The organism is Lactobacillus delbrueckii subsp. jakobsenii ZN7a-9 = DSM 26046 (assembly GCF_001888925.1).
Lineage (GTDB): Bacteria > Bacillota > Bacilli > Lactobacillales > Lactobacillaceae > Lactobacillus > Lactobacillus delbrueckii.
Genome location: NZ_CP018218.1, coordinates 1718589 through 1830226 on the forward strand (window position 1 = coordinate 1718589; position 111638 = coordinate 1830226).

General features: G+C 51.0%; 111 protein-coding genes, 12 tRNA genes, 3 rRNA genes, 1 other RNA gene, 3 pseudogenes and 1 other annotated feature (2 of these 131 cut by a window edge). Of the genes and pseudogenes, 28 read left to right on the forward strand and 102 right to left on the reverse strand.

Going from position 1 to position 111638, the window contains the following annotated elements; all coding sequences use genetic code 11:
• The 13 genes from alaS to LJ046_RS08800 form a co-directional block, all read right to left on the reverse strand.
• Positions 1–2190, reverse strand: the 5' portion of a protein-coding gene (gene alaS, locus LJ046_RS08740; protein WP_002876573.1) for an alanine--tRNA ligase. It extends 444 nt beyond the left edge of the window; the window shows 2190 of its 2634 coding nt (coding positions 1–2190); the start codon lies at positions 2188–2190; its stop codon lies off the left edge, out of view.
• Between the two features lie 238 nt (positions 2191–2428).
• On the reverse strand, positions 2429–3790 hold the full coding sequence (locus tag LJ046_RS08745) for a DEAD/DEAH box helicase (RefSeq protein ID WP_002876572.1): 1362 nt from the start codon (positions 3788–3790) through the stop codon (positions 2429–2431).
• Positions 3783–4742 (reverse strand): DHH family phosphoesterase, encoded by a 960-nt coding sequence (locus LJ046_RS08750; RefSeq protein ID WP_002876571.1) that lies wholly within the window; start codon positions 4740–4742, stop codon positions 3783–3785. Before LJ046_RS08750 ends, LJ046_RS08745 begins: the two co-directional genes overlap by 8 nt.
• 62 nt (positions 4743–4804) lie before the next feature.
• Positions 4805–5920, reverse strand: a complete 1116-nt coding sequence (dinB, locus tag LJ046_RS08755; RefSeq protein ID WP_002876570.1) for a DNA polymerase IV — start codon at positions 5918–5920, stop codon at positions 4805–4807.
• Positions 5920–7368: a glucose-6-phosphate dehydrogenase gene (gene zwf / locus LJ046_RS08760; protein ID WP_002876569.1), complete on the reverse strand. Its 1449-nt coding sequence runs from the start codon at positions 7366–7368 to the stop codon at positions 5920–5922. Before zwf ends, dinB begins: the two co-directional genes overlap by 1 nt.
• Positions 7369–7460: 92 nt before the next feature.
• On the reverse strand, positions 7461–7868 hold the full coding sequence (yajC, locus tag LJ046_RS08765) for a preprotein translocase subunit YajC (protein WP_002876568.1): 408 nt from the start codon (positions 7866–7868) through the stop codon (positions 7461–7463).
• Positions 7869–7956: 88 nt separating this feature from the next.
• Entirely contained in the window at positions 7957–8967 is a 1011-nt protein-coding gene (ruvB, locus tag LJ046_RS08770) for a Holliday junction branch migration DNA helicase RuvB (protein WP_002876567.1), read from the reverse strand.
• Between the two features lie 14 nt (positions 8968–8981).
• Complete coding sequence (gene ruvA, locus LJ046_RS08775) at positions 8982–9575, reverse strand: Holliday junction branch migration protein RuvA (protein WP_002876565.1); 594 nt, start codon at positions 9573–9575, stop codon at positions 8982–8984.
• A gap of 9 nt (positions 9576–9584) precedes the next feature.
• Positions 9585–11555 (reverse strand): DNA mismatch repair endonuclease MutL, encoded by a 1971-nt coding sequence (gene mutL / locus LJ046_RS08780; protein ID WP_002876562.1) that lies wholly within the window; start codon positions 11553–11555, stop codon positions 9585–9587.
• On the reverse strand, positions 11555–14125 hold the full coding sequence (gene mutS, locus LJ046_RS08785) for a DNA mismatch repair protein MutS (RefSeq protein ID WP_002876561.1): 2571 nt from the start codon (positions 14123–14125) through the stop codon (positions 11555–11557). Before mutS ends, mutL begins: the two co-directional genes overlap by 1 nt.
• 138 nt (positions 14126–14263) lie before the next feature.
• Positions 14264–15877 carry a chaperonin GroEL gene (groL, locus tag LJ046_RS08790; RefSeq protein ID WP_002876560.1) on the reverse strand — a complete coding sequence of 538 codons (1614 nt, stop codon included), beginning with the start codon at positions 15875–15877 and terminating at the stop codon, positions 14264–14266.
• A gap of 22 nt (positions 15878–15899) precedes the next feature.
• On the reverse strand, positions 15900–16184 hold the full coding sequence (gene groES / locus LJ046_RS08795) for a co-chaperone GroES (RefSeq protein WP_002876557.1): 285 nt from the start codon (positions 16182–16184) through the stop codon (positions 15900–15902).
• 155 nt (positions 16185–16339) lie between these two features.
• A complete protein-coding gene (locus tag LJ046_RS08800; RefSeq protein WP_002876556.1) occupies positions 16340–17026 on the reverse strand; it encodes a redox-sensing transcriptional repressor Rex in 687 nt (228 codons plus the stop codon).
• Positions 17027–17318: 292 nt separating this feature from the next.
• Here LJ046_RS08800 and LJ046_RS08805 point away from each other — a divergent pair, with 292 nt between their 5' ends.
• Entirely contained in the window at positions 17319–19235 is a 1917-nt protein-coding gene (locus LJ046_RS08805) for an ABC-F family ATP-binding cassette domain-containing protein (RefSeq protein ID WP_002876553.1), read from the forward strand.
• Positions 19236–19301: 66 nt separating this feature from the next.
• Here LJ046_RS08805 and tsaD read toward each other — a convergent pair whose 3' ends face one another.
• The 20 genes from tsaD to LJ046_RS08905 all read right to left on the reverse strand — a co-directional run bounded on the left by tsaD (position 19302) and on the right by LJ046_RS08905 (position 34286).
• A complete protein-coding gene (tsaD, locus tag LJ046_RS08810) occupies positions 19302–20342 on the reverse strand; it encodes a tRNA (adenosine(37)-N6)-threonylcarbamoyltransferase complex transferase subunit TsaD (RefSeq protein WP_002876551.1) in 1041 nt (346 codons plus the stop codon).
• A gap of 2 nt (positions 20343–20344) precedes the next feature.
• Positions 20345–20875: a ribosomal protein S18-alanine N-acetyltransferase gene (gene rimI, locus LJ046_RS08815; RefSeq protein ID WP_002876549.1), complete on the reverse strand. Its 531-nt coding sequence runs from the start codon at positions 20873–20875 to the stop codon at positions 20345–20347.
• Positions 20876–20879: 4 nt separating this feature from the next.
• Positions 20880–21602, reverse strand: a complete 723-nt coding sequence (gene tsaB, locus LJ046_RS08820) for a tRNA (adenosine(37)-N6)-threonylcarbamoyltransferase complex dimerization subunit type 1 TsaB (RefSeq protein WP_002876548.1) — start codon at positions 21600–21602, stop codon at positions 20880–20882.
• Positions 21603–21619: 17 nt separating this feature from the next.
• Positions 21620–22150, reverse strand: a complete 531-nt coding sequence (locus tag LJ046_RS08825; protein WP_002876547.1) for a folate family ECF transporter S component — start codon at positions 22148–22150, stop codon at positions 21620–21622.
• A 41-nt stretch (positions 22151–22191) separates the two neighbouring features.
• Positions 22192–22941: an acyl-[acyl-carrier-protein] thioesterase gene (locus LJ046_RS08830; RefSeq protein WP_002876546.1), complete on the reverse strand. Its 750-nt coding sequence runs from the start codon at positions 22939–22941 to the stop codon at positions 22192–22194.
• Positions 22938–23801 (reverse strand): 16S rRNA (cytidine(1402)-2'-O)-methyltransferase, encoded by an 864-nt coding sequence (rsmI, locus tag LJ046_RS08835; protein WP_002876545.1) that lies wholly within the window; start codon positions 23799–23801, stop codon positions 22938–22940. The genes LJ046_RS08830 and rsmI overlap by 4 nt, the downstream gene beginning before the upstream one ends.
• Entirely contained in the window at positions 23801–24133 is a 333-nt protein-coding gene (yabA, locus tag LJ046_RS08840) for a DNA replication initiation control protein YabA (protein WP_002876544.1), read from the reverse strand. Before yabA ends, rsmI begins: the two co-directional genes overlap by 1 nt.
• A gap of 14 nt (positions 24134–24147) precedes the next feature.
• Entirely contained in the window at positions 24148–25020 is an 873-nt protein-coding gene (locus tag LJ046_RS08845) for a DNA polymerase III delta subunit-related protein (protein ID WP_002876543.1), read from the reverse strand.
• On the reverse strand, positions 25020–25346 hold the full coding sequence (locus tag LJ046_RS08850) for a cyclic di-AMP receptor DarA (protein ID WP_002876541.1): 327 nt from the start codon (positions 25344–25346) through the stop codon (positions 25020–25022). The genes LJ046_RS08845 and LJ046_RS08850 overlap by 1 nt, the downstream gene beginning before the upstream one ends.
• A gap of 11 nt (positions 25347–25357) precedes the next feature.
• A complete protein-coding gene (gene tmk / locus LJ046_RS08855) occupies positions 25358–25996 on the reverse strand; it encodes a dTMP kinase (RefSeq protein ID WP_002876540.1) in 639 nt (212 codons plus the stop codon).
• A gap of 129 nt (positions 25997–26125) precedes the next feature.
• Positions 26126–26362 (reverse strand): YaaL family protein, encoded by a 237-nt coding sequence (locus tag LJ046_RS08860; protein WP_002876539.1) that lies wholly within the window; start codon positions 26360–26362, stop codon positions 26126–26128.
• A 1-nt stretch (position 26363) separates the two neighbouring features.
• Positions 26364–26963: a recombination mediator RecR gene (recR, locus tag LJ046_RS08865; protein ID WP_002876538.1), complete on the reverse strand. Its 600-nt coding sequence runs from the start codon at positions 26961–26963 to the stop codon at positions 26364–26366.
• 1 nt (position 26964) lies between these two features.
• Entirely contained in the window at positions 26965–27294 is a 330-nt protein-coding gene (locus tag LJ046_RS08870) for a YbaB/EbfC family nucleoid-associated protein (RefSeq protein WP_002876537.1), read from the reverse strand.
• 71 nt (positions 27295–27365) lie between these two features.
• Positions 27366–29189 carry a DNA polymerase III subunit gamma/tau gene (dnaX, locus tag LJ046_RS08875; RefSeq protein WP_002876536.1) on the reverse strand — a complete coding sequence of 608 codons (1824 nt, stop codon included), beginning with the start codon at positions 29187–29189 and terminating at the stop codon, positions 27366–27368.
• A gap of 53 nt (positions 29190–29242) precedes the next feature.
• An RNA gene (gene ffs, locus LJ046_RS08880) (signal recognition particle sRNA small type) lies at positions 29243–29339 on the reverse strand.
• 9 nt (positions 29340–29348) lie between these two features.
• Positions 29349–29858: a tRNA adenosine(34) deaminase TadA gene (tadA, locus tag LJ046_RS08885; RefSeq protein ID WP_002876535.1), complete on the reverse strand. Its 510-nt coding sequence runs from the start codon at positions 29856–29858 to the stop codon at positions 29349–29351.
• Positions 29858–30460: a class I SAM-dependent methyltransferase gene (locus LJ046_RS08890; protein ID WP_002876534.1), complete on the reverse strand. Its 603-nt coding sequence runs from the start codon at positions 30458–30460 to the stop codon at positions 29858–29860. Before LJ046_RS08890 ends, tadA begins: the two co-directional genes overlap by 1 nt.
• Position 30461: 1 nt before the next feature.
• The gene (gene pyrR / locus LJ046_RS08895; RefSeq protein ID WP_002876533.1) at positions 30462–30992 is read right to left on the reverse strand and encodes a bifunctional pyr operon transcriptional regulator/uracil phosphoribosyltransferase PyrR; all 531 of its coding nucleotides are present in this window, start codon (positions 30990–30992) and stop codon (positions 30462–30464) included.
• A gap of 90 nt (positions 30993–31082) precedes the next feature.
• On the reverse strand, positions 31083–33950 hold the full coding sequence (locus LJ046_RS08900) for a hypothetical protein (RefSeq protein ID WP_002876530.1): 2868 nt from the start codon (positions 33948–33950) through the stop codon (positions 31083–31085).
• 57 nt (positions 33951–34007) lie between these two features.
• Positions 34008–34286: a hypothetical protein gene (locus tag LJ046_RS08905; protein WP_002876529.1), complete on the reverse strand. Its 279-nt coding sequence runs from the start codon at positions 34284–34286 to the stop codon at positions 34008–34010.
• A gap of 271 nt (positions 34287–34557) precedes the next feature.
• Between LJ046_RS08905 and LJ046_RS08910 the strand changes: the two genes are divergently transcribed.
• Together LJ046_RS08910 and LJ046_RS08915 are read left to right on the forward strand one after the other, a co-directional pair.
• Positions 34558–34737 (forward strand): hypothetical protein, encoded by a 180-nt coding sequence (locus tag LJ046_RS08910; RefSeq protein WP_002876528.1) that lies wholly within the window; start codon positions 34558–34560, stop codon positions 34735–34737.
• 33 nt (positions 34738–34770) lie between these two features.
• A complete protein-coding gene (locus LJ046_RS08915; RefSeq protein WP_002876527.1) occupies positions 34771–35106 on the forward strand; it encodes an SLAP domain-containing protein in 336 nt (111 codons plus the stop codon).
• Positions 35107–35423: 317 nt separating this feature from the next.
• On the opposite strand, the gene LJ046_RS10070 is transcribed toward LJ046_RS08915, so the two are convergent.
• On the reverse strand, positions 35424–35615 hold the full coding sequence (locus LJ046_RS10070; RefSeq protein WP_035176373.1) for a hypothetical protein: 192 nt from the start codon (positions 35613–35615) through the stop codon (positions 35424–35426).
• Here LJ046_RS10070 and LJ046_RS08920 point away from each other — a divergent pair.
• A complete protein-coding gene (locus LJ046_RS08920; RefSeq protein ID WP_002876521.1) occupies positions 35614–36561 on the forward strand; it encodes a glycoside hydrolase family 3 N-terminal domain-containing protein in 948 nt (315 codons plus the stop codon). The two genes, LJ046_RS10070 and LJ046_RS08920, sit on opposite strands and share 2 nt — an antisense overlap.
• Before the next feature lie 129 nt (positions 36562–36690).
• Here the strand turns inward: LJ046_RS08920 and LJ046_RS08925 are convergent, their stop codons facing one another.
• From LJ046_RS08925 to LJ046_RS08940, 4 genes and pseudogenes are all read right to left on the reverse strand, one after another.
• Positions 36691–37809 (reverse strand): serine hydrolase domain-containing protein, encoded by a 1119-nt coding sequence (locus tag LJ046_RS08925; RefSeq protein WP_002876519.1) that lies wholly within the window; start codon positions 37807–37809, stop codon positions 36691–36693.
• A 121-nt stretch (positions 37810–37930) separates the two neighbouring features.
• Positions 37931–39052: a serine hydrolase domain-containing protein gene (locus LJ046_RS08930; protein WP_002876518.1), complete on the reverse strand. Its 1122-nt coding sequence runs from the start codon at positions 39050–39052 to the stop codon at positions 37931–37933.
• 157 nt (positions 39053–39209) lie between these two features.
• Positions 39210–39482, reverse strand: coding sequence for an HU family DNA-binding protein (locus LJ046_RS08935; RefSeq protein ID WP_002876514.1), 273 nt, complete (start codon positions 39480–39482; stop codon positions 39210–39212).
• Positions 39483–39704: 222 nt separating this feature from the next.
• A pseudogene (locus LJ046_RS08940) lies at positions 39705–40092 on the reverse strand (RpiB/LacA/LacB family sugar-phosphate isomerase).
• 212 nt (positions 40093–40304) lie between these two features.
• Here LJ046_RS08940 and LJ046_RS08945 point away from each other — a divergent pair.
• Complete coding sequence (locus LJ046_RS08945; protein ID WP_002876511.1) at positions 40305–40787, forward strand: FMN-binding protein; 483 nt, start codon at positions 40305–40307, stop codon at positions 40785–40787.
• 253 nt (positions 40788–41040) lie between these two features.
• On the opposite strand, the gene rplL is transcribed toward LJ046_RS08945, so the two are convergent.
• Both rplL and rplJ read right to left on the reverse strand, forming a co-directional pair.
• Positions 41041–41406 carry a 50S ribosomal protein L7/L12 gene (rplL, locus tag LJ046_RS08950; RefSeq protein WP_002876509.1) on the reverse strand — a complete coding sequence of 122 codons (366 nt, stop codon included), beginning with the start codon at positions 41404–41406 and terminating at the stop codon, positions 41041–41043.
• Positions 41407–41458: 52 nt separating this feature from the next.
• Positions 41459–41968 carry a 50S ribosomal protein L10 gene (gene rplJ, locus LJ046_RS08955; protein WP_002876508.1) on the reverse strand — a complete coding sequence of 170 codons (510 nt, stop codon included), beginning with the start codon at positions 41966–41968 and terminating at the stop codon, positions 41459–41461.
• Positions 41969–42001: 33 nt separating this feature from the next.
• Positions 42002–42131 (reverse strand) — a sequence feature (ribosomal protein L10 leader region).
• Between the two features lie 97 nt (positions 42132–42228).
• On the opposite strand from rplJ, the gene LJ046_RS08960 reads away from it, so the two are divergent.
• Together LJ046_RS08960 and LJ046_RS08965 are read left to right on the forward strand one after the other, a co-directional pair.
• Positions 42229–42630, forward strand: coding sequence for a hypothetical protein (locus tag LJ046_RS08960; RefSeq protein WP_002876507.1), 402 nt, complete (start codon positions 42229–42231; stop codon positions 42628–42630).
• Between the two features lie 224 nt (positions 42631–42854).
• A complete protein-coding gene (locus LJ046_RS08965) occupies positions 42855–44105 on the forward strand; it encodes an ammonium transporter (protein WP_002876506.1) in 1251 nt (416 codons plus the stop codon).
• Between the two features lie 95 nt (positions 44106–44200).
• Here the strand turns inward: LJ046_RS08965 and LJ046_RS08970 are convergent, their stop codons facing one another.
• From LJ046_RS08970 to rpmG, 6 genes are all read right to left on the reverse strand, one after another.
• Positions 44201–45205 (reverse strand): glycosyltransferase family 2 protein, encoded by a 1005-nt coding sequence (locus LJ046_RS08970; protein WP_002876505.1) that lies wholly within the window; start codon positions 45203–45205, stop codon positions 44201–44203.
• A gap of 162 nt (positions 45206–45367) precedes the next feature.
• Entirely contained in the window at positions 45368–46063 is a 696-nt protein-coding gene (gene rplA, locus LJ046_RS08975) for a 50S ribosomal protein L1 (protein WP_002876503.1), read from the reverse strand.
• A gap of 83 nt (positions 46064–46146) precedes the next feature.
• Complete coding sequence (rplK, locus tag LJ046_RS08980) at positions 46147–46572, reverse strand: 50S ribosomal protein L11 (RefSeq protein ID WP_002876501.1); 426 nt, start codon at positions 46570–46572, stop codon at positions 46147–46149.
• 142 nt (positions 46573–46714) lie between these two features.
• The gene (gene nusG, locus LJ046_RS08985) at positions 46715–47269 is read right to left on the reverse strand and encodes a transcription termination/antitermination protein NusG (RefSeq protein WP_002876498.1); all 555 of its coding nucleotides are present in this window, start codon (positions 47267–47269) and stop codon (positions 46715–46717) included.
• Between the two features lie 91 nt (positions 47270–47360).
• Complete coding sequence (gene secE / locus LJ046_RS08990; protein ID WP_002876496.1) at positions 47361–47531, reverse strand: preprotein translocase subunit SecE; 171 nt, start codon at positions 47529–47531, stop codon at positions 47361–47363.
• A 6-nt stretch (positions 47532–47537) separates the two neighbouring features.
• Positions 47538–47687 carry a 50S ribosomal protein L33 gene (gene rpmG / locus LJ046_RS08995; protein ID WP_002876495.1) on the reverse strand — a complete coding sequence of 50 codons (150 nt, stop codon included), beginning with the start codon at positions 47685–47687 and terminating at the stop codon, positions 47538–47540.
• A 175-nt stretch (positions 47688–47862) separates the two neighbouring features.
• On the opposite strand from rpmG, the gene LJ046_RS09000 reads away from it, so the two are divergent.
• Positions 47863–49614: a 1-deoxy-D-xylulose-5-phosphate synthase gene (locus LJ046_RS09000; RefSeq protein ID WP_002876490.1), complete on the forward strand. Its 1752-nt coding sequence runs from the start codon at positions 47863–47865 to the stop codon at positions 49612–49614.
• A gap of 101 nt (positions 49615–49715) precedes the next feature.
• Here the strand turns inward: LJ046_RS09000 and LJ046_RS09005 are convergent, their stop codons facing one another.
• The 6 genes from LJ046_RS09005 to cysS form a co-directional block, all read right to left on the reverse strand.
• Positions 49716–50438 carry an alpha/beta hydrolase gene (locus LJ046_RS09005; protein WP_231128029.1) on the reverse strand — a complete coding sequence of 241 codons (723 nt, stop codon included), beginning with the start codon at positions 50436–50438 and terminating at the stop codon, positions 49716–49718.
• Between the two features lie 196 nt (positions 50439–50634).
• On the reverse strand, positions 50635–50850 hold the full coding sequence (locus LJ046_RS09010; protein ID WP_002876482.1) for a P8 family protein: 216 nt from the start codon (positions 50848–50850) through the stop codon (positions 50635–50637).
• Between the two features lie 67 nt (positions 50851–50917).
• Positions 50918–51487 (reverse strand): sigma-70 RNA polymerase sigma factor region 4 domain-containing protein, encoded by a 570-nt coding sequence (locus tag LJ046_RS09015; RefSeq protein ID WP_002876481.1) that lies wholly within the window; start codon positions 51485–51487, stop codon positions 50918–50920.
• A gap of 111 nt (positions 51488–51598) precedes the next feature.
• The gene (gene rlmB / locus LJ046_RS09020; RefSeq protein WP_002876480.1) at positions 51599–52348 is read right to left on the reverse strand and encodes a 23S rRNA (guanosine(2251)-2'-O)-methyltransferase RlmB; all 750 of its coding nucleotides are present in this window, start codon (positions 52346–52348) and stop codon (positions 51599–51601) included.
• A complete protein-coding gene (locus LJ046_RS09025; RefSeq protein ID WP_002876476.1) occupies positions 52335–52778 on the reverse strand; it encodes a Mini-ribonuclease 3 in 444 nt (147 codons plus the stop codon). The genes rlmB and LJ046_RS09025 overlap by 14 nt, the downstream gene beginning before the upstream one ends.
• Positions 52771–54195: a cysteine--tRNA ligase gene (gene cysS / locus LJ046_RS09030; RefSeq protein ID WP_002876474.1), complete on the reverse strand. Its 1425-nt coding sequence runs from the start codon at positions 54193–54195 to the stop codon at positions 52771–52773. Before cysS ends, LJ046_RS09025 begins: the two co-directional genes overlap by 8 nt.
• Positions 54196–54337: 142 nt before the next feature.
• On the opposite strand from cysS, the gene LJ046_RS09035 reads away from it, so the two are divergent.
• Both LJ046_RS09035 and LJ046_RS09040 read left to right on the forward strand, forming a co-directional pair.
• Positions 54338–54904 (forward strand): NUDIX hydrolase, encoded by a 567-nt coding sequence (locus LJ046_RS09035; protein ID WP_002876472.1) that lies wholly within the window; start codon positions 54338–54340, stop codon positions 54902–54904.
• Between the two features lie 96 nt (positions 54905–55000).
• A complete protein-coding gene (locus LJ046_RS09040; RefSeq protein WP_231128031.1) occupies positions 55001–55375 on the forward strand; it encodes an ABC transporter substrate-binding protein in 375 nt (124 codons plus the stop codon).
• 357 nt (positions 55376–55732) lie between these two features.
• Here LJ046_RS09040 and LJ046_RS10655 read toward each other — a convergent pair.
• A pseudogene (locus LJ046_RS10655) lies at positions 55733–56607 on the reverse strand (LysR family transcriptional regulator).
• A 368-nt stretch (positions 56608–56975) separates the two neighbouring features.
• Between LJ046_RS10655 and LJ046_RS09055 the strand changes: the two are divergent.
• Both LJ046_RS09055 and LJ046_RS09060 read left to right on the forward strand, forming a co-directional pair.
• On the forward strand, positions 56976–58199 hold the full coding sequence (locus LJ046_RS09055; RefSeq protein WP_072557701.1) for an IS110 family RNA-guided transposase: 1224 nt from the start codon (positions 56976–56978) through the stop codon (positions 58197–58199).
• Positions 58200–58381: 182 nt separating this feature from the next.
• Entirely contained in the window at positions 58382–59407 is a 1026-nt protein-coding gene (locus LJ046_RS09060) for a YeiH family protein (protein ID WP_035176363.1), read from the forward strand.
• Positions 59408–59488: 81 nt separating this feature from the next.
• Here LJ046_RS09060 and gltX read toward each other — a convergent pair whose 3' ends face one another.
• The 4 genes from gltX to LJ046_RS09080 form a co-directional block, all read right to left on the reverse strand.
• Positions 59489–60991 carry a glutamate--tRNA ligase gene (gltX, locus tag LJ046_RS09065; protein WP_002876356.1) on the reverse strand — a complete coding sequence of 501 codons (1503 nt, stop codon included), beginning with the start codon at positions 60989–60991 and terminating at the stop codon, positions 59489–59491.
• A gap of 144 nt (positions 60992–61135) precedes the next feature.
• Positions 61136–61972: a hypothetical protein gene (locus LJ046_RS09070; protein ID WP_002876359.1), complete on the reverse strand. Its 837-nt coding sequence runs from the start codon at positions 61970–61972 to the stop codon at positions 61136–61138.
• Complete coding sequence (locus tag LJ046_RS09075) at positions 61972–62670, reverse strand: ATP-binding cassette domain-containing protein (RefSeq protein ID WP_002876365.1); 699 nt, start codon at positions 62668–62670, stop codon at positions 61972–61974. Before LJ046_RS09075 ends, LJ046_RS09070 begins: the two co-directional genes overlap by 1 nt.
• A 1-nt stretch (position 62671) precedes the next feature.
• A complete protein-coding gene (locus LJ046_RS09080; RefSeq protein WP_002876367.1) occupies positions 62672–63040 on the reverse strand; it encodes a GntR family transcriptional regulator in 369 nt (122 codons plus the stop codon).
• 374 nt (positions 63041–63414) lie between these two features.
• Between LJ046_RS09080 and LJ046_RS09085 the strand changes: the two genes are divergently transcribed.
• The 4 genes from LJ046_RS09085 (at position 63415) to LJ046_RS10510 (ending at position 66876) form a co-directional block, all read left to right on the forward strand.
• Positions 63415–65034: a peptide ABC transporter substrate-binding protein gene (locus LJ046_RS09085; RefSeq protein ID WP_002876369.1), complete on the forward strand. Its 1620-nt coding sequence runs from the start codon at positions 63415–63417 to the stop codon at positions 65032–65034.
• Between the two features lie 130 nt (positions 65035–65164).
• Complete coding sequence (locus LJ046_RS09090) at positions 65165–65689, forward strand: NUDIX domain-containing protein (RefSeq protein WP_002876370.1); 525 nt, start codon at positions 65165–65167, stop codon at positions 65687–65689.
• Between the two features lie 30 nt (positions 65690–65719).
• Positions 65720–66151 (forward strand): diguanylate cyclase domain-containing protein, encoded by a 432-nt coding sequence (locus tag LJ046_RS10505; RefSeq protein WP_002876372.1) that lies wholly within the window; start codon positions 65720–65722, stop codon positions 66149–66151.
• Positions 66151–66876, forward strand: coding sequence for a GGDEF domain-containing protein (locus LJ046_RS10510; RefSeq protein WP_002876373.1), 726 nt, complete (start codon positions 66151–66153; stop codon positions 66874–66876). The genes LJ046_RS10505 and LJ046_RS10510 overlap by 1 nt, the downstream gene beginning before the upstream one ends.
• Positions 66877–67075: 199 nt before the next feature.
• On the opposite strand, the gene LJ046_RS09110 is transcribed toward LJ046_RS10510, so the two are convergent.
• The 26 genes and pseudogenes from LJ046_RS09110 to LJ046_RS09230 all read right to left on the reverse strand — a co-directional run bounded on the left by LJ046_RS09110 (position 67076) and on the right by LJ046_RS09230 (position 88624).
• Positions 67076–67579 carry an ECF transporter S component gene (locus tag LJ046_RS09110; protein WP_002876376.1) on the reverse strand — a complete coding sequence of 168 codons (504 nt, stop codon included), beginning with the start codon at positions 67577–67579 and terminating at the stop codon, positions 67076–67078.
• A gap of 176 nt (positions 67580–67755) precedes the next feature.
• A pseudogene (locus tag LJ046_RS09115) lies at positions 67756–69135 on the reverse strand (aldehyde dehydrogenase family protein); the annotation flags it as partial.
• 429 nt (positions 69136–69564) lie between these two features.
• Positions 69565–70392: an energy-coupling factor transporter transmembrane component T family protein gene (locus tag LJ046_RS09120; RefSeq protein WP_002876378.1), complete on the reverse strand. Its 828-nt coding sequence runs from the start codon at positions 70390–70392 to the stop codon at positions 69565–69567.
• A complete protein-coding gene (locus LJ046_RS09125) occupies positions 70385–72103 on the reverse strand; it encodes an ABC transporter ATP-binding protein (RefSeq protein WP_002876381.1) in 1719 nt (572 codons plus the stop codon). The genes LJ046_RS09120 and LJ046_RS09125 overlap by 8 nt, the downstream gene beginning before the upstream one ends.
• Positions 72104–72114: 11 nt before the next feature.
• On the reverse strand, positions 72115–72675 hold the full coding sequence (locus LJ046_RS09130) for an ECF-type riboflavin transporter substrate-binding protein (RefSeq protein WP_002876383.1): 561 nt from the start codon (positions 72673–72675) through the stop codon (positions 72115–72117).
• A gap of 23 nt (positions 72676–72698) precedes the next feature.
• Positions 72699–73550 carry an SAM hydrolase/SAM-dependent halogenase family protein gene (locus tag LJ046_RS09135; RefSeq protein ID WP_002876384.1) on the reverse strand — a complete coding sequence of 284 codons (852 nt, stop codon included), beginning with the start codon at positions 73548–73550 and terminating at the stop codon, positions 72699–72701.
• 203 nt (positions 73551–73753) lie between these two features.
• The gene (locus LJ046_RS09140; protein WP_035176362.1) at positions 73754–75142 is read right to left on the reverse strand and encodes an amino acid permease; all 1389 of its coding nucleotides are present in this window, start codon (positions 75140–75142) and stop codon (positions 73754–73756) included.
• Between the two features lie 107 nt (positions 75143–75249).
• Complete coding sequence (locus LJ046_RS09145) at positions 75250–77028, reverse strand: DUF6449 domain-containing protein (protein WP_002876388.1); 1779 nt, start codon at positions 77026–77028, stop codon at positions 75250–75252.
• On the reverse strand, positions 77000–77905 hold the full coding sequence (locus LJ046_RS09150) for an ABC transporter ATP-binding protein (RefSeq protein WP_002876389.1): 906 nt from the start codon (positions 77903–77905) through the stop codon (positions 77000–77002). Before LJ046_RS09150 ends, LJ046_RS09145 begins: the two co-directional genes overlap by 29 nt.
• Positions 77892–78266, reverse strand: coding sequence for a GntR family transcriptional regulator (locus tag LJ046_RS09155; RefSeq protein ID WP_002876393.1), 375 nt, complete (start codon positions 78264–78266; stop codon positions 77892–77894). Before LJ046_RS09155 ends, LJ046_RS09150 begins: the two co-directional genes overlap by 14 nt.
• Positions 78267–78472: 206 nt before the next feature.
• Positions 78473–78546, reverse strand: a tRNA-Asp gene (locus LJ046_RS09160).
• A gap of 26 nt (positions 78547–78572) precedes the next feature.
• A tRNA-Glu gene (locus tag LJ046_RS09165) sits at positions 78573–78644 on the reverse strand.
• A 3-nt stretch (positions 78645–78647) separates the two neighbouring features.
• Positions 78648–78720: transfer RNA gene (locus LJ046_RS09170), tRNA-Val, on the reverse strand.
• Positions 78721–78722: 2 nt separating this feature from the next.
• Positions 78723–78796 (reverse strand) — tRNA-Arg (locus LJ046_RS09175).
• Between the two features lie 30 nt (positions 78797–78826).
• A tRNA-Gly gene (locus LJ046_RS09180) sits at positions 78827–78898 on the reverse strand.
• Positions 78899–78934: 36 nt separating this feature from the next.
• Positions 78935–79051: ribosomal RNA gene (gene rrf, locus LJ046_RS09185) — 5S ribosomal RNA — on the reverse strand.
• A 70-nt stretch (positions 79052–79121) separates the two neighbouring features.
• Positions 79122–82029: ribosomal RNA gene (locus tag LJ046_RS09190) — 23S ribosomal RNA — on the reverse strand.
• A gap of 217 nt (positions 82030–82246) precedes the next feature.
• A 16S ribosomal RNA gene (locus LJ046_RS09195) occupies positions 82247–83810 on the reverse strand.
• Together the 16S, 23S and 5S rRNA genes with 5 tRNA genes alongside form the textbook arrangement of a ribosomal RNA operon.
• 154 nt (positions 83811–83964) lie before the next feature.
• On the reverse strand, positions 83965–84171 hold the full coding sequence (locus LJ046_RS09200; RefSeq protein ID WP_072557740.1) for a hypothetical protein: 207 nt from the start codon (positions 84169–84171) through the stop codon (positions 83965–83967).
• A gap of 163 nt (positions 84172–84334) precedes the next feature.
• Entirely contained in the window at positions 84335–84655 is a 321-nt protein-coding gene (locus LJ046_RS10230) for a cyclic diguanylate phosphodiesterase (RefSeq protein WP_196767765.1), read from the reverse strand.
• Positions 84656–84688: 33 nt separating this feature from the next.
• Entirely contained in the window at positions 84689–85057 is a 369-nt protein-coding gene (locus LJ046_RS10560; protein WP_052001653.1) for an EAL domain-containing protein, read from the reverse strand.
• Positions 85014–85277 (reverse strand): hypothetical protein, encoded by a 264-nt coding sequence (locus LJ046_RS10565; protein WP_250637455.1) that lies wholly within the window; start codon positions 85275–85277, stop codon positions 85014–85016. Before LJ046_RS10565 ends, LJ046_RS10560 begins: the two co-directional genes overlap by 44 nt.
• A gap of 2 nt (positions 85278–85279) precedes the next feature.
• Complete coding sequence (locus LJ046_RS10090) at positions 85280–85471, reverse strand: EAL domain-containing protein (protein ID WP_002879770.1); 192 nt, start codon at positions 85469–85471, stop codon at positions 85280–85282.
• Positions 85472–85636: 165 nt separating this feature from the next.
• Positions 85637–86584 carry a glycosyltransferase family 8 protein gene (locus LJ046_RS09220; RefSeq protein ID WP_002879769.1) on the reverse strand — a complete coding sequence of 316 codons (948 nt, stop codon included), beginning with the start codon at positions 86582–86584 and terminating at the stop codon, positions 85637–85639.
• Positions 86585–86693: 109 nt separating this feature from the next.
• A complete protein-coding gene (gene radA / locus LJ046_RS09225) occupies positions 86694–88070 on the reverse strand; it encodes a DNA repair protein RadA (RefSeq protein ID WP_002879768.1) in 1377 nt (458 codons plus the stop codon).
• Positions 88070–88624, reverse strand: coding sequence for a dCTP deaminase/dUTPase family protein (locus tag LJ046_RS09230; RefSeq protein ID WP_002879767.1), 555 nt, complete (start codon positions 88622–88624; stop codon positions 88070–88072). The genes radA and LJ046_RS09230 overlap by 1 nt, the downstream gene beginning before the upstream one ends.
• Before the next feature lie 105 nt (positions 88625–88729).
• On the opposite strand from LJ046_RS09230, the gene LJ046_RS09235 reads away from it, so the two are divergent.
• The gene (locus LJ046_RS09235; protein WP_002879761.1) at positions 88730–89017 is read left to right on the forward strand and encodes a hypothetical protein; all 288 of its coding nucleotides are present in this window, start codon (positions 88730–88732) and stop codon (positions 89015–89017) included.
• 89 nt (positions 89018–89106) lie between these two features.
• Positions 89107–90456: an aminopeptidase C gene (pepC, locus tag LJ046_RS09240; protein WP_002879760.1), complete on the forward strand. Its 1350-nt coding sequence runs from the start codon at positions 89107–89109 to the stop codon at positions 90454–90456.
• 65 nt (positions 90457–90521) lie between these two features.
• On the opposite strand, the gene LJ046_RS09245 is transcribed toward pepC, so the two are convergent.
• The 8 genes from LJ046_RS09245 to LJ046_RS09280 all read right to left on the reverse strand — a co-directional run bounded on the left by LJ046_RS09245 (position 90522) and on the right by LJ046_RS09280 (position 95051).
• Complete coding sequence (locus LJ046_RS09245; RefSeq protein WP_002879759.1) at positions 90522–90815, reverse strand: hypothetical protein; 294 nt, start codon at positions 90813–90815, stop codon at positions 90522–90524.
• Positions 90809–91744, reverse strand: coding sequence for an AAA family ATPase (locus LJ046_RS09250; protein ID WP_002879758.1), 936 nt, complete (start codon positions 91742–91744; stop codon positions 90809–90811). Before LJ046_RS09250 ends, LJ046_RS09245 begins: the two co-directional genes overlap by 7 nt.
• Positions 91745–91855: 111 nt before the next feature.
• Positions 91856–92317, reverse strand: a complete 462-nt coding sequence (gene fabZ, locus LJ046_RS09255) for a 3-hydroxyacyl-ACP dehydratase FabZ (RefSeq protein WP_002879757.1) — start codon at positions 92315–92317, stop codon at positions 91856–91858.
• Between the two features lie 169 nt (positions 92318–92486).
• A complete protein-coding gene (locus LJ046_RS09260) occupies positions 92487–93164 on the reverse strand; it encodes a 2,3-bisphosphoglycerate-dependent phosphoglycerate mutase (protein ID WP_002879756.1) in 678 nt (225 codons plus the stop codon).
• Positions 93165–93177: 13 nt separating this feature from the next.
• The gene (locus LJ046_RS09265) at positions 93178–93363 is read right to left on the reverse strand and encodes a hypothetical protein (protein WP_002879755.1); all 186 of its coding nucleotides are present in this window, start codon (positions 93361–93363) and stop codon (positions 93178–93180) included.
• Position 93364: 1 nt separating this feature from the next.
• A complete protein-coding gene (locus LJ046_RS09270; RefSeq protein WP_002879752.1) occupies positions 93365–93550 on the reverse strand; it encodes a hypothetical protein in 186 nt (61 codons plus the stop codon).
• Between the two features lie 20 nt (positions 93551–93570).
• The gene (locus tag LJ046_RS09275; RefSeq protein WP_002879750.1) at positions 93571–94251 is read right to left on the reverse strand and encodes a histidine phosphatase family protein; all 681 of its coding nucleotides are present in this window, start codon (positions 94249–94251) and stop codon (positions 93571–93573) included.
• A gap of 59 nt (positions 94252–94310) precedes the next feature.
• Positions 94311–95051, reverse strand: coding sequence for a sulfite exporter TauE/SafE family protein (locus LJ046_RS09280; RefSeq protein ID WP_002879749.1), 741 nt, complete (start codon positions 95049–95051; stop codon positions 94311–94313).
• A 218-nt stretch (positions 95052–95269) separates the two neighbouring features.
• Here LJ046_RS09280 and LJ046_RS09285 point away from each other — a divergent pair, with 218 nt between their 5' ends.
• Positions 95270–95851 (forward strand): DJ-1/PfpI family protein, encoded by a 582-nt coding sequence (locus LJ046_RS09285; protein WP_002879748.1) that lies wholly within the window; start codon positions 95270–95272, stop codon positions 95849–95851.
• A gap of 1 nt (position 95852) precedes the next feature.
• The gene (locus tag LJ046_RS09290) at positions 95853–96371 is read left to right on the forward strand and encodes a GNAT family N-acetyltransferase (protein WP_002879747.1); all 519 of its coding nucleotides are present in this window, start codon (positions 95853–95855) and stop codon (positions 96369–96371) included.
• Positions 96372–96459: 88 nt separating this feature from the next.
• Here LJ046_RS09290 and LJ046_RS09295 read toward each other — a convergent pair whose 3' ends face one another.
• A complete protein-coding gene (locus LJ046_RS09295; RefSeq protein ID WP_002878880.1) occupies positions 96460–97509 on the reverse strand; it encodes an IS30-like element ISL7 family transposase in 1050 nt (349 codons plus the stop codon).
• A gap of 251 nt (positions 97510–97760) precedes the next feature.
• Between LJ046_RS09295 and LJ046_RS09300 the strand changes: the two genes are divergently transcribed.
• From LJ046_RS09300 to LJ046_RS09320, 5 genes are all read left to right on the forward strand, one after another.
• Entirely contained in the window at positions 97761–98819 is a 1059-nt protein-coding gene (locus LJ046_RS09300) for a dipeptide epimerase (RefSeq protein WP_002880476.1), read from the forward strand.
• 1 nt (position 98820) lies between these two features.
• Entirely contained in the window at positions 98821–99561 is a 741-nt protein-coding gene (locus LJ046_RS09305; RefSeq protein WP_002880474.1) for a serine hydrolase, read from the forward strand.
• An 82-nt stretch (positions 99562–99643) separates the two neighbouring features.
• Entirely contained in the window at positions 99644–100399 is a 756-nt protein-coding gene (locus LJ046_RS09310) for a MurR/RpiR family transcriptional regulator (protein WP_002880473.1), read from the forward strand.
• 145 nt (positions 100400–100544) lie between these two features.
• Positions 100545–101957, forward strand: a complete 1413-nt coding sequence (pepV, locus tag LJ046_RS09315) for a dipeptidase PepV (protein WP_002880472.1) — start codon at positions 100545–100547, stop codon at positions 101955–101957.
• 252 nt (positions 101958–102209) lie between these two features.
• The gene (locus tag LJ046_RS09320; protein WP_002880471.1) at positions 102210–103580 is read left to right on the forward strand and encodes an amino acid permease; all 1371 of its coding nucleotides are present in this window, start codon (positions 102210–102212) and stop codon (positions 103578–103580) included.
• A gap of 516 nt (positions 103581–104096) precedes the next feature.
• On the opposite strand, the gene LJ046_RS09325 is transcribed toward LJ046_RS09320, so the two are convergent.
• The 8 genes from LJ046_RS09325 to thrB form a co-directional block, all read right to left on the reverse strand.
• Complete coding sequence (locus LJ046_RS09325; RefSeq protein WP_002880466.1) at positions 104097–105464, reverse strand: aspartate ammonia-lyase; 1368 nt, start codon at positions 105462–105464, stop codon at positions 104097–104099.
• 300 nt (positions 105465–105764) lie between these two features.
• The gene (locus tag LJ046_RS09330) at positions 105765–106658 is read right to left on the reverse strand and encodes an SEC10/PgrA surface exclusion domain-containing protein (RefSeq protein WP_002880462.1); all 894 of its coding nucleotides are present in this window, start codon (positions 106656–106658) and stop codon (positions 105765–105767) included.
• Positions 106659–106792: 134 nt separating this feature from the next.
• Positions 106793–107596, reverse strand: coding sequence for an aggregation-promoting factor (gene apf, locus LJ046_RS09335; RefSeq protein WP_002880452.1), 804 nt, complete (start codon positions 107594–107596; stop codon positions 106793–106795).
• Positions 107597–107870: 274 nt separating this feature from the next.
• Positions 107871–107943, reverse strand: a tRNA-Lys gene (locus tag LJ046_RS09340).
• A 33-nt stretch (positions 107944–107976) separates the two neighbouring features.
• A tRNA-Lys gene (locus LJ046_RS09345) sits at positions 107977–108049 on the reverse strand.
• 34 nt (positions 108050–108083) lie between these two features.
• Positions 108084–108156 (reverse strand) — tRNA-Lys (locus LJ046_RS09350).
• A gap of 33 nt (positions 108157–108189) precedes the next feature.
• Positions 108190–108262: transfer RNA gene (locus LJ046_RS09355), tRNA-Lys, on the reverse strand.
• Between the two features lie 130 nt (positions 108263–108392).
• Entirely contained in the window at positions 108393–109256 is an 864-nt protein-coding gene (gene thrB, locus LJ046_RS09360) for a homoserine kinase (RefSeq protein WP_002878840.1), read from the reverse strand.
• 166 nt (positions 109257–109422) lie between these two features.
• Between thrB and thrC the strand changes: the two genes are divergently transcribed.
• Positions 109423–110901, forward strand: a complete 1479-nt coding sequence (gene thrC / locus LJ046_RS09365; RefSeq protein WP_002878839.1) for a threonine synthase — start codon at positions 109423–109425, stop codon at positions 110899–110901.
• Between the two features lie 105 nt (positions 110902–111006).
• Here the strand turns inward: thrC and LJ046_RS09370 are convergent.
• Positions 111007–111079 (reverse strand) — tRNA-Val (locus tag LJ046_RS09370).
• Between the two features lie 3 nt (positions 111080–111082).
• Positions 111083–111154: transfer RNA gene (locus tag LJ046_RS09375), tRNA-Glu, on the reverse strand.
• 151 nt (positions 111155–111305) lie between these two features.
• Between LJ046_RS09375 and LJ046_RS09380 the strand changes: the two genes are divergently transcribed.
• Positions 111306–111394 (forward strand) — tRNA-Leu (locus tag LJ046_RS09380).
• Between the two features lie 133 nt (positions 111395–111527).
• Positions 111528–111638: the 5' portion of a GNAT family N-acetyltransferase gene (locus LJ046_RS09385; protein ID WP_002878838.1), read on the forward strand. Its footprint extends 420 nt past the window's final position; 111 of the gene's 531 nt are visible here — the first part of the coding sequence; its start codon is at positions 111528–111530; the stop codon falls past the right edge of the window.

Below are 111638 nucleotides of genomic sequence, written 5' to 3' on the forward strand. Positions count from 1 at the left end.
TTCAGCCTTAGTGGCCTTAACTTGAGCCTGGATCTGGTCCAGGATGTCTGAGCGGCCAGCTAAGTATTCGTAAGCCAGCTTGGAAGTTACGGCTTCAATTCTTCTGACCCCGGCACCGATGGCTTGTTCAGAAATAATCTTGAAGACGCCGATTTGGGAGGTGTTGTCACAGTGAGTACCCCCGCAGAATTCGATGGAGAAGTCATCCATTTGCACGACTCTGACCTTATCAGTGTACTTGCCGTCAAACAGAGCCAAGGCCCCCATCTTCTTACCGGTTTCCGGATCAGTTTCCGTGGTCTTGACTTGGATTGATTCCCAGATCTTTTCGTTGACGATCTTTTCAACGTTCTTCAATTCTCTTGGCGTGATTGGGTCAAGGGAAGTGAAGTCGAATCTCAAGTAGTCTGGTTCAACAACTGACCCGGCCTGGTGGGTGTGTTCACCCAATACTTGCCGCAAGGCGGCGTGCAAGAGGTGGGTAGCTGAGTGGGAGTGGCGGAGGCCTTCCCGGCGCGCCCGGTCAATCTTCAGCTTGTAGGTCTGCCCCTTTACAAGTGGCAGGATCACGTCGACAAAGTGCAGGTTCTGGTCGTTAGGCGCGTGCTGAACGTCAACTACCCGGGCAACTAAGTTGCCTTCCTGGTCGTAGATGTCACCGTGGTCAGCCACCTGGCCGCCCCGTTCAGCGTAAAATGGCGTCTTGTCGAAGATCAAGGTTGCCTTTTCACCGTCAGCCTTGTCCACTAGCTTGTCGTCAACGATGATGTCAACCAGCTGGCTTTCTTCTTCATAGACCCCGTATTCAAAGACGCTCTTGTCCTTGATTTTCATCAAGGTTTCGTCTTGTGAACCCATGGATTGCAGGTTACCCCGGGCCTTGCGGGCACGTTCCTTCTGCGCTTCCATTTCAGCGTCAAAGCCATCCTTGTCAACCTTCAAGCCCTTGTCTTCAGCAGCTTCAACCGTCAATTCGTATGGGAAGCCGTAAGTGTCGAACATCTTGAAGGCGTCCTTGCCGGAGATGGTCTTGTCTTCGCTGTTTTCGGCCTTGTCGATCAAGTCGTCCAGCAAAGTCAAGCCGGCTTCCAAAGTTACACCGAAGCGGTCTTCTTCGTTCTTGATGACCTTGCTGATGAATTCAGCCTGGTCGCTGACTTCTGGGTAGTGACTCTTCATGATGTCGCCGACAACTGGCACCAGCTTGTAAAGAAAGGCGCCGTCGATGCCCAGCTTGCGTCCGTTCAAGGCTGCCCGCCGCAAAAGCCGGCGCAAAACGTAGCCGCGGCCAGTGTTGCCTGGCAGAGCCCCGTCACCGATGGCAAAGGAGATAGCCCGGATGTGGTCAGCGATAATCTTGAAGGAAGTGTCGTCAGCCTTGTTTGCGCCGTACTTCTTGCCCGCGCTCATTTCTTCAGTAGCGTGGATGATTGGCAGGAAGAGGTCGGTTTCAAAGTTGGTCGGGGCATCTTGCAAGATAGACAGGACACGTTCCAGACCCATCCCGGTATCGATGTTCTTGTGTGGCTGTTCAACGTAGCTGCCGTCTGGCAGGTGGTTAAATTCTGAGAAGACGATGTTCCAGATTTCCAGGTAACGGGCGTTTTCCCCGCCTGGGTAGTTTTCCGGGTCGTCTTCTGGCACGTCATTGTTTTCCTGGCCACGGTCGTAGAAGATTTCTGAGTCAGGACCACATGGGCCTTCACCGATGTCCCAGAAGTTGTCTTCCAATTGCACGATGTGGCTTTCCGGCAAGCCGACGACTTCATGCCAGATCCGGTGAGCTTCAGTATCCTTAGGGTAAACAGTTACGTAAAGCTTGTCCTTGTCCAGATCCAGCCAGTCAGGACTGGTCAAAAATTCCCAGGCCCAAGGAATCGCTTCTTCCTTGAAGTAGTCACCAACTGAGAAGTTGCCCAGCATTTCAAACAAGGTTTGGTGGCGGGCAGTCTTACCGACGTTTTCAATGTCGTTGGTTCTGATTGACTTTTGTGAGCTGGTAATCCGGCGGTTCTTTGGCACAACTGAGCCGTCGAAGTACTTCTTCATGGTTGCCACCCCGGAGTTGATCCAGAGCAAAGTCGGGTCATCCTTTGGAATCAAGCTGGCTGACTGCATGACCATGTGGCCGTGTTCAGCAAAAAAGTCGAGGAACATTTGCCGAAATTCTGAACTGTTTAACTTTTTCATCAAAATCTCCTAAAAACACAAAAAACAAGCATGTTTGCCTTCTTCAAGGACGCTCTAGACGCGGTACCACCTCGATTGCAACAATGCTTGTTACCTCTTGATTATCTTAAATTAATCACTTTAAGGAGCATTTCCTGCCTGGTGATAAACCCTTCCCAGCTGCCGGTTCTCTCTTTGAATCGCCTAGACAGAAAACATATCTTAAACGTCCCTAATTTTACTACTTATAGAAAAAATGTCAACGGTTTTGCTCGCGCTTGCGCTTACGGAGGAGCTTTTGGTGGCGCATTTCGTGGCGAGCTTCAATCTTCCGCTTCTTGCGGTTGTCTTCTTGAATCGCCTGCTTGATCTTCTTCTTATAGCCAGGCTTGCGCTTGGACTTGACCTTCTTGACCACGCCCCTCATGTGGGGGTCAAGCTGGCGGTTTGCAGCCGTCCGGTTGTCCCGGCGGCGGTAGTGAGTCCGCGGAGCGAGTGCCCCGTCCTTGATTTCAACGAAGTCAAAGTGAACGCCCATCTGCTCCAAGGCCCCCACCCGGTTCATCTCTTCTTCCCTAACCAAAGTCACGGCGTGGCCCGGCAGGCCGTTCCGGCCAGTCCGGCCGATCCGGTGGATAATGAATTCCAGCTCCTTGGGAATCTCATAGTTGATCACCAGGCTGACGCCAGGCAGGTCGATCCCCCGGGCAGCCAGGTCGCTGGCGACGACATACTGGTACTGGCCGGCCCGGACTTCCCGCAGGGTCCGCTTTCTTTCCCGTTCGGTAATGCCGCCGTGGATCTTGGCCACCTTAAGCCCTTGCTTAGTCAGGTAGTCAGCCAGTTCGTCAACCATCTGCTTGGTATTGGCGAAAACCAGGGCTAGGTAAGGCTGGCCCATGGTCAAAAGCTTGTAGACGATCTTCTTCCTGTCCTTGCTGCCGATGTCCAAGAGGTCGTTTTTGATGGTTGGGGCAATAACTGCCGGATTGTCGATCACGATTTCTTCCGGCTTGGCCATGTACTTGCGTAAAAAGTTGGTCAGCTTGACCGGAATCGTGGCTGAAAAGGCGGACATGACCACGTCCTTTGGCAGGCGGGCGGCAATCTTGTCCACATCGGCCAGGAAGCCCAAGTCCAGGGTCATATCGGCTTCGTCGATGACAAAGTTCTTGACCTGGTCCAAAAGCAGGATCTTCTTGTCAGCAAAGTCCAAAAGCCGGCCCGGCGTAGCGATAACCAACTGGGGCTTGTTCTGTTCAAATCTGGCGATCTGCCGGTCCCGGTCGCTGCCCCCGGCCAGGTGGGCAATGGCGATGTTTAAACCGGAATTATCCCGCAGCTGGCGGGCCACCCGGTAGAGCTGGTCAGCCAGTTCCCGGCTGGGAGCCGTGACGATGGCCTGGACATAGCGGGCGTCTTCATCAATGGCGTTTAAAATCGGGATCAAGTAGGCGTGGGTCTTCCCGCTCCCCGTAGCCGCCTGGACGATCACGCTTTCGCCTTTCAGCATGGCCGGGATGACTTTTTCCTGCACCGGAGTCGGTTTAGCAAAGCCGATCTTGGCCAGGCCCTGGCGGATTTCGCTTCTTAAGCGGGTATCAGTAAAAATGTTATTCATGGTCTTCCTTGTATTTCTTGGTTACTTCAACTAATTCCTGAAAAATCTGGTCGATTTCCACCTGGTCATGGGCCGTTGCCCCGGAGGCTAATTCATGGCCGCCCCCGTCGTGGGCTTCAGCCAGCTTGTGGATGTGCGGACCCTTTGACCGGTAGTGGACCCGGTAAGTACCATCTTCTTTTTCCACGATGACCAGCCAGGTCAGAATCCCCTTGATCCGGCCCGGGGTTGAAACAGTGACTGAAGCTTGCGGCTGGGTAACGCCCAGGGCCTTTAAGTCAGCCTGGCTAATTACGGCGATAGCGACCAGGCCGCTTTCGTCCAGCTGCATTTTCTCCAGGGTCAGGCTCTGCAGCTTGGCCTGCTGGAAGGTAACTTCACTTTCGTTTCTGGCAATTTGGGAGATGTCAATCCCCGTCTCCATCAAGCGGGATACTACTTCGAAGGTGTGGGCGCTGGTCGCGTCATACATAAAGCGGCCAGTGTCACCGATAATACCGGCGTAGAGGGCCAGGGCGATTTCCTGGTTAAGGGGCAGGCCTTCTGCTTCGATAAAGTCAGCGATGATTTCACAGGCAGCAGCGGCTTTTGAGTCAACGTAAGACATGTCAGCATATGGGTCAACGTCCGGGTGGTGGTCAATCTTGATCAGGTAGTCCCCCAGCCGGTAGCGCTGGTCAGAGATCCGCGGCGTGTTGGCCGTGTCAGTCGTGATCACCAGGGCGCCTTGGTAGTCTTCATCCTTGACTTCGTCCATGGTGTTGATCCAGTCCAGGTCACCGACGTCATTTTCCCCGGTGCAAAGAATCTTCTTGTCCGGGAACTGCAGGCGCAGGCTCTTGGCTAAAGCGGCCTGGGAGCCGATAGCGTCCGGGTCGGGATTGGTGTGCCGGTGGAGGATAATGGTTGGATATTGCTTAATCTTACTAAATATTTCGTCAAAAGTGTTCATCGCGGGGTCCTTTCTGCCTTATGAGTTCAAAATTTTATTTTAGCAAAAAATCAGCCTTTTAGCTATTCATCTGCAAAAAGACTGATTTCCTGGTAATGTTTTTCTTCAAGTTCGCCGGCTGACAGGCCCAAGAGGCGGATGCCTTCAGCCAGGAATTCCGGCTCCCGGGCCAGGAGCTCCTTGGCCAGCTGGTAAAAGACTTCCGGGTCACTGGTCGGCTGGATCTGCTTCCGGCGGGTGATAGTTTTAAAATTGCGGTCGCGGACCTTTAAAACGACCACCCGGGCTAAAAGATTTCTCTCCTTTAGTTCAGCCGCCACCGTCTGGCTGAAGTCCTTTAAGTAGGCATCAGCTCGGTCCGGGTCATAGATTACCGGTTCAAAAGTCCGCTCCTTGCCCAGGGACTTGCGCTGCCTGGAGGCTTGGACGGGGCTTAAGTCAATGCCATAAGCATGCAGGGCCATGTAGTAGCCGGACTTCTTATAGTCTTTTAAAAGGCGGCTGAGCCCGTAATTTCTGATGTCGCGGCCGGTCAAAACTCCGGCTTCCTTTAGCCGCTCCTGGGTCTTCTTGCCGATGCCGGGGAATCTCTTGATCTCCTGCCTGTCTAAAAAGTCCTGGGCCCGGTCCGGGGCAAGATAAGTGCGGCCAAAAGGCTTGGCGTATTCTGACCCCATCTTGGCCAAAAACTTGTTGTAGCTGACCCCAAAAGATGAGGTCAAATGCAGCTGACGGAAGATCTGCTCTTGCAAATAGCTGGCCAGCTCCAGGGCGCTTTTGCCGGGGATCTTGCTCCGGGTCACGTCCATATATGCTTCGTCCAGCGCCACGCTTTCGATCTGGTCGGTCAGTTCGTGCATTAAGCCGTGCACTTGCCCGGAAACCCGGTGGTATTTCGCGAAATCGGGTTCAACGAAAACCAGTTCTTCAGCTGGAATCAGCTTGACGGCTTGGGCGGCCGCCATGGCTGACCCAACCCCGTACTTTCTGGCCCGGTAGTTGGCGGTGGCGATCACGCCATGGCCGCCAGTTTTCCGGGGGTCCTGGGCAATCACGACTGCCTTATTCGCCAATTCCGGCCGGTCCCGCATTTCAACTGAAGCATAGAAAGCGTCCATGTCCAAGTGGATGATCCGGCGGGAAAAATCGTTCCTGGGCAAAAGGTCAATATCGGCCATTACTTGTAGATCCAGCCATCCTCAGGATCCGCGAAGATCTTGCTGGTATCCGGCCCCATGCCGTAAGGACGGTACTTGACCGGCTTTTCGCCGGCAGCGTTTTGCTTTTGCCAGGCAGCTTCAACCGCGTCCACGAATCTCCAATACTGCTTCAGTTCTTCCCACTTGGTAAAGTTGGTGGAGTCGTTGACAAAGACGTCGTGGATCAAACGTTCATAGCCGTCTGGCACCTCAGCTTGTTCATCTTCACTGTAGCGGTAGCGGAATCTTTCAAGACGGAGGTCATCGCCAGCAACAATCTTGCCGTTTAAGCGGAAGTAGACCTGGTTGACCGGGTCAATCTCAATAGTCAGTATGTTGGTCTTAGCCTTATCGCCATACAGGCCAGCTTCATCCTTAAAGACCACGTCCACCCGGGTCTTCTTTTCCCGCATTTCCTTGCCAGTTCGGAAGTAAATCGGCACGCCAGCCAAAGGCCCCTTGCTAAATTCCAAACGGCCAGCCACGTAAGTTTCCGTCTTGGAGTCTTCCGCCACGTTCGGCTCTTTGACATATTCAAAAGTGGTTTCCGTCCCCAGATACTGGCCGCGGATGATGTTTTCGCTGACGGCTTTTTCATCTGGGATAACTAAAGATGCCAAAAGGTCTTCCTTAGCCGCGTGGATGGCCTTGTCAGACAAGTCTTTTGGCTCCGGCATGGCCAAAAGGGTGATGATCTGCATGATGTGGTTCTGAACCATGTCCCGCAGGGCACCGGAGCTGTTATAGTAGCCGCCCCGGGCTTCAACGCCCAGCCGTTCAGCCAGGGTAACCTGGACATTTTTAACCGCGTCGGCGTTCCAAATCCGCTTAAACAAAGAGTTGCCAAAGCGCAGAGGCAGGATATTCTGCACCATTTCCTTACCCAGGTAGTGGTCGATTCGGAAGACCTGGTCTTCAGCAAAAGAATTGCGGATCTGCTGGTTCAAGACTTCCGCACTGGCCAGGTCAGTCCCGAATGGCTTCTCAACCACCAGGCGGTTGAAGCCGGTCCCGGTCAAATGCTGGTTGGCAATGTGTTCGGCAATCGTCCCAAAGAAGCTTGGGGCCATGGCCATGTAGAAGATGCGGTTGCCGCCGCATTCATAGCACTCATCCAGTTCCTGGGCCAATTGCTTCAAAGTTACGTAGTGTTCAACGTTGGTTACGTCGTGGGACTGGTAGTAAAAGTGGCTGGCAAATTCCGTCAGCTGCGCTTCGTCGACCTCTTCCCAGCTTTCATGAACAGCTTGGGCCACCTGCTCGCGCAGGTATTCATGCGACCATGGCCGCCGGGCAGTGCCGATAACGGCAAAATTGTCGTGAATGACATTCCGGCGGTAGAGATTGAAGAGGGCCGGATAGATCTTGCGGTGGGCCAGGTCGCCGCTGCCGCCGAAAAGGATCATTACTGTTGGAATATTGTTCATTATAGTACCTCAAAAAAATCAACTACTAACTATTTTAGCAATTTATCGGCGCAGGCAAAGCAAAAACGTCCCCGAAGGAACGTTTTGTTCGTTTATTCTTGACTGTCTTTGTCTTCTGCCTTGTCTTCTGCTTCTTCAGTCTTGGCTGCTTCAGCCTTTTCTTCTGCTGGCTTGGCTGCTTCAGCTTCACTTGCGTCAGCTTGCTTCAAAACAGTTCTGACTGCCAGTCTGGAAAAGGTTAGGTAAATGCCGTCAGCGTCCAAGACGATAGTCTTGTCAGCATCGTTGATTGAGTCGATCTTGCCGCGCAGGCCGTCGACCATTTCCACGCTGTCGCCCTTCTTGAGCTGATTCATCATTTCCTGGCGCTGCTGTTGCTGCTTCTTTTGCGGCTTGATCATCGTAAAGTAAGTAAAACCAAACAAAACAGCCAGCATAACCAGCATGAAGATGCTGCTGCCAGCACCGCTGTTGGCTGCGGCTAATGCAAAAGTATTCAAATTATCCACCTCATAAAATTTATTTGCCGCTTTTTGGCAGATGCCAAAAGGCTTTAACGAACATTATACTGTAAACCAGATTTTTTTGCTATTCTTCCTCGCCCGGCAGGGGCAAATTCAGCTGCTGGTAGGCCTTCTGGGTCACTACCCGCCCCCTTGGGGTCATGACGATAAAGCCGTTTTGCAAAAGATATGGCTCATACAGGGACTCGATCGTCTCCCGGTCTTCCCCGATATTGGAAGCCAGGGTCCGGATTCCGACTGGGCCGCCCCCATAGCTTAAGATCATGGTTCTCAGCAGCTTGCGGTCAGTCTGGTCCAAGCCGGCACTGTCGACTTGCAGCTGCTTTAAGGCCATGGCCGTGGTTTCCAGGGAGATTTCTTTTTCTCCCTTGACTTCCGCAAAGTCCCGCACCCGCTTTAAAAGGCGGTTGGCCACCCGGGGCGTTCCCCGGGACCGGCGGGCCAGTTCATGGGCAGCTTGCGGGGAAATCTTGGTGTGGAAGACCTCGCTTGAGCGGAGGATGATTTTTTCCAAGTCTTCGACCTGGTAGTACTGCATGTGCTCAACGATCCCGAAGCGGTCGCGCAGAGGCGCCGACAACTGCCCGGCCAGGGTGGTTGCCCCGATCAAGGTAAAAGGCGGCAGAGGCAAGTGGATGGCATGAGTCGTCTGCCCTTCCCCAACCATGATATCGATGTAAAAGTCTTCCATGGCTGAATAGAGGACTTCTTCAACCGGCTTGGCCAGGCGGTGGATTTCGTCGATAAACAAAACATCCCCCGGCTCAAGGTCAGTTAAGAGGGCCACCAGGTCCCCGGCCCGCTCGATGGCCGGACCGCTGGTGCTTTTTAAGTTGACCCCCAATTCATTGGCAATAACAAAGGCCAGGGTGGTTTTACCTAAACCTGGCGGGCCATAAAGAAGGACATGGTCCAGGGCCTCGTCACGCTGGCGGGCGGCCTGGATGTAGACTTCCATGTCCTTTTTGACATGCCCTTGCCCGATATACTGGCTGAGCAGCTGAGGCCGTAAGGACAGTTCCACCGCTTCCTCGCCTTCGGCGGCTTCCTGGCTGGTCAAATGTTCTTCCGTCATTTCCCTTTACCCCCTTATTTCTTCAGCAAAAGGCCCAGCCCCTGCTTGATGTATTCGTCAGCGGACATTTCCGGCAATTTCTTCAGTTTCGGCTTGATCCGGTCAACTTCCTTTTGACTGTAGCCCAAAGCCCCAAGGGCCAGGAGAGCGTCTTCTAGGGCTGGGAAAACAGACTTAACCGGTTCATCTTCGGTAAAGAGGTTTTCCGCCACATAGTTGCCCATCTTCCCCCGCAAGTCCAGGACGATCTGGGCTGCCGTCTTCTTGCCGATCCCCGGGAAACGGGTCAAGTAGGAAACTTCGCCGCTCTCAATGGCGGAAGCCAGGGCTCCGTTGTCTTCAGCGGCCATGATGGCCAGGGCAGACTTAGGACCGATCCCGGAAACTTCATTAAGCTTGTTGAAGAGGACCTTGTCTTGCTGGCTCTTGAAGCCGTAGAGGGTCATCCCGTTTTCCCGGACGACCTGTTCAACGTAGATCCGGGCCTTGTCCCCATCTTTATAGGCATAAGGGGTCGGGGTCAGGATCCGGTAGCCTATCCCAGCCACTTCAATCACGACATAGGCCGGATTAACCACGGTAATGGTGCCCTCAAAATACTCGTACATCTAGCTTTGTCACTTTCCTTTCTTAAAAAGCTTGCTTAAATCATTCTGGCTCAAGCGGACGACGGCGACCTGGCCGTTGGCATCCCGGTAAGGGTCGCTGGCCGTCTGCAAACGGAGCAGCAGATCGGCGGCTTCAGCGCCGGTTAAATTGACCCGGCGGGAAACATTGCTTTCCGCCGCCTTAGCCGCCACCAGCTTCAAGAGACTTTTTCCATCGTTTTCCCGGCTGGACAAGAGCTGGTCCAAGAGCTCCCTGACCTGCACGGTGACTTCCCCTTTCAGCCAGGTTGGGTAAGAGTGCATCAAGAGGGTGTTCTGGCCAAAGTCTTCCATCTCCAGGCCCAGCTGGCGCAAAAGGGGCAGCTGGTCTTTTAATTTCTGGTAGTCATAGACGCTAAAGTCAAAGACCAAAGGCTCAAGCAAGCCTTGCTGGTAGTTCTCGTCTTTTTCCAGGCTGGCTAAAATCTGGTCGTACTCCAGCCGTCTTCTGGCCGCCACCTGGTCAAGCAGGTAAAGGTCGCCCCCGTGTTCAGCCAGGAGATATCCCCCCATCTGGCCCAAAAGGCGTAGGGCCGGCAGGTGTTGCCTTAGCAGCTGGTCAGCCTTTGACGTGACCGGGCTAGCGGCTTCCTCTCCGCCCGCAAAAGGCGGCAGGGCCGTCTGTTCCTTGACATGCTGGTCCCAGCTCTTGGTTAAGACATATTGGTCATCTTCTCTGACCTGGTTTAAGTCCACGTATTCCGGAGCAGAAGTTTTTTCTTCTTTCTTTTCTTGTTTATTTTCTTTCTTCTCTACTGTTTCTTTTGTTTCTTTTGTCTCTGTTTCTTTTTTATTAGTTATATCTGTTTTGCCTTCCGGCTCAGCCACCTGGGAGACTTCCAGCTGGAAGTCATCTGGCCGGCGGGTGTCGACCACGTTTGGTTTTAAGTTGAATTCCAATTGGTCCAACTGGGTCTTGTCTTTAAAAGGAGTCAGCTGAAAAAGCGGGCTGGCCTCGTCCTCATCCATTAAAGCCTCAGTCACGGCACTGGTGATCAAGCGGCTGAGCTCTTTTTCCTTGGACAGGCGGACTTCTTCCTTAGTCGGGTGGACGTTGACGTCGACTAAGAGGGGATCAGCCTCAATCGCCAAGACCGCGATCGGGTACTTGCCCCCCAATTTGTTGCCGTAGCCGTCCAAAAGGGCACTGGAGAGCTGGTAGTTCTTGATGTAGCGGCCATTGAGCAAAATCGAGATAAAGTTGCGGGATGACCGGGTCAAGTTTGCTTCTGACACCAGGCCATAGAGGGTAAAGTCCGGGTCCTCATTTTCCACCGTCAGCATTTTTTCGGCGACTTTGCGGCCATAAATATTGGCCACGTCCTGCTTTAAGTTGCCGTTACCGGGCGTTCTGAGCAAGACTTTCCCGTCGCTGGCCAAGGTCAGGCTGATTTCCGGGTGCCCCAGGGCAATCCGGTTGACAATATCCACAATCTTCAAGAGTTCAGTCTTCGGGCTCTTCAGATACTTCAGCCGGGCCGGAGTATTGTAAAAAATATCCCCGACCGTGATCTTGGTTCCCTTAGCGCTGCCAGCATCTTCCTGGAACTTTTTCACCCCGCCGGCAAAAGCTGCCCGGGTGGCCGTCTGCCCGTCAGTTGAAGTCAAAATTTCCACATGGGCTACGGCTGCGATGGAAGCTAGGGCTTCCCCTCTAAAGCCCAAGGTCGCGATATTGAACAAGTCATGCTCATCTTGAATCTTGCTGGTCGCGTGCCGCATAAAAGCCAGGTCAACCTGGTCCGGGGCAATCCCGCTGCCGTTGTCTTGGACAGAAATCTGCTTTAAGCCCGAATGCTGGACTTCAACCCTGATCCGGCTGGCCTGGGCATCGATCGCGTTTTCGACCAGTTCCTTGACCACGCTGGCCGGCCGCTCGATAACTTCCCCGGCCGCGATCTGGTTGGTCAGATTTTCTGAAAGTTCATGAATTTTCGCCATTATTCTTCCTTCAAGGCCTGCTGCCAGTCAGCTACCAGCTGCATGACTTCCAGCGGCGTCTTTTCATTCAAGTTGACCTGGCTGATCTCGTCTAACAGTTCCTCCTGCTCTGCCTTGAGCGGGTTCTCTTCCACTACTTCCACCGGACTGAAGAGGTCCAGCTGCTGGCGGCTTGGGTTGATCTCCCGGGCTCCTTCTGCTTCCAGGCGCTTGAGCATGCTGGAGGCTTCTCTTAAAACGGCCCGCGGCAGGCCAGCCAATTTGGCCACGTGGATCCCGTAAGACTGGTCGGCTGGTCCTGGCAAAATCTTGTGCAGGAAGATCAGCTGGCCGTTTTCTTCCGTTGCTCCGACGTGGATGTTCTTTAAGTGCGGCAAGGTTTCGTCCAGTTCAGTCAGTTCATGGTAGTGGGTGGCAAAAAGGGTCTTGGCGCCAACCTTGTCATGCAGGTACTTGATAATCGCCCCGGCCAAGGCCATCCCGTCGTAAGTGGCCGTCCCCCGGCCGATTTCGTCAAACAGAACCAAAGACCGGCTGGAAGCGTGCTGGAGGGCCTCATTGGCCTCGCTCATTTCCACCATGAAGGTGGACTTGCCGGAGTAGAGATCGTCAGCGGCCCCGATCCGGGTGAAGACCTGGTCAAAAACTGGCAGCTTGGCGCTGTCTGCCGGGACGAAGGAGCCGATCTGGGCCATGATGGCGATTAATGCCAGCTGCCTCATGTAGGTGCTCTTACCAGACATGTTTGGCCCCGTGATGAGGTAGATACTGGTGTCTTCATCCATGACCAGGTCGTTAGGGATATAGGAGCCAGCTGGTAAAACTGCCTCAACAACCGGGTGGCGGCCGTTCTTAACGGCGATTTCGTTTTTGCTGGAAAAACTTGGCCGGCAGTAATTTTTCTCTTCAGCATCCTGGGCAAAGGCCACGAAGACGTCCAGGGCCGCCAATTGCCGGCCCAGTTCCTGCAAGGCCGGGATATGGGCCTTGACAGCCTCTCTCAGCTGGCTGAAGAGCTCGTATTCCAGGTCAGTTGACCGGCTCTCAGCTTCCAGAATCAAGTTTTCGTGTTCCTTTAATTCCGGGGTAATGTAGCGCTCAGCATTGGTCAGGGTCTGCTTTCTGGTGTAGCGGTCCTGGGGCACTTTAGCGACATTCCCCTTGCTGACTTGGATGAAGTAGCCAAAGACCCGGTTGTAGCCGATCTTCAGATTGTCGATCCCGGTTCTCTGCCGCTCTTCCATTTCCATCTGGGCCAGCCACTTTTTCCCGCCATTCATGGCTTCTCTGTACTTGTCCAGGTCCTCGCTGACCCCGGCCCGGATAATGCCGCCGTCTTTAGCCGAAATCGGCGGCTGGTCAACTAAGCAGTTAGTGATACTCTCAGCAAGTTCACTTTGCGGGTCGATCCCCTGCCCGTATTTTTCCAGGTCTGGATTGCCCGATTCGGCCAGGGCCTGGATGATCAGCTTGGTCGCCTCGAGGCTTTTCGCCAGTTGCAAGAGCTCACGGGGGTTGACATTGCCAAAAGCCACCCGGCCGCTCAACCGTTCCAGGTCATAGACTCCCTTCAAGGAGTCAACGATATTTTCCCTGGTAAAGTAGTCGTCCAACAGGGCTTGCACCATCTGCTGGCGCTGCTTAATCCGGTCTAAAGACAAGAGCGGCCGGCTCAGCCACTGCTTTAAAAGCCGGCCCCCCATAGCCGTGGTGGTCTTGTCCAAAACCCAGAATAAAGAGCCCTGCTTCCTGCCAGTCGTGGCTGACTGGGTCAGTTCCAGATTCCGCTGGACAGTGTTGGCCATCTGTAAATACTGGCCGATTTCAAAGCTTTCCGCCACTTGCAGGTGAGCTAGGCTCCGCTTCTGCGTGGCCAAAAGGTAAACGACCAGCTGGCGGACGGCGGCTTTTTCCATAGAGTCAGTCAGTTTCTGCTGGACATAGGAAATTTCCGCATGCTCGCCTTCCAGTTCTGCCGGTTCAGACACGGTGATGTTGGCCTTTTGCAGTCTGTCCCGGTCGCTGGCGCTAAGGTTGCCAGCAAAAACGACTTCCCGGGTTCTCAAAGACAGGAGCTCGTTGACCACCTCGGCGTAGTGCTTGACGTGGGTGGCAAAAATCTCCCCGGTCGACAGGTCGCTGTAAGCCAGACCATAGCCGCCAGCCTTTTCAACCACGCTGGTCAGGTAGTTGCTTTCCTGGCTGTCGTCTGGCCCCTGGGCCATCTTGGTGCCGGGAGTAACCAGCTGGATGATCCCCCGCTTGACCATCCCCTTGGCCTTCTTCGGGTCTTCCAATTGCTCGCAGATGGCCACCTTGTAGCCTTTTTCCACTAAAGTGTTGACATAAGAATCAACCGCCATGTGGGGCACCCCGGCCATGGGAATCGGGTTTTCCGACTTATTTGACCGGTGAGTCAGGGTCAACTCTAAAATCTGTGATCCCTTGATGGCATCGTCTTCATAGAGTTCGTAAAAATCTCCCACCCGGTAGAAGAGAAAGGCATCCGGGTACTGGTCTTTAATCTGGTAATATTGCTCCATCATTGGAGTCGTGGCTTTTCTTGGCATAAAAACTCCCTCGCTTATCGTATGCTTTCAATTATACAGCATTTCGCCGGCCTGCTTGCCTTGTCTGCACGCAAAAAGAGCCCAGCCAAAGCTGGACCCTTCTTACAGTAATTCTTGTGTGTGTTAATTTTCAGTATTTTACATCATGCCTGGTTGAGCTGGAGCAGCTTCTGGCTTGTCTTCCGGAATTTCTGCCACAACTGCTTCAGTGGTCAGCAAGAGGCCGGCGATTGAAGCGGCATTTTGCAGGGCTGACCGGGTCACCTTGGTTGGGTCGATGATCCCTTCGTCAATCATGTTGACGTACTTGTCTTCAGCAGCGTTGTAGCCGACTTCCGGGTCAACCTTGCGCAGGTGGTCAACAACGACTGAGCCTTCTTGGCCGGCGTTTTCAGCGATTTGGCGAACTGGGGCAGTCAAGGCACGGGCCACGATGTTGATCCCGGTTTGTTCGTCAGCAGTGTCACCCTTGATTGCCTTAACAGCTTCTTCAACGTTAACCAAAGCAGTACCACCACCAGCTACGTAGCCTTCTTCAACAGCGGCACGGGTAGCGTTCAAGGCGTCTTCTACCCGGTAGCGGCGTTCCTTGAGTTCAGTTTCAGTAGCAGCACCGACGTGGATTACGGCTACGCCGCCAGTCAGCTTGGCCAGACGTTCTTGCAGCTTCTTCTTGTCGAAGTCAGAAGAAGTGTCTTCGATTTGCTTTCTGATGGTGTCAACCCGTTCTTGGATGGCTTCCTTAGCGCCAGAGCCGTCAACGATAGTAGTTGAGTCCTTGGTGATAGTTACCCGGCGAGCTTGACCCAATTGGCTGAGCTGGGTGTCCTTGAGTTCCAGGCCCAGGTCTTCAGAGATTACCGTACCGCCAGTCAAAGCAGCGATGTCAGCCAGTTGTTCCTTGCGGCGGTCACCAAAGCCAGGAGCCTTAACAGCAACAACGTTGAAGGTACCGCGGATCTTGTTCAAAACAAGAGTTGGCAAAGCTTCGCCAGTCACGTCATCAGCGATGATTAGGAGTGAGCGGCCTTGTTGCACGATTTCCTGCAACATTGGCAAAATGTCCTGGATGTTGGAAATCTTCTTGTCAGTGATCAAGATGTATGGGTTTTCCAAGTCAGCTTCCATCTTGTCGTTGTCCGTTACCATGTATTGGGACAGGTAGCCGCGGTCGAATTGCATCCCTTCAACCACGCTCAGTTCAGTTTCGATCCCGCGGGAGTCTTCAATGGTGATAACACCGTCCTTGCCGACCTTTTCCATGGCTTCAGCGATCAAGTCGCCGATTTCCTTTGAAGCACTTGAGATTGAAGCAACTTGGGCAATTTGGTCCCGGCTGGAAACTTCGTGGCTGTTCTTGTGCAATTGGTCAACGGCTGCTTGGGTGGCCTTTTCAATCCCGCGGCGAATGCCAACTGGGTTAGCCCCGGCAACCACGTTCTTCATCCCTTCTTGCACGATGGCTTGGGTCAAAACAGTGGCCGTGGTCGTACCATCACCAGCGATGTCGTTGGTCTTTGAAGCAGCTTCAGCAACCAGCTTGGCCCCCATGTTTTCGTAGTGGTCTTCCAGTTCAATTGCCTTGGCGATAGTCACGCCGTCGTTGGTAATCGTTGGGGCGCCGTAGCTTTGTTCCAAAACAACGTTTCTGCCCTTAGGCCCCAAGGTCGTCTTGACCGTGTTGGCCAGCTTGTTAACCCCGTTTAAAAGTGAACGTCTTGCGTCTTCTGAAAACTTGATGTCTTTTGCCATTTTTTAATTCACCCTCCTTAAATTACTTAATAATTGCCAAAATGTCTTTTTCATGAAGGACTAAGTATTCCTTGCCTTCGTACTTGACCTTAGTGCCAGAATACTTATCGTATAAAACTTCATCGCCCTCTTGGACGGTCATAGGAAGCTTGCTACCATCTTCCGCGTACAGGCCGCCGCCTACGGCAACAACCTTGCCTTGGGTTGGCTTTTCCTTAGCGTTGGAAGCAAGTACGATACCACCAACAGTTTGTTCTTCAACTTCTTTAACTTCAACGATCACGCGATCTCCAATTGGTTGTAACACGTTATTCCCTCCTAAAATTAATTGTCTTTAGAAATTCTTTAGCACTCATCTTGATCAAGTGCTAACTTACAACTATGATAATAATACCTTTTTTCCAAAAAGGCAAGAGAAAAATAGCACTTTTTAGTCGAGAGTGCTAAAAAGTGCTGTTTTCCTTATTTATTCGTGTTGTTCATGGCCTTTTTCCGCTCTTCCAGCTGCTTTTTGATCATTTCGTCAGAGTCAAGGAAGTAGATCAAAGTCTGCAATTCGGTAGCCAGGTCGACGTTTTGGATCCGGACCCCGTTTGGGGCGGACAGGCGGATCGGGGTAAAGTTCATGATCCCCTTGATCCCGGCTTCGATCATTTCATCAGCCGTCTTCTGGGCCGTCGCCTGGGGAACGGTCAAGATAGCGATCCGGATCTGCTGGTCAGCGATCTGCTGCTTCATTTCATCCATTGAGTAAACCGGGACCCCCTGGGTGATCTTGCCGGTGATTTCCGGGTTGATGTCGAAGGCGCAGGAAATTCTGATATTGTTGCTGCGCTTGAAGTTGTAGTTCAAAAGGGCATGACCCAGGTTGCCGACCCCGACCAGGGCAACATTGGTCAAAGTGTCCTGGTTGAGGATCTTCTTAAAGAAGCTGAGCAGGTTCTTGACGTCATAGCCGTAACCCCGCTTGCCCAGGGCACCGAAGTAAGAAAAGTCCCGGCGGATTGAAGCGCTGTCGACTTGAACGGCTTCCGCCAGTTCAGTTGAAGAAACCTTGTCTTTGCCTTCATCATTCAAAAGCAGCAAGTAGCGGTAATATAGCGGCAATCTTTTGGCAGTAGCCTTGGGAATTCTAAATTTGTTGTTCATAAAAAGATGCCTCCAGTTTTTATTTTGTGAATGTGAATCTCTAATCAATCTTCTACTATGATACCCATTTTTACCAGTCCTTGGCAAGTCGTATTTTCACAATATTTGCCGTATAATCCTTTTTATTGAACTTTTTCACAAATTGATTAAGAGATCAGCGCTTCCGGCATTTTCTTTAAAGAAAAAGGAAAAATAAAAGGAGGGAAAAAAGAAGCGGAAAAGAAAGGGAAAATCAGCCTGGCTGGCGGCAGGCAAGCCTTTTGCATGGTACAATGTTTCAAGGTGAAGAAATATGATAATAGCACAAGGACACAATTTGGAGCAACGCTTCGGAGCTGCTCCTATATTCAGCAAGGTAAACTTTTCAATTGAGAACAATGCCCGGATCGGCCTGGTCGGGCCAAACGGGGCCGGGAAAACGACCCTTTTAAAGATCATGACCGGCCGCCAGGAAGCCAGCCAGGGGGAATTTACCGTCAACAAGGGGATCGAGATTGGCTACATCGCCCAGGAGCACGACTTTGACGAAGAGAAGTCGATCTGGGAAGAGATGCTGACGGTCTTCCAGCCCTTGATCGACCAGGGCCAGCAGCTGGAGAAGCTGCAGTACGCCATCGCCGACCATCCGGAAGACGAAGAGCTTCTGCGCCGCCTGGACCAGGCCCAGTATAATTTTGAACAAGCCGGCGGCTATACCTACCAGGCCGAAATCAAGAGCATGCTCAACGGCTTCAACTTCCCGGAAGCGACCTGGAACAAGCAGATTGCCAGCCTGTCCGGCGGGGAAAAGACCCGGCTCAGCTTCGTCAAGCTCCTTTTAAAGAAGCCCCCGCTCCTGCTTTTGGACGAACCGACCAACTACCTGGACCTGGATACTTTGGACTGGCTGGAAGCCTTTCTTAAGAACTACCCTGGCGCCATCCTGACGGTTTCCCACGACCAGTACTTCTTAGACCACCTGGCTACGCAGATTTTTGAACTCCAGCATGGGGAACTGACTGTCTTTAAGGGCAACTACAGCCAGTACCTGGCGCAAAGAGAACTGCGCGACCAGCAGCAAGAAGCCGCTTATGAAAAGCAGCAGGAAGAGATCAAGCGAGAAGAAGAGTTCATCCAAAAGAACATCGTCCGCGCCTCCACCACCAAGCAGGCCCAAAGCCGGCGCAAGGCCCTGGAGAAGATGGAACTGGTCGACCCGCCAAAGCACAAGTCAAAAGTCCGGATCAAGTTTGACAGCGCCCGGCCGTCAGGCAAGGAAGTCTTGATCTTGAAGGACCTGGCCGTTGGCTATCCAGACAAGACCATGCTTAAGGACATCTCCTTCCAGATCAATAAGGGTGACCGGGTGGCCATCATTGGCCAAAACGGGATCGGCAAGTCCACCCTTTTAAAGACTGTCATGAAACAACTGCCGGTTAAGAGCGGGGCAATCAAGTACGGGGCCAGCCTGGATATCGGCTACTATGACCAGGAACTGCAGGGATTAGACTATTCTAAGACCGTGATCGATACCATCTGGGACCGGCACAAAGACATGAACGAAAAGGACATCCGGTCCATCCTAGCCAGCTTTTTGTTCACGGCCAAGGACATTGACAAGCAGGTCAGCCAGCTGTCCGGGGGGCAAAGAGCCCGCTTGACCCTGACCGTCTTGTCCATGGAACACAACAACTTCCTTTTGATGGACGAACCGACCAACCACTTGGACCTGGACGCCAAGGAAGTTTTGGAAAAAGCTTTGGCCGATTACGACGGCACCCTCCTCTTCGTTTCCCACGACCGCTACTTCATCAACAAACTGGCCAACAAGATCGTCGTCGCTAAAGACGGCCAGGCCAAAATCTATGAAGGCAACTACACTTACTACTTGAACGAAAAGGCCAAGGAAGAAGCCGCTGCTCAAGAAACAGCCGCGCAGGAAGCGCCAGTCGTCAAGGCAGTCAGCGAAAGCAAGTTCTCCTACCAGGAGCAGAAAAAGCGGGACTCGGAAAAGCGGAAACTGGAGCGGCAGGTCGCCCAGGCAGAAAAGGACCTGGAAGAGCTGGAAGCAAAAGAACAAGAGATCCAGGAAGCAATGGCTGACCCGGCAATCGCCGCCGACTTCAGCAAGCTGGGGCCTCTCCAGGAAGAATTGACCGCTGTCCAGGAAAAGATCAGCCAAGTTAGCCAGGCTTGGGAAGATGCCTCCTTGGCCTTGGAAGAATTTTAATTTTAGGCAAAGGAAAAGCAAGTCCGTTACTGGACTTGCTTTTTTGTTGCATTTTCGTCTTGCTTTTTACTTGTAATCCTCAGCGTAAGGCAGTTCCATTGACGGGTCCGCGTCCAAGGTCAAGTCGGCAAAATTACCGGCCAGGTACTGGTTGTAAGCGGCAGCCCCGATCATGGCCGCGTTGTCCCCGCAGAGCTTAAGCGGCGGCAGGATAACCTTCGGTGCCTTTTCCAAAGCAGCGATCTCCTTGTTCATCCGCTCTCTTAAGCCCAGGTTGGCGGCAACCCCGCCCCCCATGATGAAGGTCTTGGGCTGGTACTGCCGGATGGCCCGCATGGTCTTTTCAGCCAAAACGTCCACCACGGCCGCCTGGAAGCTGGCCGCCAGGTCATACTTGTCTAATTCCTGCCCCAATTGGTCAGCATGATGGCAGGTGTTGATAAAGGCACTCTTGAGGCCTGAGAAGGAGAAGTCGTAATTATCTTCATCGATCATGGCTCTAGGGAAGCCGAAAGTATCCTTACCCTGGTGGGCCCACTGGTCGATCGTCTTGCCGGCCGGGTAGTTGACCCCCAGGACCCGGCCAATCTTGTCGTAAGCTTCTCCGGCCGCGTCATCGCGGGTGTCGCCCACGATTTCAAAGTGGGTCGGGTCTTTCAGCACAACAATTTCGGTGTGGCCGCCGGAAACCTGCAGGGCCAAGGCCGGATACTCAACCGGTTCAACCAGCTGGGCAGCTGAAATGTGGCCCATGATATGGTCTACCCCAATCAAAGGCAGGCCGGTCGCCATGGAGGCCGCCTTGGCCGCGTTGATCCCGATCAAAAGGGCTCCGACCAGGCCTGGCCCGTGGGTTACGGCGATGGCATCCAGATCTTCCCAGCTGACCTTGGCTTCTTCCAGGGCTTCCCGGGTAATCTGGGTAATCACTTCGATATGGTGGCGGCTGGCCACTTCCGGCACAACCCCGCCAAAACGGGCATGGCTCTTGATTTGGGTAGACACGACCAGGCTTTCGACCTCTGACCCGTTCTTGACCACGGCAGTCGAAGTCTCGTCACAGGAGCTTTCAAAAGCTAAAACGCGAATGTCTTTCTTTTCCTTCACAGTCAGTTCTTCTTTCTTAGATGGCAGATCATGTTCAAACCGTCGCTGTCCGGACGGTCATCATTATCGTAGTAGTTCTTGTGGACAAAATTGTCTTCAAAGCCAAGCTGCCGGTAGAGCTCTTGGGCCTTCTTGTTTTCGACCCGCACTTCCAAGGTGACCGCTTTAAGGTCAGCCGACTTGGCCAAGTCTAAAACCGTCTGAACCAGGTAGCTCCCGATCCCCTGCCCCTGCTCTTTCGGCATCACCGCCAAAAAAGTGATGTGGGCTTTAGAGAGACTGAAGCGGCAGCCGATGGCTCCGACCAAAAAATCCCTCTTAAGCAAGAGCAAGTATAAGGAATCCCGGCGACGCAATTCTTCGGCAAAGACTTCCCCGTCCCAGGGCAGGCGGCCGGCATAAACTTCCTTTTCCAGCAAAAGGAGGCGGGCAAGCTCGCCTGCCTCCGCCTTCTTTAAGCAGTATTCATGGCCGCTGATGCTGATTGCCCGGGGGGCAAACTGCACCAGGTCAGCTTTAAAGAATAGTCCCATAAGTCTAAACTTCTTCTACATATGCACTGTCTGCTGCAAATTCCTGGCCGGTCTTCTTTGCCCAGTCATACTCAGCCTGAGTCCGGCGCAGATAGTTCGGCACGGCCTGGTCCGGATCAAGGACGGGAGCACTTACCGCCAGGCGGCCAATTGCACCGGCGTGCAGAAGGTTCTCTTCCCCTTCAGCCAGGCGCAGGTCCTTGTCAGCCAGCCCTGCCGCGATTTCTTCCTGGTACTTGCTGAAGTCGCTGCCGGCAAAAATCACCTTCTGGTCAGGCAGGGCCCCTACTTGCTCTAAGAGCTCGCTTAAGTGGTAGTGACCGTCTGCAATCACGGCTTCCTTGCCCCGGTAAGCACCGGCAAAGAAGTTCTTGTTTCTGGCGTCTAATGCAGCCACGATCAAGGCATCTTCACCGGCAAAGTTCTGGGCCAGGGCCTGTAAAGTTGAGACCCCAACCAGCTCTTTATTCAAAATGCTGGCAAACATCTTAGCCGTGGTCAAACCGACTCTGAGGCCAGTATATGAACCAGGCCCGATCGCCACCGCGAAGCGGTCGATGTCTTTTAAAGACAGACCGTTTTCTGCCAGCAGGCTGGCAATATCCGGATCAAGGTCAACGCTGTGGTTGCGCTGGTTTTCCTCGATCTTTTCGCTGACCAAGTGGTCAGCTTCATTCAAGGCAACGCTCAAATCGCTCGTTGCCGTCGAAATGCTTAAAATCTTCATGATCTAACTTTTATTTCCTAAAATTTTCTACTCAGCTTGACCCGGGACAGGCCTTCCAGGATAAACCAAACCACGACCATCTGAATCCATGGAGTGATCATTTCCTTGAGGATCCGGCTGGACAGGGCGACCATAAAGTTGGTCCCGTACATCATGCTGACCCAAAGGGTGTTTAAGCCGATGTTGCAGATTACCGTGACGCAGATTACGGACGCGATGACCCGCCAAATCTGGATGGGCTTCTTGTACAAGAAGAAGCCGTAGATCATCGGCCCCAAGGCCGCGGTCAAGGTGTAACCGATAAAGAAGCCGCCCAGGTTGCCAAAAATTGCGGATGAAACCAGGTCGCTCAAGGCACCGCCGGCAAAGCCCCACCAAGGCCCGAACAAGTAGCCCAGCATGACGCTGCCGATAAAGCCCAGGCCCACCTGCAGGGTGGCATCCCCGACCTTAAACTGTCCCAAAACCACCTTGATGGCGATAACCATGGCCAATAAGACCAGCTCCCGCAGCTCCAGCTTGCTGCTGACTTTTGATTCACTTTTCACAAGACTGTCCTCCTAAAAATGGCTTAACAAAAACAACTGAATCAGTCTCTATTAAAGCACATTTTTTGCCAGTTTACCTCACAAAGTGCCATAAGTTCACCTTGCCGGGTAATGGCGTGGCAGGTCTTGACAGCGCTGTCTTCCGTTTCCTGCATAACCTGGCAGGCAACCTCATCGCCGTATTCAATTTCCTTCTCAAACTTGATGGCCAGGTCTTTCGGCTCATGGCTGTTGATGAAGTCCCGGGGAAGGCTGTCGACGATCCAGTCCAGGTAGTGGGCGTTGTTGACGTGGTGGTTGGAGTCCAGGTCATAGTAGTAGGCCCGGTAGACCTTCTCGTCTTTGTAATCGTCTTTTGGCCGCAATTTCTTAAAGCGGGGCATTTTAGCCAAAAGGGGTGCTCCCAATTCCTCAGCGATTTTATCATCGCTGGGCAAAAGCTTCCGGCTCTTTAAATCAAACAAAACCCACTGGCTGTGGGCAATTACCAGGTCTTTGCCTGCTTCGTCCTCAATGCCGAAGTCCCGGTAGGACAAAAAGCGGTTGTAGCCAACCGCTTCAGTCCAGACCCTAACCTTTTGCCCGGCCCGGGGAAGGCTAGTAAATTCAAACTCGTACTGAGTGACTACCCAGCCCCTCCCTCGCTCTTTCATGGCGCTAGCCCCGCCTAAAGTTGGCGCCAGCTGCCTTTCAGAGCTTTCCATCATCAGGTCGATCATTCTGGGCAATTTCAGCTGGCCGCTTTCCCCGCAGTCAGCGTATTCCAGCTGGTAATCCTTGTAGTATCTCATTTTGCCCCCTCCTGGTGGTAGCAGTCATAGAGTTCGTTTTTGGAAACGCCCTGGCTCTTGGCCACCTGCTTGATGGCATCCTTTTTAGAAACGCCTTGGGCAACTTGCTCTTTGACCAGCTTGACGAGGTCAGCCCAGTCCAGGGGCTTTTCTTCCGTGTTTGGCGACACCAAAACGACGAACTCGCCCCGGGGGTCGACTTCTTTAAAGTGCTGGATGACTTCTTCCAGGCTGCCGCGGATGAATTCTTCATGAATCTTGGTCAGTTCTCTGGCACAGACGACCTGCCGGCCGCCTGGCAAAACTTCCAACATTTGCTCTAAAGTCTTCAATAGCCGGTGGGGTGCCTCATAAAAGATCGAGGTAGCTCTTGAAGCATTGATTTCTTCTAAAAAAGGCCGCTGCTGGCTGGCCTTGCGGGGCAAAAAGCCGTAGTAGGTAAAGGGCTGCCCGTCAAAGCCGGAAGCGATCAAGGCCGTGGCAAAAGCCGACGGGCCCGGCAGGGGAACGACTGGAACATTGCTTTTGATGCATTCCTGGACCAAAATATAGCCGGGATCAGAAATCACCGGCATGCCAGCATCGCTGATCTCAGCGATTGTCGCCCCCTCCTGCATCAACTTGACCAGTTCCGGCGCCTTTTCTTTAGAGTTGAACTTGTGAAAGGCAACCATCTTGTTGTGAATGCCCAGCCGGTCCAGCATGATCCCGCTGGTTCTGGTATCTTCAGCGGCAATGTAGTCAGCCTCTTCCAGAATCCGCTTGGCCCGGATCGTAATGTCTTCCAGGTTGCCGATCGGGGTAGGCACCAAGTAGAGCTTGCCCTGCTGGTCATTCGCGTAGCTGTGTTGCGTTTGCATTATTTGTGCACCGCCTTCTTTCCAAAATTATCCAAAATATCCAGGCAAAACATGCAGTCCGCGCTGGGATCTCGGTGGGTTCCGTAGTACATGTTGCAAATATGGTAGCCAGACTGGTAGATCTGCTTGAGCATGGCCATCCCGCTCTGGCTCTTGCCTTCGTGTTCTTTAACCGTCAATTTGTCCAGCTTCTCGCGCAAAAGCTGGTTTTCAACCTTGAGCTCGGTATTTTCCTTCAAGCTCTCCAGCATCTCCTGCTGCAGGGAGTCCATGCTTTTGAGCATGCGCTCCATCTGCTGCTGCAGCTGCTGCAATTTAGTATATGGGTCCACTTTCCTTACCGCCTTTACTGCTGCCACTTTAAGGCCAAATAGTCCAAATTGTTCAAAAAGCCGACATTACTCTGCCGCATCTGGTCAACCCGCATGAGGTCCGCCAAAAAGTTGGCCGCTTCCTGGTAGTCACCCTTCTCCAGGTCCTTTTCGCCCCACTTCTTGAGCAAAATCCAGACATACTTCTCCCAAGCCTTGGTCCCCTGCTTTTGCTTTTTAACCAGGTCCGCCAGCTGGTGGGCGGACACGATAGCCAAAGAGTCATGCTCGCGGAGCTCCTGGTAAAAATATTTTACCGCCTGGTCGACTTCCTGGCTGCTTTTCACCTGGTCAACTTCTTCCTGGTTCATCCCGTTGGCCAAAAGGAGCCTGTCCTTGCTAGAAGCAGCTTGCTGGCCGAAATTGATGATCTGAGTTCTGGACTTGATCGTCGGCAGAATCTGCCCGCCGTTATTGGCAATCAAGAAGGTGACTACCGGCGCCGCTGGCTCTTCCAGCAGGTTGAGCATGGCGTTTGCAGCCGGCAGGCTCAATTTCTGGGCATGGTTGATCACGAAGTAGCGCCGGTCGACTTCCAGAGGGCTCTTGGCTAATTCCTGCTTAAGCGGCCGGATCTGGTCAATCGCGATCGACTGCTTGTTTTCTTCCGTGTCGATCAAAAAGACGTCCGGGTGGTTGCCGGCCAGAATCCGCCGGCAGGCCGGGCAGGTCCCGTCCGGCTTCTTTTCGCCCGTGCAGTTCACGTAGCAGATCAGCCAGTAGGCCGTGTTTAAGGCTTCTGCCTCATCACTTGACAAGAGCAGGTAGGCATGCGACAGCTGACCCCGGTCCTGGGCTTGCTTGAGCTGCCGGGATTCAGAAGCGCCAATTTGCTTTAAATCCAGCATTAAAAGTGTAGGAACTGGTCAACCGGCAAGACAAAGACCGTCGCGCCGCCGACCGTGATGTTGACCGGTTCAATCGGCTGCTCGAAGGAAATGCCCGGGTGAATGCCAGGGTTGATTGTTTCTTCTCTGGTTTGGGAATGCTCTTCGATCAGCTTCAAAACGCCGTCAACGTCTTCATCTTCCACCCCAATCAAGAAGGTGGTGTTGCCTTCGCGCAAAAAGCCGCCCGTTGACGCCAATTTAGTGGCGCCGACATTGTTGTCAACAAAAGCCGCCTGCAGGCGCTTGGCGTCTTCAGACTGGACAATGGCAATGATCAGTTTCATCTTGATCCCCCCTAAAACAATTCTGGAAATGTGCTTTTCACCAGTTTAACACTTGCAGCCACAACTTGCGGTAAATCTTGACTCGCGTCAACCACTTTTACCCGGTTCGGATGAGCCTGGTTGACCTTTTGGTAGCCCCGATAGACCTCTTCATGGAAGGCCAGCTTCTCTTGTTCCAGCCGGTCTTCGCTGCCTGACCGGACCTTGGCGATTCTGGCCAGGCCCTGGGCCGGGTCTAAATCCAAAAAGATGGTCAGATCCGGCTCCAAGTGGCCGGTAGCGAAAGCGTTGATCTGGGCTACTTCATCAATTCCCAGTCCCCGCCCCTGGCCCTGGTAGGCCAAAGAAGAGTCGACAAAGCGGTCAGAGATGACCAGGTCCCCCCGCTTTAAAGCCGGATTGATGATCTCGCTGACATGCTGGGACCGGCTGGCCGCGTAGAGCAGGGCCTCGGTCTTGGCATTCATTTCCGTATTGGCCGGGTCCAGGATGATGTCGCGGATTTTTTCCGCAATTTTTGACCCGCCTGGCTCCCGCGTTACTAAAATTTCCCGCTTGCACTGGCCCTGGATGGCCTTGACGACTTCATTGATCACTGTCGTTTTGCCGGCGCCGTCGGGACCTTCAAAAGTGATAAAGTAACCTTGCATTTGAGCTTGCCTCCTATCTATCTATTTTACAGAACTAAGACTAGTATTTACAGACTTATCTTCCCACTAAATCTAGTAGGTAAAAATCGTAAAAAAATAATCCCCCGAAACCGGGAGATTATCAGTTTTTTATTGGGAAATGGCGTTGGTCACGCCGGTGTAAGAAGCATGGCGGTAGCGTGCCTCATCGTACAAAAAGGCATACTCAGCTCTTAAAATCTTGTCCGCCACGATATTGTCATCGGACATGTCCAAGGTCATGTTGTCTAAGCCATTGCTAAGGCTGATTTCCTGCTGCAGCTTTTCTACCAAAGCCATCAACTTCTCATCTTCTGCTTGCTTGATTTTGTCGCTGTGCTTACTCATGCTATAGCTCCGTTCTACCTTGAACTGCCCGCTTCAAAGTGATCAAGTTGGCATACTCAATGTCTGAACCGACCGCCAGGCCCGCGGCCAGCCGGGTAACCTTGAGGCCGGCCGGCTTGATCAAGCGGGAAATGTACATGGCCGTTGACTCCCCTTCCGGGGTGGAATTAAGGGCCAGGATGACTTCTTTGGCAGCATCATTTTTCTGCAGGCGGACGATCAAGGACTTGATGTTGATCTGCTCCGGCCCGATCCCGTCCATCGGGGACAAGACCCCGTGCAGGACATGGTAGAGGCCGTCATATTCGCCCATATTTTCAAAGGCCATCACGTCCTTGGCTTCCTCAACCACCATAATGGTTGACCGGTCCCGGGCTGGATTGCTGCAGATGGCGCAAGGGTCTTGTTCGGTGATGTTGCCGCAGACCGAGCACTGGCGCAGCTTTTCCTTAACGTCGACCAGAGCCTGGGCGAATTCGTCCACGTCTTCTTTAGGCATGTCCATGGCGTAAAAGGCCAGGCGGGTCGCCGTCTTTTCACCGATGCCCGGCAGTTTCATGAAGGAATCGATCAAGCGGGCAATTGGCAATGGGTATTGCAAATTACATCAGGCCTTTCGTGTACTTGCCCAGGCTCTGCTGGGTTGCCTGGTCGATCTGCTTCAAGCCCTTGTTAACAGCGTCGATAACCAGGTCTTCCAGCATGTCCGGGTCATCCGGATCAATGGCTTCCGGCTTGATGAACAAGCTCTTTAAAGTCCGGTCGCCGGTAAAAGTGGCCACTACCATGTCGTCAGCTGCCTTGCCGGTGAATTCCTGGGTCGTGATGTTTTCCTGTTCCTGGGCCATTTGCTCCTGCAGCTTCTTGGCTTGCTTCATCATCTGCTGCATGTTCATGCCGCCCATTCCTGGGAAAGCTGGTCTCTTGCTCATGAAAAAATCTCCTTTTACTACTTCGTTTTTATCTGCTTAATTTTAACGCGAAAAAAGTTTTTTGGCGAATATTAGTCCTTAACCTGGGCCAAAGGGCCGAAAAGCTCTTCTGCCTTGGTCACGATCGCATCATCTGCCGCTTCTTCCGGCGGCGCCTGGTCCGGCAAAGGCGGCTCAGGAGCTGCTTCTTCTGCCGGCTGGGCTTCTGCTGGCTGGGCCTTGGCCCGGAGCTGACTGGCATGTTCTTTAATGAATTCCTGGCGGATCTTTGGCCAGGCCTTTTCGTCAACGATGGCGATGGTCCAGCTCTCCTTGGTCAATTGATCCAGGTCAGCTTTGAGAGTTGCTAAAAATTCCTGAGGATTTGTGGCCAGCTGCCAGGCCCGGGACTGGCTGGACAAAAGAACTGCCCGGTCGCTGGCCGCGATCGGCTGCAGGAAGCCCAAGACCGTCTTGGCCGGCTCTTCCAGCATGCTTGGCAAGTCGCGGTCCCAAAGGTTGCGGGCCTCAGCTAAGCCGGACTTGGTGGCCTGGCTTAAGACCGCGTAGATCTCTTCCTGGCTGCTGGTGATTTCAGCCTGCAGGCTTTCGGCTTGCTGCTGCTTTTCCGCCGCCTGCTGGGCCACTTCGGTTGCCCCGCCCTTTTGCGTGTACAGCTGCTGGTTGAGCTGGAAGACATGGCGGGGGCTGAAGGCCTGGCTTGGCCGCTGACTCAGCTGCTGAACCTGCTGGGTCAGCTGGTGGACTTGTTCTTTCAAGGCCTTAATCTGCCGCTCTATGGCCGGGTTGCTGGCCGCGGAAGCAACTTGCGGGCCTGCCTGGCTGTTTTGTCGCTTCTGGCTGGCCTGGACTAAAAAGACTTCCAAGGGAATCTGCTGCTGGTTGGTAAAGCGGAGACTGCCCAAGGCGTCATTAGCCTGGTCAATGATCTGGCTGAAGCGGTCCGGGCTTTGCCGGGCAATTTCCTGGACAAAGTCATCCGTCAGGAATTCCCCCTGCCCTGTTTTGGTAAAAAGCATGGCCTGGACGGTCAAGCTGATAATTTCATTTAAGATGTTTTGGGCGCTGGCCCCGTCCTGGATGGCAGACTTGGCTAAATCCAGGGCCGTCTGGCTGTCCCCGTTTAAGAGGGCCAAAAGGAGCTTTTCCACTTGCTCCTGGGCGGCGAAGCCGGTGACTTCCAGGGCGTCCTCGTAGCGGACACTGCTTTTTTCAAAAGAAAGGAGCTGGTCCAAAATGCTCAAGGCATCCCGCATCCCCCCGTCAGCGACTTGCGCGATGACCTTTAAGGCCTTGTCCTCATATTCGACCCCTTCCTGGCCCAGGATGTATTCCATCCGCTGGACCATGGCCTCATTTGAGAAGCGCTTGAAGTTGTAGCGCTGGGTTCTGGAAATGATGGTGGCCGGCACCTTCTGCAGTTCAGTCGTCGCCAAAATAAAGACGACGCTGGCCGGCGGTTCTTCCAAAGTCTTTAAAAGGGCATTGAAGGCTGAAATCGACAGCATGTGGACTTCGTCGATGATGTAAACCTTGTACTTGCCTTCAGTTGGGGCGTAGTGAACCTTGTCTAAAAGGTCGCGGATTTCGTCAACGCTGTTGTTTGAGGCCGCGTCCATTTCAATGATGTCCGGCATTGCCCCCTGGTCGGCGGCCAGGCAGTTGCTGCACTCGTTGCAAGGTTCGCCCTCTTGCAGGTTTAAACAGTTCAAGGCCTTGGCAAAAATCTTGGCGCATGAGGTCTTCCCCGTCCCCCGCGGGCCGGCAAAAAGAAAGGCATGCGAGACCTTGCCCCGGATAAGTGAATTCTTGAGGGTATCGGTAATGGCTTCCTGCCCGACCACATCATCAAAGGTGCGCGGGCGCCATTTGCGATACAAAGCTTGATAAGCCATACATTCTCCCCGTAATGAAAAAGCTCCTAGCCCCGAAGAGCTAAGAGCCTGTTAATTGCTAAATAAAGGGCACATGTCCAAGCGACCTTAGTGCTGCTACCTTCCGGTCCTGACACGCTTCGGAGGTCGAACATTGCCCAATACATATTGTAACCTAAACTAATCCTTTTGGCAATTTTCCTGGGCTTTTTTTGCTAATTTTTGCTTGCGGCGGATTTCCCGGAAGAAATCTTTCAAAAGCAGGGCCCCTTGCTCCTTGTAAAGACCCCGGATGACCTTGGGATGGTGGTTGAATTTTTCCACGCTGAAGAGGTCGACCACGCTGCCGGCGGCGCCAGCTTTGGGGTCCATAGCCGCAAAGTAGACTTCCTTGATCCGGGAGTTGATAATGGCTCCGGCACACATGGCGCAAGGCTCCAGGGTGACAAACAGGCTGCAGTCGATCAGGCGCCAGGAGTCTAGCTTTTGGCAGGCTTCTTTAATAGCCAGAATTTCGGCATGGGCTGTCCCGTCTTCATCCAGCTCCCGCCGGTTGTAGCCCCGGCCGATAATCTGCCCGTCTGGCCCCACGACAACGGCCCCGATGGGAACCTCGTCTTGCCGGCGGGCCTTTTCTGCTTCCGCAAAGGCGGCCTCCATGTAGGTCTTTTTTTCTTCGCTTGAATACATTATTTCTTCACGCTCTTTAAAATGTAGTAGCCCTTGTCCCGGGTCAAGATTTCGCAGTTGCCCAGGCTGGCTGCCATCAGCTTCTTCGCGCTCGGTGCCCCCTGCTTTTTCTGGATGACGACCAGCAAAATCCCGCCATCAATTAAGTGGTCCTTAGCTTCTGACAAAATGCTGGACCAGATGGCTTTGCCGGCCCGGATCGGCGGATTGGTCACGATCATGGCATATTGGCCGGAAACTTCTTGATAGCGGTCTGAGGCAAAAATATTAACGTTGCCTGCACCGTTGGCCGCCGCGTTTCTTCTGGCCAGGTCCATGGCCCGTTCATTAACGTCAACCATGTCGACCTGGCGGCCGGGCCACTTTTTAGCGGCGAAAAGACCGATCGGGCCATAGCCGCAGCCGACATCCAGAATATTGCCGCCTGGCAGCTCCTGGTCCAGCATCTGCTCAATCAAGACCCCGCTGCCGTAGTCGACCCGGTTTTTGGAAAAAACGCCGGCGTCCGTGGTCAGGTTTAAGTTAATGCCATTAAGGTGGTAGTTGACATGGTGCTCATCATGGTCAACCGTGGGATTTTCAGTAAAGTATTGTTCAGCCATCTTATGCCTCGCTGATCTTTACGGCGTCAGTACCGTCGATTTCGCTGACCTGGACCTGGACGTCCTCGCTGGCCGCGGTTGGGATGTTCTTACCGATAAAGTCCGGCCGGATCGGCAGTTCCCGGTGGCCCCGGTCGATCAAGACCGCCAGAGCGATCTTGTCTGGCCGGCCCTGGTCCATGATGGCGTCAAGAGCTGCCCGGATGGTCCGGCCAGTGTAAAGGACGTCGTCAACCAGGATGACCGTCTTGCCAGTCAAGTCAAAGGAAGTGTCAAAGCTGGCAATGGCCTTGGCCTTTTCCTCCTGGCTGAGGTCGTCCCGGTAGGCGGAGATGTCTAAAGACAAGACTGGCAGCTGGCTGTCTTCAATCTTGGCCAGGCGATCACCGATTCTCTGGGCCAGGTACCAGCCCCGGGTCTTGATCCCGATTAAGACCAGGTTTTCCGTCCCCTGGTTTCTTTCCACGATTTCGTAGCTCATTCTGGTCAGAGCCCGGCGGATCCCCGCTTCATCCATGATTTGTTTGCTCATTTTTCTTCTCTCCGTATGGTAGTTTTTCCTATTCTATTGTTCTTTTCTGTTTCTATTTTTTATTCTGGTAAAAAAGCATCGCTAACCATTTTATAAGACTGGCCCGGATGTAGTCAAATTCCGCCAGTTCTTTTCATAAGCGCTGGCCACCAGGTCCAGGTACTTGTCATAGTCAAGCGAATGCAAAATTGCTTCCTGCTCTTCAGCTTGAAGTAAGTTGACGGCCCGGTTTTCCACGTGCATGAACCAGTCAGGTGACAGATTAGGAATTTTCTGGACCGTAGCCTCCCGGCCTTTTGCCAAGTTGCCCAGGCCGTTAGCCTTAAGGACGGACAGGGCTTCTTGGTCATGCTGAATCACGGCCTCCCCACTTTTCTTGCGCTTGTTCAGCATGGCCGGGGTCAGCTTTTTAGCCGCGGCGGAATAAAGGTGAACCGTCTTCGGCAGGCCGTCTTGATAGATAAAGACCCGGTTGTAGTGCTGCAAGATTAAGAACTGGCCGGCATCCCCCCGGCCGAAAATGCAGTTAGCCCGCTCCTTGCTGTGGTTGGCTGAGAGGACGTTTTGGAACATTCTGAGCCGGTGGGCCGGGTCTGGGAAGGCTTCCTCGGCTTCCGCCAGAATCTGCCGGCCCAGGTCCCGGTCAAAAGGCGCTGCCAGGTCTGTTCTTTTTTCCAGCAGGTAGCGGCTTAGGGCCCAGTCGATGATGGCCGGGTGGGCCAGGGACTTGGTCGGGCTGGTGTCCTTCCGGCAGGCCAGGCTGCCTGAGGCAGACAGGATCTTGGTCAAGTCCGGGCTGGCTTCCAGGCGGTTGTTGGAGTCTTTAGAAACCAGGTAGAGTTCTTCCGGGACGATTTCCACACCGATTTCAGCAGCTTCTTTAGCCAAGATCTTCCGGTTTAAGTCCGCGTCCAAAACTGAGTAAAGGCCATCAGTGTTGGTTGACACGATCCGGGCTCCGGCATAGGTCTGGGCCTGGCCGATCATATAAGTGAAGAGCTGTCCGATGATCCGCATGGACCGGATCCGGTTGTTCATTCTAATAGAGGACCGCACTTGCCCCTCTCTTGGGTCAGCAGCCCCGGTAGCTGAGTTTAAGATCAGCTTGGTCCCTTCTCTTTCAATGTTGAACATCCGCCGCTCTTCGTCGCTGTATTGGGGATCAGTCCGCTTTTTGTCCAATTCCTGCTTTCTTTCAAAGATCGCCGTATACCGGTCTTCACCTAAGCGGTCATTGTAAAAAGCATTCAAGCGCCGGAGCATGTTTGGATAGTAGGAAGTAAAGTCCTCGTGGTTGGTCAGGTCGCTTGAAGTAAAGGCATAGCGGTCATCCAGTCGGACCCGGCTCCCCTGCTTTTTGAAAACGGTTGGTTCATCTTGACTGAAGTCCCGCCAAAACTGCCCCCGGTCGGCCGGATCCGTCTGCTCCATCAGCTTGATCGTTGCTTTGGCAGTCAGAAAAGTCTGGTACTTTTCCACCCGGCCGTCTGGCAGGGTAACTTCCCTGGCCTTACGCAAGTCCAAAGGGTCTGGGTAAAGCTTTTGCACATAAGCCAGGTCAGCCTGCTTTTTCTCCCAAAGGGCATGGTCTTTTAAATAAAGGTCACGGTTATATTCTGACCCATGCAGGCCGCCGACAGAAAAAGTAATGTAGCAAGTCGATGGCTGGCCGTCCTTTTGGTAGTAGAAAAGATTGGTATCTTCGTTTTCGACATCACTTAAGTCGCTGACCGGCAGGGCCTGGTCGCCGTAATCTTCCCGGTATTCTTTCGAAGGATTGAAGTTCTTGCCGGCAAACTGCTTGTAGTAGTCATAAACCCGGTTGAACTCCTTGCGTAAGTTTTCGTCCTCAAAGAGCCTGTAGAAAAAGTCCCGGCTTTCTTCCAGGATGTCTCTCTGCTTTTCGCCCGTTTTTTCCGCCACGCTGGCCGCCGGGTACAAGAAGGAAACAGCCCGGTCGTCTTTTAAGCGGCCGTATGGGCAGATGGTCCGGCGGGCAAAATTAGCAGAAGAAGAATCGATGGTCAAGCGGTCTTTTCTGACAAAGGCCGGGCCGATTTTCGCCTGGTAGCTGTCCCCGTCTTCTTGGTAGATCAAGTCCGGGTACTGGCCCAAGAGGCCCTTTTTCAAAACAAACTGGCCCTGGTAGTAAGGATGGCAGAAAAGCTCCTTTAAATTGACCACGTCAGAAACGTTGTAGGCAATGAGATCTGCCAGTTCTTCAGGACTGGTCAAATAGTCCTGGCCAGGCTTTAATTTGTCACTTTCCAGAATCTGCCAGCCCAGCATCCCCAAAAGGCGCTTGAGGCCAACCCGTCTTTGCCGCTCATTGAGCTGGGCCACGTCGATATGGCGGCCGGACATCTGGAAGTTTTTGGCAACTAAACCCATAGTCTTGTCCTGCCAAAGGCGCAGGCGCATATTGCCGATATAGCGGCTGAAGAGCTCATCGTTAAAGTCCCGCATCTCCCTGGCCGTCACGGCTGAAAAGCGGTCCCGCTTGCCGCTTTCGCCAGGCTGCCAGGCTCTAGTAAAGTAGTAGGCCAGCATGGTCAAGTCGTAGTTGCTGGAATTGTAGCCCATCAGGTAGGGCGCTTCTTCTTCCTGGTAGCCGGCGTCAGTGTCGCAGACCGGGCGGAACTGGCCAGGGAAAGAGGACGGGGCTTGGGGATCATTGACGTATTGGGCATCTGAAACCCCAAAGGTCTGGGCCAGACGGGCGGAAGCTGCACTTGAGCAGAGATTGTAGTAGTAGATCTCCCCTTTAAAGTTCTGGTTCTTCTCCCGGATCCGCCGGGCAGCAGACTTCTTAAAGTCCAGGCTGTCTTTGTCATTTAAGGCCGGATCATCAACTAGGTAATAGATGTCAACCCGCTGGTCGTCTGGCCGGTAGCAGGACAAGGTAAAGGCGTTGGTCAAAGATTCGATATCGTAGAAATAAGAATTGAGTCGGCTCATTTTTTCCTCCAGTCGTTTACTTACATTTTAGCAAAAAGCAAGAAAAAAAGCGGGCCATCAGGTCCGCTCCCTTGTCCTGCCGTGCAGCTGCTCATAGCGCTCCAGCGACATTGAGGTTACATGATAATTCTTGCAATAAGGACACCGGTAAGCCCGAATCGGCATCTGCCGCCAGTGCTCATGGTTGATTTCACGCAGGTGAACGATCACCTCTTCCTGGTAAAGAAACAAGTCGGCATCAAACTTCGTCTTAAAGGCCCGCTTGCCGCTGGGACAAGCCAGCAGACGGCTGCGGCGGGCGCGCCGGTAAGCCTTACTGGCTTTGCTCTTCGTCATTGCCATGCCCCCTTACTTTCTTCAGAAGTAAAACAGCAGATCACTGATTCCTTATGTTAATATTCACTTTCTAGCTTGATTTTATCACCATTCGCCTGCCTGCTCAATTAATAGCCACTTTTTACCAAGATTTCAGTAAGCGCTCTATTGTTTTTTAATTAAATAAGGACGATAATAAACTTTCGACGACTCTGTCTACAAGAACGGTCTGCAAAACGCAAGCATTAATATCAGCGGTGATCCGTCATACTGCAATATCACTTTCGGTGACTTGCCAAGTTCAGCCTATGAGACGGTTACTGAAACTTCAGAAACAGCAAAGAAAGTCGTTAAGCGGACCGCGGCTGTTTACAACAGAAACGGCAATAAGACCATTAGCACATACAGCAGCTTAACCCGGGGCAGCGTCAAGTACTACAAGATCTCCAAGACCACTAACAAGTATGTTTAGTCTGCCGACGTCGACGGCCGCTACATCACGGTCATGCACAGTTCAGCCGTTTACAGCAAGAACTTGAAGAAGACCACTTCTTCTGTGGCTGAAGGCAAGAAGATCCTGACTTTTGGCCGGACGACGATAAAGAATAAGAAGTACTACCAAACTGGCTACAACTCCTTCATCTATGCTTCCAACGTTGACGGGACGACCCGGACCTTGAAGCAGACTTACGGCAGCGCCGTATCGATCAAGGGCAAGAAGTACTACATTATCGGTGTTGGCAAGTACGTGACCAAGTCTGACTTCAAGCAAAATGCAAACAAGTTGATCGCAGTAAGAAATGCAGGTCCTTTGCGGACCTGCATTTTAGTTTTTCTTTAGCTTTTCCACAGTCTTTTTTAGCAAGCAGTTCATCAAATAGCCACGCTTGCTGGTTATCCTTACAGTACAAGTTCAGAAGAACTTGCGACTAAGCAAAGGAGGCAAAAACTATGCTGAAACTGTTTACCAAATTACTCACGATTTCATTGGCCCTGTTTGCCTTTAACCGCTACAGATGGTCCCGCCGCCAACTGGCAGTAGTTCCTGCCCACCAGCGGCACAATTAAGAATTCGTGACTTCCCTTTTTTCCTTGAATTTGAATTCTATCTAATTGCTGGTCTACCGCTTTAGCCAGCATTACATTGCATTAAATTTCTTATTTTTTCACAACACACAAACCTCCATCTCGATGGCAAGAAGCCCTGGCAATCGCCAGGGCTTTTTTGCATATTTCTAACCCTTTTACCTTGCTTGCGGGTAAAAAAGAGCCAATAATATCATTTATAGAGACTTTGTAAAATCCACAAAATATCCATTTTGTCTTAACTTTAGAAAGCAGGTACATCATGTCTTCACTTAGTCAAAAACTGGCCAGCCTTTTCCTAATCAACAGCACTGGCGATTTTACTGAAAACCTCCGACTTTTGGAGCAGTACCAGCCAGCCGGCCTCCTACTCTTTGCCAAAGACCTGGCGGGCCTAAGCGAAAAGGCTGTTAAAGAGCGGCTGGCGATTTACCGGCAGGCCCGGCCAGGTTTGCTGCTCGCCATTGACCAGGAAGGCGGCTTAGTCAGCCGCTTGTCCACCCTTTACCCAAACCGGTCTTACCCCAGCCAGGCTGAACTTTTGAAAAAGGGGGCTGACTTTTTCTTAGCAGAAAACCAAAAGACGGCCCTGGAATTAAAAGATTTAGGCATCAACTTGAACTTTGCTCCGGTGGCTGATCTTTCGCTTGATCCGGCCAGTTTCATCTACAGCCGGACCCTGCAAGCAGGAGCTGAGGAAACCGGTCCGGCAATCGCGGCCTTTATCAAGCTCTACCGGCAGCTGGGAGTCGCCTCCTGCGCCAAGCATTTTCCTGGCTACGGGGATGCCGGCGACACCCACCAGGCTCCGGCTAAAGACCTTAGAAGCCTTAAGGAAGCCCAGCTGGATCTTTTACCTTTTAAAGCTGCGATCGCGGCGGGCGTGCCGACTATCATGGTGGCTCACTTGGAAGTTGCCTGCTATAGCCCTGGCCCTGCTTCCCTCTCCCCGGAAATCTACCGCCTGCTCAAGGAGGACCTTCATTATTTCGGCGTGGCCATCACCGACGACTTAGCTATGGCGGCGGCGCGAGAGAGCAGCTGCCCGGAACTTTTGGCCCTAAAGGCCGGAGCCGACCTCCTTTTAGGCGGCAAATTGGAAAACTTGCCAATTTTGGAAGCAGCCGCAGAGAGCGGTGAATTACCAAAAGAGCGGATCAAAGACGCCCTGGTCCGGGTCCAGACCCTGCAGGACGATTATTCCCTTTAAGCTTTTAAAAAGCTCTGTAACATTTCAGAATTAACCAGCAATTAACGACAAAAAAGGCAGATCCGGAGATCTGCCTTTTTATCTTGCAATTTATTGTCTATTTCTTACTTTGTTTCTTTGTTACTTTGCTTACTTCTTAGAGAAAGTAGCAAACCTAATCTTTTTCAAGATCTGGTAGCCAACATCCTTGACCTTGTCTTCACCAAAGCTGCGCTGGTTGAGAAGCAAGATAATCCCGTTCTTGTTGTCAGCTGTCAGCTGGAAGTAAGCAGCATAGTGGGCGCTGCCAATTGCCCCGTAGGCCAGCTTGACCTTTTCCCCCTTCTTGAGGTAAACCCCGCCGCTATATTGGTTGATCTTGCTCTTGAGGTGGGTCAGCTTGTGAAAGGCGCTCGGCGACAGGAACTGCCCTGTCCCCAAAGCTTCTTGGATAAGATAGTAGTCGCTGGCTGTCGTCAGCATGTTCCCGGCCCCAACCAGCTGAGACAACCGTGTCTTTTCCAAAGTTGCCGCCTGCTGGTAGTTCTTGCCATGCTTATAGGCGTAAGATACAGCCAGCATCTTATTCTTAGGCAGCTGGCTGCTTACATAAGTTGACTTGAGGCCCAGCCGCTGGACCACCCGCTTCTTAAAGTTCCAGGCGTATGACTTATGGCTCACCTTCTTGATGATGCCTGCCAGCAAAACATAATTGACGTCGCTGTAGTGGTAGCTCCCCACCTTGTCCTGCGGCAATTGGTTGGCCCGGCTCACAATCCAGTTTACTGCCTGGTCTTCACTGTAGTTGATATGGCGGTCGGCTTCGACTTCCGGAATCTGCAAGCCTGAAGTGTGGGAAAGCAAGTTGCCCACGCTGATTTTCTTGGCATTCCGCAAGGCCGGGTACCAGCGGGAGATCTTCGTGTTTTGGCTAAAAGCACTTGAACTCCCCTTCTTTTCTTCCATCAGCTGCATGATCATGGCCCCGGTTACTTCCTTTTGCATGGAAGCGGCCGGGTAGACGACCTGGCTGGCCCCGTTCTTGACCTTCTGCTTAGCATTAGCCAAGCCGTAGTTAACGACCTGGACATGCCCGTTTTGCACTATAGCCACGCTGCCGGTCACATGCTTCTTCTTAAAAAGCTTCTCGACAAAAACATGCATATCGGCCGCCGTTACCAGATCAGGGGCGGTTTCTTCTGGCCAAAACGCCAAAGCGGCCACTAAGACAAGCAGGGCAACGATTAATTTCTTACCTTTTTTGAACAAGTCTGCTTTTCCCTCCTAGAATACATATAAACATTATAAGTCCTTTTCCAGGGAAAAGGGAAAAGTTATTATAAATTTAAAGAATTAAAAAAATACTCACTAATTCAAAAAAAAATACTCACTAATTCAAACTGAAGGTTCCCGGCTGGATCTTCTGCAATAGGCCGAAGGCCAGGCCCTTGAGCTGCTGTTCAGTCTGGCTGCGCTCATTGACGAACATGATGATCCCGTTTCTGTTGTCCGCCGTCAGCTGGACGTAATTCCCGTAGTGCTCATCCCCAATCGCGCCAAAGGCAGACTTGACCTTGCCGCCCCGCTTCATGTACATGCCGCCGCTATAGGTGGTCTTTCTGGCCTTGAGGTGGGTCAAGTATTTAAAGTCGCTTTGGTTCAAAATTGCCCCGTTCTGCAAGGCCAGCATGATCTCATAATATTCAATTGGCGTTGTGCACATATTGCCAGCACCTGGGATCTGGGAAGCCACGGACTTAGGCAGAGAAACCGGTCTTTGGTACTTTCTCTGCCAAAGATAAGCGTAGGATACCGCCTGGCTCCGGGTCCAAGGGATGTCATGTCTGAGGCTGGTGTTGGTTAAACCCAGCGGCTGGACGATCCGGTGCTTAAAGTTGTAGGCGTAGGAGTGGCCGGTCAATTTGCGGATGATGCCGACCAGCAAGATGTAGTTAGTGTCGCTGTAGTTGAAGCTGCCAATCTGGTACTGCCAGCTGCCGTTGATCTTCTGGGTCACCCAGTTGATGGCCTTATCTTCCGACAGATTCTGGTTGCTTTCTGAGCCAACCTCCCGGTAGCCGCTAGTGTGAGTCAAGAGGTTGCCGACCGTCACGTAGCGGGCATTCTTCAGCTTGGGGTACCAGCGGGAGATCTTGGTGTACTGGCTGAATTGCTGCTTGGTATGATTCTTTTCGTTCATAATCTGTACCAGCATGGCTCCGGTTACCACCTTTTGCAGAGAAGCAGCTGGATAAGTCACGTTATAAGACCCGTTCTTCATCCGCCGGCCAAACCAGGCATAGCCGTAGTTGACGGTCTTGACGCTGCCGTTTTGGACTAAAAGAACTGACCCGGCCAGATGGTTGTCCCTCATTACCCGGTTGACGTCGCTTTTGGTCGCTTCCGCCTTGACCGTAGCTGGCGCCAAAGCTGGAAGCAGGAGGCTGGCAGCTAAAGCCAGCTTGCCGGCAGTTTTCGCGGATTTTTTCAAAAAGAAATCTTTAAAATTCAATTTGCTCTTCTCTTTCTCATCATAAGTATAACTACGAATTATGTTAGCCCTAATGTTTATTAAAAACAAGGGAAGCTGTGTTACGTTTTAATTACAGGATTTTTCCGCAAAAAAAGACCACCGGAATCAACCGATGGTCATTTAGAAGTGGTCAAGCTTACTTAACGGCATCCTTCAGGGCCTTGCCTGGCTTGAAGGCTGGAACCTTGCTTGCAGGGATTTCGATTTCAGCGCCAGTTTGCGGGTTGCGGCCCTTCCGAGCAGCGCGTTCACGAACTTCAAAAGTCCCAAAGCCGATCAATTGTACCTTTTCGCCCTTAGCAAGTGCTTCTTCGATTGATGCAAACAAAGCGTCAACGATTTGAGCAGATTCCTTCTTGCTGAATTCAGTCTTTTCACTTACAACTGAGACAAGTTCAGTCTTGTTCATCTTGTTTCCTCATCTTTCTATTAAAAGGCTCAGCAATATGCCGAAGCTTAGTCATATGCTTAATTATAGCAAAACTTTGCCGCTGCAACAGCCTTTCTGTGAAATAGATGAGGGAAAATACTAAAATTACAAAAGTCTTTTAGTAGAGTCCACCTATTTCACTGGCACGCAGTGCTTGTCGTTGATCGCCTTGACTTTGTCCACCCGCCGGCGGTACTTTTCTTACATAAAAGGATCCGTGTTCAGCCAGGTCTTGACGATTTCGCCGGCCATCATGTCCCCGATAATCTTGGCGCCTAAACAAAAGACGTTGGAGTCAGTGTGCTGGCGGACAAGCTTGGCACAGAAAGGATCTTGGCAGACCGCGGCGTAAATACCGTTAATCTTGTTGGCGATCAAGGCGCTGCCGTAACCAACCCCGTCAACGAAAATGCCCCGGTCACATTCGCCCTTGGCCACAGCCAGACTGGCTGGGTAGACAGAGTCTGACAGGTCGCTCTTCATTGCCGGCCCCGAAGTCAACGACTTCATAGCCTTCTTCTTCCAGGTAGGCCTTGATTTCGTTCTTCAAGCGCGTACCCGCGTGGTCGTTTGCCATTGCAATCTTCATGTTTATGCCTTCTTCTATTTCAATTTTTTAAAAAACTTCTTTCGCCTCTGTTCTACCATCTCCAAAGAAAGGGGAAAGTTATGAGCAAATTTTAGCCTTTCTTAAATAAGTTCATGCACTTTAGTCAATTTCTTGCCATACTTGCTTCTAATTATCCAGATAGAATTTCTTGTAATATCAAGGAAAGTATTTTATGGCAAGGGGGGACTACCATGTCTACCAAAAAAGTTATCACGGGTGTACTCGCCGTTGGAACAACCATTGATATTGCCATCGACGGCTATCTCTTATTTTTAAAAGCTGACCAAGCCAGCTCGACTGCATCTACAGCTTCATCCAGCACAAGCACTGCAACTTCCAGTTCTGCGTCATCTTCAAGCTCATCTGCAAGTTTATCCACGTCCAGCGGATTAAAAGACGGGACTTACAGCGGCAAATCCGTCAGCACCCAGTGGGGCGATGTCCAAGTCCAGATCAAGGTCAGCGGGGGAAAAATCACCGCGGTTAATGTCTTAAAGTACCCTTCAGACAACGACCACTCCCAGCAGATCAACGACCAGGCCCTGCCTGTCTATAAAAAAGAGGCCGTCGAGGCCCAGAGTGCCGACATCCAGCAGGTTTCCGGGGCCACCGTCACTTACGAGGGCTTCACCCAGTCCCTGCAAAACGCCATCACCCAGGCTAAAGAAAGCTAGTGGCCATTATGACTGTAACCTGCCTTAGCCAGACAGTGGCAGCCATGACCATTTCTTTCACTGTTTCTGTTGCTGTTCAAGGAGAGGCATCCCCGGACTTGACCCAGGCTTTTACAGACGCCTGTAGAAAAATTTTGCGTTAGAGGCCTAAAGGCCTTTTTTTGGGCAAAAAGTTAAAAAAGCCAAACAAAAACGCGCCTGTGGATATCCACAAACGCGTTCTTCGTTAATAATTAATGCCCGAAGGTCGTAATTATTTAAGGGTAACAGTTGCGCCAACTTCTTCAAGCTTAGCCTTAAGTTCGTTAGCTTCGTCTTCTGACAAGCCTTCCTTAAGAACAACTGGAGCACCGTCAACAGTCTTTTTAGCGTCCAGCAAGCTTGCGCCAGTAACTTCCTTAACGATCTTGATAACCTTAACCTTTTCAGTACCTGCTGAAGTCAATTCAACGTCGAAGCTTGACTTAGCTTCTTCAGCACCACCAGCGGCACCAGCAGCAGCTACAGGAGCAGCAGCAGTAACACCGAATTCTTCTTCGATAGCGTGTACAAGGTCGTTCAATTCAAGAATTGAAGCACCCTTCAATTGTTCAATGATGTTAGCAGTATCCAAAGCCATTGTAATATCCTCCGAAAATATGGAATTTAATATCTAGTTTAAAATGACCAGACTATTCAGCTGATTCTTCCTTTGATTCAGCGACAGCCTTAACAACGTATGCAAAGTTGCGTACAGGTGCTTGCAATACAGAAAGAAGCATTGAAAGCAGACCTTCGCGACCTGGAATTGCAGCCAGTTCTTCGACTTGTTCCTTGGTAGCAACTTGACCTTCAAGTGCACCACCCTTAATTTCAACAACGTCGAACTTCTTAGCGTAGTCAGCAGCGATCCGGGCAGGTGCAGTAACATTGTCTTCATCATCAGTGTAGATCACAGCTGATGGGCCAACGAATACTGGTGCCAAATCTTCCAAGCCGGCTTGAGCAGCAGCGCGGCGAAGGTAAGTGTTCTTGACAACCTTCATCTTGGCGTTGCTTTCACGCAATTCTGCACGGAACGCAGTAACTTGGTCAACAGTCAAGCCAAGGTAGTTGATAACTACGATGGACTTAGCTGACTTAAGTTCTTCTGCAAATTCCTCAACGAATTTAGCCTTAGCAGCGATAGTAGCTTGACTCAAAATTATTCACCTCCATAAAATTTTGTAAAATTCTACAAGGCCTAAAAAACCCCATGCCAAGAAAGACATGGAGAGTTTAATAATCTTCATTATCTTCTGGCCTCGGTGGGATTGTATTGAGGCTTTACGCCACCCACGTCTTAGGTTAGAAATTTACTTTACCTAGATTACCATCTGAAACAAGATCTGTCAAACCTTTTTCGCCACTTTTTGCAAAAATCTGCTAAAATTTACTGTAATGACTTTTAGGAGGTGCAATTTTGAAGAGTAAACTGATCGACATTTTCTACTTCTTCTTAGCCGGCATTTCCGGCACCCTGGCCGTCTTCAGCATGTTCAAGGACCATTCCGCCGCTAGCATCGCCATGGACGTCTTATTCCTCATCATCAGCGCCTACTTCATTGTCCGCGGCTTCCTGGACATCGAATCTGAAAACAAGAAGCTGAGCAAGAACTGGCAGATCCTCTCCTGGATCGCCTGGTGCCTGCTCCTCTTGGGCGTCATCTTGACCTTGACCGGCTACAAGCTGGGCATCAACGGTCTGGGCTGGGGCGGCTTCGTCCTCTTCCTGCTCTGCTCTTTCAGCGTGCCTGAACAAGCAAACGACAAGAACTTCCACGTCAAGCGCCGGGACGAGACCGGTTTTGACGACAAAAATTAAGTCCGTTTTTTAGTATTTTTTAACAAAATAATTCAGCAAACGCTTGCAGCCTGCCTTTTGAAAAAGCAGGCCCTTTTTTTACCCATTTTTCCCAACTTTTCCAGGCAATTTCTTCTCTTTCTAAATTGGTCTAGAGTTTTACAAAATGAGCCTGCATGGTATAACTAAGAACATAAATCTGAGCAAATAATTGGTATAGAGATAGAAGCAGAAGGGAAATAAGGATGAACATAGCCAACACCGTTTTCTTAATTATCGCCGCCGTCCTGGTCTTAATGATGACCCCGGGCCTGGCCTTTTTCTACGGGGGTCTGGTCTCCAAGAAAAACGTGGTCAACACCATGCTCTCGGTCTTTATCATCTGCGCTTTAGCCATCGTCTTATTCGTGGCCTTTGGCTATGAGCTTTGCTTCAACGGCAATGTCGCTGGAATTTTTGGCAGAGTCCAGCACATCTTCCTCTCCGGCAGTGACTTAACTAAGGTCGTTTTAAAAGAGCAGGGAATTACCGCCGCCAGCTACCTGCTTTTTGAAATGATGTTTGCCATCATCACCCCTGCCCTCTTCGTTGGGGCCACGGTGGGCCGGATGCGGTTCAACTTTCTATTGGTCTTCGTCTTCTTCTGGTCAGTGTTGGTCTACTACCCCCTGGTCCACATGGTCTGGGGGACTGGCGGACTCTTAGCCGGCTGGGGGATCCTGGACTTTGCCGGCGGCACGGTCGTTCACATCAACTCCGGGATCACCGCCCTGGTCTTATCCATCTTCTTAGGGCCCCGCTACCAAAAGCAGACCCGGCCCTACAGCCTGCCCTGGGTCCTCTTGGGGACAGCCATCCTCTGGCTAGGTTGGTACGGCTTTAACGCCGGCAGTGCCTTCGGCATGAACCAAACGGCCTTGACGGCCTGTTTGACCAGTACGGTTGCGGCAGCGGCCTCTATGATGACCTGGCTTTTGCTGGAAGAAGCCTTTAGCGGCAAAGCCAGCCTAGACGGGATCTGCACCGGTACCCTCTGCGGCTTAGTCGGCATCACGCCAGGGGCTGGCTATGAAACCTGTGCTGGAGCCCTCTTCACCGGTATCCTCTGCAGTTTGGCCAGCTACTTCTTTATCAGCCAGGTTAAAGGACGGCTTAGCTTTGACGACCCCCTGGATGCCTTTGGCTGCCATGGCATTTCCGGTATCGTTGGCTCTTTAACCGTCGGCCTCTTTGCCAGTCAAAAAGTTGACCCGAGGATTTCCACTAGCGGCCTTTTCTACGGAGGCAGCTGGGAACTCTTAGGCAAGCAGGCAGCCGGCACCCTCTTCACCATCGTCTTTACTCTCTTGATGGTCAGCTTAATTACAGCCGTCTTGAAGCGCTTCGTCAACATGCGAGTTTCCGCCCGTGATGAAGAAGTCGGCCTGGACCTCAGCGAGCACGGCGAATTCGCCGACTGCCAGATCAGCGCAAGCCAGGCCATCTTCGGCAAGTAGCAGCATTTTTTCTCAACATCCTATTCATCAAATCAAAAAGCTTTGGCCTTCTTGCCAAAGCTTTTTTGTCGAATATTGTATCTTTTTCCCCTGCCCTAATTAAACGAATACAACCGCTGCAGGATCAAGTAGGCCCCGCTGACCATCTGCCTCATGGGCAGGACGTCCCGGGAGACAAAATGGCCCACCAGGCGGCGTTTAAAGGACTTGTAGGTCTCCAGGTCATAAGTCTTCAGGAACTGCCAGAGCTCGTCCTTTTTGGCAATATACTCCTTCTTCTTGCCCCGGATCAAGATGACGCTAGTCACGCCTGTAACGGCTTCTAAGAAGTATTTCATGTATTTGGCGTAAGGCGCCCGCTTGTTGACCTGGGAGGCGTAGAAGACGATCAGCTGCTTATTGATCAAGATTTGCTGGTCAATCTTCTTCAGCATCACCTTTTCATTGACTGACTGGTCATCTCTGCCGATAAAGTAGTGGTAGAGGTTGACCGGCAGGTAGCGCATGGTCTGCACCTGCACCATCGGCTCAAAGACAAAGATATTATCGTCATAAGACACCTTGGTCGGCAGGGTTACCTTGGCCCGGTCCAGGACTTTCCGGTTGTAGATGACGGAGTGGAGCATGAAGTACTGGCCCATCCGCAGCTTGACCTCATCCCAAGAGAAGGTCCGCCCGACCGGCAGATGCGGGAACTTGATCACCCGCTGGCGGCCGGCAGCTGGCTTGTCATAAACATAGTTGACCAAAAAGAGGTCGACCTCTGGATTACTTTCCAGGTAATCCAGCACCTCTTTGTAGGCCTCCTGGTCCAGCCAGTCGTCGCTGTCGACGATCTTGACGTACTTGCCCTTGGCCAGTCTCAGGCCATTGTTGATGGCCCCGCCGTGGCCGGCATTTTCCTGGTGGACAACTTCCAGGTCCAAGTTTAAATTCTTAGCTTGGTAGTCATCCAGCATCCGGGCGGTTTCATCAGTTGACCCGTCGTCAACCAAGATGATTTGCACCCGGTCACCGCCGGGCAAAAGGGAGTCGACGCAGCGGTTCAAGTATTCAGCTGAGTTATAGCAGGGAACGATGAGAGTTAGTATTTTTTCCACCTTGATACACTTCTTTCAGTTCGCTATTTGTCTCTACTAGTATAACAAGATTTTTTAAAAGAAAGCCTTTTCCAAGGCCAAAAAATTCTTAAGGTAAAATTAGGGCAAAGAAAAACTCCCCGCCAAAAGGCGAGGAGCTTAATTTGCTTAACTTAGGGAAAATTAGGACATCAAAGCGATTGGGTCCAACTTGATCCCAGGGCCAAAGGTTGCGGCAACTGCGCAGCTCTTGATGTATTGACCCTTAGCTGAAGCTGGCTTTGCACGCAGGATAGCGTTTTGCAAAGCGCGGAAGTTTTCAATCAATTGTTCTTCAGTGAATGAAACCTTGCCGATAGCAGCGTGGATTGAAGCTTGACGGTCGACACGGTATTCTACTTGACCAGCCTTAACATTTTGAACGGCCTTGGCAGTGTCCATAGTAACAGTACCAGTCTTAGGGTTTGGCATCAAGCCCTTAGGCCCAAGCACACGACCCAAACGACCAACCTTAGCCATCATCATTGGAGTAGCGATGACAACGTCGAAGTCCAGGTAACCGTTTTGAACCTTTTCTACCAGGTCGTCTGCGCCGACTTCGTCAGCACCGGCAGCCTTGGCTGCTTCAGCTTGTGGGCCTTCAGCAAATACGATAACCTTAACAGACTTACCAGTACCGTTTGGCAAAACGATTGAGCCACGGATTTGTTGGTCAGCTTGCTTAGGGTCAACGCTCAAGTTGTAAGATACTTCTACGGAAGCGTCAAAGTTAGCGTATGAAGTTTCCTTAACCAGCTTGATAGCGTCTTCTACTGAGTACAACTTGTTGCTGTCAACCTTCTTGGCAGCTTCTACGTATTTCTTACCATGCTTTGGCATGAAAAATCCTCCTTGTATGTGTGGTCAAACGAGCTTTCCTTTTGCTCTCCCACCTGACTTGTTAATTGGTAAAAATTAACAAATTAGTCCTTCACTTCGATACCCATACTTCTAGCGGTACCTTCAACCATGCGCATAGCAGCTTCGATTGAGGCAGCGTTAAGGTCCTTCATCTTAGTTTCAGCGATTTCCTTAACTTGAGCAGTGGTTACTGAACCAACCTTGTTCTTGTTAGGTTCGCCTGAAGCCTTTTGAATGCCAGCAGCTTGCTTCAACAAGACTGGTGCTGGAGGAGTCTTAGTTACGAAGTCGAATGAACGGTCTTCGTAAACAGTGATGACTACAGGGATGATCATGCCCTTTTGGTCAGCAGTACGAGCATTGAAGTCCTTAGTAAAGCCAACAATGTTGATACCTGCTTGACCCAAAGCAGGACCTACTGGAGGTGCAGGGGTTGCAGCGCCAGCTGGAATTTGTAACTTAACAACGTTAATAACTTTCTTTGCCACGGTCAAAACCTCCTTGATTCCGTGATGCGGTTAAAATGGAGAGTTTCCGGACTCTCCTCCCACAATAATAAAGTACGTTTAATAATAAAGTACATTTAATATAGTACTCTGAAAACCGGCAGAATGCAAGACTTTTTTATGTTTAGTCTTCCATTTTCTTGACTTGGTCAAAGCCCAGTTCAGCCGTGATAGCGTGGCCAAACATGTCGATGGTCAAGAAGAGCTTTTGCTTGTCGTCCTGGATTTCAGCGATCTTGCCAACCATGCCGTTGAAGGCACCTGCAGTGATCATGACGCTTTCGCCAACTTCGTAGTCGTAGTCAACCTTTTCAGTTGCTTCGCCTTCTTGCATCTGCAGGATGGCTCTGACTTCTTCCTCGTAAAGCGGGGAAGGCTTGGAACCACCGCCGTGGCTGCCAACGAAACCAGTAACGTTAGGAGTGTTCCGGACAACAAACCAGCTTTCGTCAGTCATGACCATTTCAACCAAAACGTAACCAGGGAAGACCTTTTCGTTAACTTCTTCCTTCTTGCCGCGCACGTCTTCGATCTTTGGTTCTTGCGGAACGACAACCCGGAAGATGTAGTCCTGCATCCCCAGTGACTGGGCTCGGGACAGCAAGTCGGATCTAACCTTGTCCTCAAAACCAGAGTAAGTGTGCAGGACGTACCATTGCTTCTTGGCGGATTCTACCATAATTTCTTTAATCTCCTTTTTGGCAAACAAAAAAACCTCGCTAAAGAGGTTTTCCTTGAAACTAGCATGATTATAACATACTTTGTCGCTCTTACAGAACTAATTGAATCAATTTTGCAAAGGCCCAATCCAAAGCACCCAAGAAAATCGCGTAAAACAGAGAAGTTACGACCACGTTTGCCGTGTCGCGCCGGTTTTCCTTAGCACTTGGCCAATGAACCAGTTTCATTTCCTGACCAACGCTCTTAAAAAACTTAATCATCCCTGTCTACCTCGTCTCCTTGTGCAAAGTCTTCTTGCCGCAGTGCTTGCAGAACTTGTTCAGTTCCAAGCGCTTGGTGCGGTTGCTGTTTGCAGTGATTGAGTAGTTCCGTGACCCGCAAACGCTGCAGGCCAAAGCTGCTTTCTTTACTGCCATAATATTCACCTTCAAACTTCATTTGATTTTAGCAAAAATCCGCCCTAAAAGCAACTATTATATGACTGACTTTGCCGGGCTTTATTTTTACATCTTAAGCGGCCCCTGTGTCATAATGGAACTAGCAAAAAAGCAGTTTACAAGATTGCCGGTTAGCCGGCCATGAGGAGAAGAAATGAATCAACACCCTGAATACCTGCTCAACAAGATCAAGTCACCAGCTGATCTTAAGGTCTTGGATCTGGAAGAAATGAAGCAGCTGGCTTCAGAAATTCGCCACTTGATCATCGAGAAAGACGCGGCGGTTGGCGGCCACCTGGGTCCTGACCTGGGGATCGTGGAACTGACCATCGCCTACCACTACGTCTTTGACGCCCCCGGCGACAAAATCATCTGGGACGTCTCCCACCAGACCTACCCCCACAAGATGCTGACAGGCCGGGCTTATGCCTGGCTGGACCCGGAAGCCTACGACAAGGTGACTCCTTACACTAATCCCGATGAAAGTCCCTATGACTACTACGCGGTTGGCCACACTTCTACATCTATCTCTTTAGCCACCGGCATGGCCAAGGCCCGGGGCCTCTTAGGCGGCAGCGAGCGGATCATGGCCGTCATCGGCGACGGCTCCTTAACCGGCGGGATGGCCTATGAAGGCTTAAATAACGCCGCGCTGGAAAAGGGCAACCTGGTCATCGTCATCAATGACAACCAGTGGTCCATTGACCAAAATGTCGGCGGCTTGACCACGGCCCTGAAGAAGCTGAGAGACAGCCAGGGGCAGGATCCGGAAAATCCTTTTAAGGCCTTTGGCTTTGATTACCGCTATGTCGCTGATGGCAATGACCTGGAAAGCATGATTAATGCCTTCAGCGAAATCCGCGATGTCGACCACCCCCTGGTTTTGCACGTCAATACCTTAAAGGGCAAGGGTTATCAGCCAGCTATTGAGGATGAAGAAAAGCACCACTGGGTCCGCCCCTTCAACTTAAGCGATGATTCGCCAAAGAACATTACTGCGGGCTCGACCCCAGCGGAAATTGCCATTAAGACCGTGGCTAGCGCTATTGACGGGGGCCAGGAAAACATCATGGCGATCACTGCCGCTATCCCTGGCGTCTTTGGCCTTGACTCCTTTAAAGAGTCTTACCCGGACCACTACCTGGACGTCGGGATAGCCGAGCAGGATTCCGTGGCCTTCGCGGCAGGCTTTGCCAAGGCGGGCGGCCAGCCAGTCCTTTTTGAAAACTCCACCTTCCTGCAGCGGGCCTTTGACCAGCTCAGCCATGACGTGGCGGCTAACAATTTGCCAGTCGTCATGATCGTGGCTGGCGGCGGGATCCGGGCCAACTCAAAGACCCACGTGGGCGTCTTTGACCAGGTCATGGTCAGCAATCTGCCTAACTGGAAGTACCTGGCCCCGACCAGCTTGACTGAAGAAGCGGCCATGATCAACTGGGCCTTGAAGCAAAAAGACGGCCCTGTAGCTATCAAGCTGCCAGTCCGGCCAGTTCCAGCCGGCGGGGCTGTGCTTGAAGGCTACCGGCACATTCACTACCAAAAGCGGCGGGCCGGCAAGAAGATCGCCATCCTGGCTTTAGGAGACATGCAGGAATTAGGCAGCCAAGTGGCAGAAGAACTTAATGCTGCCCTTTACAATCCTTTGTCAGCCAACATCCTGGATACTGACTGCCTGGACCACTTAGCCCGGCACTACCAGGCTGTAATTACTTTGGAAAACAATATTCTGGACGGGGGCTTCGGGCAAAAGGTGGCCGGCTACCTGGCTGACCGGCCGGTTTTGGTCAAGACTTTTGGCGAAAAGCGGGAATACACCGACGTTGACCAAAGCTATGACCAGATCCTGGTCCGCAACCAATTGACGGCTGAGCAAATCGTTGCCAGCGTCAAGCAATTATTTAACTAAGAAGCAGATATAAGCAAAAAGCTGATCACGCAAGATGACCAGCTTTTTCTGTACTATCATATTTCTTTTTATTTTCTTTTTTCTTTTTACTATTTAACTCATTACTTGTCATGAGCAAGTAAATATTGCCGAACCGCCTGGGCGGTTGCCTGCTGCTGGGCCTTTCTGGAAATAGTGGCCTGCCCGTCCCCTTTTTGCATGCCGTAATTGCCAAACTGGGCATGGTTGCCACCCTTGATGACTTGCTTAGTGTAGTCATTTGGCAGGTACTGAGGATTCTTTTGCAGCATCTTCGCGTTCCCGTCTTTTGACCCATAGATGCTGAGCACGGAAAAATTAGCCGCGTGCAGGTCCTTGGTTGGGTAGCCGGCCAGCATGATTAAGCCCCGGTAGTCTTTCAAGTGGTCCGCGCTATACATAGCCGCCATGGCCGCCCCCAGCGAGTGGCCCGACATGTACCAGTTTTGGTAGTGGTAGCTGGCCCGAATCTTGTCTGCCTTGTTGAGGCCAAAGAAGGCCATGTGCAGGGGCATGTCAACTAAGAAAACATCTGCCTCCTGGCTGGCGATCTGCTTTAAGAGAGGCGCATAGGCGGTAGTTTCAACTTTCGCTCCCGGGTAAAAAATAATGGCATTTTTCTTTGCAGGGCCATCAAACAGGTAGCCCTCAGCTGTCTGCTTGACCTTGACTGTCCGACTGCTCTTCATCGCCTGCTGGGCCGTCTTGTCAGCATGATAGTAATTGCCAAAATACAGACCAAAGGCAAGCAGCAAGGCGGCTAAAATCACCGCCAGAGCCAGCAGCCCTTTTTGCTTCTTGGCCATCTTATTCTTTTGTTTCTTTTGCTTTTTCTGTTTCTCCGTTTTTTCTTGTTTCTTTTCCAAATTTCCAAACTTCTCCTTGTCAGATTTATAGCTGGATTCTTATTTTAGCAAAAAAACGGCGGCTCAAGCGAGCCGTCGTTTTTCGCCCCTTCCCCTCCCTTATGGGAGACAAGAGGTCAGGAATGTAGGGAAAAGATTATTTCTTAAGGTTTTCGTTGACAAATGCGATGATCTTGTCGTCAGAGTAGCTCATGAATGGAAGCATGGCTTCCTCAGTCTTGTCGGTGTTGTGGCCGTTTGACTCCATGAAGTAGTCCCAAAGGGCATCTCTTACAGGGGTGTCTGAGTCACTCCACTCAAAAACTTCTTTCATTGACCGATCCAGCAAAGCTGTCTTAACAATTTCTGACATTTTTGATTACCTCCTAAATAATTTTTTCATCCTACAACTATATTATAGTCCCATTTGGCTAAAATGTTTACGCACCTATCCGTAATTTTAGCTTGATTTTTTCCTTCACCCGGTATTTGGCCCGTCTGAGCCCCATCTCATTGACCTGGTACTGGCGCATGATCTCCCCGGCCTCCTTGTAGCCCAGTTCCAAAAGCAATTCTTCTAATTCCAGCATGCTCAAGGACTCAACCAAATCCTGCCAGTCCAAAACAGGCACCGGCGGACTCGCGATCACGCAGGAAGCTTGCTCAAGTTCGGGAGTCACATCTTCCCAATAGACCTGGTCACTGGCGGCCAGGCGCTTTTTCCGCTTGCCCCGTCTGATCAAGTTGATGGCCCGGTTGTGCAGACTGACCTTATAAAAGCCAACAAAGGGCTTTCCCTGCTTTAAGTCAAAGCGCTTGGCCGTCTTATAGCAGAGGATCAAGGCCTCCTGCTCCCAGTCCTGGCTGTCATATAGCTCCACAAAATACTGCTTGATGGTGCCGCCGATCACAGGCAGGCAGCTGTAATACAGTTCTTTAAGGGCCTGCTCATCATCATCTTTTTGAATCCGGCTGATCAGCAGGCGCTCTCTTTCCTTTGTCAATCCCATAATAAAAAGCCCTTTCATTCTGTTTGCCCACAGAATAAAGGACTTTTTACCTTGACAAAATCGAACCATTGTTTGATTCAATCACTTTTCTTGAACTGTAAACGATTTGCTTTACAAAGGGTGGCGGCTGTTAAAGGCCTGGTATAGCAAGACCCCGGTTGCTACTGAAGCATTTAGGGATTGGACGTGGCCAATCATCGGGATAGTCAAAGTCTGGTCCATTTGCTTAAGAAGAAGCGGGGAGATCCCCTTGCCTTCATTACCGATAACTAAAACGGTCTTGCCATTGGCATTCCACTTCCGGTAGTCATCGCCTTCCATGGCCGTCCCGAAGATCCAGTAACCCCGGTCCTTCAAGGCCTGGCAGGTTTGAACCAGGTTGTTCACCCGGGCAACTGGCACGTGGTCGATGGCCCCGGTTGAGGTCTTCGCCACCACGCTGGTCAGGCCGCTGGCCCGGCGCTTAGGGATGATCACCCCGCTGACCCCGGTCGCGTCGGCGCTGCGGAGGATGGAGCCCAGGTTGTGGGGGTCTTCAATATTGTCCAGCATGAGCAAAAGGGGGTCCTCTTCTTGGTCCAGTTTGTCCAAGAGCTGGTCAAAGTCGGCGTATTCAAAAGAAGCGACAGCCAAAACCAGGCCCTGGTGGTTTTCCCCGCCAGTCAGCTTGTCCAGCTTGTTTTTCGGCACCTGCTGGATGATCAAATGCTTCTTTTTGGCATAGCGGTAGACTTCTCTGGCAAAGTCCTCCTGAACCCCTTCAGCCAGGAAGACCTTGTTGATCTTTTCGCTGTCCTGGGTTTTCAAAAAGTCGATTCCGGCATGACGGCCGAAGACAAAATCATTGTTAGTTGAAGACATATTCCCTTGTCCCTTCACTTTCCACCTCATCAATGCACCAGGCAATCAATTCCTTGACCCTGCCTTCTTCACCGGCCAGGTCTAGGTAGCCAAAGACTGCTTCAAAGCCAGTTGACATTTCATACGTGGCCAGGCTGGTGTTCTTGGCCTTGGTATGGGTCTTGGCATTTCTACCCCGCCGGTAGGCTGTTTCTTCTTCTTTAGTCAAAAAGCCGGTGTCCAGCATTTTAGCAATCAGACCCGCCTGGGCCTTGGCTGAGACATAGTGGGTTGCTGCTCTTTGCAAGTTCTGCGGCTTCAGCATCCCGCCCTTGATCAAGTGCCGGCGGATGGCGGCTTCATAGATCCCATCGCCCAAGTAGGCCAGAGTCTGCCCGCTCAAGGTGTTGGGATCAATCTTTTTTTCAGTTAACTTCTGTGCTTTATTCACGGCTCCACCTGGTTCCTTGCGGGGTATCCTTGAGGACTACCCCCATTTCCTTAAGCTGGTCGCGGAGTTCGTCACTCTTGGCCCAGTCCTTGTTCTTTCTGGCTTCCGTCCGCTGGGCAACCAATTCTTCGATTACAGCGTCATCATTGCCGGCTTCCTTAGCCAGGAGCTTGTCAACATCTAGACCAAAGACGCTGAGCCAGGCAGCTAATTTTTTAGCAAAAAGCCGCAGACTTTCCTTGTCGGCTTTTTCAGCGTTGGCGTTGGAGTTGACGGCTGGCAGGGCTTCGTAGATGGCGGTCAAGGCATTTTGCACGTTGAAATCATCGTCCATGGCGGCTTCAAACTTGGCCGTGGTTTCAGTGACCAGCTTGGCCAGGTCCGGGTCCGGCAAGCCTTCAGTCGCGTCAGCCAGGCGGTAGTTGATCCCTTCCAGGGTGTTCTTGAAGCGGCCCAGAATGTTAGCGGCCTGCTCCAGGTTTTCTTTCGAGTAGTTGATCTGGCTTCTGTACTGGATGCTGGCCATGAAGAAGCGGAGAACCTGGGGATCAACGTTCTTTAAGATATCGTGGACGGTCACGAAATTGTGCAGGGACTTAGACATTTTTTCCTCATCCTTACCCACGGTCACGAAGCCGTTGTGCAGCCAGTAGTTGACGAACTTCTTGCCCGTCTTGGCTTCACTTTGGGCGATTTCGTTTTCGTGGTGGGGGAATTCCAGGTCCTGCCCGCCCCCATGGATGTCCAGGGTGTCACCTAAGTACTTGGTGGACATGACTGAGCATTCAATGTGCCAGCCCGGCCGGCCCTTGCCCCATGGGGAGTCCCAGGAGATTTCGTCTGCAACCTTCTGCCCCTTCCAGAGGGCAAAGTCGATCGGGTCTTCCTTGCGGCCTTGTTCTTCATCGTTTACGTGCTGGGAGGCCCCTTCTTCCAGCTGGTCGATGTTTTGGTCGCTCAAGTGCCCGTAGTCAGCGAACTTTTTAGCCCGGTAGTAGACGTCCCCGTCGGCTTCATAAGCGTAGCCCTTGTCGATCAAGGTTTGGATGAAGTCGATGATGGCCGGGATCTCGTGGGTTGCCCGCGGGTGCAGAGTCGCTTCTTCGATGTTTAAGGCCCGGGTGTCTTCCAGGAAGGCCTGAATGTAGCGTTCGGCTAATTCCGGCACGGTCGTGCCTTCGGCTCTAGCTTCGTTGATCATCTTATCATCGACGTCAGTAAAGTTGGAAACGTAGTTGACCTTGTAGCCCTTGTATTCAAAGTAGCGGCGGATGGTGTCAAAAGCGATGGCGCTTCTGGCGTTGCCGATGTGGATGTAGTTGTAGACCGTCGGCCCGCAGACGTACATGCTGACCTGGCCGGGAACCAGGGGTTTGAATTCTTCTTTCTGCCTAGTTAAAGTGTTGAAAAGCTTCACGATATTTTCCTGCTTTCTTTAAGAAGTTTTCCTTACCTGCAATAATTCAGTACTTAACACTCTACATTTTAACAGACAATCACCGCCCGTGGTAAAATCTGAGGAAACAGAGAGAAACAGAAAAAATAGAGAGAAGAGAAGAATGACTTTACTGACTGATTTAAAAAATTACCAACCCTTTAACGAGCAAGAAGCAGCCGACGTCAAAGAGATGATCTACCGGCTGGAGACCGGGGAAGAACTGTTCTTGCGGTCCAATTTGGCCGAGCACTTTACCGCTTCAGCCTGGGTCGTCAATCCGGCCCGGGACAAAGCCCTGATGGCCTACCACCGGATCTACGACTCCTGGGCCTGGCTGGGCGGGCACGCAGACGGCGACCAGGACCTTTTGCATGTGGCCTTAAAAGAAGCCGAAGAAGAAAGCGGGGTTAAAGCAACTCCAGTCACGGACCAGATCTATTCTGTTGAGATTTTGACCGTGGACGGGCATGAGAAAAAAGGCAAATACGTCCCGTCGCACCTGCACTTAAACGTCACCTACCTCTTGGAAGCAGACGACAGCTTACCTATCCGACCTAAAGAAGACGAAAACAAGGCTGTTGCCTGGTTTGGCCTGGATGAAGCCCTGGAAAAGTCAACCGAGCCCTGGTTTGTCGACCGGATCTACTCCAAGCTGAACGCCAAACTCAAGGATCATCCGGCTAGGTAAACAGAAAAAGCAAAAAAGAAAAAGTTCTTTTCAAAAAGCCGCTTAACAGAAGCCTATTTACGCTTTAAGATTACATTAATTAAAAATTAAAGCGTTTTGAGAAAAGCATTAATTAGAAAAATAACCAGGTCCGGCTTTTTCCAGAGAGCTCAAGTTCTTAGATGTGTTTCGCCAGGCGGCTTTTGCTCCAACACCTCTGCCAGCAGCTCAAAGACCAAGCAAGTCTTAAACTGGTTCTCCGCCGGAGAAATCTCCACCATGGACCCGGCTTTGAACAATGACGGCTACGGCGGCGAGCAGCTGGACGCCACCATGGAAGGCCTGGTCCGCCTGGGCAACAACTCCAAGATCCTGCCCGGCATCGCCAAGTCCTGGAAGGAAAGCAAGGACGGAATGACCTGGACCTTTAACCTTAGAAAAAATACCAAGTGGTCCAACGGGGAAGCCTTGCCGGCCAGGCCAGCAACATGATCCCAGCCGCCGCGACCGCCGTCGTCTCTGGCGAGAATCTTGCGAAAATTGCGGCAGCTTTCCCGGACTTTTTGGCCAAAAAGGGCTTGACTGGGGAAATCAAAGAAACAGCTAGCGAAAATGGTAATTGCTTAAAGATTAGTTTGGAAGGCGTCAGCGCCCACGCCTCTGTTCCCTGGGAAGGGAAAAACGGTGCCTGCCTTCCCGGACAGCCTGGACACCGCCCACGCCATCGACGAATCCGTCAGCCTGGCTGAACTGGAAAAAAGCCTGGCCATCTATGCTGAAGCGATTTACGAATTAACCAAGTAGAATATGCAAAAAAGACTTTTACCCAAAACAAGTAAAAGTCTTTTCTTATCTGCTTGCCTTCAGTTCCGCGCAGATCTGCTGGTGGCGGTTCGCGTAGAGGCTGTTCTTCTCCCAGATAAAGGTGAAGTCATGGCGGATCTGGAAGTCCCGCAAACTCAACTTCCGCAGCTTTCCTGCCTTTAAAAGGTCACTAACGGCAGTCTGGTACAAGAAAGAGACCCCGCAATTGGCCAAAAGCAGCTGGGTGATCATCTGCATGTTGCCGACCTGGACATACTGCTTGAAGTCGCTCAGTTCCTGCCCCTGGGCGCCTAAGCTGTCCTCCAGGATCTTCCTAGTCCCTGAGCCCGGTTCCCTGACCAAAAGGCGCTGGTCAAAAAGGTCAGCGATCTGGTCCGGCTCCTTGGCAAAAGACAAATCTGGCGAGCAGACGGCGATGAAGTCCTCGCTTTGGTAGCGCAGGCTGGCATAACCCCTGGCCGGGTCCCCTTCTATCAGGGCAAAGTCCAGGTCCCCCTCATCCAATTTTTTGTCAAAAACTGGGTGTTGCCGTAGACTACTTCCACATTGGTTTGGGGATGGTCTTTTAAAAAGCGGCTGAGGGGCCTGGCTAAGGCGTATTCCCCAATGGTCATGGTTACCCCAAAGCGGACCGGCGGCAGGTCAGCCTGCTTGATTTCCGCTTTAAGCAGGCGCTCATCGCTCTGCATCTGCCGCATGGCCTGGCGGAGTTTCTCTCCCGCCGCGGTCAAGGTCAGTTTCTTGCCCTGGTAGCTGAAAAGCTTGACCTGGTACTCCTTCTCCAAATAGCGGATGTGCTGGGACACCGCCGGCTGGGTCACATGCAGGCGGTCAGCCGCCCGGGTGAAGTTCATGGTCTCACAGACCGTTAAAAATGTTTTGACGCGAAAATCCAGCATCCCCTGCCTCCTTACAATAATTCTGATTTATCGATAGATAATAATCTATAATTTTATTTTCTACCATTTTACTACTATACTAAAGCATGTTCAAAAAATATCTGGAGGCAAAACATACTAACCTAGTGTTGGATGATTACTCGACGGAGTAGTCGTTCAACACTTTTTCTTTTACTATGTAAAGTGGAGATGAAGCCAATGCCGTTCCTTTTCTGGACACACGATGTCGTAGGCAAAACGGGCAGCTTCACCATTCAATTGTGAATCTCGTCTAAGTATGTTGGCTGTTAAAGTCCTGTTGAGAAAATTAGATCTGATTGGATTAGGTGAAGGTAGCTCATCTCCGAGTAAAGCGGAGGTTTATTCTTATGGATTTATTGAAAACTGTTTTCGGTATTGATGTTAGCAGCCGAAAGTCTAACGTATGCATTATGGTCAATGGCCAAAAAGTTAATGACTATGCCATCTCCAACGATATGGTAGGCTTCAATCAGCTGCTAGGTGACCTTAAGCAGGTTACTAACCCACAGATTATCTTTGAAGCAACTGGCGTCTATTCCAGAAGACTCCAGGCATTCTTGGACATACACGAATTGCGCTATGTCATGATGAATCCGCTAGAAGCCAAAAGAAAGACAAAGGATGACCTGCACCAGAACAAGACCGATAAGCTTGATGCCTTGTACCTTGCCAAGCTGCAATCTGAGCACCCACAGCGGCTGGCCTACGTTCAAAGCGAAGAATATCAAGAATTGATGGCCAATAACCGTATCTATGAGCAGGCTTCGCACGATCTGATAACCAACAGGAATAGACTGCACAAAGCCATTCAGCTCACTTTCCCAGAGATTGAGCACTTAATGGTTAATCCGAGAGGGAAAAACTACTGGAGTATTGTCCTCAGATTCCCACACCCAGATATCGTACTAGAAACAAAAGAAGTCGATATCATCGACTTCTTAAAGGGCTTAACCGGTATTGGTAAAAAACGCGCTAACGACATAGCGCAAAGTCTTATTCGGTTGGCTAAAGTCGCATGCCCAGCTGTCAAAAAGAACAGTGCTCATATTCGTGGCCTCAAAATGGCTATTAACAACATTCTGAGCGCTGAAGAAGAGTGCCAGACTGCTTTACAGGAGATGGCTAAGCTGGCTCCTAAACGGGATCTGGAGATCCTCACAAGCATTCCAGGCATCGGCGAAAACACTGCTCTAAGAATCATTAGTGAGCTTGGGGATATCAGACGCTTTAACAACCCTAGCCAATTAAATGCCTTCGTTGGTGTTGATCCTCAAGTTTATGAATCTGGCAATCTCACGGCCCACCTGTCAATTTCAAAGCGTGGGACAGCTATTGGCAGAAAGGTGCTGTACTTGGCCATAAACCAAATTCAGTCGGCTAAGAAAGCGGGAAACCCTTGTCATATTGCGGATTATTACGAGAAACGAAAACGGTCTTCTGAGACTGCAAGTCACAAGAAGGCCGCTATCGCATCGATCCATAAATTATTACGGACGATCTTCGCTTTAATTAAGAATGATCAATTGTATAGCTATGACGTAGCCAAACATAACCAAAGACTTTTGTCATAAAAATTGATCCAATAGATATTATAACAGCCTCTTTTTTGAAATTACAGAAGGTGGCTGTATTTATCATGCCCTAAATCAGATATTTAACTCGATTCTCCGGGAACCATTTCCCGATTAGGCCCTTATTTCAAAATAAAATTGCTAAAATCGTTGATAACACTTGACTTAGAGTAGAAAAAGAAATGAATTGGATTAAAAAGAATCTGCCCGGAATCCTGGTCTGCCTGGCCATCGCTACCCCCGCCTGGCTCTTAGGCAAGACCCTGCCAGTCATCGGGGGCGCCGTCTTCTCCATCTTGTTTGGCATGGTCATCACCCTCTTTTGGGAAGAGAAGAAAGGCGCGGCCAGCGGGATCAAGTGGACGTCCAAGTATATCCTGCAAACGGCCGTCGTTCTCCTGGGCTTTGGGATGGACCTGCAGGTGGTCGTCAAGACCGGCCGCCAGTCCCTGCCGATTATCATCTGCACCATCTCGACCTCGCTCTTGCTCGCCTGGCTTTTGCACAAGTCTTTAAACATCCCCGGCAAGATCTCAACCTTGATCGGGGTCGGCTCATCCATCTGCGGGGGCAGCGCCATCGCCGCTACCGCCCCGGTTATCGACGCTGACGACGACGAAGTAGCCCAGGCCATCTCTGTTATCTTCTTTTTCAACGTCCTGGCCGCCATCCTCTTCCCCATCTTTGGCAAGCTCCTGGGCTTTGACCAGACTTCGGGGACTTCTTTCGGCATCTTTGCCGGGACAGCCATCAACGACACTTCTTCCGTCACTGCCGCGGCGGCAACCTGGGACAGCATGTTCCATTTGGGCAGCCAGACCCTGGACAAGGCCGTGACCGTCAAATTAACCAGAACCCTGGCCATCATCCCTATCACCCTGGCCTTAGGCTATTTCACCGCCAAAAAGGAGCAAAGGGGCAACAGCTTCAGCTTGAAGCGGACCTTTCCTGCCTTCATCCTCTACTTTGTCCTGGCTTCCTTAATCACAACCTTTGCCCTGGCTAATGGAGTAAATGCCAATGTCTTCCTGCCTTTAAAGGAGCTGAGCAAGTTCATGATCATCATGGCCATGGCCGCGATCGGTCTTAACTCCAACATCGTCAAGTTGGTCAAGTCCGGGGCCAAGCCCCTCTTGCTTGGGGCTTCCTGCTGGGCCGGGATCACAGCCGTCAGCCTGCTTTTACAGCGGCTAATGGGGCTCTGGTAAAAAATAAAACAAACAATTTAATCGATTGCATCAAAAAAGGCTTTTACCGCTCGGTAAAAGCCTTTTGCTTTGTTCTTTAGCTTATTCGATGCCAGCTTCGCTAAGCTGCTTCAAGGTCAAGTCCAGGTGCTTCATGACCGTGTCCTTGCCCATCAATTCCATAGCTTCGCCGATGCCAGGGCCGACCATTGACCGGGTAGTAGCGATCCGGATTGGCATGAAGAGCTTGCGGCCCTTGATGCCAGTTTCCCTCCGGGTAGCCATGATAGCGTCCATGATCTTCTTGGCCGTGAAGTTGTCCAGCTTGTCCAGTTGCTTCTTGAATTCTTCAATCGCCGGACGAGCTTCGTCCTTCTTGATTTCTTCCACTTCTTCGTCAGTCAGGTATTCTGCTTCAGTGAAGAAGATCTTGCTCAAGTCAACGATTTGCTTGGTGTAGGACATTTGGTTGGCATACATGTTCACCAATTGTCTTACCCATTCTATCTTGCCTGGAGCCGGGTTAGCTTCAACCAGGCCAGCTTCTTGCAGGTTGTGCAGGGCCAGGTCCAAAAGTTCATCTCTGTCAGCCGTCTTCATGTACTGGTTGTTGACCCAGTCCAACTTCTTTTGGTCAAAGGCAGCTGGGGACTTGGACAGACGGGCCGGGTCAAATTGCTTGATGAATTCGCGCTTGGAGAAGATTTCGCTTTCGCCAACTGGTGACCAGCCCAGCAAAGTGATGAAGTTGAACATGGCTTCTGGCAGGAAACCAAGTTCTCTGTATTGTTCGATGAACTGCAGGACTGATTCGTCACGCTTGGACAGCTTCTTGCCAGTAGCGGAGTTGATGATCAAAGTCATGTGGCCGAAGACTGGAGCTTCCCAGCCCAAAGCTTCGTAAACGCAAAGCTGCTTTGGCGTGTTAGAGATGTGGTCATCGCCCCGGAGCACGTGGCTGATTTCCATCAAGTGGTCGTCGACAACGACGGCAAAGTTGTAAGTTGGCATCCCGTCGCGCTTTTGGATGACGAAGTCACCGCCGATAGTGTCGGATTCAAAGCTCAAGTGGCCCTTAACGATGTCGTCCCATTCGTAAGTCACGCCTTCTGGAATGTGAATGCGGACAACTGGCTTCAAGCCCTTGGCCCGGGCTTCGTCTTGTGCCTGCTTGATTTCGTCAGTAGTCATGCCTTCGTATTCGTAGACATAGTGAGGAGCAATCCCCATGGCCCGCTGTTCTTCACGCTGGGCTTCCAGTTCTTCTTCAGTTTTAAAGGAGTAGTAAGCCTTGCCTTCTTCAAGCAGCTGGTCGATGTACTTTTGGTAGATGTCCTTTCTTTCGGACTGCTTGTAAGGGCCGTAGTCCCCGCCGATGTCCGGACCTTCATCCCAGTCGATCCCCAGCCAGTGCAGGTTTTCGATTTGAGACTCAGCCCCGCCTTCAACGTTTCTGGCGGTGTCAGTGTCTTCGATTCTCAGAACCAAAGTCCCCTTGTTGTGACGTGCAAACAGATAGTTAAACAGAGCAGTACGCGCGTTACCAATGTGCAAGTGACCAGTTGGTGACGGAGCGTATCTCACGCGGATTTTCTTATTAGCCAAAATTATGCCTCTTTCTTACTATTCTTCAACTTATTAAGTTTACTAGCAATAAGGAAAAAATTCAATCTTTACCGGCAAATCGGGCCCTGACGACAAGCAAAAATGCCCACCAAAGGCAGGCATTTGTCACTTAATCTGATTTGCTTATTTCTTGGCTTCAACGCCCTTCTTGAAGACGAAGTATTCCGCTGCCCACAAGATGGCCACGTAGACCAGCTCAGCCAGCATGTAGAGCCAGCTGATGACCGGCAAGCCCAGGTCGGTCTGGGACGTGTGCAGGCCAGTATTGTCAATGACAAAGTTGAAGTCAAAGCCGGAATTTGAAACCATGCGGATGACCGCGCCCAAGATGCTGCTGCTGCCCCAGGACAAAAGAGCCAGCAGGGCCAGCAGGATAACTGCCTTGGCAAACTTGCTCGTTTTCCCCTTCAAAGGCAGGAAGTCCCCCAAAACGCTGGCTGATTCAGTGATGAGCAGCCAGAAGCAGATGCCGCCGGCAAAGCTGACCAGGGCAAACAAGGTCATGTAGAGCAGCCAGTTACTGATGCTGGAGACGTAAGGCTGGAAAGTCGCCACTGCTTGCAAATCGATCCGCATCTCCCCGCCAAAAATAAATGGCAGCAAGGTAATTACGAAGATCAAGAGGTTAGCTAAGGCAAAGATAACCGCGGTCACAAGCCCGGTCAGCACATTAGCCGTCAGGAAGTTGCCCGATGTTACCGGCACTTGCCTCCAGGTCTGGGACCGGTTGATCCGGTAGGCCGTCATAATCACGTCAATTTGGTACCAGATGCCCACGCAGAAGATCACCGTCGCGGCAATCCCGATGCCAATACCAGCTGAGTCGCTGCCAAAGCCGTATCTGATACCAAAGTACAAGCTGATCAAGAGGATAAAAATTGCCTCGATGCCCAGGCTGAGCCAGGTCGTCCGGCTTTTTTCCTTGAACATGGCCGCGAAAGTCTGCTTAAAACCGATCATTACTCTTCCCCCTCGTAAAATCCTTCATACCACTCTTCGATGCCTTCTTGTTCAGCCCGGATTTCTTCAGCACTGCGCTGCTCTAAAACTGAGTGCTTCTTGATCAAAACGACCTCATCGATCACCGGAGCGATTTCATCTAAGACATGGTCGCTGATGACCAGGGTCGCCTCTTCCGGCTTCCAAAGCAGCATGGACTTGATAATCTTCTTCCGGCTCATGGCATCAACCCCGCTGAAAGGTTCATCCAGCAGGTAGAGCTTGGCCTTGCGGGAGAAGACCAGGGCGATGATTAATTTCTCCTTCATCCCCTTGGACAGGCTGCCCAGTATTTCATCTTCATTCAAGTTCATGAATTCCAGAATATCAGCAAACTGCTTGTCGTCAAAGTCCGGGTAGACCAGGCGGTAAAAGTCAGCGACATCCTTGATCTTTCTGGAGTCGCGGAAGGCGGACAGGCTGTCGGTCATGGCGATGTACTGCTTGCGGCGGTCTTCATCTTCTTCCCCGCATACCTCCACGCTGCCCTTGTACTGCTTGGCCAGGCCCGCGATCACCCGCATCAAGCTGGTCTTGCCGGCCCCGTTGGCCCCGACTAAGGCCACGATCTTGCCGGCCTCCAAAGTCAAGTTGACTCTCTCCAAAATCGTCTTTGAATTCTTGTGGTAGCTTAAATCCTTAATCTCCAAAGTCTTCATGCTATTCCTCCCTTGTGTCATCTAAGTAGCTGGCCAATAGTCCAGTCAGGTTTTCCCTTTCGACTCCGAGTTTCTCCATCCGGCTGACGAAAGCCGCCAGCTCCTGCTTCAGCAATTTGCTCTTCATTTCCTCCAGGCGGCCTTCATCGGTCGTAACGAAGTTGCCTTCGCCGCGTTTGGTAAAAATATAGCCCTTGGCCGTCATTTCTCTAAGTGCCCGCTGGACTGTATTGGCGTTGACCGTCAATTCAAGTGCCAGGGCTCTGACTGAAGGCAGCTTCTCGCCGGCCTGCAGCTTGCCCTGGGCGATCTGCAAGTAGATATAGTCTTCAATCTGCAAGTAGATCGGCAGGTTGTCTTTGAATTTCATTTGCACACCCCTTTGCTGTACTAGTTATCTAATACGCTGTTAGTGTATAACGGATCGGGCCTTTCGTCAAGGCAAAAACAGAGAAAAAGCAAAATTTTGTCCCTTTATCTTTGGCCTAGTTCTTTCCTATACTTTTTACTTACCTTTCTTCCTTATAAATAATCAGCCAATTCTGCTTTTAAGTTAGACTATACTGCTTTCTAGCAAATGAGCTAATACTTAAAGTTATCTTTAATTAATTTACGGGCGCTTTAACAACGATTTCAATCCCGTCTCATCTTCAGTTCATAGTCGCAAGAGAGCGTTTCTTTTTGTGTATTTTCTGTTAGACTACAATTAGTGTTTGATAATGTAAACTTTTCAAGGAGGACAACATGAAAAAGACTAAGACCTTTTTGGCTGCCGGCAGCATCTTGACGGCTGCATTAGCCTTGACGGCCTGCGGCGGCAACTCTTCATCTTCTTCATCTAACAAAAAGGAACTGAACTGGGAAGAATCAGCTGAAATTCCGACTATGGACCTGTCCAAGGCCACTGACTCTGCCAGCTTTACCCAATTGATCAACACCATGGAAGGTTTATACCGGGCAAAGTCTGACGGCAGCCAGGAAAAGGCCATGGCAACCAGCGAAAAGGTATCCAAGGACGGGAAGACCTACACCTTTACTCTCCGTAAGGACAACAAGTGGTCAAACGGTGACCCGGTAACCGCGCAGGACTTCGTCTACTCATGGCGCAGAACGGTTGACCCAAAGACTGCTTCTCAATACGCTTACCTGTTTGAAGGCATCAAGAACGCTACCGACATCCAAAACGGCAAGAAGAAGCCGGAAACTTTGGGGATTAAGGCCGTTGGCAAGTACAAGCTGGTCGTAACCCTGGACCGGCGGATTCCTTACTTCAACAACCTGATGGCCTTCGGGAGCTTCTTCCCACAAAACGAAAAGGCAGTCAAGAAGTACGGCTCCAAGTACGGTACTGCCTCCAAGTACATGGTCTACAACGGGCCATACATTATGAGCGGCTGGAGCGGGTCAAACCTGTCCTGGAAGCTCAAGAAGAACCCATACTACTGGGACAAGAAGAATGTCAAGCTGGACGCGGTCAACTACAGCGTGCAAAAGACCCCGTCAACTGCTTACAACCTCTACCAGTCAAACAAGCTTGACGCTGTAGCCCTGGACGCTGAACAAAGCAAGCAGCTTAAGAGCGTAAAGGGTTATGCTCTCTACCCACGTGGGACTACCTTCTACATCCAATTCAACCAGGCTAAGAACAAGTACCTGCAAAACGCCAACATCCGTAAGGCTCTTTCCATGGCTATTAACCGGGAAAGCCTGACCAAGGTCCTGGGCGGCAGCAACACTGTAGCTCACACCTTCACTCCAGCCAAGCTGACCACGGTTAACGGCAAGGACTACACCAGCCTGATTTCCAAGAGTGACGAAGCTTACACTTACTACAACAAGAAGGAAGCCCAAAAGTACCTTAAGCAAGGTATGAAGGAACTTGGCGTTTCCAAGCTGAGCTTCAAGCTTTTGTCAGACGACACCGATGGTGCCAAGAAGTCTACTGAAGCAATGCAATCAAACATCCAGGAAACTCTGCCTCAAGTCTCCATCACCACCCAGAACCTGCCATTCAAGACCCGTCTGGCTAGAACTAACGCGCTTAACTTCGACATGGTTGTTTCTGCCTGGGGTGCCGACTTCAACGATCCGATCTCCTTCCTGGACTTGCTGACTTCCACCAACGCCCAAAACGGCGGCAAGTGGTCCAACAAGGAATACGACAAGCTGATCGTGGCTTCAAAGACTACTGGCTCAGACTCTGAACGCTGGAGCAACCTGTCCAAGGCTGAAGGCATTCTGCTGAAGGACGTTGGTATTTCACCACTTTACTCAAGCACCAGTGCCTGGATTGTCCGTCCAGAAATCAAGGGCTTGGTAAACCTGCGCGACCACTGGGACTTCAAGTACGCTCACGTTAACTAGCGTCTGTCCCTAGAGACTAACAAACTGAATCACTGAAAATAGCAGACCACCTGGTCTGCTATTTTTGTACTTTAACTGTTTTTTTGCTACAATTGAACTGATTTTTAAAGAGATTGGTGGCAGGCAAAAAATGTACAAAGTAGTCAAGAAAGAAACTATCAAGGCGGACCGCTTCACGGTCATTCAAGAGAAGGTGGCCAAGGACGGGCAAATCGCCCCATATTCCTACGTTACGATCGGCTTCGGGATTTCCATCATCCCCTTCGTTGATGATGACCACGTCTTGCTTTTGAAGGAATACCGGCATCCCGTTGGCAGCTGGCAATATGAATTCCCCAGCGGCGGCATTGATGAGGGAGAAGAGCCCAGTCAGGCAGCCAGAAGAGAGCTGCTGGAAGAAACGGGCTATGAGGCCAGTGAGTTGACAGAACTCGGTTTCACCTACCCTTCTTTTGGCTCAACCAATGAGAAGATCACACTTTTTGCCTGCCGGGCCACAAAAATGGCTCAGCCAAAAAGAGAAATTCTGGAAGAAATCAAGATGGAGATCGTCTCTGTCGACCAGCTGGAAGATTTGATCGTCAAGGGTGAATTTGCCCACGGGGCTGGCCAAGCAGCCTGGCTCAAGTGGCGGCTGCTTAATGAGAGAAGATAAGAAAAGAAGAAGCAAAGTGAATCCCCCAACATGGACCTGCTGACGGGCATGCCCAATGTCAGCTACTTTAGCAAGTTCGGGGATGACTTTTTAAGAAAGCTCTTAAAGCAGGCCGGGCAAGTTGACGTTATCTACTTCGACATCTCCTCCCTGCACTCTTACAACGACCACTTTGGCTTCTTGCAGGGGAACCAGCTTATCAAGGAGTGCGGGGAAATCATCCGGGCCAGTTTCCAGGAAGGGCTGACCCTGCGCTATGTCGACGACTCCATCTTGACCATCACTGCTCCCAGCCAGCTCAAGAAGCTGCTGCCGGAGATCCAGAAGAAAGTCGCGTTTTTTTCCGCTGACAAAGTCACGACCGTCAGAGCCGGCGTCTACCAGGTCAAGGAAATGGAACCAGCCACCAGCGCCGTCGACAAGGCTTACCAAGTAAGCGCTTTGAGATGTAGGACTACTTGATGGGCCACTTTGAAGAAGCCCTCAGCCAGAACTGGCTCAAGGTCTACTACCAGCCGCTTTTCAACCTCTATTCTAAGAAAATCTGCAACTTTGAAGCCGTCTCCCGCTGGCAGGAACCAGGTAAGCCGGCTTTAAAGGCGCATCCAAATAACGATCATGATGATTTGCAGAAAATCATGGACCAGGAAAAGCAGCTCTTAAAGGACGGGGTAGCCTTAAATGACTACCTGACCCTCAGTGTCAACGACAACCACCGGACCTTCCACTACTATCTCTCGCCAATTTACGACGATAACACCATCTGCGGGGATGTTACCAGCCAGATGGACGAGCTGAACCAGCTGCAGACTGAAGCGGCCCGGGACCCTTTGACCACCTTGAAGAACCGGCGCAGTTTTGACCGGGACTTCGGCTACCTGACACAAAGAGACATTTCGGTCATGATGATCGACATTGACTACTTCAAGACTTTTAACGACAAGTTCGGCCACCTGTACGGGGACGCGGTCTTGAAGAAGATCAGCGAGGCCCTCCTGCACGTTTACGGGATCTGTCACTGCTACCGCTACGGGGGCGACGAGTTCTTGGTCATTGAGGACTTTGAATCCAAGGGCCGGCCGCGCAGGAATGACCAAAAGGTCCGGGAATACTTGAAACAGGTCAAGATTCTGGACTTGAAGTTTGACATTCATATTTCTGCCGGCTATGTCTATGGCCAGGCCTAGACCCCAGACGAGGTCTACGAAATGATCCGGGAAGCCGACCGCATGCTCTACCAGAGCAAGGACAATGTCCGCAACCAGATCAGCGGCGGGCCTTCGCGCTATAATTAGCCTTCTGTTTAACTGAATGAGCATTAAAAAATCCACCCATCTGGGTGGATTTTTGCTTGCAGTGCTTTCTGTATTTCTTTTTTCTCCCTGTTTACCGCAAGCGGTGTTGGAACTGCTTTTCGATGCCGGCGTGGTAGACCAGGTTGTAGCCTAAGACCGCCCCAACGGCTGCCTGCAGGCATTCAAAAGGAAACTTGACCAGGGAGATAGCCGGGGTCGCGTAAATGAAGGCCCTGCCTAAAGTGTAGCCAGTTACCATCACGGCGGCGCCGATAAAGATGCCCAAGATGACCTTCTTTTGCTCGCCGGCAAACTTGTGGGCAAAGTAAGAGATGATCAAGGCTTCAAAGCCGTGGGAGAAGAGGCTGACGAACATGGGCGCCGGGTAGAAAAGGAAGTCGCCCAAGAAGGCCCCTACCCCGCCGACCACGAAGGCCTCTGATGGGTACAGCAGCAAGGCCGCGGCGACGATGACCACGTCGTTGAAGTAGAGGTGGCCGCCTGGGACAGGGATACTGAATGAAGACAAGGCAACGTTCATCGCCATCAAAACGGCGACGATGGCGGCTCTTTTGACTGACCATGATTTTTGCATGTGATTTCCCTCCAGCTTGTAACTTTGCTTTCTATTTTAGCACTTTTTCAGTATTTTTTTAGGTTTTTTTCTTACAAAAAAGAAGAAATAAAAAGCCAAGGCGATGGCTTCAGCTTAGCTAATTTAAGACATGGATTCTTGCTTTTTAATGACGGTATTTTTTATAAGATTGGCTTTCTTCTCATAGCCACGGTCTTGATGTTCAAGAGGTCCTTGGCGGTGATGTTGTGAGAAACTGAGTTAGCCCCGTATGAGCCGGTTCCCAGGGTCAAGGATGGCATCATGTTGTTGTAGACCCCGCCGATCCCGCCAAGGGCAGCCGGGCTGTTGACCAGGATACGGCAGGCAGACATGGCGAAGGCAAACTTGCGGATAACCTTGCTGTTTTGGGTGTGGATGCCGGCAGTGTGGCCCCGGCCGCCGTAGTTCAAGAGGTCGGTGCAGATCTTGAAGGCCTGGGCACTGTTTTCCGCCTTGTAGAGGGTGAAGACCGGGGACAGCTTTTCAGCTGACAATGGGTACTTCGGGCCAACCCCGCTGTATTCAGCCACGATGACTTGGGTGTCGGCAGGCACGGTCACCCCGCACATTTCAGCGATCTTGACCGCGCTCTTGCCGGCCATCGGGCCAGCGACTGTCCCCCGGCGGGGGTCGATGAAGTGTTCTTCAAAGAGCTTGATTTCGTCAGCCTTTAAGAAGTAGCAGTGGCGCTTTAAGAAGGCTTCCTTGACTTGGTCATAGACCTCCTTGTCAACGACGACGGAGTTTTCTGAGGCACAGATCATCCCGTTGTCAAAAGTCTTGGACAAGACGATGTCGTTAACTGACTGTTCAATGTCCGCTGTCTTTTCGATGTAGGACGGGCCGTTGCCTGGGCCCACGCCCAGAGCCGGCTTGCCAGTTGAGTAGGCGGCCTTGACCATGCCTGGGCCGCCAGTGGCCAGGACTATCTGCACCTTTGGGTTGTTCATCAAAGCCGTCGTGGCCGTGAGGCTTGGGTGTTCGATCCATTGGATCCAGTTTTCCGGTGCCCCGGCGGCAACCGTGGCTTCCTTGATCAGCTTGGCTGTTTCCACGCAGCATTTTTGGGCTTGCGGGTGGAAGCCGAAGATGATGGTGTTCTTGCTCTTCATGGCGATCATAGCCTTGAAGATAACCGTGGAAGTCGGGTTGGTGACTGGCGTTACCCCGGCGATGACCCCGATCGGTTCAGCAATCTTCATCAAGCCTTCCTGCTTGTCTTCTTCGATCACCCCGACCGTCTTCATATCCTTCATGCTTTCCCAGATAGTCTGGGCAGCATAGGTGTTCTTGGTCACCTTGTCTTCGACCTTGCCCCGGCCAGTTTCGTCAACTGCCATTTGGGCCAAGTAGCGGGCATTGTCTTCACCGACTTTTTCAATGACTTGACAAAGCTTGTCCACGTCTTCCTGGCTGAAGTCGTCCATCTGGGCTAAGGCTTCATGTGATTTATTAACCAAAATATCGATATTGTGGTAGATTTCGTCTTCAGTTCGAACTGACTTTTCCACTTCTGTGGTGCTTTGCTTAGGCATTCTCTCGTCTCCTGCTTCTTGCTTATTTCTTGTGATCAATTTCTCAATTACTACTATAACAACATTTAGAAAAAAGAAAAGAGGGTAAAATCCCCCTTTCTTAATGACACAAGAAGCTGCTTTTCCCTTATGTTTTGCCTTATTAGCGATGTAAGCGATAACCTCCTTTTGCCATTGTGAATAAATTATTTTATATATCTTTTCCACTTTTACAAAAGATAGCGATTTCTGTCACAAAAGTTAAAAGGCGATTTTTCCAGCTTTTTCGCCGATAAAAAACAGATTTGCTTGCCTGTATTCTCCTTTTTTCACTAAAAAAGACACGGTAAAAGGCCTTTTAGCAGTTCAGTAACCTTTTAACTTACTCTCTGTTTTTAAGTTAATTTTTGACAAATAAAAAGGACTCAAACGAGTCCTGAAATTTATCTTCTACTTAAAAGGGTTGTAAAAGCGGCCATGGTTCAGATGCCAGAAGTAGAGCATCAAGAGAACCAGCAAAACTGCCACCCCCAAGCTCAGCCAGTCGCTGGCTTTAAGCTTTTGGGAAGTGTACCAGGTCCGCTTCTTCTTGGATCCAAACCGGCGTAGTTCCATGGCCGTGGAGATCACCGTGATCCGGTCTAAACTGGACAGAATCAAAGGCATGACGATATTGACCGTCCCCTTGGCCCGGTCAGCCAGCTTGGCCTTCTTCGAAATCTCATTCCCCCGGGCCTGCTGGGCATGGGAAATCGCCCAGTAGCTTTCCTGGATATCTGGAATATAGCGCAGGGCCAGGGAAAAGGCATAAGAGAAGCGGTAGCTGATCCCAATCTGGTTCAGACTGGAAGCAAACTGGCTGGGATTGGTCGTCAATAAGAACAAGATTGCAATCGGCACGGCACAGATATACTTGAGCAGCAAGTTGAAGAGGTAAAAAGTCTCCTCAGCCGTTAAAGCAAAAAAGCCACTGCCCAGCAGGACGTGCTTGCTGCCATAGAGGTCCGCCCCGTAGCTGGGCTGAAAGACATAAACCAAGATCAAGTTCAAGACCGCGAAAATTATGATCAAGTTGACCACAACTGACACCTGCCCCCACTTGACCTGGGAAACCTTGAACAAGACCAGGGACAAAAGGCACATGATCAGTAAAAAGCGGGTGTCATAAGTCACCATGCAGGCCACCGAAGTAATAATCAAGAACAAAAGCTTAGTGGTCGCGCTCAAGCGGTGGACAAAGGTCTTCCCCGGCGTATAGCCTAAAACTGCATCATTCATTAGCGTTTTCCCCCAATCTTTCCCGTTCATAAGCCGCGAACTTGCAGGCAAAGCCCTCCGGATCTGGCAAGCCGTAATGCTGGGCCAGGTCAAAGAGGCTGACCTGCCGCAAAGAAGCCTGCTCGATCAGCTTTTCATCAGTCAAGAGCGCAACCGGCGTGGTGTCGGCAATCAAACGTCCCTTGGCAAAAACAAGTGACCGGTCAGTGTATTCCATCATCAAGTGCATGTCATGGGTGATGATCATGATCGTCTTGCCAGCTGCATTTAATTTCTGCAAGAAGGACATGATTTCCGTGTAGGTCTTCCAGTCCTGGCCAGCTGTTGGTTCATCCAGAATCAACAAGTCCGGTTCCAGGACCAAAATCGCCGCGATCGTGACCCGCTTCTTTTGCCCAAAGCTGAGGGCGGAAACCGGCCAGTTTCTGAATGGGTAGAGGCCGCAGATCTTAAGAACCTTGCCCACCCTTTCCTTGACCACGTCTTCTGGTACTTTCCGCAAGCGCAAGCCCAGGGCTACTTCGTCAAATATCATGGTCTGGCTGATCATCTGGTTGGGATCCTGCATCACGTAGCCGATCTTGTCCGCCCGCTCCTTGATGGACAAGCCGGCCATGTCCTCGCCTTGCCAGGCAATCTCGCCCGTGTTTTGCAAAAAGCCGCAGATCAAGCGGCAGAGGGTGGTCTTCCCCGCCCCGTTTTGCCCGACGATGGAGATGAAGTCCCCTTCCTTGATGACGGCATTAACGTCCTTTAAAGGGTATTTTTGGTCGGCGCTGTAGGCAAAGCCAACATTTTTCAAGGTCAAGAGCTCCTTACCAGCTGCCTTTTCTGCCGGCAACTGGTAGCTGTTTTGCCAGGTCAAAAGCTTGTCTTTGGCATCCCTCTCAACCGGCAAAGCTTCCAGCGGGGTCAGCTTTTCAAGCTTATTCAAATCAATCCCAGCCGTCTTCATGGTGTCCAGGTAAAGAGGATTTCTGACCCCGACAGCCTCCAGGCGGTCAGCCTTGAGCAAGTCATCCGGCTTTTGGTCAGCTAAAATCCGGCCATCATCAACCAGGACGATCCGGTCTACTTCCTCAGCCAGGACTTCTTCCAGGCGGTGCTCGATGATGATGACCGTGGCCCTGAACTTCTTCTGCATCCGGTCGATGAGGCGCATGGTCTCGTAGCCAGAGGCCGGGTCCAGGTTGGCCAGGGGTTCGTCAAAGAGCAGGATCGGGGACTCGTCAACCAAGACCCCGGCCAGGGCCACCCGCTGCTTCTGTCCGCCCGACAAGCTCTGGGGAGCCTGCTTGAGCAAATCGCCCAAATCCAGCTCCTTGGCCCAGCGGTCTACCACCTGCTTCATTTTGTCCTGGGGCACGCAGTCATTTTCCAGGGAAAAAGCGATGTCTTCCCCGACCGTCAGGCCGATAAACTGGGCATCCGTATCCTGGAGAATGGTTGAAGTGGTAAAAGATAAGTCAAACAGGCCAGTCTGACTGATGTCCTTGCCATCAATCAAGCACTGGCCTGTGATCGTCCCTTTATCCAGGTTGGGAATCAATCCGTTCAAGCACTTGCCCAGGGTTGACTTGCCAGACCCTGAGGGCCCGGCCAGCAATACTTTTTCCCCCTGCTCAATCGTCAAATTGATATTGTGGAGGGTTGGCTCCTGCTGGCTGTCGTACTGAAAAGAAAAATCTCTAAACTGAATCAGACTTGTCATATATTAATTCCTTAATCCTTGTGCAAACTGCCCTTCTTGACCCGGCTGCCGGCGTAAAGCTTGAGCAGGATGGTACCCAAAACCGCGATGGTCAAACAATCCATCAAGGTAGTCAGGCCGGCTTGGGCAAAGACCTTAGCCGCTGGTTCGCTGTTCAAGACCATGTCGCCCACGGCCCCCAAGAGGAACCAGACAATAGCGTTGGCCACGACCTGCACCACATTAAAGATCACCATTTCCTTAGCGCTGAATTCACTTTGGTCGATGTTGACGCGCAAAGCGTAGAGGCCGATGAAAAAGCCCAGGAAGCCGGCCGCAAAGTTCCAGTTCCACCAGGTCTGCCCGTACATCATCAAGTCCAAGAGGACGTGGCCGATGAAGCCGACCCCGAAGCCGACAGTTGGCCCGTAGATCATGGCAATCATGGCCAGGAAGGCGTAAACCAGTTCAAAGTTGGTGTTTGGCAGACCGCTTGGGATTGAGGCAAAACGGCCGACAATCACGAAAACGGCTGACCCGATCCCCAAGGCAGCGATGTTCTTAGGGCTTAACTTCCACATATACTTATTCATAAAAAATCTCTCCAATTCCTTTTTTACTTGTTAACCTTGCTGATCTTGACCTGCCAATCGGTCCCGGTGCCGATGTGGTGGACAGCGGCGAAGGATTCCTGGTTGAGGGCAATCCCGATGTTGACCAGGGAGTTGATGTAGACGAGTGGCTGGCCCAGGTTGACTTCCGCGAATGACCGCACGAAAGGGATGTGTTCCTGGTAGACGGCCACGTTCTGATGCAAGATGGTGACCAGCAGGCTGTCGCCCCGGTCGATAGACAGCTCTTTGACCATTTCCAGTGGAATGTTGGTCCATAAAGAACCAAAGCGGACGTCCAAAACGTCGATGGTGCCGACGGCCGTGTTGCCTTGCAGGCGGGGCTCGATCACCGGCAGAGTCACCAGGCTGTCAACTGGGACATCTTCGCCTAATTCTTCAAAAGCAACCTGCCCGCTGGCCAGCATGGCCCCGTTATAAGCGTAAACGTCCCGACCATGGAAGGTGTTGCTTTCCTGGGAGTGCGGCAGGCGGTTCTTGTTTTCATCGATCACCCGGACGGCTTCAACCCCTTCATACTTGTAGATATGGGTCAAAGTCCCGTTGTCTGGGGTGATGACGTAGTGACCGGAATTGGTCTTGACGGCGATTGACCGGCGGGCTGAGCCAACGCCTGGGTCAACGACAGAGACGAAGACCGTGTCTGCTGGCCAGTACTTGATGGTTTGGTAAAGCCGGTAAGAGGCGTTCCAAATGTCGTAAGGTGGGATTTCATGAGTTAAGTCAGAGACCTGGATGTCACTGGCAACCGTGTGGGCCACCCCGTGCATGGCGCTGACCGCCCCATCTACTAAACCAAAGTCTGTCTGCAGAACCAACATTTTATTATATGCCATTCGATTTCCGCCCTTCAATCGTTTTTAATTTTTAATATCTGTTTAAGATACTCTCTTTACTAGGCAAAGTCAAGGAAAGTGTTCGACTTTTACAAAAATGTCTAGCTTTTCTCCCTTGTTTTCCCCATTATTTTTGTAGAAAACCTAACATTACGCATAAAAAACAGCCATGACTCGGTCATGACTGTATGATTTATTTACTTTTATTTTCCGGCCCGCTTGTCCTTAACCCGCTGGTGGAAGTAACAGAAACTCCCAAAGAAGACGGCCCAGGCCGTGGCCAGGCTGCCCCCAAAGATATCCGCCTTGACGAAGAAGAGGCTGAAGAAGATGACCAGGAAGAAGGCAATCGTCAATGGACTGGTTACCTGGTAAAAAGGCATCTTGAAGCCATCTTCCATAAAGTCACTGGACTTGCGGTACTTCCGGTGAGCCAGCAGGGCCAGCACGTAAACCAGGATAAAGATGTCACTGGTGGCCCCGGCGACCATGCTGAAAGCCTCAATTGCCGTGTTAGAGAAGCTGAGAATTGGCGCGATCAGGGCGAATAAAACTGAGATCGCGATCCCTCTTGCCGGTACCCCGTTTGGCGCAATCTTGGCAAATTTTTCTTTCAGCCAGCTGCCCTTTTTAGCTTCTTGCGCTAATTGGAAGAAGTGCCGGCCAGCTGAGAAGATGGTTGAGTTCAAGGCTGAAGCCGCGCTGGTCAAAACCACGAAGTTCAGAACTGAAGCCGCGGTAGTGAAGCCGGCTAACTGGAAGACCTGGACGAAAGGACTGCTTGAGGCAGACACTGACCGCCAGGGAACCACGCACATGATCACGGTCAAAGTCCCGATGTAGAAGATCAAGATTCTCAACAAGGTCTCGTTGACCGCCTTTTTGATCACCCGGTGGGGATCTTCAGCTTCCCCGATCGTAATAGTCACGAATTCAATCCCGGCAAAGGAGAAGAAGACCATCGGGAAGGCGGTAAAGAAGGCGTAAGTGCCATTTGGCGCCAGCTTGAAGTTCTTGGTCAGGCTGGCTAAAGAAGCATAGCCAACCGGGGTTTTAGCATGGGTTGCCACCAGGAAGACCCCGGTCAAGATCATGGAGATAATAGCGATGATCTTGATCATGGCAAACCAGAATTCCGTTTCCCCAAAGAGGCGGGCTGCCGTCAAGTTCAGCAGGGTCAAGGCTCCTAGGAAGATCAGCTCAACCAGCCAAAGAGGCGCGTGCGGGAACCAGTACTGGAAGTAGGTCCCGACCGCTGTAAGTTCAGCCATACAGGCAAAGAGCAGGCCGATCCAGTAGGACCAGCCGGCGAAGTTGCCGGCTGCTGGCCCCAGGTATTTAGTAATAAATGAGACGAAGGTATGGTGGTTGGGGTCTGAGTAAAACATTTCTCCCAATGCCCGTAGCATGAAGAAGAAAAAGACCCCCATGAATGCATAAATCAAAATGACTGACGGTCCGGTGGCCGAGATCGTGCTGCCGGCCCCTAAGAAGAGACCAGTCCCGATCGTGCCCCCGATGGCAATCATCTGGACATGCCTGTTCGATAAGGACCGGAGCGTTCCATCCGCGTTTTCGTGTTTTTTCGCCATCTATCCTCCTAAATAATTAAAGCAACATTGATCTATAATTATTTTAATAATAGAGAAAATAGCCGGAAAAGTAAAGTTATTAAGCAAATTAGGCTGATTTTCACCCTTTAACCGAATTGATCTTCAAGATAAAAATCTAAGGGCTGTTGATACTCCAATTTAACTTTCTTTGCGGAATACAATTTGTTTTTCTTTAAGAAAGCAATTGTCTGACTGTAGTTACTGTAAACCGGATAGTAGATCTTAGCCCGCTTGCCATTTGCCCGCGTCCAGGAAACCGCGACTTGGCCAATCGGCTTCTGCAGGCTGGCCTGCTGGTAGTCCCACTTGGCTAAGTCTTGCTTGTAGGCTGCCCGGAAGTCATTGTAAAGCTGGCTGTCCTGGCGCTTGATCGTTTCCTTGCCATTTGTGTAGGTAAAGGACACGCTATCCAGATTGTCCATAATCATCTGGTCGTGGTAGATCTGGAAGTAAGCCTGCTTGTAAGCCTTTGTCTTGCTGATTGGTTCAAAGTATTTCTTCAGCGTCTTTCTATCCACATCATAGACCCTGGCCTTGATGCGGCCATTCTTCATTCTGAAGACAAAGCGCATCTGGACTGAATCTTCCCGTTCATGGGACCGGTTCTGAGTAAATTTGCTGCCGACTTTAACCAGATTTATGAGGTCACTGTTTACCGGCAAATACATGTATTTCGCGGCATAATCGCTGGCGTCACCTTTAGCTGATTTTTTACCCATGTAATAGTTGGTATAGATGCCGTCATCCCGCGAAATTGCCACACTGGCTACTTGCTTGCTTGCAGGCAGCCAATCATCATAGCGCTTGGCTCCCCAAACCATGCCGGCCAAAATTGCTAAACCCGCCACGGTTAACAGCAAGCTCTGGACAAAATTATGCTTCCAGGCAGCCAGGTCAAACTTGTAGATGATTTCCATCAAGCTGGCAGTTATTAAACCAATGATCAGGGCACCAATAATGCCGCAAGCAAAGTTTAAGCCGATCATCGTGTAGCCAATGATCCCGCCAATTGCCGCGAAGTAGACAACCACGATGATCTTAACCACCTGTTCAACCCAGGCAAAAGCCACAGCTCTGCCGGCCTTTTCATTAGCCCGGTTCTGGTAAGCCCAGTAGGCTAAGGCCAGGTAAAGGACGGTCCAAAGCAGGTTAATCCCGATCCCCAGCCAGTGATTTGAGTTATAAACCTGAGTTGAAGGATTGGTGTATGCCAGCCAATCATGATTGTCATAGCCAGCCGTAGTTGCCAAGGCGGAATAGAAGATTGAATTCAGAAAAATCAAGCCAAATTCAAAGCAGGAGAAAAAGATCGTGGCTAAGCCAGCCACAAAGGTATTACCTGTGATCATCATGCTCAAAGAGGCGATAGCGTACCAGGCTGAAAAGGCAAAAAGGTCAGCCAGAAAGCCCCGCCAGACCTCACCGTCAGCCAGGGAATTAGCCCCACCTGCAGCCAAGATCAGCATTCCGGCCAAGAAAAAGAGCAAGTAAAGCAAGCTATAAATAAGCAAGCTGTTGACCGTAATTCCGATGAAGCGGGTCTTGCGGCTGACCGGCTGGCTCTCGTAATAGTCCACTTGCCGCGGCACGTGCAAGAAGCGGAAGCCTTCAAAGGCCAGGTAGATGCCGAAGATCCCGGCCATCGCAGCCGATATGCTCGTATTTTGAAAAATATAATATGTCCGGGCGTCATGCAGCAAGGAAGCCGTCTCAACATCTTTGTTGCTGATCAAAACCAGAATCGGCCCAACGATATAGAACATGGCCATGACCAAGATCGCCAAGACTACAGGTACTTTCCGGTGCCGCAGGATTTCTTTTTGCGGCAGACCGTGTTTATTTAAGGATAAGTTTGCGCGTGTCATAGCCAACTGCCTCCGCTTCTGCAATAAAGATTTCTTCCAAGGTCAACGGCAGGATTTCGAAGAAGGTCATCGGCACATGGTCAAAGACCGCCTCGACTTCGCTCCGGCTCCCCCGCACGACCAAAGTGTGCAGGCGACCCCGGCTGCTGTGGTCAACCAGCTTCAGCTTGCCCAGGACTTCCTCCATGTCCCGGTCGTCCTTAAAGACGCACTGCAGCTTCTGGATTTCCAGTTTCATGTCGGCCAAGTCTTCTGATAGAAGCAGACCGCCGCTGTGCAGGAAACCGATGTGGTCACAAATATCTTCCAATTCCCGCAAGTTGTGAGAGGCAATGATTGGAGTCAATTGCCGCCGGTCCATGTCTTCGGCAAAAAGACTCTTCATGCTCTGCCGCATAACCGGGTCTAAGCCGTCAAAAACTTCGTCTAAGAGCAGGTACTTGGTGTTAGTACATAATCCTAGCAGGATCGCCAATTGCCGCTTCATGCCCTTAGAATAGTCGTGTATGCGGCGCTTTGGCTCTAAGCGAAAGTCCGCCAGCAGTCTGGCAAAACGTTCTTGGTCAAAGTCCTGGTAAACCGCCGCGTAATCCCTGGCCATAGACTCCGCTGTGGCATTTGGGAAGAAGTAGGGGTCATCTGGAATGAAGCAAAACTTTTTCTTTGCGGCTGGATTGTCATAAACTGGCAAGCCATCAATAGTGATATGCCCAGAAGTCGGCCGCAGGATGCCAGCGATCATCCGCAGGAGGGTGCTCTTGCCGGCCCCGTTGGTCCCGATCAAGCCAAAGACCCGGTCTTCTTCAATGGTCAGGTTAAGGTTCTTAATGGCCTCTGTCTGCTCATAATCCTTGCTTAGTGCATCAATCTCGATCATCTTCTGCCGCCTCCTCCATGGCCTCAGCAAATAATTCCTGTGGATCCAGGCCTACTGCTTGAATCTCCTTAATTAAATCAATCATTTTCCCTTTCAGCTCTTCTTTTTTCTTGCTCTTCAGCGTTTCATTGGCCCGGACGAAATTCCCCCGGCCCTTGACGCTGTAAACGTATCCCTCCCGTTCCAGCGCGGCGTATGCCTTCTGCACTGTATTAGGGTTAGTCGACAATTCCATGGCCAACTTCCGCACAGACGGCAGCTGCTCATCTGGCAGCATGACTCCGGTCAGAATCAGCTGCTTGTACCTGTCCGCGATCTGCTGGTAAATCGGCCGGCTGTCCAAATAGTCAATAAAGTCCACTAGCTCGCTCCTTTCTAGCTGTCTCTACTGTACTATTTGTTCTAGTACACCAAAAGACAAATTGGCAAGTAATTAGCAAAAAGAAAATAGATTGTTTCTAAAGTAAAATAAGCAGTCAAGAAAATTTAGAAAGAAAAGAATAAGACAGAAAGAAAAAACAAATGCAAAGACAAAAAAGAAGCAGGTGGATACCTGCTTCTCAGTGACGGTCCATGCGGGATTTGAACCCGCGATCTCCTCCGTGACAGGGAGGCGAGATAGACCACTGCTCCAATGGACCAAATATTCTGTTTTGCCTTCCGGCAATGACCCGTACGGGATTTGAACCCATGTTACCGCCGTGAAAGGGCGGTGTCTTAACCACTTGACCAACGGGCCAGATGGAGGATACAGGGCTCGAACCTGTGACCCTCTGCTTGTAAGGCAGATGCTCTCCCAGCTGAGCTAATCCTCCAATGCACCCAGTAGGACTTGAACCTACAACCTTCTGATTCGTAGTCAGACACTCTATCCAGTTGCGCTATGGGTGCATCTGTTCAATTAAGCATCGCTTGACGCTAAGCGGAAGACGGGATTCGAACCCGCGACCCCCACCATGGCAAGGTGATGTTCTACCACTGAACTACTTCCGCATGATAAAAGCCAGGCTAGACAGTCTGGCTGATTGAGCGCGGCAGCTTCCTATCCTCGCAGGCAGTTTCCCACCAACTACTTTCGGCGTTAAGAAGCTTAACTTCTGTGTTCGGCATGGGAACAGGTGTATCCTTCTTGCCATTGCCACCGCACTCTTTGCTTGAGCTTGCACGCTCAAAACTGAATATCTCTTCCAAGTCAAAACCTCATTGCTTTGCTCTTTTGGTCAAGTCCTCGACTGATTAGTACCGGTCCGCTCCAAGCCTCACGGCTCTTCCACTCCCGGCCTATCTACCTCATCGTCTCTGAGGTGTCTTACTTTCTTAAAGAAATGGGAAATCTCATCTTGAGGGGGGCTTCGCACTTAGATGCTTTCAGCGCTTATCCCGTCCGCACATAGCTACCCAGCGATGCCTTTGGCAAGACAACTGGTACACCAGCGGTGCGTCCATCCCGGTCCTCTCGTACTAAGGACAGCTCCTCTCAAATTTCCTGCGCCCACGACGGATAGGGACCGAACTGTCTCACGACGTTCTGAACCCAGCTCGCGTGCCGCTTTAATGGGCGAACAGCCCAACCCTTGGGACCGACTTCAGCCCCAGGATGCGACGAGCCGACATCGAGGTGCCAAACCTCCCCGTCGATGTGAACTCTTGGGGGAGATAAGCCTGTTATCCCCAGGGTAGCTTTTATCCGTTGAGTGATGGCCCTTCCATGCGGTACCACCAGATCACTAAGCCCTACTTTCGTACCTGCTCGAGTTGTCTCTCTCGCAGTCAAGCTCCCTTTTGCCTTTACACTCTGCGAATGATTTCCAACCATTCTGAGGGAACCTTTGGGCGCCTCCGTTACACTTTAGGAGGCGACCGCCCCAGTCAAACTGCCCGTCAAACACTGTCCTCGGCCTGGATCACAGGCCTGAGTTAGAGCATCCGTCAAGCAAGGGTAGTATCCCACCAGCGCCTCCGATAAGACTGGCGTCCTATCTTCTCCGGCTCCTACCTATCCTGTACATGCTTGACAGATACCCAATATTAAACTGCAGTAAAGCTCCATGGGGTCTTTCCGTCCTGTCGCGGGTAACCCGCATCTTCACGGGTATTATAATTTCACCGAGTCTCTCGTTGAGACAGTGCCCAAATCATTACACCTTTCGTGCAGGTCGGAACTTACCCGACAAGGAATTTCGCTACCTTAGGACCGTTATAGTTACGGCCGCCGTTTACTGGGGCTTCAATTCAAACCTTCGCTTGCGCTAAGCTCTCCTCTTAACCTTCCAGCACCGGGCAGGTGTCAGCACCTATACTTCATCTTACGATTTTGCAGATGCCTGTGTTTTTGATAAACAGTTGCTTGGGCCTTTTCACTGCGGCTGATCTTGCGACCAGCGCCCCTTCTCCCGAAGTTACGGGGCCATTTTGCCGAGTTCCTTAACGAGAGTTCTCTCGCTCACCTGAGGATACTCTCCTCGACTACCTGTGTCGGTTTGCGGTACGGGTGCACCGTTTCTGGCTAGAAGCTTTTCTCGGCAGTGTGACGTCGCAGCCTTCGCTACTTTAATTTCGCTCCTCATCACGCCTTGTCCTTATGAAAGCAAGCATTTGACTCGCTCTCAGACTTGACGCTTGAACGTGGTATCCAGCACCACGCGCTGCTAGCCTCCTGCGTCCCTCCATCGCTCATAACGATTCGGTGCAGTACAGGAATTTCAACCTGTTGTCCATCGACTACGCCTCTCGGCCTCGCCTTAGGTCCCGACTTACCCTGGGCGGACGAGCCTGCCCCAGGAAACCTTAGTCTTGCGGCGGACAGGATTCTCACCTGTCTTTCGTTACTCATACCGGCATTCTCACTTCTAGAAGCTCCACATGTCCTCTCGGTCATGCTTCACCGCCGCTAGAACGCTCTCCTACCACGTGCATAAACGCACATCCACAGTTTCGGTATCATGCTTAGCCCCGGTAAATTTTCGGCGCGGCGTCACTCGACTAGTGAGCTATTACGCACTCTTTGAATGATGGCTGCTTCTGAGCCAACGTCCTAGTTGTCTGCGCAACTCCACATCCTTTTCCACTTAGCATGAATTTTGGGACCTTAACTGGTGATCTGGGCTGTTTCCCTTTCGACTACGGATCTTATCACTCGCAGTCTGACTCCCGCACATAAATGTCTGGAATTCGTAGTTTATCTGAATTCAGTAACCCTTGACGGGCCCCTAGTCCAAACAGAGCTCTACCTCCAGCATCCTCTTTGCGAGGCTAGCCCTAAAGCTATTTCGGAGAGAACCAGCTATCTCCAAGTTCGTTTGGAATTTCACCGCTACCCACAACTCATCCCCGCAATTTTCAACTTACGTGGGTTCGGTCCTCCAGCGCGTTTTACCGCGCCTTCAACCTGGTCATGGGTAGGTCACTTGGTTTCGGGTCTGCGTCAGCCAACTGCTCGCCCTCTTCAGACTCGCTTTCGCTGCGGCTCCGTCTTTTCTGACTTAACCTTGCTGACTAACGCAACTCGCCGGTTCATTCTACAAAAGGCACGCCATCACCCGTTAACGGGCTCTGACTACTTGTAGGCACACGGTTTCAGGTTCTCTTTCACTCCCCTCCCGGGGTTCTTTTCACCTTTCCCTCACGGTACTGGTTCACTATCGGTCACTGGTTAGTATTTAGCCTTGCGAGATGGTCCTCGCGGATTCAAACGGGATTTCACGTGTCCCGCCCTACTCAGGATACTGATAGGCCTTCTTTGGATTTCGCTTACGGGGCTTTCACCCTCTCTGGCGCGTTTTCCCAAACGCTTCTGCTATCCTCTGAAGTGCCATGTTTCAGTCCTACAACCCCGGCAGATAAATCTGCCGGTTTGGGCTCTTTCCTGTTCGCTCGCCGCTACTTGGGAAATCGATATTTCTTTCTCTTCCTGCAGCTACTTAGATGTTTCAGTTCGCTGCGTGTTCCCTCCTTAAGCTATGTATTCACTTAAGGATAGCATGTCTGCACATGCTGGGTTCCCCCATTCGGAGACCTCCGGATCAAAGCCTACTTACGGCTCCCCGAAGACTTTCGCGGTTAGTCGCGTCCTTCATCGGCTTCCAGTGCCAAGGCATTCACCGTGCGCCCTTCTTCACTTGACCTTGCAAGTTTGTTCTTTCGAACTCTCTCGGTCGCTTTGCAATGTTTTCATTGATCTCAATGATTCTCGGTTTTTTCTTGGAATTAAGATATTCAGTTTTCAACGTACAAGTGAGAGCTGATACTCTCAAAACTGAACAAAGTTTCTTTTGCAGTGTGCTTCCGTAACTGGTGGACTTCTCTTAGCATTTCTGCTCTCCATCCATCCGTTTTCCTTAGAAAGGAGGTGATCCAGCCGCAGGTTCTCCTACGGCTACCTTGTTACGACTTCACCCCAGTCATCTGCCCTGCCTTAGGCGGCTGACTCCTATAAAGGTTATCTCACCGACTTTGGGCATTGCAGACTTCCATGGTGTGACGGGCGGTGTGTACAAGGCCCGGGAACGTATTCACCGCGGCGTGCTGATCCGCGATTACTAGCGATTCCAGCTTCGTGCAGGCGAGTTGCAGCCTGCAGTCCGAACTGAGAACAGCTTTAAGAGATCCGCTTACCCTCGCGGGTTTGCTTCTCGTTGTACTGCCCATTGTAGCACGTGTGTAGCCCAGGTCATAAGGGGCATGATGACTTGACGTCATCCCCACCTTCCTCCGGTTTGTCACCGGCAGTCTCTTTAGAGTGCCCAACTTAATGATGGCAACTAAAGACAAGGGTTGCGCTCGTTGCGGGACTTAACCCAACATCTCACGACACGAGCTGACGACAGCCATGCACCACCTGTCTCTGCGTCCCCGAAGGGAACCACCTATCTCTAGGTGTAGCGCAGGATGTCAAGACCTGGTAAGGTTCTTCGCGTTGCTTCGAATTAAACCACATGCTCCACCGCTTGTGCGGGCCCCCGTCAATTCCTTTGAGTTTCAACCTTGCGGTCGTACTCCCCAGGCGGAGCGCTTAATGCGTTTGCTGCGGCACTGAGGACCGGAAAGTCCCCAACACCTAGCGCTCATCGTTTACGGCATGGACTACCAGGGTATCTAATCCTGTTCGCTACCCATGCTTTCGAGCCTCAGCGTCAGTTGCAGACCAGAGAGCCGCCTTCGCCACTGGTGTTCTTCCATATATCTACGCATTCCACCGCTACACATGGAGTTCCACTCTCCTCTTCTGCACTCAAGAATGACAGTTTCCGATGCAGTTCCACGGTTGAGCCGTGGGCTTTCACATCAGACTTATCATTCCGCCTGCGCTCGCTTTACGCCCAATAAATCCGGACAACGCTTGCCACCTACGTATTACCGCGGCTGCTGGCACGTAGTTAGCCGTGACTTTCTGGTTGATTACCGTCAAATAAAGACCAGTTACTGCCTCTATCCTTCTTCACCAACAACAGAGCTTTACGATCCGAAGACCTTCTTCACTCACGCGGCGTTGCTCCATCAGACTTGCGTCCATTGTGGAAGATTCCCTACTGCTGCCTCCCGTAGGAGTTTGGGCCGTGTCTCAGTCCCAATGTGGCCGATCAGTCTCTCAACTCGGCTACGCATCATTGCCTTGGTAGGCCTTTACCCCACCAACTAGCTAATGCGCCGCGGGCTCATCCTAAAGTGACAGCTTGCGCCGCCTTTCAAACTTGAATCATGCGATTCATGTTGTTATCCGGTATTAGCACCTGTTTCCAAGTGGTATCCCAGTCTTTAGGGCAGATTGCCCACGTGTTACTCACCCATCCGCCGCTAGCATCCAACAAATCACCCCGAAGGGATCTTTGAATTCAGCTCGCTCGACTTGCATGTATTAGGCACGCCGCCAGCGTTCGTCCTGAGCCAGGATCAAACTCTCAATTTGAAAATTGAGTCTTTTTAATCTGCTCCAGATTATTTGCTTGCGAATTGACTTCGCTTATTTGTTTGGATCAAACATTGTTTGACCCGCACACTGCGAAACTTTGTTCAGTTTTCAAAGTACCAACTTGCGTCTTAGTGACGCAACGTTTTATATCTTACTCGCTTGCTTGATTCTTGTCAACAAGTTTTCGATATTTTTTTGCCTTCAATTGCCTTTCTTTACGAAAGCGCTTCTTGCTTGCATTGAAGATATTTACTACTTTACCTTGTTTTTCCTTTTTCGTCAACTTTTGCCTTTTAATTGTCTTTTCTGCCAAACGCCAGGAGGTGTTGTAAAGGTTGTTTCCTTTTTTGTTTTTCAAAATCCTCGCGCACTTTTAAAAAAATTGATTTTTCGGAAAAATTGTTCGGATTCTATGTCTTTTCTAGGTTAAATGCATAAAAAGTTTTTTGAATTTTTTTGTTTTTTCAACTTTTTTACGGGTTGAAAGTAAAAAAAGGAGCAGCCAAATGACTGCTTCTTGCTTATTTTAGGTATTGCACGGTGATCTCGCTGGCGTTGATCAGGAGCATCTGGCAATTTTCGTGTCTGGCAATTTGCTGGGCACTAAGGCGGAGATATTGTTCGGTTTGCTTAAGGTCAAAGTAGCTTGCCTCACCCTGGTCAACCTTTTTAGCAAAGGCCTGCAGCCGCTTGGCAATTTCTGATTCCGGCTTGTTCCATTCATTAACGATCTGCTTAAAGACTGCCGGTGCCCGCTTGACTTCTTTCTGAAATTCTTCGTTGACATAAAGCAAGCGGAAATGGCTGCCATTGTCTAGGCAGGTCGGCTTGTCGCAGGCCAAGTCCACCAGGCCAACACACTGGTAGAACTTGCTCTACTGCCAGTTCTCAATTTCGATCCTCTTTTCAGCCACCAGCTTGGCAAACTCACCGGTTGGCAAGGGCTTGCTGTAGTAAAAGCTCTGGATTCGCTCGCAGCCAATCGACTGCAAGAAGTCCAACTGCTGCTTAGTTTCAACCCCCTCAGCCAAAGTATGGATTCCCAGGTCCTTGGCCATCTTCACGCAGGCGGTTAGGATCTTCTTTGAAGCTTCGTCAAAGTCCTTCATGAAGATCATATCCAGCTTGATCTCATCGAATTCAAAATTCTTGAGATAGCTTAAGGAAGAATAGCCGCTACCAAAGTCGTCCATCCAGACTTCATAACCGGCCTGGCGGAAGTTGTGAATGGCCGCCAGCAACATCCTTAGATAAGGCACTTTCGGTGATTTCCACGCGGACTAGGAACCAGCGCAAGCCATTTTTCCGCATGGCCTGGTTTAATTCGGTCAAAGGATCCATCATCTGGAAGTCTGCCCGGGACAAGTTGATGGAAACTGGCACGAGCTTTTCTCCCTTGTCGATACGCCCGCGCAGGCCCTGGGCAACTTCTTGGATGACATAACGGTCAACCTTGTAGGACAAGTTCATCTCTTCAAAGAGGGGAATAAAGTCGTCCGGTGACAAGAATCCCTTGACCGGATCAAGGCTTCCGCCCCGCAGAGGCGGCCGGTCAAGGTCCGGATGACTGGTTGGTAGTAAACCTGCAGGTAGTGCTTTTCAATAGCTTCATCCAGGTGGTCGATCAAGTACTGCTTTAATTCTTCCTTTTCCTGCATGGCCGAAGTGGACCCGCACCCGGAGCTGGCTGGCTAAAGGCAGGCGCTTTAATCGGGTGTGCAGGCGGATGATCTGCGCTCCCAGTCACCTGGTTCTGGATCATAAACATAGAACTTACTAAAAAAGCCTTCCAAAAACGAATTTTGGAAAGCTTTTCTTCTGAATTATAAAGTTACCTGCTCATTTTCCTTAACCCGGGCCCAGTTGTGGGGATCCTGCAGGGTCGTGTCTAGCTTGCCCAGCATGTGGTCCAGCTTGTGGTATTCGGTGTCCCTTTCTTCATCGGTCGTCTTGGCCAGCTCTGCCTTCAGTTCATCCGCAAAGATGGTTTCTTCGGCGTTGGTCCAGAAGTAGTCTTCATACTGGATCCCGCTAAAGCGCCAAGGCTTAAAGAAGAGATTGTAGTGGATAAGGCCAGGATTTTCCAAGGCCGCGGTGTTTTCGTTTGGCATGGCGTTCCAGCGGCCGTCCAGGTACTTGATCCGGCCGGAGCAGATTTCATTTAGGTAGTCCTGGTCCGGGGCGATGCAGTCAAAGTGGTAGCGGCCCAAGAGGCTGAAGAACTTGTCAACGAAGTTTTCCTCTCTGAAGGCCTTGGCGTTCATGACCAGCATCCCTGAATTGATGTATTCCTTCGGATCCAGAGCCAAGACTTCCTTGATATAGCGGAGCATCTTTTCCACGAACTGGATGGAAGTGTCAGTGCAGGCGCCCAGGAGATTATTACCTAAGTCATGGTCATAAAGCTTGGCAATGTCGTCATTTAAGACCGTGTCACTGTCGATGTAGACTACCTTGTCGTATTCCGGGAAGAGGTCCGGGATAAAGAGGCGGTAGAAAATGGACATGGCAAAGAAGTCGCCCCGCAAGTAGTTCTCCTTCCGGTCCTGGATTGGCTTGAGGAGTTCGTCGGACATCTCGTAGAACTTAATGTGGACATTGTCTCTGTTATAAGCGGCCAGGGCCTTTTCATGGTCCCGGCTTAAGCCCTGGTGCAAAAAGGTTACCGTGTAGTCACGCTTTGGGTCAGCATGCTTGACTAAAGAGTGCAGTGAGACAGCCGCGTATGGGGTGAAGTCGTCACTAATTGAATAAAATACTGGAACTGTCATTAATATTTTCCCTTTCCATCTATCCTCAATCATATACTACATTGTAGTTCTTACCAGCATTTTAGCAAGATAAAAGTGTGAATCGTATGAAATATTACATTCGTTTTCTCTATGAGAAAAGGTAGTGGAGGGCTTGGCGGACGCTGGAGACCGGGATTACCTCAATCCCCAAATCCTGCAAGGCCGGGCTCATATTGTATTTCGGGATAAAAATCCGCTTGAAGCCAACCTTGCCGGCTTCCTTGACTCGGGCCTGGATCTGGTTGACCCGGCGGACTTCCCCGGTCAGGCCGATTTCCCCGACAAAGCAGTCAGTCGCGGAGATTTCCTTGTCATAGTAACTAGAGGCAATGGCCATGGCGATGGCCAGGTCAATGGCCGGTTCGTTTAAGCGGATGCCGCCAGTGGCTGATAAATAGGCATCCTGGTTCTGCAGCATTAGGTTCCCCCTTTTTTCCAAAACGGCTAAAAGCAGGGAGACCCGGTTGTAGTCCAGGCCCGAAGTAGTCCGCTTGGCATAGCCGAAGGCGGTTGGGGTGACCAGGGCCTGGATTTCGCCCAAGATCGGCCGGGTACCTTCTAAAGAAACGACCACGGCTGACCCAGTTGAGTCGGGCAGGCGTTCATCTAAGAAGACCGCGGAAGGATTAGTCACTTCTGCCAGGCCTTCGGTCTTCATTTCAAACATACCGATTTCGTTGGCCGCCCCAAAACGGTTCTTGACTGAGTGCAGAATCCGGTAGGCATGGTGCTCGTCACCTTCAAAGTAAAGGACGGTGTCAACCATGTGCTCCAGGATTTTCGGCCCGGCGATGGACCCTTCCTTGGTCACGTGGCCAATGACAAAGACAGTGACTTGGTCCAGCTTGGCGATCTTCATCAGTTCCGCGGTAACTTCCCGGACCTGGGAAGCTGAGCCCACCATGGAGTCCAGGCTGGGTTCGTTCATGGTCTGGATGGAGTCGATCACGACAAAATCTGGCTTAACGTCGTCGATCTGGTCGCGGATGTGTTCCATGTTGCTTTCCGGGTATAAAAGCATGGGGCTTTGGCCCAGGCCGAGCCGGTCAGCCCGCAGCTTGATCTGGCTGGCAGATTCTTCCCCGGAGACGTAGAGGACCTGGTATTTTTCGGCCAGCTCGCTCATGATCTGCAGCATCAAAGTGGACTTGCCGATGCCGGGGTCCCCGCCGATCAAGACCAAAGAGCCTGGTACGATCCCGCCGCCTAAGACCCGGTTAAGTTCAGATGACTTGGTTAAAACCCGCTCTTCTTTTTCCGCCTTGACGGTAGACATTTTAGCGGCTTCTTTAGCACCCACGCTGGCCATCAAGCGGCTGGGAGTAGCTTTAGTAGAAGTCTGGCGGACCTCCTGGCTTTCTTTTTCAAACTGGTTCCAGGCACCGCAGTTCGGGCACCGGCCCAGGTAAGAAGCGGAGATGTAGCCGCAAGACCGGCACTTGTACTGGGTTCTAGCTCTGGCCATTACTTGCCGCCCTTCTTGCCGGTTGAGCCAAAGCCGCTTAAGCGCTGGCTTTCGATTGGCTGGTCGTCATCAGTTTTGAGGTACTTAATGAAGATACCCTGGGCGATCCGTTCACCCTTTTTGATCTTGAGGGGACGGACGCCGTAGTTCAAGACTTGGACGAAGATCTCCCCTTCATTGTTTGGGTTGTTGTAGTAGTCGCTGTCGATGACGCCGATCCCGTTTGGCAAGGACAGGTTGCGCTTGAATGTGTTGGAGGACCGGTTGGCCAGGATCAGGACCTCGTCTTCTGGCATGTAGGCCTTGATGCCAGTTGGGACTAAGATCGGCTTTAAGACTTCTTCAGCCTGCAAAAAGTCGCTTTCGATCAAGTCATGGCCGTTTCTGATCAAGCGGAAGATCCTGACGAAGTTCAGGCTCCAGATGCTGGGGATGGTGATGTCGCGGGCAGCTTCGATGTCGTAGCCGGCGCTGGCCAAAGTCTGCCGGCGGGGCAGGGTCAAGCCTTGTCCTTCATACTTCTTAACTACTTCAAAGCCTCTTACTTTGTTCATGTTTTTTTGCTCCTTTAATTATCTAGACATCTATTTTACACTAGTTAAGACAACAAAGAAAAAGGCAAGGACCGCAAAATATTTGCCGCTTTGAAAGGAAAAGCTATGCCAGAAGAAAGAGAAAAAGTCATTGAAATCAAGGCTGACGGCCAGTTGGTTGCCAAAAGTCCCCTCCTCTTGATCGAGAGAAAGAGCGGGCCAGTTTGGGCCATGAACCAGCTTTTTATCGCGCCGGGGGAACCAGAAGGAACTTTGGACCAAGTGATGAAGCAAGTAGAAAAGCTTTGCCAGGAGACGGGCTTAAAAGTTTGGCCTTTAGACCCGCAAGTGATCGCTTATTGTCAAAAGCACGGGGAATTGACGAACATTTGGGCCGGGAAACCAACAAATTAAGCTGCTTTGATAGACGGCCTTGTTTTTATGGGCTAAAATGAGCCTATACAGTTTTTTAAAAAGAAAAAAGAGAAACAGGAGGCAATAGGATGTCAAAAGAAATCAGCTTTGACACGATCGAAAACTTCACCAGCAACTTGAGCAAGCACCCAGCTTACGGGGTAGCTGCCAACGCTGCCCAAACCAACGGGATTTTCAAGGCCAGCCAAAGCAGCCAAAGCAAGGTTGACCTGGACCCGACCTTCTCAGTGGAAATCGACACTGGCTCAGTTACCAACCAAAAGCAGTCAGGCCGCTGCTGGATGTTCAGTGCTTTGAACACCATGCGTCACTCAATCCAAAAGGAATTCAAGCTGAAGGGCTTTGAATTGTCACAGAGCTACACCTTCTTCTGGGACAAGTTTGAAAAGTCAAACTTCTTCTTTAAAAACGTGATCGGCTCAGCTGACAAGCCACTGGGCGACCGGAAGGTCTCCTTCCTCTTTGCCACTCCACAATCAGACGGCGGGCAATGGGACATGCTCTGCGGCTTGATTGAAAAGTACGGGATCGTGCCGAAGAAGGTTTACCCGGAAACTGCTAACTCAGAAAACTCCCGCGCTTTGAATGACACTTTGAACACCATGCTCCGCAAGGGCGGTTTGGAACTGCGGGCTTTGGTCAACGAAGGCAAGAGTGCAGAAGAAGTAGAGGCGCACAAGGCTGAACTTTTGGACGCTATCTTCCGCATGCTGGCTACTTCACTGGGCCTGCCGCCAAAGAGCTTCAACTTTGAATACACTGACGATGACGGCAACTACCACATCGACAAGGACATCACCCCGCAAGACTTCTTCAAGAAGTACGTTGGCTGGGACCTGGAAAACTACATCTCAGTTATCAACGGGCCTACTGCTGACAAGCCATACAACAAGGTCTTCTCAGTTGAATACCTGGGCAACGTGGTTGGCGGCCGGCAAGTCCGCCACCTCAACCTGGAACTGTCCAAGTTCAAGGAACTGATCATCAACCAATTGAAGCAAGGCGAAGTTGTTTGGTTTGGTTCAGACGTTTCCAAGGGCGGTGACCGGGAAGCCGGGCTTTTGGACACTAAGATCTACCAAAGAGACCAGCTTTTTGACTACGACTTCTCAATGAGCAAGGCTGACCGCTTGGACTCAGGCGAAAGCATGATGAACCACGCCATGGTTATCACTGCCGTTGACCTGGTTGACGACAAGCCAACTAAGTGGAAGATCGAAAACTCATGGGGTGACAAACCAGGCTTCAAGGGCTACTTCGTCATGAGCGACGAATGGTTCGACCAATTCGTTTACCAGGCTGTTTTGAACAAGGCCTTCCTGCCAGAAGACGTTAAGAAGGCTTACGACGAAGGCAAGGAAAACCCAATCGAACTTCTGCCATGGGACCCAATGGGCGCTTTGGCTTTCGACTTCTAATAGATTTGAATAGATATGAAAAACGAGTTGCATCGCGCAACTCGTTTTTTGGTATGTATGGAAATTTAGTGTTGAACAAAACATTGAATCACGTCTTTGGCATTCAAATGCGTCAGCAAAATAGCGATGTTTTGATCTGCTTTTGGCAGCCAGTCATTATTGAGGTCCACGTATTTTTCCGTCCGCGTCCCCCCTTCTTCTGGCATGATCAAGGCATCCACCGTTCTCGCAGCCCGTTTTCTAAACAAGAAGTGATAAACCAGCTGTTTGTGATTCAAGTCTGTCAGCTTAGTGTAATCACATGAAAAAAGCTTTTCCCCGCAATCCTGGGGAAAAGCTTTTTCTCTGTCTTTTACCAAATGTACAAAAGTCTGGTCCGGTCCAGATTGCTCAAATTAAACTGGTGAACGTGTGATTCCTTGTTCTTCGGAAATTCTCTGATAAAGTCAGCCACGTTGTAAAGGCCGGTCGTGTAAGACCAGGTCCCCTTGACCTTCTTGACCGGGTCTAGCATCTCGTTTCTGATCGGGTAGGCCGAAATCAAAAAGTGCTTGTGGTGGAACTTAAAGGCAAAGTATGGCAGACGGAACTCGTCGACCACCTCTTCCTTGGTCTTGCCGATCGTCACCACATTCCGGTAAGTCCCGTACTTTTCACTGAACTTGTCGCTGAAAGAGAAGTAGAAGTTGGAAATGTGCACATGTGGAAAATCTTCTTCCGCCACCTCGTCAGGTATGGCAATCACATGTGAATAATGGTCCAGATTGTTCTCTCTCTGCTGCAGGGCCTGCTCCATCTGGTTGGGCTTGATCCCCTTAACCCACTTGGGCAGCTCCGGGTGCGCCTTGTAAGAATTGTACATCATCGTGATGACTTCCGGCTTCACCCAGTCGTATTGCATCCGGATCTGGTTTCTCTTCAACAAACCTTCCAGGGTCTGGTTCTGCATAAAATCAACCACATAGCACTCGTAATGGTACTTCTCGCACCACTTCTTGTAGTGATCGATCTCGCTGGCGACAATGTGGGTCCCGTCCACGATGACAGTTTCCCCATAGGACATCTTGTGCTCAACCAAGTTGTCCTTCATCCGCTTGGTCTGTTCCGTGACATGCCGCGGAATAACCTGGTGCAGAACGTCAGTCTTCTGGTCATAGTAAACGGTCAGGTTCGCCAAAAGCAGGCGGATCGCATCCCCGCTGATCGCGTACGGCGATAAGTGGTGCCGAGCGATAAATGAAGACTTGCCAGAGCCGGGCGCGCCTCTCAAAAGAAATAATTTGCGCATATCTAGCTCCATTTTAAAAAATCTATTTTGAATATATCAGAATAGATTTTACCATAGATTGCCCCCGACATTTAGCAATCTGGCAAAAGTCGCCATAAATTTTTGCTTTTTCTAATTTTTCGCCTGCATATCCTTGCCGTCCCGGTCACCCACGATAAAGACCAGTTCCGTCTGGCAGACCAGGTCCCCGTTCACTTTAGCCACTGCCGCCACGCTCCCCGTCTTAGCCCGGACCTTGAGCATCTTCACTTCCATTTCCAAAACATCGCCCGGCCGGACCATCCTTCTGAACTTGGCCTGGTGGATCGCTCCAAGATAGGCAGTCTTCTTGTAAAAGGCCGGTGACTTCAAGATCAAAATCGAGGCCGCCTGGGCCAAAGTTTCAATGATCAAGACCCCGGGCATCACCGGATTTCCCGGGAAATGCCCCTGGAAAAAGGGCTCGTTGATCGTCACGTTCTTCACGGCCTTGATCCTTTTGTCGGCTTCCAATTCCTCCACCCGGTCGATATAGCAGATCGGGTAGCGGTTGGGAATCAAATCCATCACTTCTTGGGCTGTCATTACTGGCATCTTATCACACTTTCCGTTTATAAAATCTTTTCACAAGTTTTCTAATAACTCGTGACTAAGTGTAACACTCCCAAAAGCGATGTCAAGTTTTTCAATAACCGCTGATTTTTCCGAGTAAAAAAAGAAGAAAAAGGCAAAATAAAAAACAGGCTGAGGCCTGTTTTTGTAATCAGCTGGTGATCATCTTATCCACAATGTTCAGCTCCTGGTCAAAGTCATAGACAATGGCCTGGGCGTTAGGCACCTCCAGCTTGAGGATATCCACATTGTTGATGTCTTCTAAATATTTGATCAGCGCCCGCAGGCTGGAGCCATGGGCCACGATCAGCTGGTCTTCCCCAGCCACTAAGCGGCTGGCCACCTCGTCTTCATAGTAAGGCAACAGGCGGAGCTGGCTCTGGTGCAGGCTCTCCGCTCTTGGCAAAAGCTGAGGGTCCACTCCCAAATAGCGGCGGTCGATAGTTGGTGACCCTTGCGCTGGCGGAACCGCGTCAAAGCCCCGCCGCCACTCTAAAACCTGCTCTTTGCCGAAAATCTTCCTGGACACGTCCTTGTCCAGGCCCCGCAGGGCCCCGTAGTGGCGTTCATTCAGCCGCCAGGTCTTTGCAACCGGCAGGTATAAAAAGCCCGCGGCTTCGGCCGCGATATTCGCCGTCTCAATTGCCCTCGACAAAAGGGAGGTGTGAATCATAGTCGGGTGAAAGTCCCCGACTTCTTTTAATTTCTCCCCTGCTGCCCAGGCCTGCCGCCGGCCCTTATCCGTTAAGGGGACGTCATTCCAGCCTGTATATACGTTTGCCGCATTGGCCTGGCTTTCCCCATGCCTCAGCAGTGCCAACTTTGCCATAATTTTTTGCCTCCTAGAGCCAAAAAGCCCAGATTCCAGTAATGATGAAGAGGATGCCTAAGAGGACAAAAGCCTTGCCCCCCAGCCCCTTCTGCTTGACGCCCTGCTTCTGCCGGCGCAGTCGCGTGATGCCGGTAATTAAATCCCAGATGCCGAAAAGCAAGATGGCATAAGGAACCCACCAGGAATGAACGTTCATATTAGCCCCACAACTTTACCGCGTAATAAATGGCCACGACCAGGATGCCGGCCCCGGTCAGGTAGTAGGACTTGGCTGGCAGGCTGTCCTTCTTCCCCATCTGCTGGATGTTATAGCCCCGGGCAAATTCCCACAGGCCCACGATCACCAGCAAAACGAGCGTAAAAGTATGCGTATCCCACTTCATCTTCTAGTCTGTCTCCTTGTTCATAAATCTTCAGCCTTGCAGTTGTAGTCGACAATTTCAAAATTGCCTTCTTCGTCCAAAATCCCCCGGCTGACGCTGCCGTTGTCCGGGAAGGTGATGTCATGCAGGCCGTCGCTTTCCTTCCAGTACTTGATCCCCAGGGTCTTGATAAAGTCACCGTGGGAAACCAGCAAGACCCGGCCTTCGCCGCTGGTCTCTTTTCTCAAGACCTTGATGGCCCGGCACATTCTGGTTTCCAGTTCTTCCGTGCTTTCGGCCAAATGGAGGGGGTCAGCCTTTTTAGTGACTTCCCGGAACTTGTAGATGCCGATGGTATCGATGATCTTCTTTACGTCAGTGGTTGCTGGAATGCCCGCGGCTTTAGAAACACTGAGCCAGATATCATCAATGCTGCCGCCTTCAAAAGAACCGTAAAAAACTTCTCTGAATTCCGGCAGCTTTTTGATCTTACCAATCTTAGACACCTGGTTGACGTCCTTCATCAAGTGGACGGTGTCAATCGCCCGCTTCAAGTCTGACGAGTACATGTTGTCAAAATGAATTTGAGAGAGGGCGGCAGCCGTCTTCTTTAAATCGTCAATTCCTTTGATGGTCAAGGGGGTATCGCACCAACCCTGTACCTTGTTCAGGCGGTTAAAAAGCGTTTCCCCATGTCTGACCAGATAAACTTCAGTTTTCATGCCCGTCCTCCTTAAATCAATCAATAACTATTCTAACTTACTTTGCCTGGCTTGGGTAGTTAACCCCAGGCCCGCCAGCCCAGGTAAATGGCCAAAAGAACCGAGAAGCAAGCCGTGATCCACCTGACCCAGGCAGGCTTTAGATATTTAATCATTTTTTGCCCGAAATAGCCACCAATAAAGAGGCCAATCGCCAAAGGAAAAGCTACTGGCCAGTTGACCCCGCCCTTAAAGGCAAATAGCGCCAGAGCCACCAGGTTGGCTAAAGAACCGATCACACTCTTAATGGCGTTGATGACGACAAAAGAAGAGTCACTTAAAGCCGTCAAAAAGATCAAGGTCAAAACGCCCGACGCCGCTCCAAAGTAGCCGGCATAGATCCCGGCCACGAACAAGCCAAAATAAGCCCCAATTCTTCCCAGCTTGGTCGCCTGCTTTGGCTGCTTTTGCCGGCCGCTGTAAAGGAGCAGGCCAGCTGAAAAAAGGACAAAAAAGGGCACTAATTTTTGAAAGATTTTTCCCGGGAACTGGACTAAAAGCCAGCCCCCAATTAAGGCCCCGGTCAATTGGAAGAAGGCATAGCGCCAAAGCTCCCCCCAGTGCCCCCGCATCTCCTTTAAGCAGGAGGACAAGGAGCCAAAGCCGGTCGTCACCAGGGCCGCCGTATTGGTCATATTGGCGCTGACCGGGCTGAGGCCGAAGAGCAGCAGGCCCGGGTAAGAGACAAGCGACGCCATGCTGGCCACCGCCGCCACGATGCCGGCCAGAACGCCTAAGATGATGAGGTAACTGAACTGCATTGTTTGCTCTTTTCTGTTTTTTCACTGATTTGCTTATTTTTCCAAAGGAAAAAGCCGTATCCATTTTAAACGATCACAGCCGGCAATTGCAAATTGCTGAAAATAGCCCGCTTTCAGCGACAAGCTGACCGCAATTTTGTACAATAGGAGGTAGCAAATCATTAGCAAAAAATTAAAAGCACGAGCAAGTGATTTTTAGAAAAAAGGAGAAGAAAACTATGCCAACTGCAGCAATTGTTTTTTCAGATGGATGTGAAGAAATCGAAGGCTTAAGCCAGGTCGACGTCCTGCGCCGGCTGGGCATCCCTTGCGATATGGTGGCTCTGGACAACTTGACCATCACTGGCGGACACGACATCCGCTTTACCTGCGACAAGTTAGTGGACGAATCCTTACTTGACTACGACTTGGTCGCCTTCCCGGGCGGGGCCCCGAACGCCAAGCACCTAAGAGCAAGCGAGAAGCTGGCCGGGCTGATGAAGCAGCGCTTCGCGGCCGGCAAGTGGAACGCCGCCATGTGCGCCTCCCCGATTGCCTTGTCTAAGTACGGCTTTTTAAAAGAAGCCAAGTGGACCAGCCACCCGGACTTTAAAGAACAAGTTGCCAGTGAAAACCCGGCCAGCACCTACGTCGACACCCCAGCTGTCATTGACGAGGACCACAAGCTGGTCACCAGCCGGGGGCCGGCCACTTCCTGGGCTTTTGCCTATGCCCTGGCCCAAGTTTTAGGCGTGGACACCAGCCAGCTGGAAGACGCCATGCAATATAGCTACTTAAGAGACCACATCAACGAGGCTTAAGATGACTGAAGAAACCTTAGTCAGAAAGGCAGAAAGCCGGTACCTAGAGGACATTGTCGACATCATAAAAGACGCCAAGGCCCTTTTGAAGGCGCAAAACTCCAGCCAGTGGCAAGAAGGCTACCCTAACCGGGCCAGCATTGAAGAAGACCTGGACAACCGCCAGGGCTGGGTTTTACTTAAAGATGGGCAAGTCGCCGCATATATGGCCGCGACCGACTTTGACCCCAACTATGAAGTCCCGATTTGGGCGGGAAGTTCTCCCTACTGGGCTCTGCACCGCTTCGCCATTAAGAAGGATTTCCGCGGACAGGGGCTCAGCCAGCTTTTGCTGAAAAAAGTAATTGCTTTTGGCCAAGAAAATGGAATTAAGAGCTTCCGCCTGGATACGGGCAAGCAGAACCAGGCCGTCCAGCACCTGGCTGACAAATTGGGCTTTGTCTACCGGGGCATCATTACGGTGACCAGCGACTCGGTCGACCCGGAGCGGTGGGCCTATGAACTGCTTTTTGACAAGTAGGAAAATATAAAGAGAAAAAAGAAAAATAAAGAAACCGCCAATTGCAAGAATAAATTGAACACTTACCATAACATCTGGTAGATTTTGACTATCTACGCCGGTAAATGCGGTCAAGTTCGGTGTCAAAGTACTCTTCTGGAGTCTTGTAGTTTAAGATCTTCCGAGGAAGAGAGTTGCACCATACCTCGATCTTAGCAATATCTTCCACACTGTACTTATCCATACGGTCTCCCTTGGGAATATAGCGTCTGATAAGCCCGTTGTGCCGTTCTACGCTGCCTTTATCACAAGATGTATAAGGATGAGCGTAGTACACAAGAGTCTTGGAAACTTGCTCAAGATTGGATAGATCTGCGAACTCAGATCCGTTGTCAGTTGTGATAGACTTAAAGATTTGATTCCATTTGGATCCGTAGTACTCTCGAAGCTTATCAAATGCCTTCATAACGCTAGCTGAGGTCTTATCCTCAATCTTGATCATGAAGAACTGACGCGTCTTTCGTTCGCACAGAGTAAGCAACACATCGTCGTCCTTAGTCTTGTGTCCAAGAACCAGATCGCATTCCCAGTGGCCAAAGTCCTTACGGCTTTCGATTCTAGGACTACGTTCATCGATGCTTCGTCCCAGGATACGCTTGTTTACACGGGCACGACGAGTCTTAGTATTGCGCTTGACCTTCTCTGGAAGATCACCGTTCTTGATGTCCATTAGGCCCAAGTCAACGTAGTTATACAGAGTTTTGGTTGATACGACCTGATCTTTCTGGAAGATTCCCTTGGCCAAAGCATAACCCACGCAAGCATCAAGAGACCAGCCTTGATTATGAAAGCAGTGGGAAACATAGTCGATGAACTTATGTCTGCGAAGAAACAAGCTCTTGCGGCCGCATTCGCTTCTATGTAGTTCGTAAGTGCTTTGCCCTTCGACAGCTTTATACCGCCTCACATTGCCGGTATACAGGGATACTGTGCCTCTTTTGAGCTCATATCCGACCGTGCTTGGTGAGCAGTTAAGTTCTCTAGCTATAGCACGATTAGAGTAGCCCTTAGAGTGCAGCTCCTGGATTGTAGTCCGGTCGTTTAGCGTAAGGTGCTTGCCCTTTTGGTGTGGTTTAGTGTTAGAATAAGAATGATCCATTTTAACCTCTCTAGAAATGTTTGTGGTAATTCATATTCTACCAGATGGTTGAAATGGATTTTTTGTGCTCTAATCCAGTGAAAACGATTTTTCTTACTGGATCGGAACAGTGTTCAGTTTAATTTTACAATCGGCGAAAATAAAGAAACAGGAGAAAAAAGAAAAATAAAGAAACAGGAGAAAAAAGAAAAATAAAGAAACAGGAGAAAAAAGAAAAATAAAGAAACAGGAAAATAAACAAGGAGGAAAAAATGGCTGAACAATTGGCAGTTGCAGACCTGCAGGTCAACATTAAGCAGATTCCCTTAAAGCAGCCCTTCGTCACGGCCCTGCACCGGGTTGACGCCGTCAACGCCGTCCGGGTGACGGTCCGACTGGCTAACGGAGTAACGGGTATCGGTACCTGCACCCCTAATGAAAAAGTGACCGGGGACAGCTTGTCCAGCGCCCGAGCCGTTATTGAAGAAACGATCAAGCCTCTCGTCTTGGGCAAGAACCTGACCGACTGGAAGGAACTTTTAAACACGGTCAAGACTTCCATCGTCCACAATGCCCCGGCCAAGGCCGCGGTCGAAATCGCCCTCTACAATACCCGGGCCAACCTTTTTGGCCTCACCCTCTCCCAACTCTTAGGCGGCAAGGGCGGCAGCGTGGAGACCGACTACACCATCAGCATCGGCAAGGCTGAGCAAATGATCGCTAATGCCCAGAAGATGGTCGATCAGGGCTTCAAGACCCTTAAACTGAAATTGGGGGCTGGCCATTTAAAGCGGGACATCAAGCTGGTCGAAGACCTGGCCTACGCGACTGGTCCTATGGTTCACCTGCGCTTAGACATGAACCAGGCCTGGGATGTCCGGCAGACCATGCAGGCGGCAGAATACTGGGACAAGCAGGGCCTTTTGATCGACTTTATCGAGCAGCCGGTCCCGGCCTGGGACCTGGATTCCATGGCTTACTTGACCCGCCACTCCCCTTACCCGATCATGGCGGATGAATCCGTGGAAAGCTACGAGGATGCCCAAAGAGTTTTGGCCAAAAATGCCTGCGACTACATCAACATCAAGCTGATGAAGACGGGCGGCTTGTCTGAAGCCCAGAAAATCAACGACTTAGCCGAAAGCCGGGGGGTGCCAACCATGGTCGGCAGCATGATTGAGTCAATTGAGTCTTTGGCGGCAGCCTGCGCCTTCTACCGGGCCAACCCGAATACGATTTTTGCCGACCTGGACGCCATCTTCATGGTTGACCAGGACCCGGATTTGAATAGTTACGCCGAATGCGTCAGCGATAATATCGTGGTGAGATAAAATGCTGGATTTTAAAAAGATTGCTGACATCCTGGCCCCCCTGCCAGGGAAAACCGCCCTTTTGATCAAAGACAAGACCGGCGTCCTCTACGCCGGCCCTTTAGCCGGGGAAGAATTCAAGTCAGCCAGCCTGATCAAGCTGGCCGTGGCCTGCTACTACCAGGCCCACCCGCAGGACTTAAGCCAGATGGTCCATGTCCCGGAAGACAAGATCGTTGAGGGCGGGATGCTCTGCCACCTGGCCCAAAGGGACTGGATGCTGCGGGACATTCTGGACTTGATGCTGTCGGACTCGGACAACACGGCCACCAACTTTTTGATCGATTTTATCGGCTTTGCCAAGATGGCCGCCTGGTTTGAAGCAGAATTTGCCCATCTTCACCTGGGCCGGTACTTGATGGAAGTGACTGACCGGGAAAACTACCTTTCAGCTGAAACTGCCCTGGAGCTCTTAGAGCGGCTCTTAGCTGACCCGTCTCCTTTTGGCCAGGTCTGCCAGAAGGCCCTATCTTACCAGGAGTCCGTTAACAAGCTCCTCCAGGACCTGCCCGAGGGCTGCTCTTACAGCAAGACCGGGGAACTGGAAGACACGGAGCATGACGCGGCCCGGATTTTTGCCGTAGACAGTTACTATGACATCTGCTTCATGAGCCATTACACGGGCCTGGAAGAGCGTGAGCAGATCCTTTTGGCCCAGAACGCGGTCGGGAAACTGGCCTACCAGGACTTGACCGGGAAATAAGGTATATTCTTTTTGGACGGCTAGCCATTTTTATCACTATTGTGATAAAATTAAAGCAAATTTATCAAAAGTAGGGATATAAATGGACATTACCAATTTTTTCACGGTTGAGACTTCTGAGCTCTCCAAATCTGACCGGAAAATCATGAAGAGAATGACCTCCGACTTGACCAATGTTGAGTCGCTGACCATCAACCACCTGGCTGAAGAAGCGGGAACTTCCCTGGCTTCCGTTCAGCGCTTCTGCCAGAAGATGGGCTATTCCGGCTTTAAAGAATTCAAGTTCCAGCTGCTGACCTACATCAAGAAGCAAGAGAGCCAGGAGGCGACGGTTTCAAGCAGCGAATACCTGGATGACTACCATGACGCTATCAACCGGGTCTGGACAGCAAATGAAAAGGACGCGGAAGAATTGGCGGAAGTCCTGGCGACCAGCTCGACCAACTTTATTTTCGGGATCTATTATTCTGAACTGCCGGCCAGGCTGCTCAGCATGGGGATGCGGGATCTGGGCAAGTCGACCTACTTTGGGGACAACCTGGCAGCTGGCGAGCACCTCTTCCCGCTAAGCGATGAGAACTCCACAGCGGTCTTTTATTCAGTTTCAGGGATCTCCAAACTTTTTGGCTCATCGCCCTTGCCCAAGTCGATTTCCCACTTCAAGCACAGCTACCTGGTCACCATGAACCCGGACACGCCTTTGAAGAAGTACTTTAAGAAGGTCATCGTCCTGCCGGGCAAGAACCTGGCCCAAGGCCTGCCAGTCGACCCCCAGTCGATACCGGTGGTCTTTACTGAAAGAGTGATTGATATCGCGGCAACTAAATACCGCCGCTAAAGCTGCTGGAAGGCGGCTTTTTTGCTTGACGTCTTGTTTGCCAGGGCTGGCGAAGATTGATAGAATTTTATTTAGGTGGTTAGTTGCTTTTTGTAACTAATTTCAAAAAACAGCAGGCATTAAAAATAAACATTAGGAGAAAAAGATGGACTTAAACTTTAAAGAACTGGCGGAAGCCAAGAAGGACGCGATCTTAAAAGACTTAGAGGAATTGATCGCCATTGACTCTTCCGAAGACCTGGAAAACGCCACGGAAGAATACCCAGTTGGCAAGGGTCCGGTTGACGCCATGACCAAGTTCCTCAGCTTTGCCAAGCGGGACGGCTTTGACACGGAAAACTTCGCCAACTACGCCGGCCGGGTCAACTTCGGTGAAGGTGACAAGCGCCTGGGCATCATCGGCCACATGGACGTAGTGCCAGCTGGTGAAGGCTGGACCCGGGACCCCTTCAAGATGGAAATCGACGAAGAAGGCCGGATTTACGGCCGGGGCAGCGCCGACGACAAGGGGCCAAGCTTAGCTGCCTACTACGGGATGCTTTTGCTCAAGGAAGCTGGCTTTAAGCCAAAGAAGAAGATCGACTTCGTCTTAGGGACCAACGAAGAAACCAACTGGGTCGGGATCGACTACTACTTGAAGCACGAACCGACTCCAGACATCGTCTTCTCACCAGACGCTGAATACCCGATCATCAATGGTGAACAAGGGATCTTCACCCTGGAATTCAGCTTCAAGAACGATGATACTAAGGGCGACTATGTTTTAGACAAGTTCAAAGCCGGGATTGCCACTAACGTGACTCCGCAGGTTACCCGGGCTACTATCTCCGGACCTGACCTGGAAGCTGTTAAATTGGCTTACGAAAGCTTTTTGGCAGACAAGGAATTGGACGGATCATTTGAAATTAATGACGAAAGCGCCGATATCGTCTTGATGGGCCAAGGGGCCCACGCTTCAGCTCCGCAAGTCGGCAAGAACTCAGCAACCTTCCTGGCCCTCTTCCTGGACCAATACGCTTTTGCCGGCCGGGACAAGAACTTCCTCCACTTCCTGGCTGAAGTGGAACACGAAGACTTTTATGGCAAGAAGCTGGGCATCTTCCACCACGATGATCTGATGGGCGATCTGGCCAGCAGCCCGTCCATGTTCGACTACGAACACGCCGGCAAGGCCAGCCTCTTGAACAATGTCCGCTACCCGCAAGGGACTGACCCGGACACCATGATCAAGCAGATTATGGACAAGTTCAGCGGCATCCTGGATGTCACTTACAACGGCTTTGAAGAACCGCACTACGTGCCGGGCAGCGACCCAATGGTGCAAACTTTGCTCAAGGTTTACGAAAAGCAGACCGGCAAGCCGGGCCACGAAGTCGTAATCGGCGGCGGGACTTACGGCCGCCTCTTTGAACGCGGGGTTGCCTTCGGGGCCCAGCCGGAAAACGGCCCAATGGTTATGCACGCCGCCAACGAATTCATGATGCTGGACGACTTGATCCTGTCCATCGCTATCTACGCTGAAGCCATCTACGAATTGACCAAGGACGAAGAGCTGTAAGAAAAATCTGAAAAAGTAATTACTCAGGGTGACTTGATTTTCTTTAGTCTAACCCGGCCAAAACAAAACATTTTTAGCTTTAGCAGGTTGTCAAATTAATTTTATTTTGACAACCTGCTTTTTTGCCCTTTCTTAAAGGATTTTATCTTTACAAAAAAGACTGAATCCTATATTATACAACCATAAATTATTATTTTATTTTAATTTTACTTTTATTTTTTTCTAGTTGCTTTAGTAGGAAGGACTTGCTTTATGGAAGACCGCAGCATTGAAAACACGGACGGGACTATCCGCTCCTTGTCCAACCGGCACGTGCAGATGATTGCCATTGGCGGCACGATCGGTACCGGCCTCTTCTTGGGGGCCGGGACCACGATTTCCGCGACTGGTCCCTCAGTTATTTTTATCTACGCCATCATGGGCCTCTTTTTCTTCTTCCTCTTGCGGGCTTTAGGAGAGATGTTCTATTTTGACTCCAACAGCCACACCTTCGTCTCCTTCATCACCAGATACCTGGGTGAGGCGGCTGGACGCTTTGCCGGCTGGACCTACTGGATCGGCATCCTCTTTGCCTGCATGGCGGAGCTGACGGCCGTTTCAACCTATGTCCAGTACTGGCTGCCCGGCCTGCCCGCCTGGCTGATTGAAGTTAGCGTCCTAGTCCTCTTGACCCTGCTCAACTTGACGGCGGCCAAGCTTTTTGGCGAAACTGAATTCTGGTTTGCCATGATCAAGATCATCGCCATCATCTCCTTGGTCGTAACCGGGATCATCATGGTTGCCGCGAATGCTAAAACTCCGGTTGGTCACGCCAGCCTCAGCAACTTCACCGGCAGCTTCTCCCTTTTGCCAAAAGGCAAGTACGCCTTCTTCACCGCTTTCCCGATGGTATTCTTCTCCTTTGCCGGGATTGAATTCGTGACGATTACCATTGGCGAGGCCAAGAACCCGAAGAAGGTCATCAAGAAGGCCGTCAACGAAACCCTGCTCCGGATCCTTCTTTTCTACATCGCTACTTTAGCCGTAATCATGTGCGTCATCCCTTGGGGAAAAATTACCAGCGGGACAAGTCCTTTCGTCCAGGTCTTCAAGATCGCCGGCTTTAATGCTGTTGCTTCAGTCTTCAACTTCGTCGTATTGACCGCCGCGGCTTCTTCTCTTAACTCCGGGATCTTTTCTGCCGGCCGCCACTTCTTCCAATTGGCTGAAGAAGCACCTAAGTATTCCTTTTTGAAAAAGCACTTCGCCAAGATTTCCGCAAATGGCGTGCCAGCCGCGGGGATCGCTGTCTCCGTTGCCTTAATGCTGATCGCGCCAATCATGAGCTTCTCCAGCACGGCTATTGAAGTTTTTGGCACGGTGGCCGGGGCAACGAGTGACATGTACATCCTGGTTTATGTTCTGGCCCTCTTGGCCCACCGCAAGTACCGGGAATCCAGCGATTTCATAGCTGCCGGCTTCAAGATGCCTTTTTACAAGCTCTCCAGTCCTTTGACCATCGCCTTCTTCCTGGTCATCTTCTTCAGCCTCTTCTTTATTCCGGCTGATGTCTTCGGGGCAAGTCTGGCCGCTAGCTGGGCCCTCCTCTTTGGGGGCTGGTGCTGGCTCAGCGAAAAGCATTGAAGTGTCCATCCGAGTTTAAGCAATTAAAGTTAAACAAGCTAAAAAGCGTTGACAGATTTTTCTGTCAACGCTTTTTTATGCTTCAATATTTGTCCGCACCGAAGTATATTGCTGGTAATATTTCAGGACATCTACGGAAACTTAGGAATTGGTGACCAGTTTATCGATGTCATACAGACTGTAAAACTGGTAGAAGTCACGGCGGATTGTCATTTCTGAAACCTACAGGCTCTTTGCTAAATCCGCGACTGCTATGTAATTTTGCTCAGTAACCATATTCATGACTTGGTCAAGCCGTTCTCTTTTTAACATTTTGGTCAGCCATCTCTTTCTTGCTTTTCCATACTTAACTGTGTTCGCTTTAAAACACAATTTAACATCTGCCAGGGTCTTTTTAACGGACCCATAACGCTTATTTTTAGCAGAAACTCACACAAAAAAGCCGGTACAGGAAACCTGTACTGGCCCCAGACTCTTTCTCAGCCTAAATTGACTAGCATGATCACTTTTAAAAAACTATCCTAATAAACTGTCCAGCTTTTCTTCACTCATCAAGTGACTTTCCAAGACCAGTTCCCGGACGCTGCGCTTTTCCTTAAGGGCCCGCTTGGCGATCTTGGCTGAGAGCTGGTAGCCCAGGTATGGGCAAAGAACAGTGGCGATGCCGACGCTGCCTTCCTTGAGCTGCTTGCAGCGACCCTTGTTGGCGGTGATGCCCGTAATGCAGTTTTCTACCAAAGTATCGACTGCCCCAGTCAAAGCCGTAAAAGATTCGAAAAGCTGGTAGAAGACAACTGGCTCAAAAGCGTTCAGTTCCAGTTGCCCGGCTTCTGCCGCCATGGTGATGGTGGTGTCGTGGCCGCAGACCAGAAAGGCCACCTGGCTGACGACTTCTGGGATAACCGGGTTGACCTTGCCCGGCATGATGGAAGACCCGTTTTGCTTGGCCGGCAGGTTGATTTCGGCGAAACCGCAACGCGGTCCGGAAGACAAAAGACGGAGGTCGTTGGACATCTTGGACAGGCTGATGGCGCAGGCCTTAAGGGCACCAGACACTTCCACGAAGGAGTCCAGGTTTTCCGTAGCGTCAAAGAGGTCGTCGGCCTGCTTGAGTTCAAAGCCAAAGAGCTTGCTCAACTGCCCGGCGATGTGGTCTTTGTAGTATTGGGAAGCGTTGATCCCGGTCCCGATCGCCGTTGCCCCTAGGTTGATCTCGTGCATTTCCATGACGGCTTTTTCCAGCCGCTTCTTTAAGCGGCTGACCATTGAAGCGTAGCCGGCAAAGCTGTCACCTAAGGTCATCGGCACCGCGTCTTGCAGCTGTGTTCGCCCCATCTTGATCACGTCAGAGAATTCATCTGCCTTGATCCGCAGAGAAGCTTCCAACTTGTCTAGGCTGACAACCAGCTTTTCACTGAGCAGGATGGTGGTCATCTTGCCAGCCGTTGGAATGGTGTCGTTGGTAGACTGGGCCATGTTGACCTGGTCGTTAGGGTGAACCAGGTCGTAAGTCCCCCGCTTGCCGCCTAAAAGCTCGTTTGCCCGGTTAGCAATAACCTCGTTCATGTTCATGTTAGCGCTAGTCCCGGCTCCGCCTTGGATTGGGTCGACGATGAAATCTTCCGCGAATTTGCCGGCAATCACTTCATCGCAAGCAGTTTTAATCGCGTCAGCCTGCGGCTTAGTGAGTAGACCAATTTCAAAGTTTACGCTGGCAGCTGCCTTTTTGATCAAGGCCAGGTTGCTCAGAAAAACCGGACTCATCTTTAAATGCGTAATTTCAAAATTCCGGCTGGCCCGTTCAGCCTGGACCCCGTAGTAGGCGGCTGTCGGGACTTCAAGACTGCCAATTGAATCTGCTTCTAATCTGCTTGCTGCTTTCATCTGCTTTTGCCTCGTTTTTTTACTTCTTTTTTTGATTTCTTTCTATGGCCAATACTATAGTTGAAAATTAGACCAATGTTAAGACCCTTCCCCCTTTTCTTTGCCATCTTTTTTAGAAAAGGCTTACAAAAATTAGATTATTAACTTCTTTTGAGGAGAAAATTTAACATGCAAAGCTGAAAAAACTTAGACCAGTTATTGGCCAAAAGATATAAAACAGATCATGCTCCAATAAAACAGCACGAAAAAAGAGGCTGATTGCTTAGCCTCTTTACACATTATTCTTTTGTCTATTCTTCCCTAAGCCTTAAAGCTGCCCCAGTAGGCGCCGCCGTAGGCCCACTTAAGGTGGGCTGGCACTCCGATATAGTGCAGGGAGTAAGTGCCGTTAGTGTAGGAAACGTTAAAGCCGTAGTAGTCCCAGTCGCCGTCATACTTGCCGCCCTGGGTATTCATGAGGTCCCCGGCGTGCTCCCATTCCGTGTACTGGCTCAGCTGCTTGACCTTGCTCTGGTTAGCATAGCGGTAGCCAAACATCATGGTCTTCAAGCCAAAGTAGATGTCCTTCTTCATAGCCGTCATGGTCATCTGACTGCCGTCCTTAAAGCCGGCCATGTCTTCGACATAGTTGTAGTTGCCTGGCAATTTCAAGCCGACCCGGTTAGTGGCCCGGACAATCCCTGGCACATAGTGGCCAGTGGCGATGGTCTTCTTGTTTGCCACGTATTCCTTGGAAATTTCCAAGGCCAGCTTCTGGGTCCCCTTGCTGTACTTCCACTTCTTCAGGCCCAGCTTGACCCGGGCCTGGTTGATCAAGCGGAGGGAGTAGGTTGCCAAAGTCTTGAACTGACTGGTATTCAAGTGGCCATTGATCAATTTAACAATGGTCTTGTTGTCCTTGCTGGACTCTGACCAGGAACTTTGGTCAAAAGTATTGGCCTGCATCCCCTTAACGTTGATCTCCCGCCACTTCTTCAGCCAAGCCGCGTTCTTCTTGTTTTTCAGCCACTTCTTCTGCTGGCTCTTAGACAAGTTGGAGTACCAGTAGGCCTTCTTCAAGTTGGCCTTAGTATAGCCCTTAGGCAGGGTAAAAACCGCCTGCCGGCTACTGGCTGCAACTGGTCTTACCTGGCTGGCCACGAAAGCCGTCCCGATTGCCAAAGCAGCTGCCACGCTTATGAAAAATTTCTTCATCTTTGAACCTCTGTTTCTCAATTCAAATTCTATCCCATCTCTTTTATTATAACTTGTTTAGCAGCTTTTTTCTCCACAAAAAGGCAAAGAAAAAGATGGTTCCCCGAAAGGAACCATCTTTGACCAGCAGCTGATTAGTACCAGCCATTAGCTTGCCAGAAGGCCTTGGCTGCAGTCCATGAACCATACCGGCTTTGAACGTAGCTGTTGGCAACCTTTTCCTGGTTGGCGGCAGAAGTGTCACCATTCAAGTAGCTCAAGCTCAATTGGTACTTGCCGTAGTAGTTACCGTTTGAGGCAGTGTATGAACCGCCGCTTTCCTTGCTTGCGATCCAAGCCTTAGCTGCTTCTTCAGATGATGAAGAAGAAGTTGAAGTTGAGCTGGAAGTGCTTGCGGAAGCAGTTGAAGTTGAAGCAGAAGTGCTTGAACTGGTCGTGCTTGCGCTGTAGCTGGAAGTGTTGGCTGCGCCAGTATTCGCGCTGTAGCTGTAGTTATAGCTTGAGCCGTAGCCGTAGTTATTTGCTGATGAGCTGTAGCTCGTAGTGTAGCCAGTAGTTGAACTGGTCGTGTTGTTAGCAGTGTTAGTGCTGGTAGTATTCGCGTTGTAAGTGCTGTTTGAAGCAGTTGATGCTTCAGTGGTGTACTTGGCCATGATCCATTGGCGCTTGCCGATCTTGTACCACTTTTCACCTGAAGCGTCGCGGGCGGTCTTAACTACCTTCCATGAGCTGCCGTCCTTAACGGAACCGGTAACCGTAGCAGTGTAGTAATTTGACCAAGTTGCAATTGATTGTCCATCAATGTAGTCAACCGTTACGCTGTCACCGATGGTTGCCGCGTCTGCTTGACCGTTCGTGCCTAAGCCGATCGCTGCCACGCCAGTCAAAGCCAAGCCTGCAGCAAATACTGATTTAAGTACGTTAGATTTGATGTTCAAAGAAATTCTCTCCTTTGCTTGTCGCAAGCTCTCATCTGCCAAGTTACTTATCCTTTGGCAAATTCCTTCTTGCTACTCTTATGTCATTTGACAGTCTATATGCTAACAGAGCCAAATTTCAAAATCATAGCAAAAAAGTAACGGTCCAGTTAAGAATAGATTACAGGGAAGACATTTTCTGTAACATTTGTAATATTTTACCCGGCATTAACTGCCTTGAAATATTTGCCTAAAAGTAAAAAAAGACATCATGCACACGCATGATGTCTCGCGATGGGTCGTCAGGGGATCGAACCCTGGACACCCGGATTAAGAGTCCGGTGCTCTGCCAGCTGAGCTAACGACCCAAATGGGTTTATTTAACTATTGCCGAAGCGCGATGGGTCGTCAGGGGATCGAACCCTGGACACCCGGATTAAGAGTCCGGTGCTCTGCCAGCTGAGCTAACGACCCAAATTGGGTTTATTTAACTAGCGCCGAAGCGCGATGGGTCGTCAGGGGATCGAACCCTGGACACCCGGATTAAGAGTCCGGTGCTCTGCCAGCTGAGCTAACGACCCAAATGGGTTTATTTAACTAGCGCCAAAGCGCGATGGGTCGTCAGGGGATCGAACCCTGGACACCCGGATTAAGAGTCCGGTGCTCTGCCAGCTGAGCTAACGACCCAAGTGGGCTGCGGCTGACTTTCGTCAACCGACATTTATTTATTATACAGAAACGCGACAGGAATGCAAGCCTTTTGGCAAGATTTTTGCTCAAAAACTTCCTTTTCCTGTCCAGCCCGCCCTTTTCTTCTTTATTCTTGCCAAAAAGCACCCCGCGGGGCAACTTCCAGCCGGCGGATTCCATCCTTTAAACCCGCCTCTCTGACCGCGTCGACAAAGTCGCTGATATGCTGGGGGTCAACCAGGCTCATAATGGTCGGGCCGGCTCCTGACAGGTAGGTCGCTACCGCCCCATGCTCATGGCCGACATTGCGGATGATCTCCAGTTCCGGCACCAATTTGCTTCTGTAGCGCTCATGGAAGAGGTCAGCCTCCATTAACTCCCCGGCCTTTTCATAATCCTGGGCAAAAAGGGCCGCTACCGCCGTGTTGGCCACGGCACTGGCCTGAACCGCCTCTTTAAAGGAAATCTGCTTGGGCAAAACGGCCCGGGCATCGCTGGTCTTTAAGTTATAGGCCGGGATGTAGGCGATCATGGCAAAAGGCGGTACCGGGGCCTTGACAGCTGTAAAGTGGCCGTTGACCTTGCAGCCGACAACCAGGCTGCCCAGAATGGTCGGGGCTACATTGTCCGGATGCCCTTCCAGTTGGGCCGCGATTTCGATTTTTTCATGGGGATCCAGGTTGAGTTGCCCCAATTGGTCGGCCAGTTCAATCCCGCCCACGATGGCGCTGGAACTGGAGCCCAGGCCATGAGCCAGGGGGATGTCTGATTCCACCCGCAGGTGCTGGGGGGTTAAATCCGGCTTGACGCTTAAAGCCGCCTGGACGATCATATTGTCTTTCCCGCTTGGCAGGTACCCTAAGTTATGGTCTACCTGCCAGTGGTCGCTCTCCCCGATTACTTCAATGGTTAGGTACAAGGAAATGGCCACCCCGATGGAGTCGAAACCCGGGCCCAGGTTGGCGCTGGATGCTGGAACTTTGATTTTCACGCTATTTCACCTCAATAATTGGCAATCGCTAGTTCTTTAATCATTTTATCATATTTTCCCTTTTAGAAAAATGATTTCCCCGTTATAATTAGCCATAAAGGAAAAAATCTTTTTCAACCATCGTCACTAGTTTACAGATCACGCATCTGACTTTTAGGGAGGATTTATGATTTACCGCAGTACCCGCAGCCAGGGGCAGGAAGTTACCGCTGCCCAGGCAATCGTCCAAGGCCTATCCCCAGATGGCGGCCTTTTCGTGCCTAAAGAATTTCCGGCTCCATTTTCAGCCGCTGCTTTAAAGGAAATTTTTGCCCTGCCTTACCAGGATATGGCTAAAAAGATCCTGGCCCTCTTCTTGACTGACTACAGTGCAGAGCAACTGGCAGAGATTGTTAAAAGCGCCTACGGCCAGCAGTGGGATGACGACCGGATCGCCCCGCTGACTGATAAGAAGGCCGGCAATTACTACCTGGAGCTCTTCCACGGGCCAACCCTGGCCTTTAAGGACGTGGCCTTGCAGTGCCTGCCCCGCTTGATGAAGACAGCCTTGGAAAACTCAGACGGCCACAGGGGGATCGTGATTTTGACCGCGACTTCCGGGGACACCGGAACCGCCGCCATGCGGGGCTTCCAGTCCTTAGCCAAAACCCGGGTCATCGTCTTTTACCCTTACCAAGGGGTGGCCCCGATCCAGCTCAAGCAGATGCTGAGCGAAAACAGCGACAACACCGTGGCTGTAGCGGTTGAGGGCAACTTTGACCAGGCCCAGACCAGGGTCAAGCAGATTTTTAACGACCCGGACATGAACAGTTTGCTGGCTGACCACGATTTGACCTTCTCCAGTGCCAACTCCATGAATGTTGGCCGCCTCTTGCCCCAGGTCGTCTACTACTTCGCCGCCTACAAGCAGCTGCTGGACCAAGAAGCCATTGCCTTTGGCGATCCCGTCAATTTCTCCGTGCCAACTGGCAATTTCGGCGACATTCTGGCCGGCTATTATGCTCAAAAACTGGGCCTGCCAGTCGGCCGCCTGATCTGCGCTTCCAACAAGAACAATGTCTTAACCGACTTTTTCAAGACGGGCAAGTATGACAAGAAGCGGGACTTCTACGTGACCAACTCCCCGTCCATGGACATCCTGGTTTCCAGCAACCTGGAGCGCCTGCTCTTTGACCTCTGCCAGGACCCGGCCACAGTCAAGTCTTTGATGGAGCATCTGAATACAAAGGGCGAATACCAATTGCCAGAAGACATGCAAAAGAAGCTTTCCGGCTTCTGGGCCGACTACGCCACTCCAGAAGAAATCGAAGGCGAAATCAAGCGGGTTTACGAAGAGAGCGGCTATGTCATCGACCCGCACACGGCTGTTGCTTCTTTAGCTGCTAAGCGCTTTAAGGAAGAAGACGATAAACCAACTGTCGTCCTCTCTACCGCCAGCCCTTACAAGTTCCCGGAAACCGTCTACCACGCCATCAGCGGGCAAAATGTTAAGGAAAAAGGCCTGCCAGCCCTTAAGGAACTGACTGACCTAACCGGCCCTGCCCCAAAGGCCATGGAGGCCTTCTCAGGCCACAGCTGCCGGGAAATCGTCATCCCGGCTGATAACATGGCAGACGAAGTCAAGCGGCAGCTGGATCTGGACTGATTTTTGCTAAAAAAGAGAATAGATAAAGAAAAAAGCAGCTGAGGATTTACTCCTGAGCTGCTTTTGCCATGTAATTGAAAATAAAAAGAAATTCAAAATAAAAAATGGAGGATACAGGGCTCGAACCTGTGACCCTCTGCTTGTAAGGCAGATGCTCTCCCAGCTGAGCTAATCCTCCATATGACCCGTACGGGATTTGAACCCATGTTACCGCCGTGAAAGGGCGGTGTCTTAACCACTTGACCAACGGGCCATTTATTTTGCTTAGCCTTTTTGCAAGGCACGACTACTAGTATACCCGATCCAGAAGAAAAAGCAAGGGATTAGGGCAAAAAACTTATTATTTTTATTTGCAAAAAGCACTTGCACTTTTCCCTGCCTTTGCTATACTAATAGATGTGCTTGCGGGCGTGGCGGAATTGGCAGACGCGCAAGACTAAGGATCTTGTGACCGCTTTTGGTCGTGGAAGTTCAAGTCTTCTCGTCCGCACCAAGCGAAAGGAACTGGTTTACCCAGTTCCTTTTTTGTTCTTCGCCAGCTTTTTTGCTAGAATATTCTCAGATTGATAAGCAATGCTCTAAGTAAAATAAGCTGTAAGGATTTCATTTTTTAAAGAGAAAAAAGCATGACTGAATTAAACTGCCGCTTGGCAATAGAAGCTGACTTGGCTGCCCTCTGCCAGTTCTACCAGGACATCTGCGCCCACCAAAAAGACGACCAGTTCGGGGCCGACTGG

What these genes read in the sequence shown, in the direction of transcription:
- fabZ (WP_002879757.1), bottom strand. Translation starts at nt 92,317, where the DNA reads ATGCCAGTAATGACAGCCCAAGAAGTGATGGATTTGATTCCCAACCGC.
- LJ046_RS08965 (WP_002876506.1), top strand. Translation starts at nt 42,855, where the DNA reads ATGAACATAGCCAACACCGTTTTCTTAATTATCGCCGCCGTCCTGGTC.
- tsaB (WP_002876548.1), bottom strand. Translation starts at nt 21,602, where the DNA reads ATGAAGATTTTAAGCATTTCGACGGCAACGAGCGATTTGAGCGTTGCC.
- nusG (WP_002876498.1), bottom strand. Translation starts at nt 47,269, where the DNA reads ATGGTAGAATCCGCCAAGAAGCAATGGTACGTCCTGCACACTTACTCT.
- LJ046_RS09035 (WP_002876472.1), top strand. Translation starts at nt 54,338, where the DNA reads ATGACTTTACTGACTGATTTAAAAAATTACCAACCCTTTAACGAGCAA.
- LJ046_RS09305 (WP_002880474.1), top strand. Translation starts at nt 98,821, where the DNA reads ATGCTGGATTTTAAAAAGATTGCTGACATCCTGGCCCCCCTGCCAGGG.
- LJ046_RS09125 (WP_002876381.1), bottom strand. Translation starts at nt 72,103, where the DNA reads ATGACAAGTCTGATTCAGTTTAGAGATTTTTCTTTTCAGTACGACAGC.
- LJ046_RS09130 (WP_002876383.1), bottom strand. Translation starts at nt 72,675, where the DNA reads ATGAATAAGTATATGTGGAAGTTAAGCCCTAAGAACATCGCTGCCTTG.
- LJ046_RS09285 (WP_002879748.1), top strand. Translation starts at nt 95,270, where the DNA reads ATGCCAACTGCAGCAATTGTTTTTTCAGATGGATGTGAAGAAATCGAA.
- LJ046_RS09060 (WP_035176363.1), top strand. Translation starts at nt 58,382, where the DNA reads ATGAATTGGATTAAAAAGAATCTGCCCGGAATCCTGGTCTGCCTGGCC.
- LJ046_RS09140 (WP_035176362.1), bottom strand. Translation starts at nt 75,142, where the DNA reads ATGGCGAAAAAACACGAAAACGCGGATGGAACGCTCCGGTCCTTATCG.
- LJ046_RS09110 (WP_002876376.1), bottom strand. Translation starts at nt 67,579, where the DNA reads ATGCAAAAATCATGGTCAGTCAAAAGAGCCGCCATCGTCGCCGTTTTG.
- LJ046_RS09280 (WP_002879749.1), bottom strand. Translation starts at nt 95,051, where the DNA reads ATGCAGTTCAGTTACCTCATCATCTTAGGCGTTCTGGCCGGCATCGTG.
- LJ046_RS09230 (WP_002879767.1), bottom strand. Translation starts at nt 88,624, where the DNA reads ATGAACAAAGTAAGAGGCTTTGAAGTAGTTAAGAAGTATGAAGGACAA.
- LJ046_RS09075 (WP_002876365.1), bottom strand. Translation starts at nt 62,670, where the DNA reads ATGAAGACTTTGGAGATTAAGGATTTAAGCTACCACAAGAATTCAAAG.
- LJ046_RS08890 (WP_002876534.1), bottom strand. Translation starts at nt 30,460, where the DNA reads ATGGCTGAACAATACTTTACTGAAAATCCCACGGTTGACCATGATGAG.
- LJ046_RS08945 (WP_002876511.1), top strand. Translation starts at nt 40,305, where the DNA reads ATGTCTACCAAAAAAGTTATCACGGGTGTACTCGCCGTTGGAACAACC.
- zwf (WP_002876569.1), bottom strand. Translation starts at nt 7,368, where the DNA reads ATGAACAATATTCCAACAGTAATGATCCTTTTCGGCGGCAGCGGCGAC.
- LJ046_RS09015 (WP_002876481.1), bottom strand. Translation starts at nt 51,487, where the DNA reads ATGGGATTGACAAAGGAAAGAGAGCGCCTGCTGATCAGCCGGATTCAA.
- LJ046_RS10090 (WP_002879770.1), bottom strand. Translation starts at nt 85,471, where the DNA reads ATGCAGGAAAAGGAAGAATTAAAGCAGTACTTGATCGACCACCTGGAT.
- LJ046_RS08805 (WP_002876553.1), top strand. Translation starts at nt 17,319, where the DNA reads ATGATAATAGCACAAGGACACAATTTGGAGCAACGCTTCGGAGCTGCT.
- LJ046_RS08850 (WP_002876541.1), bottom strand. Translation starts at nt 25,346, where the DNA reads ATGAAACTGATCATTGCCATTGTCCAGTCTGAAGACGCCAAGCGCCTG.
- LJ046_RS10560 (WP_052001653.1), bottom strand. Translation starts at nt 85,057, where the DNA reads ATGTTGCTGGCGGCCATTCACAACTTCCGCCAGGCCGGTTATGAAGTC.
- LJ046_RS09080 (WP_002876367.1), bottom strand. Translation starts at nt 63,040, where the DNA reads ATGAAATTCAAAGACAACCTGCCGATCTACTTGCAGATTGAAGACTAT.
- LJ046_RS09260 (WP_002879756.1), bottom strand. Translation starts at nt 93,164, where the DNA reads ATGGCAAAGTTGGCACTGCTGAGGCATGGGGAAAGCCAGGCCAATGCG.
- LJ046_RS09250 (WP_002879758.1), bottom strand. Translation starts at nt 91,744, where the DNA reads ATGCGCAAATTATTTCTTTTGAGAGGCGCGCCCGGCTCTGGCAAGTCT.
- LJ046_RS09265 (WP_002879755.1), bottom strand. Translation starts at nt 93,363, where the DNA reads ATGAACGTTCATTCCTGGTGGGTTCCTTATGCCATCTTGCTTTTCGGC.
- LJ046_RS09220 (WP_002879769.1), bottom strand. Translation starts at nt 86,584, where the DNA reads ATGACAGTTCCAGTATTTTATTCAATTAGTGACGACTTCACCCCATAC.
- ruvA (WP_002876565.1), bottom strand. Translation starts at nt 9,575, where the DNA reads ATGTACGAGTATTTTGAGGGCACCATTACCGTGGTTAATCCGGCCTAT.
- LJ046_RS08745 (WP_002876572.1), bottom strand. Translation starts at nt 3,790, where the DNA reads ATGAATAACATTTTTACTGATACCCGCTTAAGAAGCGAAATCCGCCAG.
- dnaX (WP_002876536.1), bottom strand. Translation starts at nt 29,189, where the DNA reads ATGGCTTATCAAGCTTTGTATCGCAAATGGCGCCCGCGCACCTTTGAT.
- LJ046_RS09270 (WP_002879752.1), bottom strand. Translation starts at nt 93,550, where the DNA reads ATGAAGTGGGATACGCATACTTTTACGCTCGTTTTGCTGGTGATCGTG.
- LJ046_RS09330 (WP_002880462.1), bottom strand. Translation starts at nt 106,658, where the DNA reads ATGAAGAAATTTTTCATAAGCGTGGCAGCTGCTTTGGCAATCGGGACG.
- LJ046_RS09085 (WP_002876369.1), top strand. Translation starts at nt 63,415, where the DNA reads ATGAAAAAGACTAAGACCTTTTTGGCTGCCGGCAGCATCTTGACGGCT.
- LJ046_RS08830 (WP_002876546.1), bottom strand. Translation starts at nt 22,941, where the DNA reads ATGAGATACTACAAGGATTACCAGCTGGAATACGCTGACTGCGGGGAA.
- thrC (WP_002878839.1), top strand. Translation starts at nt 109,423, where the DNA reads ATGATTTACCGCAGTACCCGCAGCCAGGGGCAGGAAGTTACCGCTGCC.
- LJ046_RS10510 (WP_002876373.1), top strand. Translation starts at nt 66,151, where the DNA reads ATGGGCCACTTTGAAGAAGCCCTCAGCCAGAACTGGCTCAAGGTCTAC.
- LJ046_RS08935 (WP_002876514.1), bottom strand. Translation starts at nt 39,482, where the DNA reads ATGAACAAGACTGAACTTGTCTCAGTTGTAAGTGAAAAGACTGAATTC.
- radA (WP_002879768.1), bottom strand. Translation starts at nt 88,070, where the DNA reads ATGGCCAGAGCTAGAACCCAGTACAAGTGCCGGTCTTGCGGCTACATC.
- LJ046_RS08920 (WP_002876521.1), top strand. Translation starts at nt 35,614, where the DNA reads ATGTCTTCACTTAGTCAAAAACTGGCCAGCCTTTTCCTAATCAACAGC.
- secE (WP_002876496.1), bottom strand. Translation starts at nt 47,531, where the DNA reads ATGATTAAGTTTTTTAAGAGCGTTGGTCAGGAAATGAAACTGGTTCAT.
- pyrR (WP_002876533.1), bottom strand. Translation starts at nt 30,992, where the DNA reads ATGAGCAAACAAATCATGGATGAAGCGGGGATCCGCCGGGCTCTGACC.
- pepC (WP_002879760.1), top strand. Translation starts at nt 89,107, where the DNA reads ATGTCAAAAGAAATCAGCTTTGACACGATCGAAAACTTCACCAGCAAC.
- LJ046_RS10070 (WP_035176373.1), bottom strand. Translation starts at nt 35,615, where the DNA reads ATGATGTACCTGCTTTCTAAAGTTAAGACAAAATGGATATTTTGTGGA.
- LJ046_RS09310 (WP_002880473.1), top strand. Translation starts at nt 99,644, where the DNA reads ATGGACATTACCAATTTTTTCACGGTTGAGACTTCTGAGCTCTCCAAA.
- LJ046_RS10505 (WP_002876372.1), top strand. Translation starts at nt 65,720, where the DNA reads ATGGACCTGCTGACGGGCATGCCCAATGTCAGCTACTTTAGCAAGTTC.
- tadA (WP_002876535.1), bottom strand. Translation starts at nt 29,858, where the DNA reads ATGTATTCAAGCGAAGAAAAAAAGACCTACATGGAGGCCGCCTTTGCG.
- rplL (WP_002876509.1), bottom strand. Translation starts at nt 41,406, where the DNA reads ATGGCTTTGGATACTGCTAACATCATTGAACAATTGAAGGGTGCTTCA.
- LJ046_RS09320 (WP_002880471.1), top strand. Translation starts at nt 102,210, where the DNA reads ATGGAAGACCGCAGCATTGAAAACACGGACGGGACTATCCGCTCCTTG.
- dinB (WP_002876570.1), bottom strand. Translation starts at nt 5,920, where the DNA reads ATGGCCGATATTGACCTTTTGCCCAGGAACGATTTTTCCCGCCGGATC.
- LJ046_RS08845 (WP_002876543.1), bottom strand. Translation starts at nt 25,020, where the DNA reads ATGCTGGATTTAAAGCAAATTGGCGCTTCTGAATCCCGGCAGCTCAAG.
- LJ046_RS09295 (WP_002878880.1), bottom strand. Translation starts at nt 97,509, where the DNA reads ATGGATCATTCTTATTCTAACACTAAACCACACCAAAAGGGCAAGCAC.
- mutS (WP_002876561.1), bottom strand. Translation starts at nt 14,125, where the DNA reads ATGCCAAGAAAAGCCACGACTCCAATGATGGAGCAATATTACCAGATT.
- rplA (WP_002876503.1), bottom strand. Translation starts at nt 46,063, where the DNA reads ATGCCAAAGCATGGTAAGAAATACGTAGAAGCTGCCAAGAAGGTTGAC.
- LJ046_RS09145 (WP_002876388.1), bottom strand. Translation starts at nt 77,028, where the DNA reads ATGACACGCGCAAACTTATCCTTAAATAAACACGGTCTGCCGCAAAAA.
- LJ046_RS08900 (WP_002876530.1), bottom strand. Translation starts at nt 33,950, where the DNA reads ATGAGCCGACTCAATTCTTATTTCTACGATATCGAATCTTTGACCAAC.
- LJ046_RS09010 (WP_002876482.1), bottom strand. Translation starts at nt 50,850, where the DNA reads ATGTCAGAAATTGTTAAGACAGCTTTGCTGGATCGGTCAATGAAAGAA.
- rpmG (WP_002876495.1), bottom strand. Translation starts at nt 47,687, where the DNA reads ATGGCAGTAAAGAAAGCAGCTTTGGCCTGCAGCGTTTGCGGGTCACGG.
- rlmB (WP_002876480.1), bottom strand. Translation starts at nt 52,348, where the DNA reads ATGTCTTCAACTAACAATGATTTTGTCTTCGGCCGTCATGCCGGAATC.
- LJ046_RS09120 (WP_002876378.1), bottom strand. Translation starts at nt 70,392, where the DNA reads ATGAATGATGCAGTTTTAGGCTATACGCCGGGGAAGACCTTTGTCCAC.
- LJ046_RS09070 (WP_002876359.1), bottom strand. Translation starts at nt 61,972, where the DNA reads ATGATCGGTTTTAAGCAGACTTTCGCGGCCATGTTCAAGGAAAAAAGC.
- LJ046_RS09275 (WP_002879750.1), bottom strand. Translation starts at nt 94,251, where the DNA reads ATGAAAACTGAAGTTTATCTGGTCAGACATGGGGAAACGCTTTTTAAC.
- pepV (WP_002880472.1), top strand. Translation starts at nt 100,545, where the DNA reads ATGGACTTAAACTTTAAAGAACTGGCGGAAGCCAAGAAGGACGCGATC.
- mutL (WP_002876562.1), bottom strand. Translation starts at nt 11,555, where the DNA reads ATGGCGAAAATTCATGAACTTTCAGAAAATCTGACCAACCAGATCGCG.
- rimI (WP_002876549.1), bottom strand. Translation starts at nt 20,875, where the DNA reads ATGGGACTATTCTTTAAAGCTGACCTGGTGCAGTTTGCCCCCCGGGCA.
- LJ046_RS09135 (WP_002876384.1), bottom strand. Translation starts at nt 73,550, where the DNA reads ATGGCATATAATAAAATGTTGGTTCTGCAGACAGACTTTGGTTTAGTA.
- LJ046_RS08870 (WP_002876537.1), bottom strand. Translation starts at nt 27,294, where the DNA reads ATGAGCAAGAGACCAGCTTTCCCAGGAATGGGCGGCATGAACATGCAG.
- LJ046_RS09325 (WP_002880466.1), bottom strand. Translation starts at nt 105,464, where the DNA reads ATGAAAGCAGCAAGCAGATTAGAAGCAGATTCAATTGGCAGTCTTGAA.
- LJ046_RS09000 (WP_002876490.1), top strand. Translation starts at nt 47,863, where the DNA reads ATGAATCAACACCCTGAATACCTGCTCAACAAGATCAAGTCACCAGCT.
- LJ046_RS09235 (WP_002879761.1), top strand. Translation starts at nt 88,730, where the DNA reads ATGCCAGAAGAAAGAGAAAAAGTCATTGAAATCAAGGCTGACGGCCAG.
- LJ046_RS08915 (WP_002876527.1), top strand. Translation starts at nt 34,771, where the DNA reads ATGCACAGTTCAGCCGTTTACAGCAAGAACTTGAAGAAGACCACTTCT.
- groL (WP_002876560.1), bottom strand. Translation starts at nt 15,877, where the DNA reads ATGGCAAAAGACATCAAGTTTTCAGAAGACGCAAGACGTTCACTTTTA.
- ruvB (WP_002876567.1), bottom strand. Translation starts at nt 8,967, where the DNA reads ATGACGGAAGAACATTTGACCAGCCAGGAAGCCGCCGAAGGCGAGGAA.
- rsmI (WP_002876545.1), bottom strand. Translation starts at nt 23,801, where the DNA reads ATGCAAACGCAACACAGCTACGCGAATGACCAGCAGGGCAAGCTCTAC.
- tmk (WP_002876540.1), bottom strand. Translation starts at nt 25,996, where the DNA reads ATGCAAGGTTACTTTATCACTTTTGAAGGTCCCGACGGCGCCGGCAAA.
- LJ046_RS09005 (WP_231128029.1), bottom strand. Translation starts at nt 50,438, where the DNA reads ATGGCCAAGAAGCAAAAAGGGCTGCTGGCTCTGGCGGTGATTTTAGCC.
- LJ046_RS09300 (WP_002880476.1), top strand. Translation starts at nt 97,761, where the DNA reads ATGGCTGAACAATTGGCAGTTGCAGACCTGCAGGTCAACATTAAGCAG.
- LJ046_RS08860 (WP_002876539.1), bottom strand. Translation starts at nt 26,362, where the DNA reads ATGAGTAAGCACAGCGACAAAATCAAGCAAGCAGAAGATGAGAAGTTG.
- LJ046_RS08750 (WP_002876571.1), bottom strand. Translation starts at nt 4,742, where the DNA reads ATGAACACTTTTGACGAAATATTTAGTAAGATTAAGCAATATCCAACC.
- LJ046_RS09150 (WP_002876389.1), bottom strand. Translation starts at nt 77,905, where the DNA reads ATGATCGAGATTGATGCACTAAGCAAGGATTATGAGCAGACAGAGGCC.
- LJ046_RS08800 (WP_002876556.1), bottom strand. Translation starts at nt 17,026, where the DNA reads ATGAACAACAAATTTAGAATTCCCAAGGCTACTGCCAAAAGATTGCCG.
- LJ046_RS08905 (WP_002876529.1), bottom strand. Translation starts at nt 34,286, where the DNA reads ATGACGAAGAGCAAAGCCAGTAAGGCTTACCGGCGCGCCCGCCGCAGC.
- LJ046_RS09055 (WP_072557701.1), top strand. Translation starts at nt 56,976, where the DNA reads ATGGATTTATTGAAAACTGTTTTCGGTATTGATGTTAGCAGCCGAAAG.
- LJ046_RS09290 (WP_002879747.1), top strand. Translation starts at nt 95,853, where the DNA reads ATGACTGAAGAAACCTTAGTCAGAAAGGCAGAAAGCCGGTACCTAGAG.
- LJ046_RS09090 (WP_002876370.1), top strand. Translation starts at nt 65,165, where the DNA reads ATGTACAAAGTAGTCAAGAAAGAAACTATCAAGGCGGACCGCTTCACG.